Origin of the sequence: Novosphingobium jiangmenense, from assembly GCF_015694345.1 — a bacterium.
In the GTDB taxonomy this organism is placed as follows: Bacteria; Pseudomonadota; Alphaproteobacteria; order Sphingomonadales; family Sphingomonadaceae; genus Novosphingobium; species Novosphingobium jiangmenense.
In genome coordinates this window covers 54,751-169,336 of sequence record NZ_JADQDC010000009.1, presented here as the reverse complement: position 1 = coordinate 169,336, position 114,586 = coordinate 54,751, and the positions used below count along the sequence as shown (strand labels likewise).

At 65.7% G+C, this 114,586-nt stretch carries 104 protein-coding genes and 2 tRNA genes (2 of these 106 running past the window's edge); 48 read left to right on the top strand and 58 right to left on the bottom strand.

From position 1 onward, the window contains the following. The 4 genes in view from I2488_RS13955 to I2488_RS13940 are tightly spaced (at most 39 nt apart) and all read left to right on the top strand, a layout consistent with a single transcriptional unit that may run on beyond the window. Positions 1-684: the 3' end of an amidohydrolase gene (locus I2488_RS13955; protein WP_343071075.1), read on the top strand. It extends 1,206 nt beyond the left edge of the window; only the last 684 of its 1,890 coding nucleotides appear in the window; the start codon falls outside the window, past its left edge; the stop codon is at positions 682-684. Between the two features lie 3 nt (positions 685-687). Next, a complete protein-coding gene (locus I2488_RS13950) occupies positions 688-1,128 on the top strand; it encodes a DoxX family protein (protein ID WP_196276421.1) in 441 nt (146 codons plus the stop codon). 39 nt (positions 1,129-1,167) lie between these two features. Continuing rightward, the gene (locus I2488_RS13945) at positions 1,168-1,875 is read left to right on the top strand and encodes a YoaK family protein (RefSeq protein WP_196276420.1); all 708 of its coding nucleotides are present in this window, start codon (positions 1,168-1,170) and stop codon (positions 1,873-1,875) included. Beyond that, entirely contained in the window at positions 1,872-3,212 is a 1,341-nt protein-coding gene (locus I2488_RS13940; RefSeq protein ID WP_246465664.1) for an alginate export family protein, read from the top strand. Before I2488_RS13945 ends, I2488_RS13940 begins: the two co-directional genes overlap by 4 nt. Positions 3,213-3,240: 28 nt before the next feature. Here I2488_RS13940 and I2488_RS13935 read toward each other — a convergent pair. Next, positions 3,241-3,314 (bottom strand) — tRNA-Gly (locus tag I2488_RS13935). 165 nt (positions 3,315-3,479) lie between these two features. On the opposite strand from I2488_RS13935, the gene I2488_RS13930 reads away from it, so the two are divergent. The 3 genes from I2488_RS13930 to I2488_RS13920 all read left to right on the top strand — a co-directional run bounded on the left by I2488_RS13930 (position 3,480) and on the right by I2488_RS13920 (position 7,287). Further along, positions 3,480-3,770, top strand: coding sequence for a DUF2218 domain-containing protein (locus I2488_RS13930; RefSeq protein WP_196276419.1), 291 nt, complete (start codon positions 3,480-3,482; stop codon positions 3,768-3,770). Positions 3,771-3,874: 104 nt separating this feature from the next. Beyond that, entirely contained in the window at positions 3,875-4,819 is a 945-nt protein-coding gene (locus tag I2488_RS13925; protein WP_196276418.1) for a fumarylacetoacetate hydrolase family protein, read from the top strand. Between the two features lie 332 nt (positions 4,820-5,151). Continuing rightward, positions 5,152-7,287: an acetate--CoA ligase family protein gene (locus tag I2488_RS13920; RefSeq protein ID WP_196276417.1), complete on the top strand. Its 2,136-nt coding sequence runs from the start codon at positions 5,152-5,154 to the stop codon at positions 7,285-7,287. Between the two features lie 18 nt (positions 7,288-7,305). On the opposite strand, the gene I2488_RS13915 is transcribed toward I2488_RS13920, so the two are convergent. Both I2488_RS13915 and I2488_RS13910 read right to left on the bottom strand, forming a co-directional pair. Further along, complete coding sequence (locus tag I2488_RS13915; RefSeq protein ID WP_196276416.1) at positions 7,306-7,842, bottom strand: adenine phosphoribosyltransferase; 537 nt, start codon at positions 7,840-7,842, stop codon at positions 7,306-7,308. Positions 7,843-7,867: 25 nt separating this feature from the next. Then, on the bottom strand, positions 7,868-8,512 hold the full coding sequence (locus tag I2488_RS13910) for an HAD-IA family hydrolase (protein ID WP_196276415.1): 645 nt from the start codon (positions 8,510-8,512) through the stop codon (positions 7,868-7,870). Between the two features lie 144 nt (positions 8,513-8,656). On the opposite strand from I2488_RS13910, the gene I2488_RS13905 reads away from it, so the two are divergent. The 4 genes from I2488_RS13905 to I2488_RS13890 all read left to right on the top strand — a co-directional run bounded on the left by I2488_RS13905 (position 8,657) and on the right by I2488_RS13890 (position 13,743). Continuing rightward, positions 8,657-9,436, top strand: coding sequence for a universal stress protein (locus I2488_RS13905; RefSeq protein ID WP_196276414.1), 780 nt, complete (start codon positions 8,657-8,659; stop codon positions 9,434-9,436). Between the two features lie 37 nt (positions 9,437-9,473). Then, complete coding sequence (locus I2488_RS13900) at positions 9,474-9,953, top strand: COG3650 family protein (protein ID WP_196276413.1); 480 nt, start codon at positions 9,474-9,476, stop codon at positions 9,951-9,953. Between the two features lie 366 nt (positions 9,954-10,319). Next, entirely contained in the window at positions 10,320-11,477 is a 1,158-nt protein-coding gene (locus I2488_RS13895; protein ID WP_196276412.1) for an iron-containing alcohol dehydrogenase, read from the top strand. 136 nt (positions 11,478-11,613) lie between these two features. Then, positions 11,614-13,743, top strand: coding sequence for a malate synthase G (locus tag I2488_RS13890; protein ID WP_196276411.1), 2,130 nt, complete (start codon positions 11,614-11,616; stop codon positions 13,741-13,743). A gap of 292 nt (positions 13,744-14,035) precedes the next feature. On the opposite strand, the gene rsmA is transcribed toward I2488_RS13890, so the two are convergent. From rsmA to I2488_RS13875, 3 genes are read right to left on the bottom strand one after another with little or no spacing between them, the layout of a single operon-like run. Continuing rightward, positions 14,036-14,857: a 16S rRNA (adenine(1518)-N(6)/adenine(1519)-N(6))-dimethyltransferase RsmA gene (rsmA, locus tag I2488_RS13885; protein ID WP_196276410.1), complete on the bottom strand. Its 822-nt coding sequence runs from the start codon at positions 14,855-14,857 to the stop codon at positions 14,036-14,038. Next, the gene (gene pdxA / locus I2488_RS13880; RefSeq protein WP_196276409.1) at positions 14,854-15,855 is read right to left on the bottom strand and encodes a 4-hydroxythreonine-4-phosphate dehydrogenase PdxA; all 1,002 of its coding nucleotides are present in this window, start codon (positions 15,853-15,855) and stop codon (positions 14,854-14,856) included. Before pdxA ends, rsmA begins: the two co-directional genes overlap by 4 nt. Before the next feature lie 10 nt (positions 15,856-15,865). Next, on the bottom strand, positions 15,866-16,555 hold the full coding sequence (locus I2488_RS13875; protein WP_196276408.1) for an HAD-IA family hydrolase: 690 nt from the start codon (positions 16,553-16,555) through the stop codon (positions 15,866-15,868). Positions 16,556-16,616: 61 nt separating this feature from the next. Here I2488_RS13875 and glmU point away from each other — a divergent pair, with 61 nt between their 5' ends. Beyond that, on the top strand, positions 16,617-17,978 hold the full coding sequence (gene glmU / locus I2488_RS13870; RefSeq protein ID WP_196276407.1) for a bifunctional UDP-N-acetylglucosamine diphosphorylase/glucosamine-1-phosphate N-acetyltransferase GlmU: 1,362 nt from the start codon (positions 16,617-16,619) through the stop codon (positions 17,976-17,978). 365 nt (positions 17,979-18,343) lie between these two features. Then, positions 18,344-19,081, top strand: coding sequence for a class I SAM-dependent methyltransferase (locus tag I2488_RS13865; protein WP_196276406.1), 738 nt, complete (start codon positions 18,344-18,346; stop codon positions 19,079-19,081). 29 nt (positions 19,082-19,110) lie between these two features. Here I2488_RS13865 and I2488_RS13860 read toward each other — a convergent pair whose 3' ends face one another. Then, on the bottom strand, positions 19,111-19,524 hold the full coding sequence (locus I2488_RS13860) for a DUF3597 domain-containing protein (protein WP_196276405.1): 414 nt from the start codon (positions 19,522-19,524) through the stop codon (positions 19,111-19,113). A 185-nt stretch (positions 19,525-19,709) separates the two neighbouring features. Between I2488_RS13860 and I2488_RS13855 the strand changes: the two genes are divergently transcribed. From I2488_RS13855 to I2488_RS13830, 6 genes are all read left to right on the top strand, one after another. Then, entirely contained in the window at positions 19,710-19,967 is a 258-nt protein-coding gene (locus I2488_RS13855) for a ribbon-helix-helix protein, CopG family (protein ID WP_196276404.1), read from the top strand. 3 nt (positions 19,968-19,970) lie between these two features. Next, entirely contained in the window at positions 19,971-20,336 is a 366-nt protein-coding gene (locus I2488_RS13850; RefSeq protein ID WP_196276403.1) for a type II toxin-antitoxin system VapC family toxin, read from the top strand. Positions 20,337-20,373: 37 nt separating this feature from the next. Beyond that, entirely contained in the window at positions 20,374-22,197 is a 1,824-nt protein-coding gene (glmS, locus tag I2488_RS13845; RefSeq protein WP_196276402.1) for a glutamine--fructose-6-phosphate transaminase (isomerizing), read from the top strand. A gap of 111 nt (positions 22,198-22,308) precedes the next feature. Continuing rightward, positions 22,309-22,974 (top strand): TetR family transcriptional regulator, encoded by a 666-nt coding sequence (locus I2488_RS13840; protein ID WP_196276401.1) that lies wholly within the window; start codon positions 22,309-22,311, stop codon positions 22,972-22,974. 167 nt (positions 22,975-23,141) lie between these two features. Next, entirely contained in the window at positions 23,142-23,411 is a 270-nt protein-coding gene (locus I2488_RS13835) for a c-type cytochrome (protein WP_196276400.1), read from the top strand. Then, on the top strand, positions 23,408-25,027 hold the full coding sequence (locus I2488_RS13830; protein ID WP_196276399.1) for an FAD-binding oxidoreductase: 1,620 nt from the start codon (positions 23,408-23,410) through the stop codon (positions 25,025-25,027). The genes I2488_RS13835 and I2488_RS13830 overlap by 4 nt, the downstream gene beginning before the upstream one ends. 40 nt (positions 25,028-25,067) lie before the next feature. Here the strand turns inward: I2488_RS13830 and I2488_RS13825 are convergent. The 3 genes from I2488_RS13825 to I2488_RS13815 form a co-directional block, all read right to left on the bottom strand. Beyond that, positions 25,068-25,144, bottom strand: a tRNA-Pro gene (locus I2488_RS13825). Between the two features lie 198 nt (positions 25,145-25,342). Next, entirely contained in the window at positions 25,343-26,065 is a 723-nt protein-coding gene (locus I2488_RS13820) for a GDSL-type esterase/lipase family protein (protein ID WP_196276398.1), read from the bottom strand. Positions 26,066-26,101: 36 nt separating this feature from the next. Beyond that, entirely contained in the window at positions 26,102-27,685 is a 1,584-nt protein-coding gene (locus I2488_RS13815) for a carboxylesterase/lipase family protein (protein WP_246465674.1), read from the bottom strand. A 293-nt stretch (positions 27,686-27,978) separates the two neighbouring features. On the opposite strand from I2488_RS13815, the gene I2488_RS13810 reads away from it, so the two are divergent. The 5 genes from I2488_RS13810 (at position 27,979) to I2488_RS13790 (ending at position 35,781) form a co-directional block, all read left to right on the top strand. Then, positions 27,979-30,987: a TonB-dependent receptor gene (locus tag I2488_RS13810; RefSeq protein WP_196276396.1), complete on the top strand. Its 3,009-nt coding sequence runs from the start codon at positions 27,979-27,981 to the stop codon at positions 30,985-30,987. Positions 30,988-31,105: 118 nt separating this feature from the next. Further along, positions 31,106-32,617, top strand: a complete 1,512-nt coding sequence (locus I2488_RS13805; protein ID WP_196276395.1) for a tryptophan halogenase family protein — start codon at positions 31,106-31,108, stop codon at positions 32,615-32,617. Beyond that, a complete protein-coding gene (locus tag I2488_RS13800; RefSeq protein ID WP_214652376.1) occupies positions 32,610-34,157 on the top strand; it encodes a tryptophan halogenase family protein in 1,548 nt (515 codons plus the stop codon). Before I2488_RS13805 ends, I2488_RS13800 begins: the two co-directional genes overlap by 8 nt. Then, positions 34,157-35,098 (top strand): ROK family protein, encoded by a 942-nt coding sequence (locus I2488_RS13795; protein ID WP_343071074.1) that lies wholly within the window; start codon positions 34,157-34,159, stop codon positions 35,096-35,098. Before I2488_RS13800 ends, I2488_RS13795 begins: the two co-directional genes overlap by 1 nt. Further along, positions 35,095-35,781: a DUF6445 family protein gene (locus I2488_RS13790; protein ID WP_196276393.1), complete on the top strand. Its 687-nt coding sequence runs from the start codon at positions 35,095-35,097 to the stop codon at positions 35,779-35,781. The genes I2488_RS13795 and I2488_RS13790 overlap by 4 nt, the downstream gene beginning before the upstream one ends. A gap of 21 nt (positions 35,782-35,802) precedes the next feature. Here the strand turns inward: I2488_RS13790 and I2488_RS13785 are convergent, their stop codons facing one another. The 3 genes from I2488_RS13785 to I2488_RS13775 are packed head-to-tail and all read right to left on the bottom strand — an operon-like array spanning position 35,803 to position 41,194. Next, positions 35,803-37,029, bottom strand: coding sequence for an MFS transporter (locus I2488_RS13785; protein WP_196276392.1), 1,227 nt, complete (start codon positions 37,027-37,029; stop codon positions 35,803-35,805). Further along, positions 37,026-37,829, bottom strand: a complete 804-nt coding sequence (locus I2488_RS19620) for a cupin domain-containing protein (protein WP_196276391.1) — start codon at positions 37,827-37,829, stop codon at positions 37,026-37,028. The genes I2488_RS13785 and I2488_RS19620 overlap by 4 nt, the downstream gene beginning before the upstream one ends. Further along, positions 37,826-41,194 carry a glycosyl hydrolase 2 galactose-binding domain-containing protein gene (locus I2488_RS13775; protein WP_246465662.1) on the bottom strand — a complete coding sequence of 1,123 codons (3,369 nt, stop codon included), beginning with the start codon at positions 41,192-41,194 and terminating at the stop codon, positions 37,826-37,828. Before I2488_RS13775 ends, I2488_RS19620 begins: the two co-directional genes overlap by 4 nt. 174 nt (positions 41,195-41,368) lie before the next feature. Between I2488_RS13775 and I2488_RS13770 the strand changes: the two genes are divergently transcribed. Beyond that, positions 41,369-42,550, top strand: coding sequence for an ROK family transcriptional regulator (locus I2488_RS13770; protein ID WP_196276389.1), 1,182 nt, complete (start codon positions 41,369-41,371; stop codon positions 42,548-42,550). Next, entirely contained in the window at positions 42,551-42,829 is a 279-nt protein-coding gene (locus tag I2488_RS13765; RefSeq protein ID WP_196276388.1) for a hypothetical protein, read from the top strand. On the opposite strand, the gene I2488_RS13760 is transcribed toward I2488_RS13765, so the two are convergent. Both I2488_RS13760 and I2488_RS13755 read right to left on the bottom strand, forming a co-directional pair. Next, a complete protein-coding gene (locus tag I2488_RS13760; RefSeq protein WP_196276387.1) occupies positions 42,826-43,611 on the bottom strand; it encodes a TSUP family transporter in 786 nt (261 codons plus the stop codon). The two genes, I2488_RS13765 and I2488_RS13760, sit on opposite strands and share 4 nt — an antisense overlap. Continuing rightward, on the bottom strand, positions 43,608-44,531 hold the full coding sequence (locus I2488_RS13755) for an MBL fold metallo-hydrolase (protein ID WP_196276386.1): 924 nt from the start codon (positions 44,529-44,531) through the stop codon (positions 43,608-43,610). The genes I2488_RS13760 and I2488_RS13755 overlap by 4 nt, the downstream gene beginning before the upstream one ends. Positions 44,532-44,612: 81 nt before the next feature. Here I2488_RS13755 and I2488_RS13750 point away from each other — a divergent pair, with 81 nt between their 5' ends. The 6 genes from I2488_RS13750 (at position 44,613) to I2488_RS13725 (ending at position 51,186) form a co-directional block, all read left to right on the top strand. Then, positions 44,613-44,948: an ArsR/SmtB family transcription factor gene (locus I2488_RS13750; RefSeq protein ID WP_343071073.1), complete on the top strand. Its 336-nt coding sequence runs from the start codon at positions 44,613-44,615 to the stop codon at positions 44,946-44,948. Between the two features lie 122 nt (positions 44,949-45,070). After that, a complete protein-coding gene (locus tag I2488_RS13745; RefSeq protein ID WP_196276384.1) occupies positions 45,071-45,697 on the top strand; it encodes a gluconate 2-dehydrogenase subunit 3 family protein in 627 nt (208 codons plus the stop codon). 19 nt (positions 45,698-45,716) lie between these two features. Then, positions 45,717-47,396, top strand: coding sequence for a GMC oxidoreductase (locus I2488_RS13740; RefSeq protein WP_196276383.1), 1,680 nt, complete (start codon positions 45,717-45,719; stop codon positions 47,394-47,396). A 25-nt stretch (positions 47,397-47,421) separates the two neighbouring features. Further along, entirely contained in the window at positions 47,422-48,852 is a 1,431-nt protein-coding gene (locus tag I2488_RS13735; protein ID WP_246465661.1) for an MFS transporter, read from the top strand. 61 nt (positions 48,853-48,913) lie between these two features. Next, entirely contained in the window at positions 48,914-49,501 is a 588-nt protein-coding gene (locus I2488_RS13730; RefSeq protein ID WP_196276381.1) for an HD domain-containing protein, read from the top strand. Positions 49,502-49,602: 101 nt separating this feature from the next. Continuing rightward, complete coding sequence (locus tag I2488_RS13725) at positions 49,603-51,186, top strand: fatty acid--CoA ligase (protein ID WP_196276380.1); 1,584 nt, start codon at positions 49,603-49,605, stop codon at positions 51,184-51,186. 13 nt (positions 51,187-51,199) lie between these two features. Here I2488_RS13725 and I2488_RS13720 read toward each other — a convergent pair whose 3' ends face one another. From I2488_RS13720 to I2488_RS13695, 6 genes are all read right to left on the bottom strand, one after another. After that, positions 51,200-52,189 carry a DUF4402 domain-containing protein gene (locus I2488_RS13720; protein WP_196276379.1) on the bottom strand — a complete coding sequence of 330 codons (990 nt, stop codon included), beginning with the start codon at positions 52,187-52,189 and terminating at the stop codon, positions 51,200-51,202. After that, positions 52,189-54,930: a fimbria/pilus outer membrane usher protein gene (locus I2488_RS13715; protein WP_196276378.1), complete on the bottom strand. Its 2,742-nt coding sequence runs from the start codon at positions 54,928-54,930 to the stop codon at positions 52,189-52,191. The genes I2488_RS13720 and I2488_RS13715 overlap by 1 nt, the downstream gene beginning before the upstream one ends. Position 54,931: 1 nt before the next feature. Beyond that, positions 54,932-55,837 carry a fimbrial biogenesis chaperone gene (locus I2488_RS13710; RefSeq protein WP_196276377.1) on the bottom strand — a complete coding sequence of 302 codons (906 nt, stop codon included), beginning with the start codon at positions 55,835-55,837 and terminating at the stop codon, positions 54,932-54,934. 13 nt (positions 55,838-55,850) lie between these two features. Further along, entirely contained in the window at positions 55,851-56,261 is a 411-nt protein-coding gene (locus I2488_RS13705; protein WP_196276376.1) for a hypothetical protein, read from the bottom strand. 81 nt (positions 56,262-56,342) lie between these two features. Continuing rightward, entirely contained in the window at positions 56,343-56,870 is a 528-nt protein-coding gene (locus I2488_RS13700; protein ID WP_196276375.1) for a DUF4402 domain-containing protein, read from the bottom strand. A 493-nt stretch (positions 56,871-57,363) separates the two neighbouring features. Further along, on the bottom strand, positions 57,364-57,639 hold the full coding sequence (locus tag I2488_RS13695; RefSeq protein WP_196276374.1) for an HU family DNA-binding protein: 276 nt from the start codon (positions 57,637-57,639) through the stop codon (positions 57,364-57,366). Between the two features lie 342 nt (positions 57,640-57,981). Here I2488_RS13695 and I2488_RS13690 point away from each other — a divergent pair, with 342 nt between their 5' ends. The 4 genes from I2488_RS13690 to I2488_RS13675 all read left to right on the top strand — a co-directional run bounded on the left by I2488_RS13690 (position 57,982) and on the right by I2488_RS13675 (position 64,561). Further along, positions 57,982-59,172, top strand: coding sequence for an efflux RND transporter periplasmic adaptor subunit (locus I2488_RS13690; protein ID WP_196276373.1), 1,191 nt, complete (start codon positions 57,982-57,984; stop codon positions 59,170-59,172). 6 nt (positions 59,173-59,178) lie between these two features. Further along, on the top strand, positions 59,179-62,319 hold the full coding sequence (locus I2488_RS13685; protein WP_196276372.1) for an efflux RND transporter permease subunit: 3,141 nt from the start codon (positions 59,179-59,181) through the stop codon (positions 62,317-62,319). Beyond that, a complete protein-coding gene (locus tag I2488_RS13680) occupies positions 62,316-63,716 on the top strand; it encodes an efflux transporter outer membrane subunit (RefSeq protein WP_196276371.1) in 1,401 nt (466 codons plus the stop codon). Before I2488_RS13685 ends, I2488_RS13680 begins: the two co-directional genes overlap by 4 nt. A 71-nt stretch (positions 63,717-63,787) precedes the next feature. After that, on the top strand, positions 63,788-64,561 hold the full coding sequence (locus tag I2488_RS13675; protein WP_196276370.1) for an SDR family NAD(P)-dependent oxidoreductase: 774 nt from the start codon (positions 63,788-63,790) through the stop codon (positions 64,559-64,561). A 4-nt stretch (positions 64,562-64,565) separates the two neighbouring features. Here the strand turns inward: I2488_RS13675 and I2488_RS13670 are convergent, their stop codons facing one another. Further along, complete coding sequence (locus I2488_RS13670) at positions 64,566-66,611, bottom strand: protein-disulfide reductase DsbD family protein (RefSeq protein WP_196276369.1); 2,046 nt, start codon at positions 66,609-66,611, stop codon at positions 64,566-64,568. A gap of 121 nt (positions 66,612-66,732) precedes the next feature. Between I2488_RS13670 and I2488_RS13665 the strand changes: the two genes are divergently transcribed. Then, positions 66,733-68,418 (top strand): alkaline phosphatase family protein, encoded by a 1,686-nt coding sequence (locus I2488_RS13665; protein ID WP_196276368.1) that lies wholly within the window; start codon positions 66,733-66,735, stop codon positions 68,416-68,418. Beyond that, positions 68,415-69,632: an FAD-dependent monooxygenase gene (locus tag I2488_RS13660; protein WP_196276367.1), complete on the top strand. Its 1,218-nt coding sequence runs from the start codon at positions 68,415-68,417 to the stop codon at positions 69,630-69,632. Before I2488_RS13665 ends, I2488_RS13660 begins: the two co-directional genes overlap by 4 nt. Before the next feature lie 192 nt (positions 69,633-69,824). Here I2488_RS13660 and I2488_RS13655 read toward each other — a convergent pair whose 3' ends face one another. From I2488_RS13655 to hemC, 4 genes are all read right to left on the bottom strand, one after another. Further along, a complete protein-coding gene (locus I2488_RS13655) occupies positions 69,825-70,235 on the bottom strand; it encodes a hypothetical protein (RefSeq protein ID WP_196276366.1) in 411 nt (136 codons plus the stop codon). 115 nt (positions 70,236-70,350) lie between these two features. Continuing rightward, positions 70,351-71,289, bottom strand: coding sequence for a COG4223 family protein (locus I2488_RS13650; protein ID WP_196276365.1), 939 nt, complete (start codon positions 71,287-71,289; stop codon positions 70,351-70,353). A gap of 29 nt (positions 71,290-71,318) precedes the next feature. Next, positions 71,319-71,996, bottom strand: a complete 678-nt coding sequence (locus I2488_RS13645) for a uroporphyrinogen-III synthase (protein ID WP_196276364.1) — start codon at positions 71,994-71,996, stop codon at positions 71,319-71,321. Beyond that, positions 71,993-72,928 carry a hydroxymethylbilane synthase gene (gene hemC, locus I2488_RS13640; RefSeq protein ID WP_196276363.1) on the bottom strand — a complete coding sequence of 312 codons (936 nt, stop codon included), beginning with the start codon at positions 72,926-72,928 and terminating at the stop codon, positions 71,993-71,995. The genes I2488_RS13645 and hemC overlap by 4 nt, the downstream gene beginning before the upstream one ends. Positions 72,929-72,973: 45 nt before the next feature. On the opposite strand from hemC, the gene tsaD reads away from it, so the two are divergent. The 4 genes from tsaD to I2488_RS13620 are packed head-to-tail and all read left to right on the top strand — an operon-like array spanning position 72,974 to position 77,079. Beyond that, positions 72,974-74,026 carry a tRNA (adenosine(37)-N6)-threonylcarbamoyltransferase complex transferase subunit TsaD gene (gene tsaD, locus I2488_RS13635; RefSeq protein WP_196276362.1) on the top strand — a complete coding sequence of 351 codons (1,053 nt, stop codon included), beginning with the start codon at positions 72,974-72,976 and terminating at the stop codon, positions 74,024-74,026. Further along, entirely contained in the window at positions 74,023-75,018 is a 996-nt protein-coding gene (locus I2488_RS13630; RefSeq protein WP_196276361.1) for an NAD(P)H-dependent glycerol-3-phosphate dehydrogenase, read from the top strand. Before tsaD ends, I2488_RS13630 begins: the two co-directional genes overlap by 4 nt. Then, the gene (locus I2488_RS13625) at positions 75,011-76,492 is read left to right on the top strand and encodes a lipopolysaccharide biosynthesis protein (protein WP_196276360.1); all 1,482 of its coding nucleotides are present in this window, start codon (positions 75,011-75,013) and stop codon (positions 76,490-76,492) included. Before I2488_RS13630 ends, I2488_RS13625 begins: the two co-directional genes overlap by 8 nt. A gap of 38 nt (positions 76,493-76,530) precedes the next feature. Continuing rightward, positions 76,531-77,079: a hypothetical protein gene (locus I2488_RS13620; protein WP_196276359.1), complete on the top strand. Its 549-nt coding sequence runs from the start codon at positions 76,531-76,533 to the stop codon at positions 77,077-77,079. 1 nt (position 77,080) lies between these two features. On the opposite strand, the gene I2488_RS13615 is transcribed toward I2488_RS13620, so the two are convergent. The 4 genes from I2488_RS13615 to uvrB all read right to left on the bottom strand — a co-directional run bounded on the left by I2488_RS13615 (position 77,081) and on the right by uvrB (position 80,521). After that, positions 77,081-77,584, bottom strand: coding sequence for a hypothetical protein (locus tag I2488_RS13615; RefSeq protein ID WP_196276358.1), 504 nt, complete (start codon positions 77,582-77,584; stop codon positions 77,081-77,083). Positions 77,585-77,655: 71 nt separating this feature from the next. Further along, entirely contained in the window at positions 77,656-77,982 is a 327-nt protein-coding gene (locus tag I2488_RS13610; protein ID WP_343071072.1) for a HigA family addiction module antitoxin, read from the bottom strand. Then, a complete protein-coding gene (locus tag I2488_RS13605; protein ID WP_196276357.1) occupies positions 77,948-78,229 on the bottom strand; it encodes a type II toxin-antitoxin system RelE/ParE family toxin in 282 nt (93 codons plus the stop codon). The genes I2488_RS13610 and I2488_RS13605 overlap by 35 nt, the downstream gene beginning before the upstream one ends. A gap of 102 nt (positions 78,230-78,331) precedes the next feature. Beyond that, on the bottom strand, positions 78,332-80,521 hold the full coding sequence (uvrB, locus tag I2488_RS13600) for an excinuclease ABC subunit UvrB (RefSeq protein WP_196276356.1): 2,190 nt from the start codon (positions 80,519-80,521) through the stop codon (positions 78,332-78,334). 132 nt (positions 80,522-80,653) lie between these two features. Between uvrB and I2488_RS13595 the strand changes: the two genes are divergently transcribed. Beyond that, on the top strand, positions 80,654-81,202 hold the full coding sequence (locus I2488_RS13595) for a DUF3617 domain-containing protein (RefSeq protein WP_196276355.1): 549 nt from the start codon (positions 80,654-80,656) through the stop codon (positions 81,200-81,202). Positions 81,203-81,226: 24 nt separating this feature from the next. Here the strand turns inward: I2488_RS13595 and I2488_RS13590 are convergent, their stop codons facing one another. Both I2488_RS13590 and I2488_RS13585 read right to left on the bottom strand, forming a co-directional pair. Next, on the bottom strand, positions 81,227-82,636 hold the full coding sequence (locus tag I2488_RS13590) for a tetratricopeptide repeat protein (RefSeq protein WP_196276354.1): 1,410 nt from the start codon (positions 82,634-82,636) through the stop codon (positions 81,227-81,229). Between the two features lie 61 nt (positions 82,637-82,697). After that, on the bottom strand, positions 82,698-82,874 hold the full coding sequence (locus I2488_RS13585) for a DUF1674 domain-containing protein (protein WP_196276353.1): 177 nt from the start codon (positions 82,872-82,874) through the stop codon (positions 82,698-82,700). Positions 82,875-82,947: 73 nt separating this feature from the next. Between I2488_RS13585 and I2488_RS13580 the strand changes: the two genes are divergently transcribed. Continuing rightward, on the top strand, positions 82,948-84,207 hold the full coding sequence (locus I2488_RS13580; protein ID WP_196276352.1) for an RsmB/NOP family class I SAM-dependent RNA methyltransferase: 1,260 nt from the start codon (positions 82,948-82,950) through the stop codon (positions 84,205-84,207). Here the strand turns inward: I2488_RS13580 and I2488_RS13575 are convergent. From I2488_RS13575 to glnE, 7 genes are all read right to left on the bottom strand, one after another. Beyond that, the gene (locus I2488_RS13575) at positions 84,204-84,884 is read right to left on the bottom strand and encodes a hypothetical protein (protein ID WP_246465660.1); all 681 of its coding nucleotides are present in this window, start codon (positions 84,882-84,884) and stop codon (positions 84,204-84,206) included. The genes I2488_RS13580 and I2488_RS13575 overlap by 4 nt on opposite strands. Next, entirely contained in the window at positions 84,881-85,876 is a 996-nt protein-coding gene (locus I2488_RS13570) for a sterol desaturase family protein (protein WP_196276351.1), read from the bottom strand. The genes I2488_RS13575 and I2488_RS13570 overlap by 4 nt, the downstream gene beginning before the upstream one ends. Before the next feature lie 239 nt (positions 85,877-86,115). Further along, complete coding sequence (locus tag I2488_RS19810) at positions 86,116-87,753, bottom strand: methyl-accepting chemotaxis protein (protein ID WP_196276350.1); 1,638 nt, start codon at positions 87,751-87,753, stop codon at positions 86,116-86,118. Positions 87,754-88,038: 285 nt separating this feature from the next. Further along, positions 88,039-88,752 (bottom strand): M23 family metallopeptidase, encoded by a 714-nt coding sequence (locus I2488_RS13560; RefSeq protein ID WP_196276349.1) that lies wholly within the window; start codon positions 88,750-88,752, stop codon positions 88,039-88,041. A gap of 133 nt (positions 88,753-88,885) precedes the next feature. Next, positions 88,886-89,698 (bottom strand): ferritin-like domain-containing protein, encoded by an 813-nt coding sequence (locus I2488_RS13555; RefSeq protein ID WP_196276453.1) that lies wholly within the window; start codon positions 89,696-89,698, stop codon positions 88,886-88,888. Between the two features lie 54 nt (positions 89,699-89,752). Next, complete coding sequence (locus I2488_RS13550; protein WP_196276348.1) at positions 89,753-90,229, bottom strand: peroxiredoxin; 477 nt, start codon at positions 90,227-90,229, stop codon at positions 89,753-89,755. Continuing rightward, positions 90,226-92,898, bottom strand: a complete 2,673-nt coding sequence (gene glnE, locus I2488_RS13545) for a bifunctional [glutamate--ammonia ligase]-adenylyl-L-tyrosine phosphorylase/[glutamate--ammonia-ligase] adenylyltransferase (RefSeq protein ID WP_196276347.1) — start codon at positions 92,896-92,898, stop codon at positions 90,226-90,228. The genes I2488_RS13550 and glnE overlap by 4 nt, the downstream gene beginning before the upstream one ends. Before the next feature lie 108 nt (positions 92,899-93,006). Here glnE and I2488_RS13540 point away from each other — a divergent pair, with 108 nt between their 5' ends. Further along, the gene (locus I2488_RS13540; protein WP_196276346.1) at positions 93,007-94,005 is read left to right on the top strand and encodes an agmatine deiminase family protein; all 999 of its coding nucleotides are present in this window, start codon (positions 93,007-93,009) and stop codon (positions 94,003-94,005) included. Positions 94,006-94,126: 121 nt separating this feature from the next. On the opposite strand, the gene wecC is transcribed toward I2488_RS13540, so the two are convergent. Together wecC and wecB are read right to left on the bottom strand one after the other, a co-directional pair. Beyond that, the gene (gene wecC, locus I2488_RS13535; RefSeq protein WP_196276345.1) at positions 94,127-95,431 is read right to left on the bottom strand and encodes a UDP-N-acetyl-D-mannosamine dehydrogenase; all 1,305 of its coding nucleotides are present in this window, start codon (positions 95,429-95,431) and stop codon (positions 94,127-94,129) included. After that, positions 95,421-96,545, bottom strand: a complete 1,125-nt coding sequence (gene wecB, locus I2488_RS13530) for a non-hydrolyzing UDP-N-acetylglucosamine 2-epimerase (RefSeq protein WP_196276344.1) — start codon at positions 96,543-96,545, stop codon at positions 95,421-95,423. Before wecB ends, wecC begins: the two co-directional genes overlap by 11 nt. A 106-nt stretch (positions 96,546-96,651) precedes the next feature. Between wecB and I2488_RS13525 the strand changes: the two genes are divergently transcribed. Together I2488_RS13525 and I2488_RS13520 are read left to right on the top strand one after the other, a co-directional pair. Continuing rightward, positions 96,652-97,977 (top strand): nucleotide sugar dehydrogenase, encoded by a 1,326-nt coding sequence (locus I2488_RS13525; RefSeq protein WP_343071070.1) that lies wholly within the window; start codon positions 96,652-96,654, stop codon positions 97,975-97,977. Between the two features lie 45 nt (positions 97,978-98,022). Continuing rightward, a complete protein-coding gene (locus I2488_RS13520) occupies positions 98,023-99,021 on the top strand; it encodes a GDP-mannose 4,6-dehydratase (RefSeq protein WP_196276343.1) in 999 nt (332 codons plus the stop codon). A gap of 110 nt (positions 99,022-99,131) precedes the next feature. Here I2488_RS13520 and I2488_RS13515 read toward each other — a convergent pair whose 3' ends face one another. The 11 genes from I2488_RS13515 to I2488_RS13465 form a co-directional block, all read right to left on the bottom strand. Then, complete coding sequence (locus tag I2488_RS13515) at positions 99,132-99,803, bottom strand: glutathione S-transferase family protein (protein ID WP_196276342.1); 672 nt, start codon at positions 99,801-99,803, stop codon at positions 99,132-99,134. 51 nt (positions 99,804-99,854) lie between these two features. Beyond that, positions 99,855-100,265 carry a DUF1801 domain-containing protein gene (locus tag I2488_RS13510; RefSeq protein ID WP_196276341.1) on the bottom strand — a complete coding sequence of 137 codons (411 nt, stop codon included), beginning with the start codon at positions 100,263-100,265 and terminating at the stop codon, positions 99,855-99,857. A 43-nt stretch (positions 100,266-100,308) separates the two neighbouring features. Beyond that, the gene (locus tag I2488_RS13505; protein WP_196276340.1) at positions 100,309-102,408 is read right to left on the bottom strand and encodes a TonB-dependent receptor plug domain-containing protein; all 2,100 of its coding nucleotides are present in this window, start codon (positions 102,406-102,408) and stop codon (positions 100,309-100,311) included. 90 nt (positions 102,409-102,498) lie between these two features. Further along, positions 102,499-102,750, bottom strand: a complete 252-nt coding sequence (locus I2488_RS13500) for a hypothetical protein (RefSeq protein ID WP_196276339.1) — start codon at positions 102,748-102,750, stop codon at positions 102,499-102,501. 19 nt (positions 102,751-102,769) lie between these two features. Then, positions 102,770-103,213 carry a chemotaxis protein CheW gene (locus I2488_RS13495; protein ID WP_196276338.1) on the bottom strand — a complete coding sequence of 148 codons (444 nt, stop codon included), beginning with the start codon at positions 103,211-103,213 and terminating at the stop codon, positions 102,770-102,772. Positions 103,214-103,236: 23 nt separating this feature from the next. Continuing rightward, complete coding sequence (locus I2488_RS13490) at positions 103,237-103,608, bottom strand: response regulator (protein ID WP_196276337.1); 372 nt, start codon at positions 103,606-103,608, stop codon at positions 103,237-103,239. Positions 103,609-103,631: 23 nt separating this feature from the next. Further along, a complete protein-coding gene (locus tag I2488_RS13485) occupies positions 103,632-104,189 on the bottom strand; it encodes a chemotaxis protein CheD (RefSeq protein WP_196276336.1) in 558 nt (185 codons plus the stop codon). Position 104,190: 1 nt separating this feature from the next. Then, positions 104,191-105,210, bottom strand: a complete 1,020-nt coding sequence (locus I2488_RS13480) for a protein-glutamate methylesterase/protein-glutamine glutaminase (RefSeq protein ID WP_196276335.1) — start codon at positions 105,208-105,210, stop codon at positions 104,191-104,193. Next, on the bottom strand, positions 105,207-106,076 hold the full coding sequence (locus tag I2488_RS13475; RefSeq protein ID WP_196276334.1) for a CheR family methyltransferase: 870 nt from the start codon (positions 106,074-106,076) through the stop codon (positions 105,207-105,209). Before I2488_RS13475 ends, I2488_RS13480 begins: the two co-directional genes overlap by 4 nt. Next, the gene (locus I2488_RS13470; protein WP_196276333.1) at positions 106,073-108,250 is read right to left on the bottom strand and encodes a chemotaxis protein CheA; all 2,178 of its coding nucleotides are present in this window, start codon (positions 108,248-108,250) and stop codon (positions 106,073-106,075) included. Before I2488_RS13470 ends, I2488_RS13475 begins: the two co-directional genes overlap by 4 nt. Further along, the gene (locus I2488_RS13465; protein ID WP_196276332.1) at positions 108,247-108,507 is read right to left on the bottom strand and encodes an STAS domain-containing protein; all 261 of its coding nucleotides are present in this window, start codon (positions 108,505-108,507) and stop codon (positions 108,247-108,249) included. Before I2488_RS13465 ends, I2488_RS13470 begins: the two co-directional genes overlap by 4 nt. Before the next feature lie 199 nt (positions 108,508-108,706). Between I2488_RS13465 and I2488_RS13460 the strand changes: the two genes are divergently transcribed. Beyond that, entirely contained in the window at positions 108,707-109,735 is a 1,029-nt protein-coding gene (locus I2488_RS13460; RefSeq protein ID WP_196276331.1) for a chemotaxis protein CheB, read from the top strand. 107 nt (positions 109,736-109,842) lie between these two features. On the opposite strand, the gene I2488_RS13455 is transcribed toward I2488_RS13460, so the two are convergent. The 6 genes in view from I2488_RS13455 to fliP are tightly spaced (at most 9 nt apart) and all read right to left on the bottom strand, a layout consistent with a single transcriptional unit that may run on beyond the window. After that, positions 109,843-110,226: a flagellar export chaperone FliS gene (locus I2488_RS13455; RefSeq protein ID WP_196276330.1), complete on the bottom strand. Its 384-nt coding sequence runs from the start codon at positions 110,224-110,226 to the stop codon at positions 109,843-109,845. 1 nt (position 110,227) lies between these two features. Further along, positions 110,228-111,670 (bottom strand): flagellar filament capping protein FliD, encoded by a 1,443-nt coding sequence (gene fliD, locus I2488_RS13450; RefSeq protein ID WP_196276329.1) that lies wholly within the window; start codon positions 111,668-111,670, stop codon positions 110,228-110,230. A 5-nt stretch (positions 111,671-111,675) separates the two neighbouring features. Further along, entirely contained in the window at positions 111,676-112,839 is a 1,164-nt protein-coding gene (locus I2488_RS13445) for an EscU/YscU/HrcU family type III secretion system export apparatus switch protein (RefSeq protein WP_196276328.1), read from the bottom strand. 9 nt (positions 112,840-112,848) lie between these two features. Beyond that, positions 112,849-113,631: a flagellar biosynthetic protein FliR gene (fliR, locus tag I2488_RS13440; RefSeq protein WP_196276327.1), complete on the bottom strand. Its 783-nt coding sequence runs from the start codon at positions 113,629-113,631 to the stop codon at positions 112,849-112,851. A gap of 3 nt (positions 113,632-113,634) precedes the next feature. Further along, a complete protein-coding gene (locus I2488_RS13435) occupies positions 113,635-113,910 on the bottom strand; it encodes a flagellar biosynthetic protein FliQ (RefSeq protein WP_196276326.1) in 276 nt (91 codons plus the stop codon). Between the two features lie 6 nt (positions 113,911-113,916). Next, on the bottom strand, positions 113,917-114,586 hold the 3' portion of the coding sequence (fliP, locus tag I2488_RS13430) for a flagellar type III secretion system pore protein FliP (protein ID WP_196276451.1). 59 nt of this gene lie beyond the right edge of the window; 670 of the gene's 729 nt are visible here — the last part of the coding sequence; the start codon falls outside the window, past its right edge — the gene reads right to left on this strand; it ends in the stop codon at positions 113,917-113,919.

Here is a 114,586-nt window from a genome sequence, read left to right as displayed (position 1 = left end):
GGCGGCATCGCCGTGCAGCACCGTATGGCCTACCAGGGCGAATACTTCGTCGAGCGCTATGGCCGCCGTGCCGCCGAACGCACCCCGCCGATCGCGCGGATGATCGCGGCGGGGATTCCGGTGGGGGCCGGGACCGATGCGACGCGGGTGGCCAGCTACAACCCGTGGGTCTCGCTCTCGTGGCTGGTGACGGGGCGGACGGTGGGCGGATTGTCGCTCTATCCCGGCGCCAATCGCGTCAGCCGCGAGAAGGCGCTGGCGATGTGGACGCACGAGAACACCTGGTTCTCGTGCGAAGTGGGGAAGAAGGGGCGGATCAAGGCGGGGCAGCTTGCCGACTGCGCGCTGCTTTCGGCAGATTACTTCGCAGTGCCGGAACTGGATATTCCGCACATTCGCGCGGTGCTTACCCTGCTGGGTGGCAAGGTTGTCCATGGCGAGGGCGATTTCGGGCCGCTTGCGCCCGCGCTGCCTGCGCCGATGCCGGACTGGTCCCCGGTGCGCACTTTCGGCGGATATCATCGCGAGCCTGAAGCGGCGGCAAAGATGGCGAGTGCCTGCGGCTGCGCCTCGGCTTGCGGCGTGCATGGCCATGACCATGCCTCGGCACTGGGGGCGAGCGTTCCGGCGGCGGACGTTCAGACCTTTTGGGGCGCGCTCGGTTGCGGTTGCTGGGCAGTTTGACCGATGGCTGATGCAGAGCCGCGCCTCGTCCACGCCGTGCTCGACTGGCCGCCGACGTGGTTCCTCGCCCGTCTGCTGCTGGTGGGGGCCTACATGGTCGGCGGCTTTGCCAAGTTGACCGACTGGAATGGCGCCGTGGCTGAACAGGTGCATTTCGGGATGAACCCGCCTGCGCTGTGGGCCGGGCTGACCATCGCGGTGGAGATCATCGGCCCGCTGCTGATCCTGCTGGGGCGGATGGTCTGGCTTGGTGCCGGGATGCTGGGCGTTTTCACTCTGCTCGCCGCGTTCGTCGCCAATGCCTTCTGGACGATGGAAGGGCCAGGACAGGCTACCGAGAGGTTCATGGCGACCAACGCCTTCTTCGAACACGTCGGGCTGGTCGGCGGCTTCATCCTCGCTGCGCTGGTCGCCGAGCATGCGCGACGACAGGGGCGGCCCTGACTTGCGGCAGGACTTCCCAGGGTGCGCCAAGGAGGCAGAATGAGCGAAAGCGTTCCCCTCAAGACCCCGGCGGCGCTGTTCCGGTTGCTGCTCGTGCTTTCGGCAACCACCGGAATGGTCGACGCGGCGAGCATTCTCGGCATGGACAAGGTGTTCACCGCCAACATGACCGGCAACGTGGTGTTCCTCGCCTTCGCGGCGACCGGCGCGGCGGGCTTCCATCCCTTGCACTACGTGGTAGCGCTGGGAGCGTTCATGGCAGGTGCGGTGATTGCCGGGCGGCTGTGGCGTGGGGATGGCGCGCCACGGCTGAACCACTGGCTGGTGCGGGCCGCAGCGATCGAGAGCTGCATGCTGTTTCTGGCCGGGATGCTGGTCATTGCCAGCGACCGGGCCGGATTGTCGATGACCGGCGTGTTGCCGCTGGTCATCGCCCTGACAGCAGGCGCGATGGGCTTTCGCAATGCCGTGATCCGCCAGCTCAAGGTGCCGGACCTGACGACGACTGTGCTGACCCTGACGATCACCGGGATCGCCTCGGACTCGCGGCTGGCATCCGGAACGCCGACCAATCTTCCCACCCGGCTTGGTGCCGTGCTGGCGATCTTTGCCGGAGCGGCGGCGGGGGCACTGCTGTTCCGGTGGCTGGGCCTTGCGCCGACCCTGCTGGCGACGGGCGCCGTGGTGCTGGTGGCGACAATGATCTTTGTACGCCACCCGCAGATGGCGGAACTGCAGCGCAAATGATGGTCCGTCGGGGCCTTGCGGTTGTCGCAATTGTGGTCTCGCCTCCCGCTGCGGCAGATGAGCCTGCGCGCACCAACCTGCGGTATGATGAGGACTGGTCAGGGCAGGAGACAGGTGCAAAGAACCTGCCGCTTGATGCTGCAGGACACGTGCGGTTGACGCTGGGGCTGGAGGCGAGAGCGCGGCAGGAGAGTTATGCCAATCCGTTGTGGGGCGATGCACCGGACGATGGCTATCTGTGGCTGCGCTTCATGCCGTTGGCCGATCTCCGCGCGGGGCCGGTGCGGGCCTTCGTTCAGCCGATCATCGGTTATGCGCGCGGCGTGAGCGGCGGCAACGGGCCGGCGGACCAGACCGGGATCGATCTGCTGCAGGGCTTTGCCGACCTGAACCTCAAGCTGGGCAGCGATGCGCAGGTGACCTTGCGGGGTGGCCGCGAACTGGTGGCATTGGGCTCGGAGCGGCTGGTGGGCACGCGCTATGGTCCCAATATTCCCCAAGCGTTTGATGGTGGGCGCATGATCGCCACCGCTGGCCCCATACGCATTGACGTGCTGAATCTGCGCGCGGTCGAGGTCGGTCAGGGCGACTTCGACGATCATGGCAGCGGTCGCCGACGGTTGCGGGCGATCTATGCGACGGCGGTGCCAACGCGTGGGCTGGGCCTCGATTTCTACTGGATCGGCTATCGCGACCGGCAGGCGCGGTTCGGCGGTCGTGCGGGGCCGGAGCGCCGCGAGACGTACGGCCTGCGCTTGTTCGGTGTGCGCAACCGTCTTGCCTGGAACTGGGAAGCGATGGTCCAGCGCGGAGATTTCGACGGGCTACCGATCCGGGCCTGGTCTCTGGCGACCGAAACCACGATCTCCTTTCCAGAGGCGAGATTCCGCCCGCGCCTGCGCCTGCGCGCCAATTACGCCAGCGGCGATGGCCGGTCAGACGACCACGTGCTGGGCACCTTCAATGCGCTGTTTCCGAAGGGACGCTACTTCGGCGAGCTGACGCCGATCGGGCCGAGAAACATCGTGAACCTCAATCCCGGCGTCAGCTTCGACATCGGACAGGCCGTCACCGTGGAATTGTCGGCGGCGGCGTTCTGGCGCGCATCGTCGGGCGATGGCATCTATGATGTTCCGGGGAAGCAGATTGCGCCGGCCGGTTCCTCTGCCGAAAAACACATCGGTAGCCAGATCGAGCTCGGCGCAACGTGGCAAGCCGCACCTGCCCTTTCGCTGTCAGGCTCGCTCGCGCGGTTCGGTGCGGGCAGGTATCTGCGGGAAACCGGCAGGAACGCCGCGATTTACATGTCCGGACTCGAGGCCGCCTACAAATTCTGATTGGCGCCAGTTTTCGGTAGCGGAAAGGTGGAGCGGGTAGCGGGAATCGAACCCGCATAGCCAGCTTGGAAGGCTGGAGCTTTACCACTAAGCTATACCCGCCCGGGCCAGCAGGCCGTCAGCGGCCTTGTGGTGGAGCGGCGCTTGCCACGGACTTGCCGATCTCGTCAACCTTGGATGCGGCGGGAATCGACCGGGTACTTGACGGACCGATATAAAGATATATCTTAGCAGTATCAAAAATCAGTCTTTGGAAGTGAGTCCCTGATGTCATCCAGCCGCGCGATTGTCCCTACCGCCAATGCCAGCCGCTATCTGCAGCAGTTGTGCAAGCATTGGGGCCACAAGTTCGAAGTCTCGTTCGATCCGCAGGCGGGCCGCGTCGCGCTGCCATTCGGGCCGGTTGACCTGAAGGCGGATGATGCCGCGCTGGAGGTGACCTGCACGATCGAGGGGGAGGGTGACCTTGCCCGGATGCAGCAGGTGGTGGCCGACCATCTCAACCGCTTTGCCCACAAGGAAGGCGAGCTGGTATTCGATTGGCAGCCTGTGGCCTGAGTGGCCGCATTCACGCTGTGAATGCTTGGCGATAAATAGCATTCCTTTGCGGTGCAGGCCTGGGCCGACTAGGCGTTTGGCCAGGACTGCATCGGGAGAATGACATGCGCCTCGCCACTATCGACAACGGCACTCGCGACGGGCGGCTGATCGTGGTCTCGCCGCAGGGCGATGCCTTCGCCTATGCTCCAGCGGCGACCTTGCAGGCGCTGGTCGAGGGCTGGGAAGCGCTTGCTCCCGCGTTGCTTGCCATCGCCGACTTTCCCGAAGCGCTGGGCGAGGCCAAGCTGCTCGCGCCGCTGCCGCGTGCGTGGCAGTGGCTCGATGGCTCGGCCTTCCAGAGCCATGGCGACCTGATGGACGCGGTGCTCGGCATCACCAAGCCCAAGACCGACGTGCCGCTGATGTACCAGGGCATGTCCGATACCTTCATGGCCACCGGGACCGAAGCGCGTTTCCCGTCGACCGACCTCGGCATCGATTTCGAGGGCGAGTTCGGCGTGATCGTCGATGCCGTGCCGATGGGCACGAGCGCGGCCGAGGCGCTGAAGCACATTCGCCTGATCGTGCAGATCAACGACTGGTCGCTGCGCACGCTGGCCGGACCGGAAATGAAGACCGGCTTCGGCTGGGTTGGCGCCAAGCCGGCCTGCGCGATGGCGCCTTTTGCAGTGACGCCCGACGAACTCGGCGACGCATGGAAAGACGGGCGCGTCTGTCTCGACCTGTTGGTTGACTGGAACGACAAGCGCTTCGGCGCGGCCAATGGCCACGCGATGGGCTTCGGCTTCCACGAACTCGTCGCCCACGCGGCGCGCACGCGCGATCTTGTCGCAGGCACGGTGATCGGATCGGGCACGGTCTCGAACGCAAATTTCCGCGAGATTGGCTCGTCCTGCATCGCCGAGCGTCGTGGGATCGAAGTGCTGGACGAGGGTGAACCGAAGACCGCGTTCATGGCCTTTGGCGATACGGTGCGGATGGAGGCGGTCGATGCCTCGGGCCGCGCGCCGTTCGGGGTCCTGCACCAAAGGGTCGTGCGGGCCTAAGGGTCAGGACCGATTACTCACGCCTTCGAGGTTTGAGGCAAAATGGCCCGGCGCAAGGCGGATGGGCGCGGGAATAGTGGTTCTATTTCAAGCTCATCCAACGTAGCGATGGGCCATTTTGGTCAAATCCCTGCGGGACGCCGCAATGGCTTCCATCTCGAACGGAAATCCGCTTGGAAAGGCAACCAGCCTTCCCGGCGCGCATTTCCGCTCGATATGTTCGCCATTCCGGCGCCTCGAAGGCGTGAGTAATCGGTCCTGACCCTAACTTCCGCGCCCACTTGCCGTCCTTCCGATAATTGTTATAGCGCATAGCGAAATCGGAGGATGCCATGGCCGTTGTTGCGAGTCTGTCCCAAAGTGCGTTGGCCCACGCTGCGCTTGACCGTTTCCTGCGCCCGAAGTCCGTTGCCGTGGTCGGCGCATCGGACAAGCCGGGCGCACTCGGTGCGACGATCCTGACCAACCTCGATCGCAATGGTTATGCCGGGGCAGTCTATCCGGTGAACCCCAAGCGCGACGAGATCATGGGCAAGCGCTGCTACGCCTCGGTCGATGCGCTGCCCGAGGGTGTGGATGTGGCGGTGCTGGCGATCCCGCGTGCGGGCGTGCTCGATGCGGTGAAGGGCCTGGCGGCGCGCAAGTGCGGCGGGGTGGTGATCTTCTCGGCGGGCTTTGCCGAAGGCGGCGAGGAAGGCCTTGCCGAGCAGCGCGAAATCGCTCGGATCGCGCATGAGGCGGGCATGGTGGTCGAGGGGCCGAACTGTCTTGGCCTGGTCAACTATGTCGACCGCATTCCGCTGACCTTCGTCGAAACCAATGCAGTGCCGCCTGCGGGCAAGCGGGCGATCGGCATCGTCTCGCAATCGGGGGCAATGGCAGCGGTGCTCGGCACGATGCTGCTGGCCCGTGATGCCGGCGTGTCCTACTCCGTCTCGACCGGGAACGAGGCGGCCAGCGGGGTCGAAGACTACGTCGACTGGCTGGTCGATCAGGACGACACGCACGTGATCGCGATGATCGTCGAGCAGTTCCGCAAGCCGCAGGCGTTCCTTGCGGCGGCGCGGCGGGCCAAGGCGGCGGGCAAGCCGGTGGTGCTGCTCCACCCCGGCAAGTCGAGCGCGGCGCGCGAGTCCGCTGCCACGCACACCGGAGCCATGGCGGGCGATTACAAGCTGATGCGAGCCATGGTCGCGCGCGCGGGCGTGATCTTTGCCGAGACGCTGGAAGAACTGGGCGACATTGCCGAGATCGCCGTGCGCTGCCCGGCATTGCCTTCGGGCACGACGGCGGTGCTGGGCGAATCCGGCGCGTTCAAGGCGCTCACGCTCGACCTCGCCGAAGAGCTCGATCTGCCGCTGGCCGATCTGCACGACGAGGATTCGCCACTGCTGCGCGCGGCGCTGCCGCCGTTCGTGCCGGTGTCGAATCCGCTCGACATCACCGCACAGGGCCTGTCCGAGCCGGCGATCTATACGCGCTGCATCGAGGCGCTGCTTGACGACGACCGTGTCGGCACGGTCTTTGCCGGTATCATCCAGGCCGAACCGATCACCTGCAAGATCAAGTTCCCGCCGATCCTTGCAGCGGTCGAGGGCCGGACGCTCAACAAGCCGGTGATCTTCGCCGGGCTCGACGAAGGCGCCGAGGTTCCGGCCGAGCGTATCGCCGCGCTGCGGGCGGCGGGCATTCCGTGGTTCCCGACCACCGAACGCGCCCTGCGCGCCGTGACCCGGCTGACGCACTGGTCGGCCCAGGACCTTTCCGCCAACGATCTTCCGGCAACGCCTCTGCCCGGCCTTGCCGATGTTCACGGCGTGATCCCGGAATACAAGTCGAAGGAACTGCTCGGGCCGCTGGGCGTGAGCTTCCCCAAGGGCGGCTTTGCCGACAGCGCCGACGCGGCGGTCGCTGCAGCCGATGCGGTCGGCTATCCGGTGGCGATGAAGGCGCAAGCCGCAGCCCTTGGGCACAAGAGCGATGCCGGTGGCGTTATCCTCAACCTCGCCGACGCCGATGCCGTGCGTGAGGCATGGGATCGGATCCACGCCAACGTCGCGGCCTATTCCGCGGCGATCCGCTTGGACGGCGTGCTGATCGAAGCGATGGGCAAGCGCGGCATGGAAATGATCGTCGGCGCGAAGAACGATCCCGAATGGGGGCCGGTCGTGCTCGCAGGCTTCGGCGGCGTGACTGCCGAGATTCTGCAGGACGTTCGGCTGCTGACGGCTGACCTGACGCAAGCGGCGGTCGAAGCCGAACTGATGAAGCTCAAGAGCGCGGCGCTGCTCAGCGGCTATCGCGGCTCACCCGCGCTCGACGTTCCGGCGCTGGCGGCGCTGATCGTCAAGGTCGGCCAGGTGCTGCGCGCTGAACCCTCGATCCGCGAGATCGATCTCAACCCGGTGATCCTGCATCCCGAGGGCGAGGGTGTAGTGGCGCTAGACGCGCTGATGCTGGTGGAGTGAGCGGCGCTCCTGGGCAGTTCAGTGCCCCGGGAAGTCCATCAGGGCTTCGACTGTCAGCCCGGCGTCGCGCAGGCGGGCGGCGCCGTGGAGGTCTGGCAGGTCGATCACGAAGAGGGCGTGGGTGACGCTGGCTCCGGCCATGCGCAGGAGTTCGGCAGCAGCGAGGGCGGTGCCGCCGGTGGCGATGAGGTCGTCGATGATGACGACGCGTTGACCTTCGGGAATCGCCGTCGGGTCGATCTCGAGGCGGTCGCGGCCGTATTCGAGGGCGTAGTCGATGCCGATGGTCTTTACCGGGAGCTTGCCCGGCTTGCGCACCGGCACGAAGCCGAGACCCATGTGGGCGGCGACCGCGGCTCCAAAGATGAAGCCGCGCGCTTCCATTCCGGCGATAGCTGCGGCACCGGCTTGCTTGGCCATCTGCGCGAGGTGGCCGATGCTCGCCGCAAGGCCCGCTCCGTGAGAGATCAGCGTGGTGATGTCGCGGAACAGGATGCCCGGCGCGGGGAAATCCGGCACGGTGCGGACGAGGGCTTTGAGTTCGTCTGGAGTCATGGAGGCAGACTAGCGCCGCGCAGGCTCAAAAGGAAAGGTCGAGAACCTGCCCGAGATCGGCCAGAGCCTGTTCGCCGCTCGTCACCTTGATCGCGTGCATCCCGAGCGAAGCGGCCGGTTTGCAGTTGATGCCGAGGTCGTCGAGGTAGACGCATTCAGCCGGAGCAAGGCCGAGGGCTTCGCACATCATCAGGTAGATGCGCGGATCGGGCTTGCGCACGCCGGCCTTGCTGCTTTCGATGACGTGTTCGAAGCGGGCAAAGATCTGTTCGAGTTCGTCATGCGCATCGGCGCTGCGGGCCATTCCCGCGCCGTGGCCGGCGGGCACGTTGTTGGTGATGCAGCCCAGGCGGTAGCCTTCGGCCTTGAGCCGGTCGAGCGCTGACACCATCGCCGGACGGACCGCGCCAGCCAGCACCGCGAGGACGGAAGCGCCGTCGAGTTCGTGTCCCAAGGCGCGGGCTTCCTCGGCAAAGCGGCGGTCGAATTCGGCGGCGTCGATCTCGGCGCGCTCGAACAGGGCCCAGGCGTTGGTGTCACCGTTGCGGGCGTTGACCGAGCGGACGAAGTCCTGCGGCAGGCCGCGTTCCGCTTCGAGCCGGTTGAACGCCTCGAACGGGGAGGAGGTGATCACTCCGCCGAAATCGAAAATCACTGCTGCGTAAGCCATTGTGCCTCCCATTGTGGGAGCACCCTTAACCGTCCGGTGAAATCCGGCAAGCTGCAGGTTTTTTCATCCGATTTGACGTGGATCATCGTAAGCCGGGGGAGGTGAAGGCAGGCTTTTCCCATTGAAAGGACAGGAGGATCCCCAATGCGCTCCATTCTTTGCCCCGTCGACAAGTCCGAAACCCTGAACGACCGCGTCGAAACCGCGCTGGCCTTGGCGCGTGAGACGGGCGGGCACGTCACCTTCCAGATCGCCACGCCTTTCGCCCAGATGGCCGCGTGGGAGCCGTTTGGCGGCGCGGCAATCTCTGCCGCCGCGATCAACGAGGCGCGGGAAGCTGACGAGGCTTTCGCGCGCGAGCTCGATGCGCGGTTGGCACCGCAGGACGTGCCGTTCGACATCAACATCGACGACAACGGGCGGGTCGAGGCGACGGCTGCTGGTGCGCGATTCGCCGATGTGATCGTGGCGACGCTGGACGATCCGGCCATCGAAGAAGTGGTGCTCGGCGTGCGTAGCCCGGTACTGGCCGTGCCGCGCGGCGTGCCGATGCTGGCGTTCGATGCGCCGGCGCTGGTGGCGTGGGACGGCGGCCACGAATCCGCCAACGCGCTGCGCGCCGCGCTGCCGTTTCTGGCCAAGGCGAGCGCGGTACACATCCTGACCGTGCGCGAGAAGGACGATACCTTCCCGGCGGTCGATGCCGCCTGCTACCTCTCGCGCCATGGCATTCACGCCGAAGTGCGCGAACAGGAGCGCAATGGCTCCATCGCGTTCACCATCGAAGAGTGCGCACGCAGTGTCGATGCCGGACTGATCGTGATGGGCCTGTTCGGACACAGCCGGTTGCGCGAACTGCTGATCGGCGGCGTATCGCGCGAAATGCTCGACCGGTCGCAGATTCCCCTGCTGCTGGCACATTGACACTTGGGGCCGCTCGGCGCTGCGGCCAAGGTGGGGCATGGCTAAGCTACCCACCTTGTTCGCTGCGGCGCTGTTCCTGCTTCCGCTCGCCGCCTGTTCCTCCGAGCCAGCCGGTCCATCGCCTGCGGCTTCGACCGAGGGTGTGAGCGAGCCAACTGCACAAGCGTCAGTTGCTCCTGAAGGACCTGATGCGATGCTTGCCTCTGGCGGACCGACCGTGGCTGCGGCCCCCGTGCCACCCTCATTCCGCGCACTTGGCACCGAACCGTTCTGGTCGGCGCGGGTGGAGGGGGCGACGCTTGCCTGGTCGACGCCGGAACAGCCGGATGGTCAGGCCGTTCCGATCACCCGCAAGGACGGGGACGGCAAGGCGGTGATTTCCGCGAAGGTCGGCGGCCTGCCGCTGGTGCTTGAAGTCAGTCCGGGGTCATGCTCGGATGGCATGTCCGATACGGTCTATCCGCTCTCGGTGGTTCGGCGTCTGGGCGGGGACGTGCAACGCGGCTGTGCCCGTTGACGGTGTACAAAACCGCATTGTGCGCCGCACAAGGCCGATTCGCTGACTGAGCCTGCAAACCATTGCGAACGAAACGGTCGGGTATCGTTACGTATGCAACAACTATCAAATCCAAGGAATTCATGGACTTGAGAAGGTAATTGCAAAAAATACAACCGAATCAGATCATTTCGCAATTGCACAAAACCTGTGTGCGGTGCATACAGAAACTGCCTTTCAGGCATCCTCTCCCAAAACTTTCCGACCCGGCGGGCAACTGCCGGGTCTTTTTTTGTCTTCATCGCGGGCGCGGCCTGAACTCTTCTTTTGGCGGCTTGCCCCCGCGCCGGTTTTGCGGTCGGATAAGGGCAAGCGAGAGGAACGAAGATGGCTGCGATCAATCTGCCGCGTGTGATCCGCATCGGGGGCGGGGCGCTTGCCGAATTGCCAGCGGCGATGGCGCAGTGCGGGCTGGAGCGGCCCTTCGTTGTCACCGATGCGTTCCTGGTAGGCTCGGGCCTGGTGGCGCGTATGGCCGAAGTGCTGGACGCTGCGGGAATGCGCGCGACGATCTTTGCCGAAACCGTGCCCGATCCGACAGTGGCCGTGGTCGAACTGGCGCTCGAAGCCCTTCGCGCAGCTGAATGCGATTGCGTGATCGGCTTTGGCGGGGGCAGCCCTATCGATACTGCCAAGGCGATTGCCGCGCTGGCCGTGGGCCCTCGTCCGGTGCAGTCGATGAAGGCTCCGGCGACGACCGACGTGCCGGGCCTGCCGATCATCGCAGTGCCGACGACGGCAGGAACAGGTTCGGAGGCGACCAAGTTCACCATCGTCACCGACGAGGCGAGCAGCGAGAAGATGCTCTGCGCAGGTCTCGCCTTCCTGCCGACGGTGGCCATCGTCGATTTCGAACTGACCATGGGCAAGCCCGCACGGCTGACCGCCGACACCGGCATCGATTCGCTGACGCATGCCATCGAGGCCTATGTCTCGAAGCGGGCCAATCCCTTCAGCGATGCCATGGCGATCTCGGCGATGAAGCTGATCGCGCCCAATATCCGCACCGCGTGTGCCGAGCCGGGCAACCGCGCGGCACGCGAAGCGATGATGGTGGGAGCACACCACGCCGGGATCGCCTTTTCCAATGCCAGCGTGGCTCTGGTCCACGGCATGAGCCGTCCGGTGGGCGCCTTCTTCCACGTGCCGCATGGGCTTTCCAATGCGATGCTGCTGCCGGCGGTGACGGCGTTCTCCGCGCCCGCTGCGCTCTCGCGCTATGCCGAATGCGCGCGGGCGATGGGCGTTGCCGCGGCGGACGAGGGTGACCAATCCGCAGTGGCGCGGCTGCTGGAGGAACTGGCGGCGCTTAACGCTGACCTGGCGGTGCCGACCCCGCGCTCGCACGGCATCAGCGAGGCACAATGGTTCGAGGTCGTGCCCGAGATGGCGCGGCAAGCGCTGGCCTCGGGCTCGCCGGGCAACAATCCCCGGGTGCCCGAAGCGGCCGAGATCGAGCGGCTCTATGCCGAGGTCTACGGCTGAGCCGGGACTTTCGCACGATTGCAATGGTCTGACGGATCATGCATAGGCTTGAGCCGTTCCTCCCCAGGTTCATCGGATTCGACGTGGCGCGTGTCTTGCGCGGCGTCGCTTATGTGAGCGTATGGACATGGGTGAAATGAACGGACGTATCGATCGCAACGGCCTCAAGGTCGACGCAAACCTCGCCAGCTTCATCGACAATGACGTGCTCGGCCCGCTCGGGCTCGACGTGGGCGCGTTCTGGCAGGGTTTTGCCGCGCTGGTCGGACATTTCGCTCCGGTAAACCGCATGCTGCTGAGCAAGCGCGACGCGCTGCAGGCGCTGATCGATTCCTGGCATCATCAGCGCCGGGGCAAGCCGATCGATGCGGGCGAATACCGTGCCTTCCTGACCGAGATCGGCTACCTTGTGGCCGAGCCTGCGGATTTCACGATCGGCACGCAGAACGTCGATCGCGAGATCGCCTGCATGGCGGGGCCGCAGCTCGTCGTGCCGGTGCTCAACGACCGCTTCGTGCTCAACGCCGCCAATGCGCGCTGGGGCAGCCTTTACGACGCATGGTACGGGACCGATGCGCTGGATGCGCCGCCGGCTCGGCCGGGTGGCTACGACAGGGATCGCGGGGCAGCAGTAGTCCGGGCGGGCCGTGCCTTCCTCGACCTCACTTTCCCGCTCGACGGTATGAGCTGGGCCGACTGGGACGGAGAAGGCGTGCCGGTGCTGTGCGACGCGACGCAGTTTGCCGGGACCAAGCCGGGCGGAATCCTGCTGTGCAACAATGGCCTGCATGTCGAGATCGTGATCGACCGCAGCCATCAGGTGGGCGCGGATGACAAGGCGGGCATTGCCGACATTGTCATGGAAGCGGCGCTGACGGCCATCGTCGACCTCGAGGATTCGGTCGCGGCTGTCGATGCCGAGGACAAGCTGCTCGCCTATCGCAACTGGCTCGGCCTGATGCGCGGCGATCTGGAAGCCAGTTTCCAGAAGGGTGGCAAGACATTGACCCGCGCGCTGGAGGCGGACCGCGAGTGGACTTCGGCCAAGGGCGAGGCGATGACCCTGCCGGGCCGCAGCCTGCTGTTCGTGCGCAATGTCGGCCATCTGATGACCAACCCGGCGATCCTGCTCGAGGACGGCAGCGACATCCCCGAGGGCATCATGGACGCGGTGATCACGAGCGCCATCGGCTGCCATGACATCAAGGGCCTTGGCCGCCATCGCAACAGCCGCACCGGCAGCATCTACATCGTCAAGCCCAAGATGCATGGGCCCGAGGAGGTCGGCTTCACCAACGACCTGTTCAACGCGGTCGAGGACCTGCTGGGCCTTGAGCGCCACACCGTCAAGGTCGGCGTGATGGACGAGGAGCGGCGCACGTCGGCCAACCTCGCCGCCTGCATCGAGAAGGTGCGCGACCGCATCGTGTTCATCAACACCGGCTTCCTTGACCGCACCGGCGACGAGATCCACACCTCGATGCAGGCCGGTGCGATGATCCGCAAGGGCGCGATCAAGGGGTCGGGCTGGATCGCGGCCTACGAGAAGCGCAACGTCTGCATCGGCCTCGCACATGGCCTCTCCGGCAAGGCGCAGATCGGCAAGGGCATGTGGGCCGCGCCCGACATGATGCACGACATGATGAGCCAAAAGATCGCCCATCCGAAGACCGGCGCGAACACCGCATGGGTGCCTTCGCCGACGGCGGCGACGCTCCACGCCATGCACTACCACCAGGTCGACGTTTTCGAGGTGCAGGAAAGCGTGGCGCAGGAGCGCACGCCGGGGCTCGACGCTTTGCTTGCGATCCCGCTGGCCGATGGGGCCAACTGGTCGGAAGAGGAAGTGCGCGAGGAACTCGACAACAACGCGCAAGGACTGCTGGGCTATGTCGTGCGCTGGATCGACCAGGGCGTCGGCTGTTCGAAGGTGCCGGACATCAACGACGTGGGCCTGATGGAAGACCGCGCGACGCTGCGTATCTCGAGCCAGCACATGGCCAACTGGCTGCTGCACGGCGTGGCCACGAACGAGCAGGTCATGGACAGCCTCAAGCGCATGGCGGCGAAGGTCGATGCGCAGAACGCGGGCGATCCGCTCTACGAACCGATGGCCGGGCGCTGGGAAGAAAGCTTCGCCTTCCGCGCCGCGTGCGATCTGGTGTTCAACGGGGTGGAGCAGCCCAACGGCTACACCGAGCCGCTGCTGCACGCGTGGCGGCTGAAGAAGAAGGCGGCTGTGGCGAAGGTTGCAGAGCCGGCTTGAGGTTGAAGGTTTCGAATTTTCGGGGGCGGGCTTTCGGGTCCGCCCTTTTTGTTTCTCGCAGAGGCGCAGAGGGAGCAGAGAAGAGAAGAATTTTCTCACGCGAAGCCGCAAAGACGCGAAGGTGTCGCGCTTTGCGGCGAAGCCGTTTAGCCCGTGAGGTGCTGCAGTAGATCGGCAGACGCAGTAAATCCGCAGGCAGGGCCTGCGGCGCTCTCAAGCTCTTCGCGTCTTTGCGGCTTTGCGTGCGACATTCCGGGCAGAGCCCGTCACTTCTCCGCGCGAAACCGCTTCCCTACTTCGTCAGCACCCGCGCAATCGTGACGAATTCCTCGACGCTCAACGTCTCGGCGCGGCGCTGGGCGTCAATCCCCAGCGTTTCCAGCGCATCGAGCGCACCCGGCAGACCCTTCAAGGACTGCCGCAGCATCTTGCGGCGCTGGCCGAACGCGGCTTCGGTCACCCGCTCCAGCATCCGCGCCGAGACGCCTTCCGGCATCGTGTCCGGCTCAACGTGAATGATCGCCGACATCACCTTGGGTGGCGGGGTGAAGGCGCTGCGGTGGACCTTCATCGCGATGCGCGGGGTCGCGCGCCACTGCGCCAGCACGGCAAGGCGGCCATAGGCATCGGTGCCGGGCGCGGCGACAATGCGCTCGGCCACTTCCAGCTGGAACATCAGCGTGAGCGACTTCCACTGCGGTGGCCAGTCCTGCCCGCTGAGCCAGCCGGTGAACAGCTGGGTGCCGACATTGTAGGGCAGGTTCGCCGCGACGTGCCACGGCCCATCGAACAGGGTGGCCGGATCGATCTTGGTGGCGTCGCCGCCGATCACGGTCAGCTGACCCGGGAAGGCTTCGGACAATTCGGCAAGCGCAGGCAGGCAGCGCTTGTCCATCTCGATGGCGGTGACGTTCGCGCCCGCGCGCAGCAGGGCGCGGGTCAGGCCGCCGGGGCCGGGGCCGACTTCGAGGACGTTCTCGCCCTTTAGGCTGCCGGGGACGCGGACGATGCGGTCGAGCAACTGCTCGTCGAACAGGAAGTTCTGGCCCAGCGCCTTGGTGGCGAAGAGGCCGTGGCGGTTGATGACGTCGCGAAGGGGGGGAAGGTTGGTCATGTCAAAGCCCTCCGCGCAGCACATTCGCCTGCCATGCGCAGCGCCGCGATCGTCGGCCCGACGCGCGCCTTGCCGGTTCCGGCAATGCCGAAAGCAGTGCCGTGATCGGGCGAGGTGCGGATGATCGGCAGGCCCAGCGTGACGTTTACCCCGGCGTCGAAATCCAGGGCCTTCATCGGGATCAGCGCCTGATCGTGGTACATGCAGATGGCAACGTCATAGCCCTCGCGCGCCTCGGCGTGGAACATGGTGTCGGGCGGCAGCGGGCCGAACGCGTCGATCCCGGCCTCGTGCAACAAGGCGACGGCGGGCGCGACAAGCTCGGCGTCCTCGGTGCCCATGCGCCCATCCTCGCCCGCATGGGGGTTGAGACCGGCGACGGCGAGGCGCGGCTTTGCAATCCCGTAATCGCGCACCAGCGCCGCAGCGGTGATCGCCGCGCGGTTGCGGATCAGTTCGGCGTTGAGCAGGTCCGGCACCGACCGCAGCGAGACGTGCACGGTGATCGGCACGACCCTGAGGCTCGGCCCCGCCAGCATCATCACCGCGTTCTCGGCCGCGATGCCGCAGGCCTCGGCGACGAATTCGGTCTGTCCCGGATGATCGAAGCCGACGCGGGCCAAGCGGCTCTTGGCAATGGGGCCGGTGACCAGCGCCGAGGCCGCGCCTGAGCGGACCAGACCGGTGGCGGTCACCAGCGCATTGAGCGCAAGGCTGGCGCCTGCATCGTCAGGCTCGCCCGGAGCGTAGGGCAGATCGCCAAGGTCCAGCACTGGCAGAGCCCCTGCAAAACAGTCGGCCACTTCGTCCGGCGTCTTCACAGTGCAGATCGGTACCGTGATCCCGCGCCGCTGAGCCGCTTCCTCGACCGCACGCGCCGAGCCGACCACGAAGAACGGCGTCAGGGCCTCGGTATCGCTCAGCGCCCACGCGGCGGCGGCAAGCTCGGGGCCGACGCCGGCAGGATCGCCGATGGTCAGGGCAAGAGGGGCGGTCATGCGCGGCAGCCTAGACGCTCTGCGCGGCCGTGGCGAGGCGCTCCAGCGTTGGCACCAGCTCGTCGTAGTGGTCGATCACCGCATCCGCGCCCAGTTCGTCGGCAGGCATGTCGTTGAAGCCGAAGCGGACTGCGACGACCGGCATCTGCGCCGCCTTGGCGGCTCCGACGTCAAACGTCGTATCGCCCACGAACGCGGCACGCCCGCCGCCGCAGCGCTCGACCATTTCGTGCAGCATGTCCGGCTTCGGCTTGGCGCGATGGCGGCCCAAGGTGTCGCCGCCGATCACGCAGGCGAAGCGGTGGAGAATCCCCAGCTCTTCGAACAGCTTGACCGCGAGGCCCTCCGCCTTGTTGGTGGCAATCGCGATCTTCACGCCGCGCGCGTCCAGAGCGTCCATCATCGCCGCGCCGCCGGGAAACAGCGTGGTGTGATGGGCGATATTCTCGCCATAGAACTCGATCAGCCGCGCCTGCAGTCCGGGGAAGGCATCCTCGTCCACCCCGCCCGACTCCGTCAGGGCAGAGCGCAGCATCTGCGCCGCGCCGCCGCCGATGTGGCGCTTGGTCTCCTCCAGCGGGACCGGCGGCCTGCCTGCCAGTGCCAGCGCATGGTTGAGCGCGACGCCCAGGTCGTGGCTGGTGTCGAGCAGGGTGCCGTCGAGATCGAATCCGACGATTGCATAAGGAAAATCCGCCATCATGTGCGCAACTGGCGCGCCGTTCTGGAAAGCGCAAGGTTTGTCTGGCAAGGGTGCGCGCATGACCGACCACACCCCTCTCGCGACTATCGTCCTTGCCGCCGGAAAAGGCACCCGCATGAAGAGCGACCTGCACAAGGTGCTCCATCCCATTGCCGGCAGGCCGATGGTGGCGCACCTGATGGCAAGCGCGGCGGAGCTGAACCCCGAGCGTCAGGTAGTAGTCGCAGGGCATGGTCGCGAGCAGCTCGAGAAGGCCTTGCGCGGCTCTGCGACCATCGCCGTGCAGGACCCGCAGCTCGGCACGGCGCACGCGGTGCAGCAGGCGGAAGAGGCGCTCGCAGGTTTCGAAGGCGACGTACTGATCCTCTACGGCGACGTGCCCTTCGTCCGTGCAGAGACGATGCGCGCGATGATCGCGCGCCTGCACGAGGCTGATGCTCCGGCGGCGGTCGTGCTCGGCTTTGAACCCGCCGACACGCTGCAATACGGACGCGTGATTGCGGAAGGCGACCGTATCGTGAAGATGGTCGAGCACAAGGACGCGACCGAGGCCGAGCGCGCGTGCCGCGTGTGCAATTCCGGCCTCATGGCCGTGCGCAGCGCCGACCTGTTCGGCCTGCTCGCCCGCGTCGGCAACGACAACGCCCAGGGCGAATACTACCTGCCCGACGTGGTGAACATCGCAATTGCCGATGGCCGGACCTGTGCCGTTGTCGTGACCGACGATGCCGACGAAGTCGCCGGGATCAACAGCCGCGCCGAACTGGCCGAAGCCGAAGGCCGTTGGCAGCAGCGCCGCCGGGCGCAGGCGATGGCCGACGGCGCCACGCTGATCGCGTCGGAGACGGTCTGGTTCGCCTGGGACACCGTACTCGGCCGCGATGTGACGATCGAGCCCAACGTGTTCTTCGGCCCCGGCGTGACCGTGGCAGACGGAGTGACGATCCACGCCTTCTGCCACCTCGAGGGCGCAACGCTGTCGCCCGGCGTGCATATCGGCCCCTACGCCCGCCTGCGCCCTGGCGCGAAGCTGGAGGAGGACGTCAAGGTCGGCAACTTCGTCGAGGTCAAGAACACGGTCATGCACCGTGGCGCCAAGGCCAGCCACCTGACCTACCTAGGTGATGCCGAAGTGGGAGCAGAAGCCAACATCGGCGCCGGCACGATCACCTGCAATTACGACGGCTACTTCAAGTACAAGACCACGATCGGTGAACGCGCCTTCATCGGCTCGAACTCGGCGCTGATTGCGCCAGTAAAGATCGGTGCAGATGCCATCGTCGCAGCAGGCAGCGCGGTTTCGCGCGACGTGGCCGATGGCGAGCTGCGCATGGTGCGGGCCGAGCAGCTCGTAAAGCCCGGCTGGGCCGACCGCTTTCACGACGCGATGAAGAAGAAGAAGGCCGAGAAACGGGGCTGACACCTGCGTTCGGCGCCTAGTCGCTTCGCCATATCGTCCATTGCTGGCCCGCTCAGCCGGAATTCCGGTGGTGCCTATCCATGCCCGCGCGATGGTCGAGGCTTCGGGAGGCACTGACCGGCTGCAGCATCGGGCGACCAGCATCACTTCGACATGCGATGAAACTCTACCCGATTTGGATGATTATTACTTGTTTTATTATAGTAACTTAAATTTGAAGGACTTTCGCTTCGACAATTCTAATTGAATTGAATGCGCTCCTCGTTGTGTAGACTGCCCCGGTTGACCGGGGCGGGTCAGGGATTGGGGGGCGCGTGTACAAATCGAGTTTTGGCGAAGGTTTGCGATTTCTGATCGGGCTTCCCTTGAGCCTCATCTATTTCCCGATCATGGTGCTTACAGTCCTGGTCTACGTGCTGATGCCGCGGTCGGTCGTTGCGCGCCTGCAGGAAGCAAACCGGCGCAAGGAGATCGCGGCGCGGCTCAAGGCGATGGATCAGTTCGTCAACAAGGGTGAGCGGGTCCTGGACTTTGGTGCCGGGCGCGGCGATTTCCTGAAGCACGTCGCCCGCGATTTCTCGGTCGATATCATCGGCATCGACATCATCGACTATACCGATGACGACGTCGAAGTGCTGATGTTCGATGGCGATCGCATTCCCTTGCCGGACAAGAGCGTCGATGTCGGCATGGCGGCCTTTGTGCTGCATCACATTGTCGATCAGGAGCGGGCCATGGCCGAACTGGTCCGCGTCTGCCGCAGCCGGATCATCATCTTCGAGGACACGTTCTTCACGCCATGGCAGTGGGTCTTCGTTGCCTGGAACGACTATTACGCCAACATCATCATGGGCAGCGTCCGGGCGTGGAAGAGCCTCGGCAAGTTCACCATTGCGAAAATGCCGATGCCGCTGACGTTCCGTTCGGTGCGCGGGTGGAGCGCGTTCTTCGGCGGGTACGGCCTGACGACCAGATCGGTGCAGGTACGGCACAACGCCATCAAGCCGATGTCGAAAGTGACCTTCGTGCTTGAAGTGGCTCCGCAAACCGCAACCGTCGAACCGGCATCGAAGCCGGCCGAGCCTGTTCCGGCGATGGCCTGACCGGAGAAGCCTCTCCGGCCGGCGCCGGATCAATCCAGTATCGACGCCGGCACCTTTCCACCGTTCTCCGCCAGCTTGCGCATCGTCGCCCTGTGGAGCCAGATGTTCATCTCCGCCGAGCCGTCGAGTGCGCCGGTATAGCCGAGTTCCTGGGCGAGTTCCTTGCGGTTAGCGAGGCTCGCATCAATGCTGAGCAGCTTCATCAGGTCGACGATCGAAGTGCGCCAATTGAGGTCCTTGCCTTGCGCCATTTCGCTGAGGTTGGCTTCGACATCGAATTGCGAGGCTGGGGTCGGTGCGGGGGCCGCTGCTGGGGCTGCTGTCGGAGTCGGTGTCGGTGCTGCCGGAGCGGGCGCGGGCGCTGGCTTGGGCGTCTGGCCGGTCTGCGTGGGGCGCGTGCCCTTCCACGAGATGGCGTCCATGATCTTGCTGAAAATGCTCATCGATCCGGCTTCTGCTTTGGGGTTCACGACAGGCAACCGGAGCGAAGGCATTGCGTTCCGCCGAGGAGCGGTCAGCCGGACGAATCCTCGGCTGCGCGCGGCGAAACCGTCGTAGGCCGCATTGGGGGTCGACATAGCCGAGAGGATGACTTGACGATAGCGCGATATCATATCATGATATCATCATGGCTCGCATTCTCGCCGACCTTCCCGAAGCCGACATCGATTGGCTCGACGCCCGCGCGGCCGAGGAGGGCAAGTCGCGTGCGGCGGTATTGCGCGATGCGGTCAGCGCTTACAAGGCCAGTCTGCCGCTGCCCGGTCGGTCGGACTGGATCGTGCGCGGCGCAGGCTACTGGAAAGACCGGCGCGACATCGGCGACGGACTAGACTGCCAACGCGAACTTCGCGCCAGTGGTCGCGGCACCCTGGTGGAAGGCTGACGCTTGTCCGACCCCTTCTTCGATACGTGCATTCTGGCCGATTGGCTGCGGGACGTGCCGCAGGCGCGTGCCGAGCTGTCGCGCTATCGCCGCCATCGCATCAGCCGGCTCGTCTGGGCCGAGATACTCGCTTGCGAGCCTCTAGAGACGCGCGATCATGTCCGCGATTTAATCTTGCCGTTTGAAATCGTAGAGGTCGACGGGCGCATAGCAATAGCCGCCGCCGACCAGCATCATCGCCACGGTATGCCCCTTCCCGATGCGATGGTGCTGGCGACGGCACAGATCAACGGCAGCATTCTCGTTACACGAAATACCAAGGATTTCCCGGCTAACCTGCCCGGCATCCGCGTGCCCTATACTCTCTAAGCGCCCTGTACTCTCTAAGCGAAGGCCCAGAATCCTCATGTGCGGAATTATCGGAATCGTCGGCAAGGAACAGGTGGCTGACCGGCTGGTCGATGGCCTGCGCCGGATGGAGTACCGCGGCTATGACTCCGCCGGCATCTGCACGGTCGAAGACGGCCAGCTCGTCCGCCGCCGCGCCGAGGGAAAGCTCAACAACCTGGTGCTGGAACTGGCGCGCAATCCGGCCTCGGGCCTGATCGGCATCGCCCACACCCGCTGGGCCACCCACGGCGCGCCGACCACCAGCAACGCGCATCCGCACGCGACGGGCGAAGTGGCGCTGGTTCACAACGGCATCATCGAGAACTTCAAGATACTGCGCGACGCATTGATCGCACGCGGCCGCAAGTTCGAGAGCGAGACCGACACGGAAGTGGTGGCGCACCTCGTCTCCGAGCAGGTCGAGGCAGGCCTCTCTCCACAGGATGCGGTCAAGGCCGTGCTGCCGACCTTGCGCGGGGCCTTCGCGCTGGCCATCGCCTTCCGCACCCACGACGACATGCTGATCGGCGCACGGCTCGGCTCGCCGCTCGTCGTCGGCTATGGTGACGGCGAGACCTATCTCGGCTCCGACGCGCTGGCGCTCGCCCCGCTCACCCAGCGGATCACCTATCTCGAAGAGGGCGACTGGGTGGTCATCACCCGCGAAGGCGCGCAGATCTTCGACGCCGACAACAATCCGGTCGAGCGCCCCATTGTCGCCTCGGGCGCGACTGCGGCGGCGATCGAGAAGGGCAACTATCGCCACTTCATGCAGAAGGAGATCTTCGAGCAGCCGGTCGTCGTTGCCCAGACGCTGCGCTCCCACCTGCGCCGCGTCGAGCAGACCGTAGCCCTGCCGCAGATCGATTTCGACCTCGCCAGCATCAACCGCGTGACCATCGTGGCGTGCGGGACGAGCTTCTATGCCGGCATGGTCGCCAAGTACTGGTTCGAGCAGTTCGCCCGCCTGCCGGTCGACATCGATGTGGCGTCCGAATTCCGCTACCGTGATCCCGTGCTCGAGCCGGGCGGCCTCGCCCTGTTCATCTCGCAGAGCGGCGAGACGGCGGATACGCTGGCGGCGCTGCGGCACTGCAAGGCGGCGGGGCAGACCATCGCCGTCGTCGTCAACGTACCGACCAGCTCGATGGCGCGCGAGGCGGACCTGCTCCTGCCGACTCATGCCGGGCCGGAAATCGGCGTCGCCTCGACCAAGGCCTTCACCTGCCAGCTCGCCGTTCTCGCGGCGCTCGCTGCCCACCTTGCGGTCAAGCGCGGTCGCCTGACGCGTGAGGAAGAAGCCGAGATCGTCGAGCAACTCGTCGAGACTCCCGCCTGCCTCAATGCGGCGCTGGCCCATGACGAGGAAATCGCCGGCATGGCCCACCTGATCGCGCCGGCGCGTGACGTGCTCTACCTCGGCCGCGGGCCGGACTATCCGCTGGCCCTCGAAGGCGCGCTGAAGCTCAAGGAAATCAGCTATATCCACGCTGAGGGCTATGCCAGCGGCGAGATGAAGCACGGGCCCATCGCGCTGATCGACGAGGCGGTGCCGGTGATCGTGCTCGCCCCTTCAGGTCCGCTGTTCGAGAAGACCGTCAGCAACATGCAGGAAGTGCGTGCGCGCGGCGGCAAGGTCGTGCTGATTTCGGACGCCGAAGGCATTGCCGAAGCGGGCGAGGGCTGCCTGGCCACGATCGAGATGCCGAAGGTCCATCCGCTGATTGCCCCGCTGGTCTATGCGGTGCCGGTGCAGTTGCTGGCCTACCACGTCGCCGTGGCCAAGGGCACCGACGTCGACCAGCCGCGCAACCTCGCCAAGTCGGTGACGGTGGAGTAGCGCGCTCACAGGGCCTGACAGTTCATTGCTTCGCCAAACCGAGGTCTGTGTACGAATTTGGCATTCTGTCAGATTGGTTTATGAGCCTTCGCAAATGGTGCGAGGTTGAACGTGGCGGACGCAAGGTCGGACAGGGCGCGCAGGCTTGAGCTAGGCCGGCAACGGCGAGCGAAGACACGCGCCAAGATCATCGCCGCTGCTTTTGAGCTGTTCGGCGAGGAAGATGGCCTCTACGCCCGCATCGAAGACGTATCGCAGCGCGCGGGGATCACCCGCGCGACGTTCTACGACCACTTCTCCGGGATGAGCGAGCTTCGCGAAGCTGTGACCTATGAGGTCACCCACGATTTCCTGACCGCAGTCACCCACACCGTCTCGCTGCTTCCGGATCCTCGCGAGCGCATTTCGGTGGCAATCCGCTTCTACCTGCATCGTGTTCGCGAAGTTCCGGGTTGGGGCAGATCGATGATCAACCTCAGCGCGAACGGCATCATCTTCGGCGCGGAAACGTTCCGCCAGGCTGAACTCACGGTGGTGGACGCAATCGCGGCGGGGCATCTGACGATCGTGGATAGCGCCCTCGGGAGAGATGCGATCCTGGGCACGACCATCGCCGCAATATCGACGATGCTGCGCGAGGAACGGGACGGCAATTACCCCGAGCAGGTCGTCACCATGATCCTCGTGGGTCTCGGCGTTGCCCCGGCAGATGCGCGGGAAATTACCGAACGGCAGTTGCCCGCGCTGATCCCGGCACCTCGCCAAGAACAAACTTGACGATCTGCAAGATTGAAAATACCCCACCTCAATCTGACATATTGTCGGATTAAGATTCGATGTCCTCGGCCGCAGAAGCCGTTGGTTGGGAGAAGCGAAGAATGCCTGTCTTGGCACGTAACCGGCGATTTGCCGGCCACGTCGTTGCGTCCGTATCTGTAGCGACCATGACATGCTCTGGGTTTGCCAGCGCCGCGCCTGCCCCGCGTCCGCCCGAGACTGTTTACGCCAAGACCTGTGGCTACTGCCATGGCCAGCATGTCGCACCAATCATTCGCGGGCGCGGCCTGCCGGTCGACGTGATCGAGCAATATGTCCGCACCGGCCCGCGCAGCATGGTTGCCTTCCGCCCCACCGAAATCAGCGATGCCGAACTCAAGGCGCTCGCGAAGTGGCTCAATGCCTCGAAGGCCGATCCCAAGGAGAAGGGCGAATGACCGGTATCAGCCGTCGCGATGTGATCCGGACCGGTGCCGTTGGTGCCGCCATGCTGGGATCGAGCGCTTTCGCTTCGCCGCTCGATGGCCCGCGCCAATTGCCGGCTCATCTAGACAAGGGTGTCTTTGCCGCTGCGGTGAAGGAACTGCGCGCGGTGGTGGGAGCGGAATGGGTCTTCGCCGATCCCGAAAGCACCTTGCCCTATGCCAAGAGTTTCACGCCCGATCCCCGGCACGAGCACGTGCCGTCAGGCGCTGTCGCCCCGGCCTCGGTGGAAGAAGTGCAGGCGATCCTCAAGATTGCCAACAAATACAAGCTCCCGCTGTGGACCGTCTCCACCGGCAAGAACATGGGCTATGGCTGCGCCACGCCTGCCAGCAGTGGCCAGATGATCCTCGACCTGAAGCGGATGAACCGCATCATCGAGATCGATGCCGAACTCGGCACCGCGCTGGTGGAACCGGGCGTCACCTATCAGGACCTGCGCGATTACCTTGACGAGCACAACCTGCCGTTCTGGCTCGACGTGCCCACTGTCGGCCCGATCGTCTCGCCGCTCGGCAACACGCTGGAACGCGGGGTGGGCTACACCCCCTATGGCGATCACTTCTTCATGCAGTGCGGCATGGAAGTGGTGCTGGCCGACGGCACGGTGGTGCGCACCGGCATGGGCAGCGTCAAGAACTCGACCACCTGGCAGGCGTTCAAGTGGGGCTACGGACCCTATATCGACGGCATTTTCACCCAGTCAAACTTCGGCGTGGTGACGAAGCTCGGCTTCTGGCTCATGCCAAAGCCGCCCGCATTCAAGCCGTTCATGGTGCGCCACAACGAGATGGGCGATGTCGCCAAGATCGTCGATGCGATGCGCCCGTTCCGCATGAACAACCTCATTCCCAACGTCGTGCTGATGATGGGCGCGGCTTACCAGATCGCGATGTTCCACCGCCGCGAGGAGCTGTGGGACAAGCCGGAAAGCATCCCCGACGACGTTGTGCGCGATTTCGCGAAAAAGCACGGCCTCGGCATGTGGAACACCTACTTCGCGCTCTACGGCACCGACGAGATCATCGCAGCGGTCGAACCTATCGTGCGCCGCGCGTTCGAGGCTTCCGGCGGCGAGGTGCTGACCGAGAAGGAGATGGGCGGCAACCTGTGGTTCGAGCATCACAAGAACCTGATGTCCGGCCAACTGACGCTGGAGGAGAAGGGCATCATGCGCTGGCGCGGCGGCGGGATGTGCTGCTTTGCGCCGGTTGCTCCGGCCAAGGGCGTGGAGACGCAGCAGCAGACCGAACTCGCCAAGGAAATCCTGGGCAAATACGGCTTCGACTACTCGGTCGCCTACGCCATTGGCGGTCGCGAACTGCACCACCTGATCTTCATCCAGTATGACAAGGAAGACCCTGTCGAGGAGAAGAAGGCGGACGACTGCATCCGCGAAATGGTCACCCGCTTCGGCGAGCGGGGCTGGGCCAGCTACCGCACCGGCGTCAACACCATGGATCTGGTGGCGAAGCAATATGGCGAGGCCAACCGCGCGCTTAACGCCCGGCTCAAGCAGGCGCTGGACCCCAACCACATCCTTTCGCCCGGCAAGCAGGGAATCGCCTGACATGGGGCGGAACTTCGCAGTGCCATCGCTTCGGGAAAATTGGTCGGGGAGATAGGATTCGAACCTACGACCCTCTGGTCCCAAACCAGATGCGCTACCAGGCTGCGCTACTCCCCGACCGGGAGAATCCGCCGTTTCCGGTGGATTTGGGATTCGTCGCTCGGCTTGTGGCCGGGTGATCGACCTGACTGTCACCAGCCAAGGTGGCGGCGCATGGCAGGTAGGAGGCGGCCTGTCAATTTCTGTTCGCGTTGCCGGAGCGCGCCGGCAGGTGCAGATCCGCGGCGCCGTCCGATCAGCATCCGGAAGATCCCGTCACAGATGGGGCTCCAGAACCCTCTCCATCGCGCGGTAGCCGGCGACATCGGGATGCACCCCATCGATTGTCATTCCCGGGTGCGGCGTGCCGTCGGTGTCTGCAAGGGCGGCAGTGTAGTCGACAAAGCGGACGCTCCGTGTTCTCGCCAGTTCGGACAGCAGGCGATTGCGGTTCCGGATCTCGGTGATCGTGTCCAGTCCTGGCCGCCACGGGAAGCTGGCAGCGGGCGGAATGGACCCCAGCAGGACGTCGATGCCGTGCTGGCGCGCAATGGCAATCATGGCGCTGATGTTGTCGCGGGTCTGGGCGGGATCGATTGGCCCTGTGTTGCCCGCGATGTCGTTGGTTCCGCCCATGATGTGCACCTTGCGCGGGCGCAGCGCGACGACATCTGCCATCATCCGCACGAGCATCTGCGGCGTCGTCTGTCCGCCGATCCCGCGCCCAACCCGGCCCGCCGGGAAGAAGTCCGCGGACTTCTGCGGCCAACCTTCGGTAATGCTGTCCCCGATGAAGACGATCTGCGGCCGCGCCGCAGTCGCAAGCAGGCGGCGGTTGTCTTCGGCATAGCGGGCGAGATTGGCCCAGTCGTCCGGATTTGCGGGATAGCCTTTCGAAGAACTGCACGCCTGAGGCGCTTCCTCGGCAGACAGTGGGGCAGGGGCGGCCATGGCACCGGCGACCACGCCGAGGGCAGTGCGGCGGTCAAGTCTGAACATCCAGGAACTCCGTATTGCGGCTTTCTGCCAGGTTTCTCAAATCCGGTCGGTCAATGCGCAGATTTCCGCTCTCAGGCTCGCCTTGCGCGCCATGCCGTTACGCGTGATCGCCGTGAACGCTTTCGAACCGGCGTCGTAGCGGCTCCAGATCGTGCCTGAGGGGGTGCGGGGAACGCCCTCGCGGGCAAAGCTGAGCCAGATGTCCTGGAGATGGAACACGCCAGCGCCAGTCCCGATCGGCCTGCGGTCAAGAACGTAGGGGATTTCTCCGCCGTGCGTGGTCAGCGCTTCGCTTCCATCCGGCCCGACCGGACCGACATCGAACTCGTAGCGCCAGACTGGCCAGCGCCAGCGGGCGAGAAGGTAGGCCAGATTGTTGGCGGGGCAGCGGAACACCGCATCGGTCTCGATCCGGGCCTCCAGCGGGCCGAGACGCGTGGCAGGGCCCGTCTCGGCGGCATAGAGCTTGCCCGCCGCTTCGGCATTCGCGCCGAACCAGTGTTGCAGATGCCGGGCGACGTCGATCGTCCCCGGCGCCGGTCCGAACTCGAAGCGGTTGCTGCCGATGATCACCGGTCTCGGCGCTGCCGCAGCGAGAAGTTCCGCTGGCGCTCGCGGCAACACCCGGCCGTCGACCGTGGTCCTGAGCCACAGGTAGTCCTGGTTCCAGATCGCCGGATCGCGCAGCTTCAGATCGGCGGCGAGCAGGTCGGCTGCCGGCAGCGCGCGCAGCCGGTCCAGATTTCGGCGTCGGCTTGAGCGCGGCAAAAGCCCGTCGAGCTGGTCGCCAAGGCGCAAACCATCCGACAGGCTGCGCGCGGTCATGCCGAACCCGGGCGTGCCACTTTGCAGGATGGCGCGCCTGAAGAGTCCCGACGCCAGCGGCGATGCCAGCAACAGCGAGACGTCCTGGCTCCCCGCGCTTTCGCCGAACAGCGTGACATTGCCGGCGTCTCCGCCGAATTGCGCGATGTTCTCCCGGACCCATCGCAAGGCCGCGATCTGGTCCATCAGCCCGTAATTGCCGCTCGCATCTCCTTGCTCGCGTGCGAGCCCGCGGTGCGCGAGAAAGCCGAAGATCCCCAGCCGGTACTGGACCGAGACGAGCACGACGCCTTGGTCTGCCAAGCGTCCGGCGATCGTGTCTCCGCTCGAACCTGCCCGATTCGATCCGCCGTGGATCCAAACCATCACTGGCAACTTCACCCCCGCTGGAGCAGACAGCGGCGTCGCGATGTCGAGAGTCAGGCAATCCTCGGACATGTTCTGCAGGTCCTGACGATTCCAGCCGTAATCGTTCTGCATGCAGGCCGGGCCTCGTTCCGTCGCATCCCGCTCACGCGACCAGCGCGGGTGAGGGACAGGCGGTCGCCAGCGCCGCGCACCCGTTGGTGGCGCCGCATAGGGTATGGCCCGGAACATTCGCAGCGTCCGCTCCGCGTCGAGGCGCCCGGCAACCGGCCCCACCGAAGTGCGAACGACCGGCCGGTCGGGCACTGCCGTCTCACCAGTCCTTTGGTCCGCCGCAGCAGGCCCGGGCAGACCAACGGCCAGCAAGGCTGCCGCGCATGAGGCCGCACGCGCCGACGCGCTTGCGCCCTTCCACCATCGGCCCGGCATTCCGGCACCTGCCCACGTCATCGCATCGTCCTCTCCACTGCCCGGCGTCAGGTCCAGATCAGGATCCCCGACGAGACGAATCGCATTTTCTCCCGATCAGTCCCGCAGCCGTGCCCGTTATGCCTTTGTAGAAACGAAAAAATGCGCCTCGCCCAAAGCGGCTTGACAACCGAGCATTTAATAAAGCAAATATATTTAATCAATGGGAGCGAGGCGACGCTACCCGCCGAGGATGAGAATCTGGCTTCATTGCTGCGACGTGGCCAATGGAGCGAGTAACAGGGAGGTTTGTAATGAAGGGTGGTTCACCACTTGCTCGGGCGATTCTGCTCGGCACGGTTTCGGCATCGACATTGGCTTTTTCCGCGTCGGCTTTGGCGCAAGCCGCGCCGCCGGCCGATGAAGTGACGAATGATGAGATCGTCGTCACCGGTGTGCGCGCAGCGCAGGAGCGCAGCATCGACGTCAAGCGCAAGACGGCCGAAATTGCCGACGCCATCGTTGCCGAAGACATCGGCAAGCTGCCCGACGTGACCATCTCCGACTCACTTCAGCGCGTTCCCGGCGTGCAGATTTCCCGAACCGCCGGTGAAGGCGGCAGGGTCGTCATTCGCGGCGCTCCGCAGGTGCTTGGCACCCTCAACGGCGAGCGCTTCATCAACGCCGAAACGATCGTCAACAGCGAAGCCAACTTCATCGATATTCCGGCAAGCCTCGTGAACGGGGTGGTCGTCTACAAGTCGCAGCATGCCGGCATCACCGACGGCGGCGTCGGCGGCGTGGTCGATCTGCAGACCATTCGCGGGCTGACCCTGAAGGATGGCCTGACCGTCAACGTCCGCGGTGAGGCCGCCTGGGGCAGCATGGTCGGCGGCGTCGACAAGAAGGTCGATGGCCTCGTCGGCTACCGCTTCAACGATGACATCGGCATGTCTCTGGCCTTCTCCTACGGCAAGAGCCGCCTCGCCAGTTCCTTCCAGTCGGTCGAACTGGACTACGTGGACGAATACTCGACGTGGTTCTCGCCCAACAGCGTGGACCTCAACGGCGATGGCGATCGCGCCGACGATTTCCTCATCCCCAATGGCTGGAACACTTACGTCAACTCGCGCGAGACCGATCGCGAGCGCCTCGGCCTCAGCTACAATTTCAATGCCAAGCTCAGCGACGGCGTGGAACTGATTGCCGACGTCCTCTACAACAAGATGGACGAGGACTCCCACGGCCAGCAGCTCTTCGTGAACGGCAATTTCGGCGGTCGCGGCGGGCTTCCGGCCTATTCGGCGGCCACCGGCCAGCCCTCGGTGCTCAACTCGTTCGATATTTCGGGCATCACCAGCCGCTCGAACCTGGTCACGTCCTTCAGGTCGATGACCAACGGGCTGCGCGGTGGTGTCCAGTCGAACCTGCGCGATACCGAGGCGATCAACACCAATCTCGAACTGCGCTTCGACAATGCCGACGGCTTCACCGGCAGCGTCCGTTGGGTCTATGGCAACGGCAAGCGTGACTCGCGCGACCTGACCGTCGCCCAGCAGACGAGCACTCTTCTCCTGCCGCGCACTGCGGGCGGAGCGCCGGTCAACATCAACCCGGGCTCGATCCCCGAAACGCTGAGCTATCCGATCGCCCTTTCCCTGGGCAAGAACGCGCTCAACTTCGAGGTGGGCGATGCGCTTGCACAGCTCGCGTCCAATCCCGCTGCCTGGTATCTCCACTCGTCCTGGCTGGAGCGTTCGCGCACCGAGGCGACGCAGAACATCTTCCGGGCAGACGGCAAGTGGGCCAACGCCGACGACACCCTGTCGCTCGAATTCGGCGCGCGCTATTCCAACCGCGACATGGAAGTCGTTCGCGAGGACTACTTCTCGCCTTCGGGCTTCGGCGGCGGCATCCTGACCAAGTATGCCGAAGCGGGCTACGTGATCGGCAAGTCGGTCGGCGGCACCGGCACCCCGCTGACCTACGATCCGCTGCCCGTCTACGGCTTGGATAACTCCGCGCTCTCGCCCTATGTCAGCGCCATCAGCAATTTCGGCGGTGTCACCGGGCTCAACGTCAACCTGCCCATGGTCAACACCCGCCTGATCACCAGCCCCGAGGCCTGGCGCGACGAGCTCTACGGCGAGGGGCAATACATCGCAGCCCCGGACCGCAGCTATGGCGTGGTCGAGAAGCAGCTGGCCGCCTACCTCAAGGTCAACTTCAAGGGTGACCTCTCCGACACTGTCCGCGTGTCGGGCAACGTCGGTGTCCGGGTCATCAATACCAAGCTGGACGTTCTCCAGAACGTCGTGCGTGGTGGCGAATTCAATCCCTTGATCATCGTCGGCTCGGACCCGAACCACACGGCCTACAAGGACCTTGGTGACATCAACACCAAGACCAGCCGGACGCGCGCCCTGCCCAGCGTCAACCTGAACTTCGACCTCGGAGAGAAGGTACGCGTCAAGGCCGCCTACAGCGAAACCCAGGCCCTGCAGCCTCTCGAGAACCTCGGCCGCGGTGAAATCACGTTCTACAACACCCCGCAGATCGGCGAGGCGTTCCAGAGGGTCAGTTCGGTCCAGCGGCTCGGCAATCCGAACCTCGATCCGTGGTCGGCCCGTTCGTTCAGCGTTGCTGCGGAGTGGTATCCGAACAACAGCACGATCGTGTCACTCGGTGCCTTCAAGACGCAGATCGAAAGCTACACCTACCAGAACACCTCGACCATCCTCGTCCCGGACAGCGACGGCGTGGTCCGCAATGGCGCGACGTTGCTGACCATCGCCCAAGGCAAGGGTGCGAGCTACTACGGTGTCGAGTTCGGCTACCAGCAGAGCTTTACCTTCCTGCCGGGCTTCCTCAAGAATCTCGGCACCTCGCTGACCTACACGTACTCGCCAAGCCAGGCTGGTCGTGATGCGGCAACCGGTGAGAAGCTGATCCTGGCGGACGGGTCGAAGGCTCCGTTCAACGATACCGCCAAGCATCAGGTCAACGCCGTGCTGTGGTATCAGGACAGCCGCTTCCAGGCCCGTATCGCCGCCAACTATCTGAGCGACCTCTATCAGGGCACCTATGGCCACTGGTCGTTCAACCCGCCTGCCGGCACCGCAGGCGTCGGCAACTTCCAGCGTTCGACGCTCTATCTCGATTTCGGCGCATCGTATGACGTGACCGAAAACTTCCAGGTCTTCGTCAACGGCTCGAACCTCACCAAGGAAGCCCCGGTCAACTACGCGTTCAACAAGGACTTCCGCCATACCTACAACCAGTTCGAACGCGTGATCAGCGGTGGCGTCCGCGCCAAGTTCTGATCGGTAGGAAAGCCCCGGAACGGGTCGCCAATCCGGCTCCGGTCGGCAACGAAAGGGGACTTGCCCCGAGTTGTCGGCCGGAGTCGGATGTACCACACGCTTGAGGAGGCAGAACGACATGGAGCAGTCCCGGCTTCAGCACATCGTCATAGCAGGCGGTGGCACCGCAGGCTGGATGGCTGCGGCCATGTTCGCTCGCTTCTTTCAGCGCAATCCCGCTGCAACCATCACTCTCGTCGAGTCCGAAGACATCCCGACAGTTGGGGTCGGCGAGGCCACCGTGCCCCAGATCCTCGACTTCATCCGCCGTCTCGGCATCGACGAGATCGAGTTCATTCGTGCAACGCACGCGACCTACAAGCTGGGCATCAGGTTCGACGGCTGGTCCGGCGAAGGCTCCAGCTTCTTCCACCCTTTCGCGGACTTCGGCTTGTCCCTGCTCGGCACGCCTTTCCGGCATCACTGGACACGCCTGCGCAAGAGCGGCACGGCAGGCCCCCTCGACGAATACTGCCTTGCCAGCCGGATGGCCGAGCATGGCACTTTCGCGCTGCCGACGCGGTCGAAGTCCGGCTCCTATGCCTTCAACTATGCCTTCCATTTCGATGCATCCCTCGTCGCCGCCTACCTCCGGGACTGGGCAACAGCGCGGCGGGTCGAACGCGTTGCCGGCACCATCGTCGCGGTCGAGCGCGCGCCGGACGGTGACGTCAAGGGCGTCACGCTGGACGATGGCAGAACCTTGACCGGCGACATGTTCATCGATTGCAGCGGCTTTCGCGGGCTCCTCATCGAGCAGGCGCTCGAGACGGGCTTCGAGGACTGGTCGCACTGGCTGCCTTGCGATCGCGCGATTGCCGTGCCCTGCGAAAGCCGGCTGGCGCCCGCCCCCTACACGCGATCGCTGGCTGTCGACGCTGGCTGGCAATGGCGGATACCGCTGCAGCACCGCGTCGGCAACGGCCAGGTCTATTGCAGCCAATATGTCACCGACGAGCAGGCCCTCGCGCAGCTCCTTGCCAATGTCGAAGGCCCTGTGCTCGGTCAGCCGCGCCAGCTCAGGTTCACCGCCGGCATCCGGCGGAAGATCTGGTCGCACAACGTATTCTCGCTGGGTCTGGCGTCCGGCTTCCTCGAACCGCTGGAATCGACCAGCATCTACCTGGTGCAGAAGGGACTCTCTGCCCTGCTGGCAAGTTTCCCCACCCGCGAGGCACTGCCCGCGATCCGCGACGTCGTGAACGCCGAGCAGCGCGCGCACTGGGAGCATGTCCGCGATTTCATCATCCTGCATTACGCCCTGAATCGGCGCCACGGTGAACCCTTCTGGGACCGGTGCCGCACCATGGACCTGCCCGATACGCTTGCGACCCAGATCGAACGGTTCCGTTCCGCAGGCGTCCTGCCCGCCGATCCGACGGACTTCTTTCGTGACAGCAGCTGGCTCGCGCTGTTCTCCGGGCTCGGCGAACTGGCCGGCTGGCACCATCCCGCAGCGGACGATCACGATGCAGAGGCGCTGAACGCCGAACTGTCCAACATGGCCGCTGCAATGGATTCCGCCGCCCGAAAGGCGCCGCTCCACGCCGACTTCATTGCCCGCAATTGTGCGATTGCCGCACGTGTCTGAGCCAGCGTCGGCAATCCGGTCGATTGTCATCGTCGGCGGCGGCACCGCGGGCTGGAGCGCGGCGGCCTGCCTCGCCAGATTTCTCGCGAAGCGGGGGACCGCTATCACGCTCGTGAAATCGAGCGCCATCGGGACCGTCGGCGTCGGTGAAGCCAGCGTTCCCAACATACAGAATTTCAACCGCTATGTCGGGCTGTCGGAGCGCGACTTCATCTCCGGCGCCAACGGCACGTTCAAGCTCGGCATCCGCTTCGACGACTGGGTGCGCCACGGGTCATCGTTCTTCCATCCTTTCGGTGGCTACGGCCTGCCGTTCGAGGAAGTCGAGTTTCATCACTGCCTCAACAGGGCGCGCGAGCTTGGCGACCGGCTCGATCTCGCCGACTACTCGCTGCCTGTCGCCATGGCGAGATCCGCGCGCTTCTCGCAACCCTCGCCGGACAACCGCTCGCCACTCGGCGACTTTGGCTACGCCTATCATTTCGATGCGGGCCTCTATGCGCAGCAATTGGCCCGGATCGCGAAGTCGGCGGGCGTGCGCGAGATCGATGCACGCATTTGCGGTGTTTCGCGCCGCCCGTCCGATGGCTGGATCGAGGCGCTCGAACTCGAGAACGGCGCGCGCCTTGCCGCCGACCTGTTCGTCGATTGCTCCGGCTTCAACGCGCTGCTGATCGGCAAGGCGCTGGAAACGCCCTATGAAGACTGGAGCAGATGGCTGCCCTGCGATCGCGCAGTGGCCGTTCCGAGTGCGCCGACGACCGGAGAACTGCCGCCCTATACCGTTGCCCGGGCGCTTGAAGCGGGCTGGTCCTGGCGCATCCCGCTGCAGCATCGGATCGGCAACGGCTATGTCTATTCGTCGCGCCACATCGATGCCGAGGCCGCAACCGAACGCCTCCTCGCGAGCCTCCCGTCACCGCCGGTGGGGGAACCCAATCACCTGCGGTTCCAGGCGGGAATGCGCGCCAGCTTCTGGACCGCCAACTGCGTCGCTCTGGGCCTTGCCGGCGGGTTCATCGAGCCGCTTGAATCGACCAGCATAAACCTCGTCCACCGGGGCCTTTCCACGCTGATGGACTTCTATCCTCAGCACGCGTTCGATCCACGCCAGATCGCGGCGGCCAATCGCCGTTTCCGTGCCGAGCAGGAAAACATCCGCGATTTCATCATCCTGCACTACTGGGCCTCCAGCCGGAACGACACCGCGTTCTGGCGCCAGTTCCGCGACATGTCGCTGCCGCAGTCGCTGTCCGACCGGATCGACAGCTATCTGGCGTGCGGATACCTCGAACCTTGGTTCGCGGACTCCTTCAAGGCGGAAAGCTGGCTGACGATGTTCGAGGCCTTCGGACTGCGCCCGGCGCAGAGCGACAGTCGCGTCCTCGATATCGACATGGATGCCGTCAGGCGCGCACTCCCGCAGATCAAGGCAGCAATCGCGACCGGCGCAGCGCAGGCGCCGCTCCACGCAGAATTCATGGCTCGCAATTTCTCCCGCGAGGCCGTCCCGCCGAACAAATCGTTACAGGAAGCATGATGAACGCCAATTTTTCAGTCTTGTCCGCCAAGGCGACGCAGCCGCTTGTCGGGATCGAATTGGGCGGGACAAAGTGTATCTGCATCCTGGCGTTCGGCCCTGACGAACTGGTCGCCCAGGAAGTTGTCCCGACCACCGACGCCGAGACGACCCTCGGCGCGATCGAGCAGATCCTCGCGCGGTGGTGGCGCACCCACGGCTTCCGGGCCATGGGCATCGCCTCGATGGGCCCGATCCGCGTCGACCCCAAGTCGCCCGATTACGGCCATATCCTGGCCACGACGAAGCCCGGCTGGCCCGGAGCAGACATCGCCGGTCGCCTGAGCCGGCCGTTCGGCGTGCCCATGGCATTCGACACCGACGTTAACGGTGCCGCGCTCGCCGAAATGACCTGGGGAGCCGGACGCGGTCTGACCGACTTTGCCTACGTCACCGTCGGGACCGGGGTAGGGGTCGGCCTCATCGTCAACGGCAAGCCGACCCGCGGCATCGGCCACAGCGAGATCGGCCATATCCGCGTCCCGCGTCTGCCCGGCGATACCGCACCGAGCGCCTGCTGCTACCACAACGATTGCGTCGAGGGACTTGCGTCCGGAACCGCGCTGAAGGTCCGCCTCGGCAAGCAGAACGTTTCCGAGATCGCCGCCGATCACTTCATCTGGGACGTGGTGACCGATGCGATCACCTCGATGTGTCACGCGATGGTTTGCATGACCGGCCCGCAGCGGATCGTGCTTGGCGGCGGCGTCATGGAGAAGCAGCCGCACATCCTCGCGCGGATCGAACCGGCGCTGCGGCACAGCCTCGCCGGCTACATCGAATTGCCGGCCGACGAGCCTTACGTCCGCGCGCCGCAGCTCGGCAACATGGCAGGACCGCTGGGTCCCATCGCGATGGCCCTCGCGCTCGAGGTTGAACGGGAAGCGGTCGGTGCCATGTGACCGGCCGTGACGGCCGTCGCTGGACCCTGCATAGGGTGGGCCACGAAGCGACGGCGATCGTCACGCTCGACGATGCCTTGCGGGATCCCGCCCGCGCGCGGGACCTCGCGGCGTGGTCCGACTTCCGGGCGGACTCGCCGTTCTACCCCGGGGTCCGGGCGGCACTGCCTGCGGCACTCGAGCTGGAACTGGTTGCTCTCGCAGAACCGATCCTGCGCGAGGTCTTCGGCCAATCCGGTGCGGTGCAGGTCGAGGGGGCAAGGTTCGCTCTCGTCTGCGCGCCGCCCGACAAGCTGAGCCCCCCGCAGCGCCTACCGCATTTCGACGGGACCGAGGACAGCCTCTTTGCCTGCGTGCTTTATCTCGCCACGCGCGATCATGGCGGAACCGGCTTCTATCGGCACGACGGAACCGGTTTCGAGTCCATAACCCCGGAACGCAGCGCGCCCTACTTCGAGCAGTTGCGCAGCGACCTTCAGGCCTTCGGCACGCCCCCGCCGCAGTACTTCGCCGCCCCCTCACGGATCTTCGCAGAGACGGCAGCATTCCCGGCGCAGTTCAACAGGATGCTGCTCTATCCGGGCAATGTCCTGCATTCCGGCCTGATCGACAACCAACGCCCGCCACCCGTCTCGATTGCCGACGGACGCCTGACCATCACCTGCTTTTTCCGGGTCGCCTGAGCGTCCTCCCAGCCTCCCTCGTCAGTGCGCGATGGGCCTCTCGTTGGGGGCGAGGGTGGTCCCGCTCGTCTCCGGCATCACGCGCAGCACCCAGACCAGTTGCAGCGCCATCATGGCGAAGAAGAAGCCGAAGATGGTGGCCGGTGGGAACGCCGCCAGCGCCGGGGGCAGCGCGAGCGTGACCAGCGCGGCCAGGACCCAATGCGTCCCGCAACCGATGGTCTGGCCTCTGGCGCGCGCATGGGTCGGAAACACCTCGGCGATGAACACCCAGATCACCGCGCCTTGCCCCACGGCGTGAGCGGCGATGAACAGGAACACGAATGGCACGACCAGCCCGCCGGTTCCTGTAGCGAAGGCAACCGCGACAGTGCCGAGCGACAGGCAGTAGCCGACAGCACCGATCAGCATGAGAACCCGCCGCCCCATCCTGTCGATCAGGAGAACGGCAAGTCCGGTTGCCAGCAGATTGACGAGGCCGATGCCGATCGAGGCCAGCAGCGCCGAATTCTGCGCCAGACCCGCCGATTCAAATATCCGGGGCGCGAAGTAGATGACCGCATTGATCCCGGAGAGCTGGTTGAAAAGCGCAATGGTGAAGGCCAGCCCGGCGGGCCGCAGCAACGGCGCTCTCAGGTAGTCGCGCCAGGCGGCTCTGGGCGGCGTCGCTTCGGCTGTCTTGCGGACCCACATCGGGCTTTCCGGAATGGCAATCGTGGCCGCCAGAAAGAGCAGCGATGGAACGACCTGAACGCCCAGCATCAGGCGCCACGCGTTGGCCACTCCGCTCTCGCCGATCACCCAGTTCGAGAAGTAGGCTATCAGGATGCCGGCAACGATGTTGAACTGGTACAGGCCGACCAGCTGGCCCCGGCGCTCGGGCGGCGCGATCTCGCTGATGTAGGCAGGCGCGGCAATCGACGATACCCCGATCGCCAGTCCGCCGATCAGGCGGAACGTCGCAAAGGTCCACGGGTCCGGCGCCAGGGCGCTGCCAAGGGAGGCGACGACATACCCCACGGCCACACCGGCAAGCGTGCCCTTGCGGCCGATCCCGTCCGTCGGCCAGGCACCGCCCAGCGCGCCGATCACCGTCCCCCACAGCGCAGCGGACAGGATCAGGCCATGCTGCTCCGGCGTCAGGTGCCAGTGCTGCTGTATCGTCTGCTCGGCGCCCGATACTACCGCCACGTCGAATCCGAACAGCAGCCCGGCCAGGGCCGCGGCGGCAGACCACAGCGCGATCATGGCGTCGGCCCCTCGAAAGCGATGAGCGCGGTGCAGTCAGCCGATGCCGAGAGCGTCCTTGGCCGGTCGAGATAGAGGCACTCGCCGCAAGCAGCAGCGGTGCCGTCTTCGGTCACCACGCCCGTAAGGGGTATGATCCAGCACGGCGCGTCCTGCGTCGCGACGTCGACCACGGCATTGCCCCGTGCGTGCCACAACCGGAAATGCGCGCAATCGACCAGCTCTTGCCGGGGCGACGCAGAGAGACGGCCCGATCGCTGGTCCGCATAGGGTCTGGCAACCGAAACGGCGAGGCCGTGGTCGAGATGGAGTTCGCGCGGTCGGCCATAATCGTAAAGCCGGTAGGTGATGTCCGCATTCTGCTGGACTTCGACCAGCGTCACCCCCGCTCCGATGGCGTGGACGGTTCCTGCGGGGATGAAGAAGAAGTCGCCCGCGCGCACCGGCTTCCAGTCCATGAGCTTCTCGATTTCCCCGGAAAGCACCGCCGCGCGAAGTGCATCGGAGCCCAGCGGACGCAGGGTGCCGATGCCGAGCGTCGCGCCTGGTTCCGCGCTGGTGACCACCCAGCATTCTTCCTTGCCCGACGTGCCGCCGAAAGCCTGCGCCTGTCCGTCGTCGGGGTGGACCTGGATGGAAAGCCGTTCGGAGGTGAACAGCCACTTCACCAGTATCGGCAGCGGGCGATCGGCCGCGTCGAACCAGACCTCACCGGTGACCGAGCCCGCTCGCGCTCCGAACACCTCGGGCAGGTCGGTCCGGCCCCAGGGTTTCTCGACGTGATGGCATCCCAGCTTCACTGGACGACTTTCCCTTCGACGTTCCAGCCCCGCAGCTTGACCTGCCCGCTCTCCGGCGTGAGCACCCCTTCAGGCGTGCGCTCGGGCCACTCGATCTTGACGCTGGCGCTCTCGCCACCAAGGATCGAGACATAGTTGTCGGAATAGAACGCGGGCAGGATCCGTTCGCCCTTGGCGTCGACCAGCGTCAGCTTCGCCGCCAGCGCCGGTCGGGCCGAGGTGTTGCGCAGTGTCACCGTGAGCGACCGGTAGCCGGGCCGTTGCGCTGCCCGGGCGATGTCCGCTTCGAGATCGACCTGCGCCATCGCCTCGAGATCGCGATGGGCGGCATCGTCGCGTCCGCGCCAGTAGAAGTTGCGGCTGGCAAGGCTGCCGTCCGCCCGAGTCAGTCGCTGCTCGACCAGCACCATCGGCGCCCGTGCAAAGAGCTCGTTCAACGGAACCGGTTGCAGGGTCGCAACCGCATTGGCGGGCGCGTCCAGCCTGTCCGCCCGGCTCCACAGGGTCTGGCCGTCAAGGCCGACCACCTTGGTCGTGGCCGTCAGTCCCGCCAAAGGTGCCTGCGTGGTGTTGACCACCGCAACGCTGTTGTCCGGCAGGTTCAATTGCACGTGCACCGGTTCGGCGGCGGACTTGGTGCCATAGTATGCGCCGTGGGTGTCGTAGTCCCAGCTGTAGATCTGCCAGTGGTTGGATGGCCAGGCGGGGTGGGTCATCCACAACATGCGACCGGTATTGCGGGACCACAGGTGCGCCTGCATCCCTTCGAAAATGGCCTTGTAGGATTCGATGTTCATCAGCTGCGACTTGCGCTCGAAGTCCGCGAGGCTGGTGCCCGCGCCATAGCGACGCTCCAGCGTCTCCATGAAGGTCTTGACGTCGCCGTTCCCGCCGATGTGCCAGTCGTGATAGGCAAGCGTATCGCTTATCGGCCAGCGGTCGGCCGCAGGCACGGTCGCTTCGATGGACTCCAGCGTCGCCAGCGACGGCGTGCCGGTCTCGACGGAGAACCCGCTTGCCAGATCGGTGAAGTAACCGACCGGGGGGCGATAGTTGTAGGGCCCCGAACCCTGCAGATTGACGACGTTCGACGAACCGGTGAACCAGCGCGAACCGTCAAGGTCGAACACCAGCTTGTCGAGCCCCTCGTTGAGCAGGGGATAGGGCACGCCCTCGTTCCGGCCGATCCACATGACAATCGAAGGGTGAGTGCGATAGCGTGCGACGGTGTCGCGCGCGTTCGCCAGGAACAGCGCGGCGTCCTCCGGCTCAACCTGGAAATTCTGCGTCGATTGCCAGAAGTCGTTGAGGACCATCATGCCGTTCTCGTCGGCAAGGTCGAAGAAGTCCGGCTCGTTGTTGTTGCCCATCCAGTTGCGGATGATGTTCATGCCCGCATCGCGCTGGAGACGGAAATAGGGCTCGAGACGCGACCGGTGGGCGCGCTTCATTGCGTCGTCCATGCCCCAGTTGCCGCCCCGCGCCGCAATCTTCACGCCGTTCACACGCAGCGCAAGATGCGGTTCGGGGATGCTGTATTCGGTGACCGGCGACACCGCCGGCGAGCGTTCGCCGGCAGGTGTCAGCGATGCGGCAAAGCCCTTGGGCGTCTGCCAGATCTTCTCGTGCGTGACATCGATCAGCGGCGTCCCAGCAAGGCGGCCGTCGGTGGTTTGCACGTTCACTCGCGCCAGCTTGCCGGCACCATCCATCAGACCAAGATCATAGCTGACTTCGCGGATGCCGAACCGCAGCTTGCGCGTATCCGAGGCACCGTTGGCCGAACCCACCGCGATCGCCATGTCGTGCAGGACCGGCTCGCCATAGCCGTTGGGCCACCACAGGCGCGGGTTCGCCACGCGCAGCGCCGCATCGGTCTTGGGCGAGAAGCGGATCTCGCGCGTCTCGCCGGGAGCAACCGTTTCCGTCCTGCTGACCGCGACGTCGTCGAAGCGGACCTCGACCTTTGCCTCCAGCGCCCGCTCGCCGTGATTGGTGACCGGCACGGTCACGTAAATGTCGGCGCTGTCCGTCCGGGGCAGGGGAAGGTCGGTGATGACATGGGGATCGCCGATGGAAAGGTCGCCCGAAACGCCCAGTTCGACCGGAAGCCACAGGCCGGTGTTGCGGTCGCGGATGCCGGGAATCCAGTCCCAGCCTTCGCTCGCCACGAAAGTCGGTCCGTCGATGGCCATCTGCCCGCCGTTCTCGCCCGGCCCGGCGCTGATGGATTCCTCGTGCGGAATGCCGGGATGCGGAGCAGGGCTGACGCGGATCGCGACCGCGTTCTTGCCGGCGACCGGCACGAAGCCGAATTGCCCCCGAACGAAGGCCCCGCGCGTCCCGCCGATGCGTGCGCCGTTGATCCACACTTCGCTGGCGTAGTTGACGCCGTTGAGCACCAGCTCGACCCGCTTGTCGGCCGCCTCGGCTGGCACGTCGAACTCCGTGCGATACCACCAGTCCTGCCGCGAGAGGCTTTCCGGAATCGCCATGTTGTTCAGGCCGCGGTAGGGGTCCGGATAGACGCCGCGATCCACCAGGGTGGTGAGCACGGTTCCGGGCACTGTCGCTGCCAGCCAGCCCTTGGCCTCGAGTCCGGGCCGCGACAGGACAGCGCCGCCTTCGTTCACGTCCGGCGCTGCCGCCAGCGTCCAGCCGTTGACCTGCCAGCGTCCGGCACCGGTTGGCAGCAGTTGCGGATCTTTTGTTCCGGGCTTGGCAACTGGCTTGTCGAAAGGCGCTTTGGCACGCGGCAGCGTCCACGGGTCCTGCGGCCGCCAGTACCCGGTATTGGCGCGATTCTGCCATTCCCAGCCCTTGCCGACTTCCCATATGTGGGCGGCGGCGAAATCGGGGCGCTGGCGCGCGGAAGCCTTGATTGCGGCCGGAGTGGACGCCTTGTCATCCACGCCAAGGCCGACGACCGTGGCCGAAAGGTGGGGGCGCCCTTCGATCACCGGCGCGATGGCGATGCGCCGACCCGAGGGCACTGCCATGGTCGGCCCTTTGCCGGCAGGCGCGCCGTCGATGTAGAATGCAACCCCGGCGGCATCGCGGACCGCAGCGATATGCGTCCACTTGCCCGTGCTGACCTGACCGGTGCTCCTTGCCGTTGCGCCGCCGGTCTCGACGACCAGCCGCCCTTGCGCATCCACGGCTAGCGTGCGCGCTCCGGCTCCCATCGCAACCAGCACCCCTTCGCCCTTGGCGTCGAGCCTGATCCACCCGGCTATGGTCCATTGCGCGTCGGCCGCCAGCAGCGGCGAACCGTCGGGCAGATCGCGCTCGATCCCGATGCCCCCTGCCACGAAACGCGCATCCCAAGGGCCTGCCGGTGGCGCCACTTCGGCATGGAGTGCCATTGGCATGGCCAACAAGGCGCACGCCAGCGTCGCTCGCGGGGACATAAACGATCTCCCATAGCCAGATCTCATTGAGATCGGTTTGTTGTTGACTATGCTGCAAAAGGCGCACGAATAAAGCAAGTGAATTTATTTAATCGCCCAGACGCGCGAAAAAGGCGGGATTTGATCGCAATGGCAGACATGGGTGTAAGGCTCTCGGGCACCAATCTCGAACGGGCGGCTGACCACAATCAGCGCATCACGCTGCACGCGATTCGCGTTCACGGCATCATGACCCGCGTCGATATTGCCCAGATGACCGGCCTGACCGCGCCCGCCATCGCGAACATCACCAAGCGGCTCCTGCAGGATGGCCTGATCGAGGAAGTGGGGCGTCTCCGTCATGGACGTGGCCAGCCGGCAACCGAGTACGCGGTCGATCGCAACGCCTGCTTCGCGATCGGACTGAACGTCGACCGCGATCACCTTTCGATCGTCCTCGTCAACTTTCTCGGCGAAACCCTTGCCCGGCGCGCCCTCGAAATCGAGTTTCCGCGGCCGGTCGACGTTTGCGAATTCTATCGCAGCAGTGTCTCCAGCATCATCGCCGAAGCCGGGGTCGATACCAAGCGCATTCTCGGGATCGGCGTCGCCATCCCGGACAACCTCGGGCAGATCGATCTTCCCGGCCGTCCCGGCGACTATGGCGAATGGGACACCGCAAATCTGGGCGAGATGCTGGCCGAGCCGATCAACCTGCCGGTCTTCGTCGAGAACGACGCCGCCGCCGCCGCCATGGGCGAACAGCAGCTGGGGGCAGGCCGCCACTACAGCTCCCTGTTCTACATCCTGATCTCGCGCGGCCTCGGTGGTGGGCTCGTGATCGACGGCAACTACGTGCGCGGCCATCAGGGGCGCAGCGGTGAAATCGGCTTCCTGCGCCATCGCGGCTCCGGGGCGGCGGGGGAGGCCGTGCAAGGCAAGGTTTCGCTGTCCGGGCTGGAGCAGATCCTGCGTCGGCATGGGCTGTCGCTCCACGACATCGAGGCCGAGACCTTGAGCGAGGCTGCCAACGCTGCCGTCGGCGAGTGGATCGAAGAGGCAGCCGACTGGCTCCGCGAACCGCTCGAGGCGGTGAACTGCATTATCAATCCGGCGGCCATCCTGCTGAGCGGGCGGCTTCCGTCGCAGATCCTGGAACGGCTTGCGGATCGCCTGAACCTGATCATGGAAAGCGGCGCCGGGTATCTCCCGGCCATCGCGCCCGTCCGCCGCGCCATGCTCTCGGACGACGCCCCGGCGGTCGGCGCTGCGATCCTGCCGTTCAGTCACTTCCTGCTCCCCAAGGCGGGAGCCCTGTGGAAGGCGTCCTGAATGACCAAGCGCCGCCGCCGCTACCTCACTGCAACCATGCCCGATGGCTACGTCAAGACCATCGGGCCGACCGCCGACAGCTTCACCCACTACTGGCGCATTGTCGCCGAGCTCGAGAATGGCAAGACCGAGGTGTTCTGGGGCCACACGCGCTCGCTGGCCGAGGCCCGCAAGAAGCGGGCTCCGGCGCAGGATGCGGCAAAGGCGCGCGGCTGGAAGAGCTTTGCCTTCGAGATCGCCGAACTGGTCGAAACGCCTGCGCCCGGCCCGGAAGGCTAGCCGATCAGCGCGGGCACGCTCCGGGCCAGCATGTACAGCGCCACCAGCACGATCAGCCCGGCAAACAGGGCGTTGAGCGTGCCCTTGCTCGCCGCCAGCCGACCCGAGGCCTTGGTGCCCAGCACCGTGCCGATCACGCCGCCCGCGATGAAGGCAATGGCAATCGGCCAGTCGAGCATGCCCGAGGCCGCGTAGTTCAGCGACGTTGCCATGCCAAAGGCGCTCACCGCCACAAGCGAAGTGCCGATTGCGCGGCCAATGGGCATGGAAGTGCTGGCGATCAGCGCGGGCACGATCAGGAAGCCGCCGCCGATGCCGAAGAAGCCGGACAGCAGTCCCGCGCCAGCACCGAACGTAAGCACGCGCGGCAGGTTGTCGCGGTTGCACACCACGCCTTCGATCCCCTCGCTACCCCGTCCGCGCCACATGAAGAACGCCACGACCAGCATCAGCAGCGCGAAAAGCGCCAGCAGGCTCTGCCCGTCCACCGCCTTGCCGATGGTCGAACCGCCAAGCGCGCCAAGCACGCCAGCGCCCGCGAACATGCCGCCGCAGCGCCAGTTGACGTTGCGCGCGCGGGCATGGCTGGCGAGGCCCGAGAGGGCATTTGCCGCCACCGCCAGCGCGCTCGTGCCAATGGCAAGGTGCGGGCTGGCCACGCCGACGACATAGACCATCAGCGGCACGGCAAGGATCGACCCGCCCCCGCCGACCAGCCCGAGAACGAAGCCGACGATCACCCCCGAAAGGCTCGCCAGCAGGTGTTGCAGATCGAAGATCACAGCAGGTCCACCGGCAGCCTGAGGTAACGCACGCCATTGCTGTCCGGTTCGGGCAGGTGTCCTGCGCGCATGTTCACCTGGATCGAGGGCAGGATCAGCTTCGGCATCCCCAGCGTCGCATCGCGCGCCTCGCGCATCGCGACGAACTGGTCCTCGCCAACGCCTTCGTGGACATGGACGTTGGCCGTGCGCTGCGCACCGATGGTGGTTTCCCACACGAACTGGTCACGCCCCGTGGCCTTGTAGTCATGGCACAGGAACACCCGAGTCTCGTCCGGCAGCGCCATCAGGCGGCGGATCGAACGGTAGAGCGTGCGCGCATCGCCGCCGGGGAAATCGGCGCGGGCGGTACCATAGTCGGGCATGAACAGCGTATCGCCGACGAAGACCGCATCGCCGATCACGAAGGCAAGGCATGCAGGCGTATGACCGGGGACGTGGAGGGCAATCGCCTCGATCCCGCCGACGCTGAAGGCGTGGCCGTCGTCCATCAGCAGGTCGAACTGGCTGCCGTTGCGGGCGAAGGCCGGGCCTTCGTTGAAGACCTTGCCGAATACCTCCTGCACCGTGCGGATCGCGGCGCCGATGACGATCTGCCCGCCCAGCCTTTCCTTGAGATGAGGTGCGGCAGAGAGATGATCGGCATGGGCATGCGTTTCGAGCAGCCAGTCGACCGTTAGGCCTTCCGCCTCGACATGGGCAATCACCTTGTCCGCCGAGACGCGGCTGGTCCGACCCGAGGCCTGGTCGAAATCGAGCACCGGGTCGATGATCGCGGCGCGCAAGGTTGCGGGATCGTGGACGACATGCGTGGCGGTGAAGGTCGCCTCGTCGAAAAAGGTCGTGACAACGGGCACGGCACCCGAGGCGCGCGTCGCGAGCACTTGAGCATGGGCTGTGGCAAGCGGTTGATCGGACATCGGAAAGCTCCTTTGCCCCTTTATATAAACTAAACCTAATATAAGGCAAGGATCATTTAATTGCCGCCACGGTCTTGTGCGGTGCGCATTCGGCGTTATCTGGTGGGGGCCATGAAGCCCGCCAGCCTTGCCGAACTGAAGACCAATGCCGCCGCCATGGCGGGCCGGATGCGCACGATGAGCCATCCCGAGCGCCTGCTCATGCTCTGCCGCATGGACGAAGGCGAGGTTTCGGTGACCGAACTGGTCGAACTGACCGGCCTTTCGCAATCGGCCGTCTCGCAACACCTTGCTCGCCTGCGCGATGAAGGCGTGGTCGACAGTCGCGTGGCCGCGCAAGTGCGGTTCTACAGCCTCAAGGACGAGATCGTCCGAGCGATCATCCACGCCCTTTGCGAAATCTGCGAAAAGCGCTAGATTAATCACTGATCAATAGGGCGCTGACTGCACGAAGCCTCTTGCGCGCCGCCTTCAAATTAGAGTATTAATTCTATATTGAAGGCGCGCGGGTAGCCGTGCGCGGGGAGAGTGGTCTTCTGATGCAGCAAAGTCCTCAGCGTGGCTGGAATCGCCGCGAATTCGTCAGTGCCACGGCACTGGTGGCCTTGGCCTTGGGCGTGCCCGCCGCCGCCGTCAGCCTGACAAAGCTCGAATCGGAAGACGCGCCGAGCGACCGGCAGCGCCTGCTGATGAAGGACGTCAGCCAGCTGGTCATCCCGCGCTCGGCGACGCCGGGGGCAGGGGACGTCGGCGCGGGCGATTTCGCGATTCTGGCGCTCGCCCACGGTCTCGACGGTTCGCGCTCGCCGCTCAAGGACCCGACCGCTTACGCCCGTTTCGCCCGCAACGATGGCTCGATTCGCCACGTCGCCTGGCTGGAGAAGGAGCTCGACACCCGCGCCGGCGGCAATTTCCTCAAGGCGCCTGCCGACCAGCGCTTCGCCACGCTCAAGGCGCTCGATGCCGAAGCCTTCGCCAGCCGCGAAAGCGAAAGCCCGTGGAAGGCGATCAAGGGCCTGATCCTCACCGGCTACTACACCAGCGAAGTCGGCGGCGCGCGGGAGCTGCGCTACGAAGCGGTGCCGGGCCGCTTCGATCCCGACCTGCCGCTGACGCCCGATTTCCGCGCCATTTCCAACGACTGGACCGCCGTCGATTTCGGCTGAGACACAGGGACTGACTGACATGCAATTCGACGCAATCGTAGTCGGCTCCGGGATCACCGGCGGCTGGGCGGCCAAGGAACTGACGCAGGCGGGCCTCAAGGTCCTGATGATCGAGCGCGGGCGCGAAATCGTCCACGGCGAGTACGAGACCGAGAACAAGGCCCCGTGGGAAATGCCGTTCCGGGGTCTGGGCGATACCGCGCAATACGTGCGCGAATTCCAGGTCCAGATGAAGAACCGGCACTTCAACGAGTTCACGCAGGGGCACTTCGTCAACGACAAGGAAAACCCTTACGCGACCGGCGCGGACACCGATTTCACCTGGTTCCGCTCCTACCAGCTCGGCGGCCGCTCGCTCACCTGGGGCCGCCAGTCCTATCGCTGGTCGGACTACGATTTCGGCGCGAACAAGCGCGACGGCCACGGTACCGACTGGCCGATCCGCTACGCCGACATCGCGCCGTGGTACGACAAGGTCGAGGAGTTCATCGGCGTCTCGGGCAGCCCGGAAGGCTTGCCCCAGCTGCCCGACGGCAAGTTCCAGCCGGGCATGAAGCTCAACGTGGTGGAAGAGCACGTGCGCAAGGTCGTGGCCGACAAGTACGGTCGCTGCCTGACCATCGGCCGCACTGCGAACATGACCGTGGCCAAGCCCGAAGAGGGCCGCTCGGAATGCCAGAACCGCTCGATCTGCGCGCGCGGTTGCTCGTTCGGCGCCTACTTCTCGACCCAGTCGAGCACGCTTCCGGCCGCCAAGGCCACCGGCAACCTCACGGTCGTCACCGACGCCATCGTCGAGGCGGTGGACTATGATCCGAAGACGAAGCGCGTCACCGGCGTGCGCTACGTCAACACGAAGGACGGCACGCGCGGCAGCGCGACGGCGCGCTTGGTGTTCCTCAATGCTGGCGCGTTCAACTCGGTCCACCTTATGCTCAATTCGCGCAGCGAGGCGATGCCGACCGGCCTTGGCAATTCGAGCGGCGTGCTCGGCACCCAGATCATGGACCACGCCAACACGCTGTCCACCATCGCGCTGTTCCCGCAGTTCAACGATCGGACGACCTTTGGCAACCGTCCGACCGGTGCGATCATCGCCCGCTATCGCAACATGGATGCGATGGACGGCGTCGGCCACACTCGCGGCTATTCGTTCCAGGGCGGCGCGCTGCAAAGCAACTGGGGCGCGGGCAAGCGCGAGGCCGGGATCGGCGCGGAACTCAAGGACAAGCTGCACCAGCCCGGCATGTGGCGCATGGTGCTGGTCGCCTTCGCCGATTGCGTGCCCCGTGACAGCAATCGCCTCACGCTCGACAAGACCCGGACCGACCGCTTCGGCATCCCCCAGCTCCACGTCGATTTCGCCTTCGGCAAGGAAGAGCAGGCCGCGCTGGCACAGGCCAAGGCCGATGCTGCCGAAATGATGACCGCTGCGGGCGGAACCGTGATCATGGGCCTCGACCAGCCGGGGCCTGGCGGCACGGCGATCCACGAAATGGGCGGCGCGCGCATGGGCAACGATCCCAAGACCTCGGTGCTCAACAAGTGGAGCCAGGCGCACGACATTCCCAACCTGTTCGTCACCGATGGTGCGCAGATGGCCTCGTCCGCCTGCCAGAACCCTTCGCTGACCTACATGGCACTGACCGCTCGTGCCTGCGATGCGGCGGTGAAGATGCTGCGCGACGGCGTGATTTGAGCGGATGGCCCAGACTATCGCAGGCATGACCGAGAGGCAGAAAAGCCTCGCCTTCTTCACGCTTATCACCGCGCTGGTGCTGGAGATCGTTGACGTCACGATCATCAACACCGCGCTTCCTGCCATGCAGGCAGACTTTGCCGCGCGCGGGCAGGACCTTGGTGGCAGCGCGGCGCAGTGGATCGCGGCGGGCTATTCGCTGGCCTTCGGCCTCCTGCTGATCCTCGGCGGACGCTTGGGCGATATCTTCGGCGGCCGTGCCATGTTCCTCAGCGGCGTCGCGGGCTTCACGCTCGCCTCGGCCCTGTGCGGCGCGGCGGCGGACCCGCACCTGCTCATCGCCGCGCGCGTCCTGCAGGGTGCGGCGGGCGCGATCATGGCCCCGCAGGTCATGGCGGTGATCCAGATCCTCTACGATCCGGTCGAGCGCATCGGGCGCTTGGCGTGGTTCGGCGTCATCGGCGGGCTTGCGGGCATCGCCGGGCCGATCATCGGCGGGTTGCTCATTTCGGCTGACATCGCGGGCCTTGGCTGGCGCACCGTGTTCCTGATCAACCTGCCGATCGGCATTGCCGCCTTCGCTGCCGGCTGGCGCTACCTGCCGCGCGAAGTGGCGCACAAGGGCGCGAAGATCGACGTGATCGGCACGCTGGCGTTTGGCGCAGCGCTCGCGGCCATGCTGTTCCCGCTGGTGCGCGGCGAACATGCGGGAATGGATACCGGCAGCATGGTCCTCCTCGCTGCATCGCCCTTGCTGATGTGGGCGGCCTGGGCTGGTCTCAACCGTCGGGCGATGGCGGGCCAGCCGGTGATCTTCGATCCCGAACTCCCGCACAATGGGCTGTTCCGCACCGGTGCGCTGATCGGCCTGATCTTCTCGGCGGCCAACACCGGCTTCCTCTTCGTCTTCGCCCACGCCCTGCAATCGCGCCTTGGCTATTCCCCCTTGCAGACCGGCCTCGTCCACATCCCGTTCAGCGCGGGCGTGATGATTGGCATGGGCTTCCTCGGGCGGCGCTATCTGGCGAAGATGGGCAAGTGGGTGATGGTCAGCGCCGCGCTCGCGCTGATCGTGGCCGACGTGGCTTCGCTCGGCTGGATCGCGCTGGGCGGGCCCGGCCTTTGGCTGCTGATGCCCGCGCTCCTGCTGGCGGGCGTCGGCATGGGCTGCCTGTCGGGCCCGGTCTCTCCCGTCGCGCTGGCGCGGGTCGACCGCCGCCACGCCGGTGCCGCCAGCGGCATCCTCAAGACAGTGCTGCAGATGGGCAGCGCCTTCGGCATCGCACTGGTCGGCAGCGCCTATTTCGCACTCGGCGGTCCGGTCCTGGCCATGGGCGCAGCGGGCGTTTACGCGGCGCTCGGCGTCATCCTCGTCCTGCTTGCGGGCTGCCTCGCTCTGGCGCTTTCGCTACCCGATCAGATATTTGCGCCAGAGGCCTCTTCCCAACCGGCATAAACGCGATACTCTCATCCGCAACGAGATGCGCCGCCAAGGCGCCACGGAGAGGATTCGCGCGATGGAAGAGCTGCCGACGGCAAAGTTCCACAGCATGACCGAGGGCACCCAGGAAGACTGGGACGCGATCATGTCCCACCTCAAGCCCCACGCGGCCAGCGGCGGCGCGCGCGTCTTGGCCCATCTGCGCCTGCTCGAAGGCGATTGCGGCGGCTTTGCGGTCGATCGCCTGACCCACTGCCTGCAGACTGCCACCCGTGCCCACCGCGATGGTCGCAGCGAGGACTACGTCGTCATGGCACTGCTCCACGACATCGGCGACGTGCTCGGCGCCTACAACCACCCGGATATCGCCGCCGCGATCCTGAAGCCGTTCGTTTCCGAGGAACTGCTGTGGATCGTCCAGCACCACGGCATCTTCCAGGGCTACAACTTCTTCCACTTCATCGGCCTCGATCGCAACCTACGCGACCAGTTCGCCGATCATCCCCATGCCGCCGCCACCGCCGAGTTCATCGACAAGTACGATTGCCCGGCCTTCGACCCGGACTACGACACGCTGCCGCTCGAATTCTTCGAACCGATGGTCATTCGCCTGTTCGAAAGACCGCTCAACAGCGTTTACAAGAAAGCCATGGCCGACGCCTGAGCACGGCCTGCCTCTGGCGATACACTCCGTCACGAATGCAAGGCTTGCACCGAGCCTTAATTGCGTGATTAACTGCGCAAAATCGCTTGGGAGAGCACCGCATGGCCGAAGCCGCCGCAAAGCCCACCACGGCAGAGCGTACCGCCGACCTGTTCACATTCGACGAGTTCCTGCGCTTCTGGGGCAGTGACCGCCCGCAAGCCACCGCGCTCGACGGACCGGACCGTACGCTCACTTACGGCGAACTGGCGGCGACCACAGAACAGGTCATCTCCGGCCTGATCGACCTCGGCATCGGCAAGGGCGACCGTATCGCCTGGTTCGGCAAGAACAGCACGCTCTACTTCACCCTGTTCTTCGCCGCCGCGCGCCTTGGCGCGGTCATGGTCCCGATCGGCTGGCGTCTCGCCCCCGCGGAGGCGACCTGGATCGCCAGCGACGCGCAGGCCAAGGCCGTCTTCCTCGGCCAGGGCTTCGAAGGCCTCGCCCCGACGTTCGCGGACCTTCCCACCGTGCGCATGGCCCTGACGCAGGACGAGGCGTGGCGCTGGATCGATGCGCAGCAACCCGCCGCGTTCGAACCGGCCGGCCCCGAAGACGCCGTGCTGCAGCTTTACACCTCGGGCACCACCGGCAATCCCAAGGGCGCGGTCCTGTCCAATCGCAACCTGTTCGGCTTGCGCAAGCAGTCGATCGGCAGCGACCAGCCCTATACCACCATGACCGACGACGAGGCGATCCTCGTCGCCATGCCCTGCGCCCACATCGGCGGCACTGGCCTTGGCGTCATGGCCATCGGCGCGGGGCTGCCGGGGATCATCCTCGCCGAGTTCGAGCCGCGCGCGGTGTTCGACGCGGTCGAGCAGAAGGGCGTCACCCGCTTCTTCATCGTCCCCGCTGCGCTGCAGATGCTGCTCAACCACCCTGACTGCGCCAGCGTCGATTTTGCCCGCGTGAAGTACATCATCTACGGCGCCTCGCCGATCCCGCTGGTGCTGCTGCGCGAGTGCATTGCGATGTTCAAGGCCGAGTTCATCCAGGCCTATGGCATGACCGAGACCACCGGCACGATCTGCATGCTGCCGCCTGAGGACCATTGCGTCGAAGGCAACCAGCGCATGCGCTCGGCGGGCAAGCCGCTGCCCGGCGTCGAGGTCCGCGTGGTCGGAGAGAACGGCGAGGCGCTCGGGCCCAACGAGATCGGCGAGATCCAGACCCGTTCGTCCAACAACATGCTCGGCTACTGGAACCTGCCCGAAGCCACCGCCAAGACCATGACGCCGGACGGCTGGATCGCCACCGGAGACGCCGGCTACCTCGACGAGGACGGCTACGTCTACATGCACGACCGCATCAAGGACATGATCATCTCGGGCGGCGAGAACGTCTATCCCGCGCAGGTCGAAAGCGCGATCTACGGCCACCCCGACGTTCAGGAAGTCGCCGTCATCGGCGTGCCGGATGCAACCTGGGGCGAGGCGGTCAAGGCCGTCTGCGTACCCAAGCCCGGCCATGTGATCGACCCGCAGTCGATCATCGACTGGACCCGCGAGCGCCTCGCCGGTTTCAAGGTCCCCAAGTCGGTCGACGTGATCGAGGCCCTGCCGCGCAACCCCTCCGGCAAGATCCTCCGCCGCACCTTGCGCGAACCCTACTGGGCAGGGCTGGAGCGCCAGGTGAACTGATCCAACGGCTTTGTCAGTTATACTGCACCGTCACGGTCAACGTGCCTGTGAAGGTGCCGATTGCCGTCGAGCCGGTCAGGGGAACCGAGCCACCGACGTTCACCTGAACCGTCCCTGCCGCGCCGGTCGCCCCGCTCAGCACCTGCGCACCGCCGCCGGTGTTGGTGAGCGTGGCGGTCACCGAACCACTGCTGCCCGACAGCGTCATTGTCGTCGGCACAGAGACGGTCACCGCCTGTCCACCTTCACCGCTGACTGTGAACTGCGCCGCCGTTGCCGCGGGCGAGGGGAAGCGGCGCACGTTGGTGCCCGTGACCGATGCCACGCCGCCGGGCGTCAGCGTGATGGAACCCGAACCGCTGCTCGGCCGCGTCACCGAGCCGAACTGCAGATCCTGCGTCTTGGCGATGCTGATCGGCCGGATCACCTTGGCCAGGATATTGCCCACCAGCGAATCCGCGCCGCCGCCGAACTGGCGCTGCGCGGTGATCAGGTATGAACTGGTGGCATTGCCGGTGGGATCGGCGGACTCGTTGCCGTCCACCGGCAGATCGAAGCCGATCAGGAAGGTGCGCGAGGAATTGCGGGGGATAGGCGCGAGGTTGATGACGATGTAGCTGCCGGCGCTGAACGCAGAGGTGATGCTCGCGGTCCCGTTGGCCAGGCTGATCGCGGTAATGTAGTTCAGCCTCCCGGTGGGCGTACCGGCGAGCGAAAGCTGGACCTGCACGTTGGTCGAATTGCAGGCGCTGGTATTGCTGCACGAAATCGTCACCACCGCATTGGCCGATGTGCCGGAGAGGCGGACGCCGCTGCCCGAAACCAGGGTGACCGAGCCGGACGAGGCATTCGAGCGGAACACCGTCTGTCCGGACGCTGCCGAGACGATGTCGCCGAAATTGGCATCGGTTATCGTGTCCACCGAATAAGTTTGTGCCCGCGCCAGAGCAGGTACCAGAGCCAGCAGAAGCGCGGCGAAAACCGCCCACGGAAACCGGACCATCAGCGCTTCACCATTTGCACGGGGTCGTTGAAAGCCACTTCGCCGCTGACGTCAACGCCGCGACCGTCGGCACCGACCACGGCGAAGATCGGCTCTTTCAGGTGCATGCCGAGGCGCGCCGCCTGATCCGCGTCGATCTCGATTGCATACTTGCCGGGCTTCACCTCGTCGAACACCACGGTGCCGTCGAATTCGGTCATGCCGTGAGCCACTTCGCCCTTGGGCGAGACGAGGCGGACCTTGACTGCGGAAAGGCCGCCCAACGAGCCATCGCGGCCACGAAAACGGATGCGGGTGACGAGCTCGGAAGTCGGCACCAGCGGGTAGTCGATCCGGGCAATGCCGCCGGCGCGCGCTGCAAACTGGATGTTCTGCGGCGGCGGGGCGACGAACACCGTATCGGTACCGGATATGTCCGCGCGCAGCGAAGTCGTCGTGCCATCGCCAAGGCCGGTGACGAAGGCGCGGCCTTGGTCGTCGGTTACAGCTTTCAGCCCGCCGCCCTGCACCAGCACGCCGGAGACAGCTTCCTCCCCTTCGTCCCTGCGGCCATTGGCATTGGCATCGATGAAGGCGAGCAGCGCCGCGCTCGCGCCGTTGGCGGGGCCGGGCGGGGTCATGCGATAGCGGCCCTTCAGCGGATCGCGCGCGATGCCGAAGTTGAGCTGCAGCCCCACGCGCCAGCGGTTCTGGCCGGTCGACCAGTCGCCGCCCAGCGTTGCTGTCGCCATCGGCAGGCGGGCGGTGAGGCCTGCCTGCAGTGCAGTGTCGTTGCCGCCGAAGTTTCGGGTGGCGCCGAGCCGCAGGCTGTAGCGCTCCCCGATCGCGCGGTCAGCCGCAACGCCGAGCGTTTCAAGGCGGGCACCGGGCTTGACGCGGAAGTCGGCGGTCGCGCGCAACTGCCACTTGTAGTCGACCAACCGCATTGCGCCGAGGTTGGCATTGATGCGCGTGTCCGAGAAGCTGCCCTGCGTGCGGCGGCTGTAGTCCGCGCCGATCGCGAGCAGGGTCTGTCCGACGTTGGCGGTGGTGCGGGCGCGGGCGGAGAGGGTCTGTCCCCCGTCGATGAACTGGGCACGCTCGAACCGGCCTGAAACCGGCAGCCCGATCGATCCCGGCAGAGGCACGGCCAGATCGAACACCACTTCGCTGTAGCGGCGCATGGGGCGCGACGGGTCGAACGCGGTGTTGGCCTCGTCGGCAAAGCCCCCGCCATATTCGACATGGCGGCCGAGGAAGCTCACGCCCTTGATGCGCCCGGCAAGGCCAAGCGACGCGGCGCGCCCGCCCGAGAAATCGCTGGCCAGATCGGTCTGCACGGCGAGGCCAAGCAGCGAATTGCGCGTGCCGACCGAGCCGACCGTGTGCGAGACGCCGCCAAAGTCGGTGAAGCGCGAGAGGCCCGCGGCAATGGTCAAGTGTTCGGTAATGCCGTGAGCGATGTTGAAAGTCGCACGCAGATCGCCCTTGCCCTTGGAAAAGCCGCTGAGATTGGCGTCCGACAGGTCGATCACCGTGCGGTCCTGTGAGACCACGCCAAGGTCGATCGTGGTCTTGCCCGCCGCAAGCTGTCCGCCGCCGACGTTGATCACACGCGTCCGCTCGATCCGCTCGCCGCGCGGGCCATAGAGCACGACGCGCAGGGCGTTGCGCCCGCGCACCAGCGGGATGTCGTTGAATTCGTAGCGCCCCTGCGCTCCCGAGCCGCGCTGGGCTGAACGCAGGATGTCGTTGACGTAGAGTTCGGCGTCATACCCGAGCGGCAGTTCCCCGCGCAGGTTGATGCGCTGGAACACGCTCGCTTGATCGAGGCGCGAGGAGGAGAACACGAAGCCCGCGCCGCCAAGGCTGCGTGCGCCGACGACCTGCGGCGGCGTGAACACGTCGCCGAGCGAGGCAGACGTGCCGCCGAGCCCGCCGAGCAGCCGTCCCTCCTCGGAGCGGCGGGTGAAGGCAAGACGGGCCGAGACCGGATCGCCGCGATCGTCGGTGGCGATCCAGGCGTTGAAGCCAGCCTTGAGCAAATCGCCAGCCACACGCCCTTCGAAGCGGGTGACCGATCGGCCTCCGCCATTCGTGCCTTCGCTGTTGTAGCCAAGCTCGGTGGTGAAATCGAAGGCGGGCGCGCTGATCCAGCGGTAGGGCGTGGCGACGCGCATCGCATCGTCCTGCGCCTCGGGTTGCCCCGCCAGTCCGGCCATCCGGGCAAGCCGCTCGCGCTGGGCCTGAAGGGGCAGCTTCTCGGTCGCTTGTAGCGTCAGGATCATCTCGTCGGCGACCGAAGCGATCTTCAGCGGCAGCAGTTTTGCGACGAGCGAGGCACGCAAGTATATGTCGGTTTCCGTGACGAGGCTGTCGGGCGGGATCAATGCCACGACCTTGCCGCCGATCAGGGCCTGGCCGGACTTGAGGTCGATGGTGATCGGGCGCTGGCCCTCGCCAATGCGGCCCGAGGCGACGCCATTGGCGACGTCGATGTCGAGCGGCAGTTCAAGCAAGCGGGTCAGTTCGCCCAGCGGCAGCAGCGGATCGACAGGGTCGCCATAGGCGGTCAGCGCCTCGCTGATCGTAGTGCCGTCGAGCTGGACCGAGAACAGCAGCAGGTCCTCGCGGTCGGCCTGCGTGGTGCCGAGCATCGGCGCGCCGACAGCTGCGGCGTTGGTCTGCGCAGGCGCAGCCGGTCCCGCTGGCGCGCTGCCGGTGGCAGCGGCCAGGGCCAGAATGGCCAAGGATGCGGTCATGTCAGGGGGCGGTGTAAGTCCCGCTGGCGATCTGCACCGGCTTCTTGCCGTCGTCGGCGCTGTAGATCGCGGTCACCACTTCGCCCTTCTTCAGGGGGCGGAGCAGGGGCACCAGGGCCTGCCGCTCGTCGGCTTCGGGATAGACCGCGATGCCGCGCGCCACGCCGACCACTTCCTTGGCCGTGCGCAGTTCGAGATTGCCGTAGAGCGATGTCGTACCCTTGCGCTGGAGCGTGACCGACAGGGCCGGGCCGTCGCGGGTGGTGGCAGGCGTAATGGCGCCAATGCCGCCGGTCGCATCCGGCGTGCCGCCGCGCACGATCAGCGGGATCGAGATGCCGAAGACCGACTGGATGCGCAGCACCAGCTCGCCCTTTTCGGCAGCCGCTGCCTGTTCGGCGGTAAGCCCCGTGTCGGCTGGCGGCACGGTGGTGACGGTCAGGTGGGTGCGATACTCGGCGGTCGTGCCGCCATCGGCCAGCGTGGCGCGGACGCGTACCGTCTTGCCCTGGCCCGGAGGCAGGATCAGGCGGCTTGGCGCGGCAAGCACGAATGGCTTGGCCGAACGGACTTTGGCACCGACAGCTTCTGCCCCGCGCTCTGCAAGGCGCGCCAGCGGCACGATCTCGCCCGAAGGCAGCATCGCGTTGTCGACAAGGGCCACGTCCACCGTCACCGGCGTGGTGCCCTGGTTGAAGACATAAACCGCCTCGGTGCGCTTGGCGGCATCGAAGATCACGCGGCGCGGCGTGATGTTGATGTTGGCTGCTGCGGACTGGACCGGCACGCTCACTTGCGTCGGCTCGGCCTTGGGCGCGGCGATCGGCAGCGGCGCCTGCTGCGCGGCGGCCATGGCAGGTGCCAACAGCCCCAGCAAACCCGGCGTGATAAGAAATCTGCGCTTCATGGCATGAAGCCTTTCAGTTGAACTGCGCGAGAAACAGGATCGAGCTGCCGCCGGGAGCCGACGCGCGCAAGGCACCGCGCAGCCGCGTGGCGGATGCAGCCGGTTGCAGCAGGTCGATGCGATAGACCCCGCTCGCCATGACCAGCACGCCCCCGTCGTTGCGCGGCGTGCTCTTCGGCCCCGGCTTGCGGCGCGACATGAGCACCGACACCGAGTCTCCAGCGTCGCCATTGAGGAAGACTGCCGAAACCGCATCGCTGAGGATGTCGAACGAGAATCCGGCCCCGACTGGCTCGACAATGACGACCGCAGCGTCCGCCGAGGTGGCCTCGGCCCGGGCAATCGACGGCGAGGTGAACACAGCACAGGCGGCGATCAGCGCTGCAGCAAGTGCCTTGCCCTGGTCATTCGCTCGCTTGTCCATGTGTCCCCCTCCTGCCGCCGGTTGTTCCGTGCTTCGGGGAGTTGCCACGCGGTTGTGGCAATGCTCCCCGAGAGTCCCGGATCACTGATAGGTGACGGTAACCGTGAAGTTCCCGGTATAGGCACCCGAGGCCTGCGTGTCGGGCAAGCTGAACTGGCCACCGACGTTGAGCGTGGCCGAACCGGCGGCAGCCAGCGCGCCCGAGAGCGTCACGGTGTTGCCGAAGTCGGGCAGCAGCGTCACCGCGATGCTGTTGGTGCCGCTGGTCAGGTTGACCGAAGCCGGGATCGACGTCGTCACCGACTGGCCGCCTTCACCGTCGACGGTGAACTGGGCACGGCTGGTGGTGCTGGCAAGCGCGACGGCGCCGCTGGCGGCGACGACGGCATTGCCGGTGTTGGCCAGCGTGACCGTGCCGGTGCCGCCCGTGCGCGGACGCACGATGCGACCGAAGGCCAGGTCGCTGGTCTTGGTGATGGTCAGCGGGCGGACGATGGTGACCGATCCCGATGCGGTGGCATTGCTGGTATTGGCGGCAGTCTGGGCGAAGGCGGAGCCCCCGGCCAGCAGCCCGGCGGCAACGGCCGCACTGGCAAGCAACTTCTTCATCTCAACTTCCCCTTTCGAAGCCCCGGAGCCACCGGAGCCGTCCCGAAGCGGATTGCGCAAAGTGCTGCACAATCCATTGCCGGCACACACGCCGGACAGGGGATTTCCTAGGTAAACGCACCTAAGCAATGGTTAACAAGAATGGCGCTCACGAGGGGGGCGGGCCTCCGCCCTTGAATCGTGAGGCCAAGCATTATTCTTTAAAAACAACGGATTTCTGGGAAATTTCGCCGACCTTAAGGCAGTATTTAACTTGAATTAATGTCAGCAACACAGCCAAATCCCGCGTCGCACGTTAACTAAAGTCGTTAAGTCGGAGAAGCTGAAGATAGCATGGTACGGCCCATCGAAGCTGCTCGATCCTGATGCGTACCTGGATCTGGGGAGCGCACCGCTGCCCCGGAATTTGCGCCGTCTTTTCGCGGCGGCCTTGGCGCGTTCGCGCAAAGTGTGGACCCGGCGCCCGCATCTGCAGGCGCCGGTCCGGAACGGATCAGCCGTTCAGCTTGTCCTTGACCGCCTTGGCAGCCGAGAACGTCAGCTTGTTCGAAGCTGCGATCTGGATGGTGGCGCCGGTCGAGGGGTTGCGGCCTTCGCGGGCCGGGGTGTTCTTGACCTTGAACTTGCCGAAGCCGTTCAGCGAGACTTCCTCGCCCTTCGCGGCTGCGTCGGCGATCGCTGCAAAAACGCCGTCGACGACCTTGCGGGCGTCTGCCTTGGTCAGGCCGTGGCTTGCTGCGATGGTATCGGCGAGGTCGCTGTTGTTCATTGTCCTGTTGTCCTCTGCTGGAAAGGGACGGCACGGCTAACGCATCGCGAACCGCGAAAGCCATGGCCTTTGCGCGTCTATCCACTGAATTTCACCAAGACATCGCGATTTTGCGGTGATTTTGGACTTGCATCGCTCCGAATCGGCGAATTTCCGGAACTTCGGGCACACTTGTAACTTTGTGTCGCAGTCCGCGCTCATGCCTATGAAGGAACGTGCGCGCGCTTGCCAATCTGCTAGACACCAATCGGAAATGCATTTCGCACTTGCAGCAAGAGGTGACGCGCGGCGCGCGATTCGCCCGTTGGCGGTGCCGGGGTGCGCCATCGTCGCGTATTTCGAGTGAGACTGTCCTTGCCATCGAGCTTTCGTATCGCCCCTGCAACTCCCGTCGTCATTGCCGCTACGCTCCTGCTGGCAGCCTGCGGGTCGGCCGACGCCCAGAAGCAGAAGCCGACCCCGGTCGTCGGCGTGATCGTCGCGAAAACCGAACCCGTCGAACTGACTACCGAACTGTCGGGGCGTACCGAAGCTTCCGAAATCGCCGAGGTCCGGCCGCAGGTTGCGGGGATCGTCACTTCGCGCCTGTTTCAGGAAGGCTCCTTTGTGCGCGCTGGGCAGCCGCTCTACCAGATCGATTCCCGGCTCTACGCCGCAAGTCAGCAGCAGGCGTCGGCCTCGCTGGCGGCGGCACAGGCCACGGTCGAAGCCAACCGCCTCAAGGCCGAGCGTTTTGCCCTGCTGGCAGAGCAGGGCGGCGTGAGCCGACAGGAGGCCGCTGATGCGCGGGCCGCCTACAACCAGTCGCGCGCGGCGGTGGGGCAGGCCCGGGCCGCGCTGGCTTCGGCCCAGGTCAATCTCGGCTTTACCCGGGTCTCGTCGCCGATCAGCGGGCGCATCGGCATTTCGATGGTGACCAAGGGCGCGCTTGTCACCAATGCCCAGGCCACGCCCATGGCCAAGGTCCAGCGGCTCGATCCAATGTACGTCAATATCAAGCAGTCGGGCGCGGACTTCATTGCGCTGCGCCGCGCGATCGAAAGCGGCAAGCTGGTATCGGGCGCAGCGCCGGTCACCGTGGTCCTGCCCGATGGCAGCGTCTATCCCGTTGCGGGCAAGCTGAATCCCGCCGACATCGACGTCGATCCCGAAACCGGAACGATCACCGTGCGTGCCGTCGTGCCCAATCCCAGGGGCGATCTGTTGCCTGGCCTGTTCGTGCGTGCCCGCGTTTCGCAAGGAACCGTGCCCAACGGCATTCTCGTACCACAAGTCGCCGTCAGTCGCGATCCGCGCGGGCGTGCCAGCGTGCTGGTCGCCAACAGCAAGGACGAACTGGAGCGGCGTGATGTCGTGGCCGACAACCCGGTTGGCCAGAACTGGCTGATAACGTCCGGCCTCAAGCCGGGTGACCGTGTCGTGGTCGAAGGGCTGATCAACGCGCGCGAAGGGCAGAAGGCCAAGGTTGTGCCTGCCGGCTCGAAGCCTGCCGATGCAGGCGCGGGCACACCGGGCAAGAGCGGCGGGAACTGATCCGCGATGATTTCCCGGTTCTTCGCCCACCGTCCGATCTTTGCCTGGGTTCTGGCCATCGTGATCATGGCCGCCGGCCTCTTCGCGCTGCGCACGATGGGCGTGGAGCAATACCCCGACATCGCCCCACCGACAGTGTCGATCAACGCCACGTATGGCGGTGCGGATGCCTCGACTGTCGAGAATTCCGTCACGCAGGTGCTAGAGCAGCAGCTCAAAGGCCTCGACGGGATGCTGTACTTCAGCTCCACCTCGTCGAACGGGTCGGCCAGTATAACCGTGACGTTCGACAAGGGCACCGATCCCGACACGGCACAGGTGCAGGTCCAGAACGCGATCTCGCGCGCCGTCAGCCGCCTGCCGGCAGTGGTCCAGCAGCAGGGCGTCAACGTCAACAAAGCGCAGTCCGACCAGCTCATGGTCGTCTCGATCTACGACAAGAACGGCCGGGCGACCAATTCCGATATTTCCGACTACCTGACGACCCATTTCCAGGACCCGATCTCGCGCGTCGAGGGTGTCGGCAGCACTCAGGTCTTTGGCGGCTCGTTCGCGATGCGGGTCTGGCTCGATCCGCTGCGGCTTGCCGCTGTCCAGCTCATGCCCTCGGACGTGACGGCCGCGTTGCAGGCGCAGAATACGCAGGTCGCAGCCGGCGAGATCGGCGGCAACCCCGCGCCCGAAGGGCAGCGCCTCAACGCCACGGTCACCGCGCGCTCGCGCCTCGAAACGCCCGAGCAGTTCGAGAACGTGGTGGTCAAGACCAACGTCGACGGCTCCGTCGTCAAGCTCAAGGACGTGGCGCGCGTCGAACTTGGCGAGGAAAGCTACGGCTCGCTGAGCAAGTTCAATGGCTATCCCGCCACCGGCCTGTCGATCAGCCTGGCCTCCGGCGCCAATGCCACGCGCACTGCGGATCTGGTCAAGGCGCAGGTCGAGGAACTGGCCAAGGATCTGCCCGAGGGCTACGCTGTCGCCTACCCGCGCGACAGTTCGATCTTCGTCAAGCTCTCGATCGAGGAAGTGGTCTGGTCGCTGTTCGAGGCGATCGTGCTGGTCGTCGTGGTGATGTTCGTGTTCCTGCAAAGCTGGCGCGCGACCCTGATCCCGGCGATCGCGGTGCCGGTCGTGCTGCTCGGCACGTTCGGCGTGCTTTCGCTGTTCGGCTACACGATCAACACCCTGACCATGTTCGGCGTGGTGCTGGCCATCGGCCTGCTGGTCGACGATGCGATCGTGGTGGTCGAGAACGTCGAGCGCGTGATGCACGAGGAAAAGCTCGGCCCGCTTGAAGCCACAGTCAAATCGATGGACGAGATCACCTCGGCGCTGATCGGCATCACCCTGGTGCTGACGGCCGTGTTCGTGCCGATGGCATTCTTCGGCGGTTCGACAGGCGCGATCTACCGTCAGTTCTCGGTCACCATCGTATCCGCGATGACCCTGTCGGTGCTGGTGGCGCTGGTGTTCACGCCCGCACTCTGCGCAACGCTGCTCAAGCCCGTGGCAGAGCATGAGAAGCCCAAAGGGCGTTTCTTCAGCGCGTTCAATTCGGGTTATGTGAACCTCGAAGGGCGTTACCGGAGCCGACTGGCTCGTGTCGTTGGCCGCCCCCGCCCGTGGATGATTGCGTTCCTCGGCATCACCATCGCGATGGTCGTGCTCTACTCACGCCTGCCGACGAGCTTCCTGCCCGATGAAGACCAGGGCAACATCTCGATCAGCTATCAGCTGCCGGTGGGTTCTACGTCGGAGCAGACGCGCGCGGTGGCGCTGGGCATTTCGGACTACATTCGCAAGACCGAGGCCGACAACGTCAAGGCAGTGTTCGTGGTCATGGGGCGCGGCCAGTCCGGTTCGGCCCAGAACGCCGGGCAGGGCTTCGTCCTGCTCAAGGACTGGTCGGAGCGAAAGGGCAAGGATCGCTCGGCTGCCGCTATCACCGAACGGCTCAACGCTTACTTCCGAAAATCGCGCGAGGCGCAGATCTTCGTGCTCAACCCGCCGCCGATCCGGGGCCTTGGCAACTCTTCGGGCTTCGAGATGTGGATCCAGGATGCCGCAGGCGCCGGGCGTGAAGCGCTGACCGCAGCGCGCAAGCAACTGACCAAGCTGGCAGGCGAGGACTCCCGCATGGCGCAAGTCCGCTTCGGCGGCCTTGAGGACACGCCCCAGCTCAAGGTCGACATCGACGACGATGCCCTGACAGCGTTCCAGATCGCACCCGCCAGTGCCAACTCGACGCTGTCGATCGCGTGGGGCGGCCTATACGTGAACGACTTCGTCGACCGGGGGCGCGTCAAGAGGGTCTATGTGCAGGGTGATGCGCCCTATCGCGCCAAGCCTGCCGACCTCGGCCAGTGGTTCGTGCGCAGTGCCAATGGAGAGATGGCGCCATTCTCCGCCTTTGCCTCCTCGCGCTGGACGCAGGGCCCGGTCCGGCTCGATCGCTTCAACGGCATTGCCGCGCAGCAGCTTCAGGGCAGCGGTGCGCCAGGCGTCAGCTCGGGCGAGGCGATGAAGATCATGGAAGAGAACGTCGGCACGCTTCAAGGCAACTTCACGCCGGCGTGGAGCGGCCTGTCCTATCAGGAACGGGCGGCGTCGAGCCAGTCGGGCCTGCTCTATGCGGCATCGATCTTCTTCATCTTCCTGTGCCTTGCCGCCCTGTACGAAAGCTGGTCGGTGCCGGTGGCCGTGCTGCTGGTGATCCCGCTGGGCATCATCGGCGCAGTGCTGGCGGTCACGTTGCGCGGCTTCGACAACGACATCTATTTCCAGGTGGCGCTGCTGACGACCATCGGCCTCTCAGCCAAGAACGCCATCCTGATCGTCGAGTTCGCAGAGTTCGCCATGGCGCGCGGGGCGAGCGCAATCGATGCTGCGCTCGAAGGCGCGCGGCTGCGTCTGCGCCCGATCATCATGACCAGCGTTGCGTTCATCGCGGGCGTCATTCCGCTGGCCTTTGCCGATGGCGCTGGCGCCAACGGTCGGCGGGCAATCGGCACCGGCGTTATGGGCGGGATGCTGTCTGCCACGCTGCTTGCCGTCTTCCTCGTGCCGGTGTTCTTCGTCGTCGTGAAGGGCTGGGTCAGTCGCCGCAAGGCCCGTCGCGCACCCTCGGCGCTGGCAGGAGAAGCCGCATGAAGCTGCGAACCCTCTTCGCCACACTGCCTGCGCTGGCACTCGCCGGATGCAACCTCGCGCCGAAGTACGTGCAACCCGCTGCGCCTGTGCCGCAAGCCCTTCCGCAAGGCGGAAGCTATCCGGTGCTGGCGGCAGGGGACGCGGCCACCGACGCTGTCGGCTGGCGCGACTTCTTCGTCGATGCGCGGTTGCAGCAGGTCATTGCCACGGCACTCGCCGAGAACCGCAACCTGCGCGCCACGCTGGCCAACGTCGAGCGGGCGAGAGCGCTCTATCGCGTCAATCGGGCGGCGCTGTTCCCGATCGTCAATGCCTCCGGCACGCTCTCGGCGGTGCAGGGCACAGCCGGGCGCGTGACCGACAATTTCCTCGTCCAGGCCGGCACCAGTGCCTACGAGATCGACCTGTGGGGCCGCCTGCGCAACCAGAGCCAGAGCGCCTTCGAAAGCTATCTCGCTACCGACGAAGGCCGCAAGGCCACGCAGATCGCGCTCGTGGCGGAGACGGCCACTGCCTGGTTGTCCTACGCCGCCACCGCCGACGCCTTGCGCATCGCCGAGGAAACCGTGGCGTCCCGGCGCAAGACGCTCGACGTGAACCTGCGCCGCGAGGCCAATGGCATCGGCACCAAGCTCGAAGTCGCCACGGCGACCACCGCGCTAAACAGCGCCGAGGCTGCCGTTGCCGAGTTTCGCACAAGCCTTGCCCAGTCCCGCAACGCTCTCGAACTGATTGCAGGCAAGCCCCTCGCCGACGATGTCCTGCCGACCACGCTCGGCACAGGGGACCAGTTGCGCGATGCCTTGCCGGTCGGCCTGTCTTCGGAAGTGCTGCTGCGCCGCCCTGACGTGCTGGCCGCCGAACATGACCTCAAGGCAACCTATGCCGATATCGGCGCGGCGCGTGCGGCGTTCTTCCCGACGCTTTCGCTCACCGGCCTGTTCGGCTTTGCAAGCGCCGGGCTGACCAACATCTTCAACAGCGGCGAGTTCCAGAAGACGGTCAATGGCTCGTTGCGCCAGCGGATCTTCGATGGTGGGGCGACGGCCAACAATCTCGCCGCCGCCAAGGCCTCGCGCGATGCCGCCGTCGCCACTTACGAGCGCACCATCCAGACCGCGTTCCGCGAAGTGGCCGACGCTTTGGCCCGTCGCGGCACGATCGACGAGAGCATCCGCGCGCAGTCCTCGCTCGAAGCCAACGCGGCCACCGCCTATCGCATCAGCCAGTCGCGCTATGATGCGGGCGTGGCGAACTACCTCGAACCGCTCGATGCACAGCGCACGCTCTACAACGCCCGCCAGTCGCTGGTTTCGGCGCGCCTGACCAAGGCGGCGAACATGGTCGAGCTTTATCGCGCGCTGGGCGGCGGGCTGGTGGAAAGCACTGCAAGGTGAGTGCTCGGCAAAAAGCGGGTTGTCAGCGTTAAGCAGGCGGTTAAACGGTTCCGACCTTTTCGGAGAGAACCATGGACGTCCCACGCTATTCGCTCGCTGGCCGCACCGCGCTGATCACTGGCGCCTCGTCCGGTCTCGGCGCGCACTTCGCCCGTCTGTTCTCGGCGGCGGGCGCTGCGGTGGTGATCGGAGCCCGACGCGTCGAGCGTGTTGCCGCGCTGGCGGAAGAAATCAACGCCAACGGCGGCAAGGCTCTGGCCGTGGCTCTGGACGTAACCGATGAAGCCTCGATCATCGCCGCCTTCGATGCGGCAGAAGCGGGCATCGGTGTGCCTGATGTCGTCGTCGCCAATGCCGGGATCGTCGAGGCGGGGCGCTCGGTCGATCTGCCCGCCGATGCCATGCGCCGCGTGGTCGACACCAACTTCAACGGCGTCTACCTCACCGCGCGCGAAGGGGCACGGCGGATGATCGCTGCGGGATCGAAGCAGAGCGAGAAGGGTCGGATCATCCTGACCGGATCGATCACCGCGCAGATGACCGCGCAGGGCGACAGTGCCTATGCCGCGACCAAGCTCGCCGTCCAGCACCTCGGCCGCCAGTTCGCGCGCGAATGGGCGCGGCTCGGGATCAATGTCAACGTGATCCAGCCCGGCTACGTCCGCACCGAGATCGATGGCGAGTGGTTCGACAGCGAAGGCGGCAAGGCGCAGATCGCCTCTTGGCCGCGCAAGCGCCTGACCGACATCACCGCGCTCGATGACATGATGCTGTTCTTCGCCTCGGACGCCTCGCGCCAGGTGACCGGCACCTTCATCTCGGTGGATGACGGCCAGAGCCTCTAAGGGCCTACTCGCCGACGAGATCGACCAGCATGTCCTTGGTCAGCACCTGCGGCAACTGCCGGGGTTCGCCCCCGCCGTTGGGATACCACAGGTAAAGCGGCACGCCCGCAGCGCCATGGCTCGCCAGGAAGCGCGTGATCTTCGGGTCGCGCCGCGTCCAGTCGCCCTTCATCACGATAACCTTGCGGATGCGGAATGCGGCGTCGACGGTGCTGGTCTCGATCGCGACCTTCTCGTTGACCTTGCAGGACAGGCACCAGTCGGCGGTGAAGTAGAGGAACACCGGCATCTTGTTCTGCCGCGCCTCGGCGAGCTTGGCCTCATCGAACGGCACCGAGCCGAGCAGGTCCTCTTCCGCGACCACACTGGTACTGGCGAGGCGGGGTGCCCCTGCTGCGGCGATGGCGATCATCACCGCAGCACTCGGAGCCATCCAGCGCAGCGTCGAACGCCCACCGCGCTGCTCCCGCCCGACGCGCCACAGGGCAGCAACGAGGACAACCGCGAGCAGCAGCAGCACGCCCGCGAAGACCTGACCGCCGAGGCGCGACGCCAGCCATAGCAGGCCCGCCGCCGTCAGCCCCATCGGTATCGCCATCACCCGGCGGAAGCGCTCCATCCACTTGCCCGGCTTGGGCAGCACGCGCCGCAGTGCGGGGACAAAGCCGATCAGCAGGAACGGCAGGGCAAGCCCCACCCCCAGCGCAGCGAACACGCCCAGCGCCGCCCACGTCGGCAGGACCAGCGCCGCACCCATCGCCGCCGCCATGAACGGGCCAGTGCAGGGCGTGGCGACGAACGCGGCGAGCAGGCCGGTGCCGAACGCGCCGGAATTGCCCGCACCGCGCTCCACCGAAAGGCCGGGCAGTTCATAGAGTCCGGCAAAGTTCGCCGTGATTGCCACGGCCAGCAGGATCAGCACCGCAACCACGCCGGGTTCCTGCAACTGGAACGCCCAGCCGACCTGCTCTCCCCCTGCGCGCAGCGCCAGCATCACGCCGCCCAGCAGCAGGCAGGCCAATACGACGCCAGCCGTATAGGCGAGCCCCTCGCTCCGCGCATTGTGCGAATTGCCGCGCGCCAGGGCCAGCGCCTTCAGGCTGAGGATCGGGAACACGCACGGCATCACATTGAGGATCAGCCCGCCGAGAAATGCGCCAAGCAAGGCGAAGCCCAGCGTAGCAGCGGAAAATTCTCCTTCGCCGCCCACCTCGTTGCCGCCCGACGGCACCGCGCCGGGGTTGGCTGCAAAGGCAATTCCGCCCGCGTCCTTGCCCATCGCCAGCACGCCCTCGACCTTGCCCACGATCGCCGGGGACTTTGCGAGAGGGACTTCCACCACCAGCGTATCGCCATCGCGGAAGAAGCGCTGCCTCGCGCCGTAGTCGATCAGTCCTTCGGTCGAGAGGAACAGGTGCGGCGCTTCTAGCGCGGCAGACGCCGGGAAGGGCAGGGCCAGCCGCAGCGCATTGCCAGTCACCGCAAAAGTGCCAGCCCGGTCCAGCGGTGCGGGAAGCGCCGCGCGCCAGGCCTCGAAACGCGTGTCGCCTGGGCCGGAACCAACCGTAACCGTGCCCTGCAATTCGGCACGCTCCGGCACGCAGATCTCGTTGGTGCACACCAGCCACTGCGCCTTGACGCTGATCGGCAGCAGCGTTCCGGGCACCGCGTCCGCAGGCAGCTTCAGCGGGACCAGCACCGCATAATCATGCTCGTAGACGTGGTTCATCAGCCCTTGGATCACCAGCGTCTGCGGCACCGGGAACTGCATCCCCCCGGTGCCCGCCCCCTTGGGCAAGGTCCAGTCCAGCGTCAGCCCGTAACCGGCGTCGCCCGGGTTTGACCAGTAGCCGTGCCAGCCCGGCTCCGGCTGCATCAGCAGCGCGAGCGTGACGGTGCCACCGGGTGCCGCAGGACCTTCGGCGATCAGGCTTGCGCGCATGTGGTTGGGTGCGGCCTGCGCAGGCGCGAAAGCCATCAGCCATATCGCCGTCACAAACATCGCTATGATCCGCAAGGTCTTGATCCCGGCCAGTTCGCGTATCGGCATCAGGGGCGTCACCGGTTCCATCTGGCCCCTTGAACAGGAGCGCCGGGCGGGCCATGCGTAGCGCTCTTGGGCGTCCTACGGCTGGCCTGCTTTCGAGTCCAGAGTACGTGCCCACAGGAGTATGTTTCGCGTGAAGACCCTGACCCGTTACGCCGCCGTTCTGCTGGCATGCGCTGCCCCCGTCGTCCCTCTGGCAGCGCAGGAAGCCGCCCCCGCTCCCGCCGTCACCCAGCAGGTCCCCGCAGGCGCGCCCAAGCTGCTCGTCGCCATCTCGATCGACCAGTTCTCGGCCGACATCTTTGCGCAATATCGCCAACGCTTCACCGGCGGCTTCGCGCGGCTGACGCAAGGCGCGGTGTTCCCGGCGGGCTTCCAGAGCCACGCCGCGACCGAAACCTGCCCCGGCCACTCCACCATCCTCACCGGCAATCGCCCGGCGCACACCGGCATCATCGCCAACTCGTGGATCGACCAGACGGTCACCACCGGATCGAAGGTCGTCTATTGCGCCGAGGACGTTTCCAAGCGTTCGTCGGGCGGCGGCGGCTATGTCGCCTCGCCAGTCCATCTGCTTGTCCCGACGCTGGGCGAATGGATGAAGAAGGCCAATCCAGCCGCGCGTAACGTCGCCGTTTCGGGCAAGGACCGCGGCGCGCTGATGATGGGCGGGCACGATATCGATCAGGTCTACTGGTGGAAGGGCAAGCAGTTCGTCACGCTGGCCGGGCGCGAGCTTGGCGCCACCGCAGTGGCTGAGAACGCCGAAGTGACCAAGCTGCTCGAAAAGGGCGCGCCCGCGTTCCCGCTCCCGGCGTGGTGCGCGCGTCAGGACCGTCCGGTTCAGGCCGGCAGCGTCACGATCGGCACCGGCCACTTCGCGCTCAAGGCCGGAGAGGCCGAGCAGTTCCGCGTCTCCCCCCGCCTCGATCGCGCCACGCTCGACCTTGCGGTCAAGCTGGTCGACGAACAGAAGCTGGGCCGGAACACCGTGCCCGATCTCCTCGCCGTCAGCCTATCGGCCACCGACTATGTCGGCCACGCCACCGGCACCGAAGGCGCGGAAATGTGCATTCAGTTGACTCAGCTTGACCTCGCTCTGGGCGATTTCTTCGCCAGCCTCGACAAGCGCGGCATCGACTATGCCGTGGTGCTCACCGCTGACCACGGTGGCTTCGATATTCCTGAACGCCTGCACGAACAGGCGCTCGAAAAGTCTGCCCGCGTCGGCAGTGCGGTTTCGGCACAGGCGCTCTCGGCCACGCTGGGCAAGAAGTATGGCCTCGAACCCAAGAACCTGATCCTGTCGGATGGGCCTTCGGGCGATTACTGGCTGCGCCGCGATCTCGATGCCGGAACCAAGGGCAAGCTGGTCGATGATGCCAAGGCCCTGCTCGAAGCCGATCCGCAGGTCGAAGTCGTGCTCTCCGCCGCCGAAATCGCTGCAACGCCGATGCCGACCCGTTCGCCCGAAAGCTGGACCCTGGCCGAGCGTGCCCGCGCTTCGTACAACCCGCTGCATTCGGGCGATTTTGTCGTGTTCCTCAAGCGCGGCATCGTGCCGATCCCGGCGCCCGGTCCCGGCTATGTCGCCACCCACGGCAGTCCCTGGGACTATGACCGTCGCGTGCCGATCCTGTTCTGGCGCAAGGGGCTTACCGGCTTCGAACAGCCGAGCGGCGTCGAAACCGTGGACATTGCCCCGTCGCTTGCCGCCCTGATCGGCCTCAAGACCCCCCAAGGGGCATTTGACGGACGCTGCCTCGATCTCGATGGTGGCACGGCAAACACGTGTGGAGCATCGAAGTGAACGAGTCGCAGGCTGACGTCGTTATTCTGGGTGGTGGCCTCGTCGGGATGACGCTGGCCATCGGCCTCGCCAAGGCCGGGATCACCTCCCACGTGGTCGACAATTCGGACCCTGCGGCGCAGACCGCCGAAGGGTTCGACGGTCGCGCCTCGGCAATCTCGACGGCCAGCTGGAACCTCTACACCAACCTCGGCATGGCCGAGGAACTGGCGCCCAAGGGCTGCCCGATCGAATCCATCGCGGTAACCGACGGAATGAAGCCGGGCCGGATCGACTTCAAGCCGGGCGAGGGGGATGGCTCGCTGGGCCGCATGTACGCCAACCGCGATCTGCGCATCGCCATGTATGGCGTGGCCGCGCGGGAAGAGGCGATCACCTTCCACCCCAACAGCCACGTCATCGCCCGCGAACGCGGTGAGCATGGCGTGTCGGTCACGCTCAAGGATGGGCGTATCCTGAAGGGGCGGCTGATGGTCGCAGCGGAAGGCCGCAAGAGCCCGACGCGCGATGAGGCCGGGTTCACCCCCGCCAGGTGGGACTACGGCCACCGCGCGATCATTGCCGGGCTGACCCACGAAAAGCCCCATGGCAATGTGGCGTGGGAAGTGTTCTATCCGGCAGGCCCCTTCGCGTTGCTGCCGCTGCTTGACGAAGGCGGCAAGCACCGCTCGGCGCTGGTCTGGACCGTGGCCGAGAAGGACGCCGCCGCCGTCCTCGCCATGCCCGAGGCGATGTTCCTGAACGAAGTGGCGAGCCGGATGCACGGCATCTTCGGCCAGATCGAACTCGCCAGCCCGCGCACGTCCTATCCGCTCAACTTCCACCACACCGCACGCATCGTCGAGGACCGGCTGGCGCTGGTCGGCGATGCCGCGCACGGCATGCACCCGATCGCCGGGCAGGGGCTCAACGTCGGCCTGCGCGATGTCGCGGCGCTGGTCGAGGTGCTGTCTGACGGCGTGCGTCTCGGCCTCGACGTGGGCGATGCCCAACTCCTCGTCCGCTACGAACGCTGGCGCGCCGCCGACACCTTCATGGTCGCCACCGCCACCGACGTCCTCACCCGCCTGTTCGGTATCCCAGGCAAGCTGCCCTCGGCAGTGCGGCGATTGGGCATGGCCGGCGTCCAACGCGCCGCGCCGCTGAAGCGCTGGTTCATGGACGAGGCGCGCGGGATGAGCGGAGACCTGCCGAAGCTGCTGCGCGCGGCGTGAGCTTGGGGGATTAACCCCATCACCCGCCACCCCATTTTCGTCATCCCGGGCTCGACCCGGGATCCCGCTTTTCTCTTGGCCCAGCGCTGAAGAAGAAAAGCGGGGTCCCGGATCAAGTCCGAGACGACCGGTTTGGGGATTGCAGCACTGCGACTTGAATGGCTGCTTTGGAGTGGGTAGCGGTCGTAGGGTTCACTCAAAATAGCCTGGTGCAAAGCGCAGGACAGCATTGACCATCCCATGCTCACCCGCCCCCGTCCAAATCGCTATGCCAAGTGCTTTGGAGGTTGCTGCGCCACCTTCGTCTTTCATATTGTCGTCGAGACGCTTGAGCAGTTGTTTTGCCTTCTGCAATGTTAGGCAAGTTAGTGTTTCCCCCGAGATGACCGGGCGGGCCGGCGAGGCAAGCTCGATGGCTTCAAGCCGATCAGCATTATCGTAGTAGGCGAATACGCCAAGTTCTGCCCAATAGTCGCTCTCCCGATCTGCTTGCGTGCGGCGGAAAGTGCGCGGTTCGCCCGCAAAAAAGCGCCTCACCTCGTGTCGGTTGGTGCCAAAGGGCAGGCTCGGGAGAGCCACTTCAGGATCGAGGGGAAGGTCCATCGCAGCCGGACAATGTCTGACTACCGTGACGTCCGCAATGGCGTCGTATCCTGAACGGCCGCTCTCGGTGCGTAAATCGCAAAAGCGGACTGAGCTACCGCCTCTGACTCCCACCTCAAATCTGCGGCGTAGACCCCGCCGGTGGCAGCGGTGGCACTGCAGGCGCTGCGCTGGCCGTCGGCTCCGGCGCCACAGTCTGCGCAGGCGCGCTGACCGGCTGCGCTCCCATCAGTGCTGCCGCCTCAAGCTGATCCAGCGCCCGCTGCGTCGCCATGTAGTCGCGCGCGCGGACCAGCCAGTCGGCGGCAGCGTCGTGGCCGGGCATCTTTTCGACTTCTGCCGCAGCGGCCTCGATCTTGCCGCCGGCAAGGTAGGCGCGGGTGCGTTGCAGGCGGCTTTCGGGGGCGGGCGAGGGGGAATCGTCGTGGCGGATCACGAAGAGGTCTGAAAGCTGGCGGCCGAGCCAGTCGAACGTGCCTTCATCGGCCTTGCCGCCGACCAGTTCGGGCGCGAGCAGTTCGAACTGTTCGCCAAGCTGGGCGAGCGTCACCGGCGCGGCGCCGGCGGCGATGACGCGGTCCACTGCTGCGCCCTGCGTGGTGCCAAAGCGCGCGCGCAACTGCGCCTCGATCCAGCCGAGGGGCTGGCCGCGCTCCAGCGCCCGGCGCGCGGCGAAAGCGAGCAGCAGCGATTCGGCGTGGGTCGCGTTGCCCGATGCGGCGATCGCCTGCTGGTTCAATTCAGCCAGCCGCTGTTCGAGCATGGCGATCTTGGCGGCGGTGCTGTCAACCTGCGCGCCGATCTGCGCCTGCGCTGCGGCTGTTTCGGCGGCAGACGGGCCGGGCGCAGGTTCGGTGGTGGCAGGAGAGGTGACCAGTTGCGGTAGCCCTGAACCGTCCATGCGCACGTCGATCAGGCCATTGCGCCAGCCGATCCACGCGGCTCCGGCAGCGCCTGCCAGCAGGCATCCGGCGACCAGCGCAGCGATGCCGCGGCCGCCTATGCCGCTCCTTCGCGGGCTTTGCCCCCGCGTGCTGTAAGCCAGATCCTCCATGCGTTTTCGCTTGTCCTGTCGCCCCGAAGTCACACTGTCTGGCACATCCGCGCGCCGAGTTCCAGAACCTCCTTGTCGGTCCTGCCGGCAGCCACTGCGACTGTGCCCCAGCCATTGCCAGCGAGTTCCGCTATGCGTGGGGCCAAGCACACCAGATGGAGACTTTGCTTCCGGATTCCAAGGGCTTCGCATTCCTGCGCGAAATGGCGGGCCGCCTCCCCGGAGTGCAAAAGCACCACCGCACCGCGTTCCAGCCGCGCCCGCAGCGCGTCCGGAACCGCCCGTTTCCGCGCGGCATAAGTAACAACCGTGACGATTCGCACGCCTTCGGGCGGGGTCAGCGTCACCCGGTCTTCACCGGCGATTCGGATGTAATTCCCCGGTGGCAATGTAGCGACCACCGGCTGCAATCCGCCTTCGCCCACTCGTGCCACGGCAAAGCCCGCAGACCGTGCCGCCGCCGCCGTAGTCTCTCCCACCGCGATCACCGGCACCTCGGCGAAGGCAGCCAGACCTGCCCCGCCATGGCGAAATACATTGGCACTGCCCGCGAGGATGGCGTCGAAGCGACCCTCTGGCACGTCCCAATTGACCGGCTTGATCTCGAACAGCGGGGCAGCGACAGGTTCCAGCCCCAAGTCCCGCGCCGCTGCGCAGGTCGCCGCATTCCCCGGCTCGGGCCGGATCACCACCAGCGGCAAGCTCATTCGCCGGAGAAGTGCACCGTCACGGATTCCGGCGCTTGCGAAAGCAGGCGATGCGCCAGCCGCTTCGGGCCTTCAGCGTCGGCGGGCGCAAACGTCTCGCTCGCCTCCACGCGCTCGGCCCCGTCCGGGCTGAAGATTGCCGCGCGCAGGGTGAGCGAGCTTTCGTGATGCGTGGTCAGCACCGCAATCGGGCTGTGGCAATTGCCGCCCAGCGCCGCCAGCAAGCCGCGCTCGGCCAGCACAGCCTCATGCGTCGGCCTGTCGTCGATAGCCGCAAGCCAGCCACGCACATCCTCGCTCGCCACCAGGCATTCGATGCCGATCGCGCCTTGCGCCGGGGCAGGCAGCCATTCGAACTCGGACAGCGGCGTGCCAACGCCAGTCTCGCCCAGTCGCTGCAGGCCAGCCGCCGCCAGCAGCGTCACGTCCGCCTCGTCCGCCTGCAACTTCGCGAGCCGCGTGGCGACATTGCCGCGAAAGCCAACGATCTTGAGGTCGGGCCGCGCGTGCAGCATCTGCGCCGCGCGTCTTGGCGCGCTGGTGCCGACGCGCGCGCCGGGCGGGATTGCGTGGATGGAGGGCGCGCCAACCAGCACGTCACGCACGTCGGCGCGAGGAAGAACGGCGGCAATGCAGAATTCTTCAGGCCTGAGGGTCTCCACGTCCTTCATCGAATGGACCGCAAAATCGATCTCGCCTTCGAACAGCCAGGCGTCGAGTTCCTTGGTCCACAGCGCCTTGCCACCGATCTCGGCCAGCGGGCGGTCAAGAATCTTGTCGCCGCTGGCGGTGACGGGCACGATCTCGACCATGCTCTCGTCCCAGCCATGGGCAGCGCACAGCCTGTCGCGCGTCTCCTCGGCCTGCGCCATGGCGAGCGGGGAGCGGCGGGTTCCGAGCCTCAGCGGGCGTTCAAGCGTGCGCGTGTTCATGCTTTGCTTGCCGTAACGGGGATTATCACTAGAGGAAAGGCCCAGATGGCCCTGATCCTTGGCATAGAATCCAGCTGTGACGAAACCGCCGCCGCGGTGATCGACGGCAATGGCACGACGCTGGCCGCGCGCATTGTCGCGCAACGCATTGCTTCGCAAGACGAAGAGCACCGTCCTTATGGCGGCGTCGTGCCCGAAATTGCGGCGCGCGCGCATGTGGAAGTGCTGGGGCCGATGGTCGAGGCGGTGCTGGCCGACGCGGGCATGACGCTCGATGATGTCGATGCGATCGCCGCCACTGCAGGCCCCGGCCTGATCGGCGGCGTGATGGTCGGCCTCGTCACGGCCAAGGCGCTGGCTATGGCGGCGGACAAGCCGCTGGTGGCGGTGAACCACCTCGAAGGCCACGCCCTTTCGCCGCGCCTTGCCGATCCCACACTGCAGTATCCCTACCTGCTCCTGCTGGTCTCGGGCGGGCATTGCCAGATCCTCGAAGTCGCGGGCGTCGGCCAGTATCGCCGCCTTGCCACCACGATCGACGATGCGCTGGGCGAGGCGTTCGACAAGACCGCGAAGATCCTCGGCCTCGGCTATCCCGGCGGCCCGGCGGTCGAACGCCTTGCGCGCGAAGGAAATCCGAAGTCCGTGCCCTTGCCGCGCCCGCTCGTTGGCAGTGGCGAGCCGCACTTCTCCTTCGCCGGGCTGAAAAGCGCGGTGATGCGGGCCAAGGACGCCGGCATCCATGCCGATGCCGACATCGCCGCCTCGTTTCAGCAGGCCGCGCTCGATTGCGTGGTGGACCGCACGCGCATCGCGCTCGCGGCCGCCGCGCCGGGCATGACCGCGCTGGTCGTCGCCGGTGGCGTCGCCGCAAATGCCGCCCTGCGCGGCGCGCTCGAGGCACTGGCCGCTGAACATGGCCTGCCGCTGGTCGCGCCACCGCCGAAACTGTGCACAGACAATGCCGCGATGATCGGCTGGGCTGGCGCCGAGCGCTTCGCTCTGGGATATACCGACCCGCTCGACGTGGCGGCGCGCCCGCGCTGGCCGCTGGATGACAATGCCGCGCCGGTGCGCGGTGCAGGGGTGAAGGCATGACCGCTCAGGTAGGCGTCGTTGGCGCAGGCGCATGGGGCACCGCGCTCGCCCAGATGCTGGCAAGCGACGGCCGCGATGTCCTGCTTTGGGCGCGCGAGGCCGAACTGGTCGAGGAGATCAACGCCGCGCGCACCAACAGCCTGTTCCTGCCTTCCGCAAGGCTCGCCCCCTCGATCCGCGCCACCAGCGATCTCGCGGAAATGGCCACGCTGCCGGTGCTGCTGATGGTCACGCCCGCGCAGTTCCTCGCCAGCGTGCTCGGTGCGATGGGCCGCAAGAGCGGCGATGTCGTGCTCTGCTCCAAGGGCATCGAGGCAGGGACCGGGCGCTTGATGGCCGATGTTGCCCGCGCCGCCGCTCCCGGCGCGGAAATCGCGGTGCTTTCCGGCCCCACTTTCGCGCACGAGGTGGCAGCCGGCCTGCCCACCGCCGTCACGCTCGCCTGCGAGGGTGGCGAAGCCCAGTGGCAGCGCCTGTCCACTGCCATCGCGCGTCCCACGTTCCGCCCCTATTTCTCCGACGACGTGACCGGCGCCGAAATCGGCGGTGCGGTAAAGAACGTCCTCGCAATCGCTTGCGGCGTGGTCGATGGCCTCGGTCTTGGCCAGAACGCCCGTGCCGCGCTGATCAGCCGCGGCTTTGCCGAAATGCAGCGCTTCGGCCTCGCTCTGGGCGCGCGAGCGGAAACGCTGTCCGGCCTTTCCGGGTTGGGAGACCTTGTGCTGACCTGCTCCTCCACCTCCAGCCGCAACTTCTCGCTCGGCAAGGCGCTGGGTGAAGGCGCGCGCGCGGCTGACGTGCTGGGCGCGAAGAACTCGGTGGCCGAAGGCGCCTTCACCGCACCGGTCCTCGCCGAGATCGCCCGCAATCGCGGCATCTCCATGCCTATCGTCGAAGCGGTAGTGACGCTCCTTGAAGGCGCTGCCCCGGCGCGGGACGTGGTCGCGGGATTGCTTTCGCGCCCCCTCAAGGCGGAAGCCGTCCTTGTCTGAAGCCTCGAAACCCCCGCAGCAGGATATCGCCGCGCTCGCCAAGGGCGGGCGGACGAACTTCCTCGGCTTCCTGCTGCGCCTCCTCGCGCGCATCCCGTTCCTGTTCATCGCCAGCCGCCTCTATGGTGCGCCGGCGATGGGCCGCTTCGCCTCGGCACTGGTCATGGTCGAGTTCGCCGGGATGCTGGCCACGCTCGGGCAAAAGCGCGGCCTTGCCCAGCGCCTTGCCGAGAATGACGAGCACCCCGCCAATGTCGTCGGTGACGCAGTGCTGCTGGCGATGTCACTCGCGCTCGGCATGGGCGCGCTGATCTACCTGTTCCCGCACTCGATGTACCCCAGCGGCAACTTCACGCTGGCCGACCGCTTGCTGGTGCTGTCAATCCCCGGCCTCGCGCTGGGCGACCTTGCCTTGGCTGCGCTGGCCTACCGCTTTGACGTGGCGACCACGGTGCGCGCCCGTTCGGTGGTAGAGCCATGGACGATCTCCATCGCGGCGGGTGCGTTCTACTTCATCTGGCCAAGCTCCGGCCTCACTCTCGCCTATCTCGCCTCCGTATGGGCGGCCACTGGCGTCGCGGTCTTCGTCCTGCTGCGTACTTACGGCCTGCCGCGCGCGTGGAAGCCGCGCCCCGGCCCGCTGTGGCAGATCGCCCGCCGCAATATCCCGCTGGCAGGCGCCGACGCCGTGGAATGGGGCACCCGCAAGCTCGACGTGTTCATCCTGCGCTTCTTCGTGGGCGAAGCACCGGTCGGCATCTACTACTTCGCCCAGCAGATCGCCTCGCTGCCGCAGAAGCTCAAGACCAGCTTCGAACCGGTGCTCGGGCCTGTGATCACCCGCAGCGTCAAGGACAAGGACTATGCCGCGATTGCCAAGCAGGTCTGCCAGGTTGGCTTCTGGATCGGCGCGGCGCAGATCGGCATAGCCTTGGCACTGGGCATTCCGGGCGAGGGGCTGATGGGCCTTGGCGGTCCCGCCTTCGTTTCCGGCACTGCGGCGCTGGTGTTCCTGCTCGTCGCAGAAGTCGTCGCCTCCAAGGCGGTGGTGAGCGAAGCGGCGCTGGTCTACCTCGCCCGCATGCGCAACCTGTGGATCAGCCTCGCCACAATCGCGCTGCAGGCGGTCCTGACGATCGGCCTGATCCTCGTGGCGAAGCAGGTGACGCCGGGGCCAATGTACGTCGCCGCTGCCGCCGCGCTGGCCCTGGCCATCTCGCTCGGCCTGTCCTCGGCGGTAAAGTCGCGCGTGCTGACCCGCATTCTCGGCCACTCGATCAGCAACTGGCGCTGGGGCCTGGCATGGGCGATCATTCCCGCCATCGCCGTGGGCGTGGCGATGACCTGGCTTCCCGAATGGGCGGAACTCGCCGTTGGAATTCCGGCAATTCTGGGTATTTACTGCTACATGTTGTGGGTCCGCGCGTTCGGACCCGAGGACCGCGTGCTGTTCCGCAAGCAGCAACCGGCCTGACACTTTCGCACGCACTTATCGTTTAAGGGGTCATGCAGATGCTGCAATCGCTTGAATCCAAACAGATCCTGTTGGCGGGCATCGTTCTTGTCGTCGCCTTCGTGGTGTGGTGGGTCTGGGGCCGTTCCAAGCCCACGCCCAACAAGCGCGAATACACTGACGTCCTGTCCGAAGGCGCTGCGCCCGCCGCGCGCAACAATGCGCTGATCGATGCGCCAAGCGCCGCCGCGCTGGTCACGCCGCCGCCGGGCGTCGGGACAATGGCCGGGGTTGGCGAAGTGGTCGCCGCAGCCGCTGCAGAAGAGATCATCGAGGCATCGCCTGCTCCGGCCCCCGCTGCCGAAGCTACTGGCGACGACCTCGGCCGCATCAAGGGCGTCGGCCCCAAGCTCAAGGCCCTGCTTACCTCGCTTGGCATCACAACATACGCCCAGATCGCCGCGTGGACGGACGAGGATATCGCGAAGATCGACGCCCAGCTTGGCACTTTCGCCGGCCGGGCCAAGCGCGACAACTGGGTCGAGCAGGCCAAGCTTCTCGCCAGCGGCGATACCGCTGCCTACGAAGCGAAGTTCGGCAAGGTCTGACTTATTCGGCCACCTGCGCCGGGGCGACAGGCTCCGGCGCAGAAGCAGGCGCTGAGCGGCGGCACCTGCCGATCAGGTCGCGCACCGGTGCTCCTGCCGAAACCTTGATCATCCCCGCCCCCGGCAGCGTGCCGTTGTAGGACCCGGCGAGCACCTTGGTCCGGCTGTCGTCGGCCGAGATCGTCCCCTGCCAGATATAACCGCGCTGTCCCGGCACCGAGGTCGCGTCCACCGGCAGCCGCATGATCCCCTCGCTCCCCACCAGCGCAAATAAGGCCTGCGCCCCGACTGGCGCGGCAGCGTGGCGGGTCACGGTCAGCACGCCCTCGCGGCAGGCGATGGAAACCAGCGGCGGCTCCCCCGGATGCCCATAGCGCACCGAAAGCCCGTCCGATCCCCCGGCCCAGGACGCCTGCGATTCCCCATCACGCACCCCCGGCAAAGCCTCGCCCTCAGGCATGGCCATCCGCACGGCACCGTCAGGCGCCCCCTCGCGCGTCGGCATCGCGGGTGACTTGGAGCAAGCGGCAAGGGTGAGGGCCGCGATGGCAACAAATACTGTCTTCACTGGCTGGATCAGGCGGCGCGGGGAACGATACGGTCGAGATCGGACTGCAGCGACCTCTTGGCCTCGCGTAGCTCGAACTGATCCTGCAGCCGCAAGAAAAAGCCTTCCGACATGCCGAAATAGCGGGCAAGCCGGAGGTCCATTTCCCCATCGATCCGCGCACTGCCAGCCAAAAGCGCATCAAGGCGTGCCACATCGATCCCGATTGCCGAAGCAAGCGCTGCGGCGTCCAGCCCGAGCGGCTCCATGAATTCGGACGCAAGCAATTCCCCCGCATGCGGGTTGTGCAGCCATTCCTCGTCAGTGGTAATCGGTGATCTCGACATCGTGGGCATTTCCGTCTTTCCAGACGAAACATATGCGCCATTGCATGTTAATGGAAATGGAATGTTGGCCAGCGCGATCCTTCTTGAGATCGTGCAGCCGATTGCTCGGCGGATTTTTCAGATCGTCCAACTCGGCAGCCGCATCAAGCATCGCCAACTTGGCGAGAGCGCGTTGCTGGATTTCGGCAGGCAGCTTTCGACTGCGCAGGCCGGACCAGCCGGCCTCAGTTTCCTTGTTGGCAAAGCTTACAATCATGGCTGCATGATATTATGCAGATCTCCTTTGCGCTAATTCTCAAGAGCCTGATTTAGATAGACTTTTTTGTAAAGCTGTGGAAAGCGATTCCGAAAAAATCACTCACTTCCCCCACTTCGTCTTCTGGCTCTTCCCGTACCGCGTCTTGCGCGTCCCTGGCTTGCCCTCGTTGCTCCGCCCGACAATCGGTGCCTTGCGCTCACCCTCCGGCAGCCCAAGCTCACTCGCCTCCAGCTGCCGGATCTCGTCGCGCAGCCGCCCGGCCAGCTCGAACTCCAGATCCGCCGCCGCCGCGCGCATCTTCTTCTCAAGCTCTTCGATGTACGCGCGCAAGTTGTGGCCAACGAGGTTGTTCGCGCCATCCGCGTCGATCTCCACCAGCACACCATCGCGGCTTGCCGTGTCCGCCACGATGTCGTGGATGTTGCGCTTGATCGTCTGCGGCGTGATGCCGTGTTCTTCGTTGTAGGCCTGCTGCTTGGCCCGGCGGCGGTCGGTCTCGGCGATCGCGCGTTCCATGCTGCCGGTCATGCGATCGGCATAGAGGATCACGCGGCCATCGACGTTGCGCGCGGCGCGGCCGATGGTCTGGATCAGCGAGGTTTCGCTGCGCAGGAAGCCTTCCTTGTCGGCATCGAGAATGCACACCAGCCCGCATTCGGGAATGTCCAGCCCCTCGCGCAGCAGGTTGATGCCGACCAGCACGTCATAGACGCCCAGCCGCAAGTCGCGGATCAGTTCGATGCGCTCCAGCGTCTCGACGTCCGAGTGCATGTAGCGGACCTTCAGCCCCGCCTCGTGCATGAACTCGGTGAGGTCCTCGGCCATGCGCTTGGTCAGCGTGGTGACGAGCGTGCGATAGCCGTTTGCAGCAGTCAGCTTGCACTCGTTGATGCAGTCCTGCACCTGGTCCTCGACCGGGCGGATCAGTACCGGCGGGTCGATCAGGCCGGTGGGACGGATCACCTGTTCGGCAAACACGCCGCCCGCCTGCTCCATCTCCCACTGCGCCGGCGTTGCCGAAACCGCGATGGTCTGCGGGCGCATCGCGTCCCATTCGTTGAAGCGCAGCGGGCGGTTGTCGATGCACGAGGGCAGGCGGAAGCCGTACTCCGCCAGTGTCAGCTTGCGACGGTGGTCGCCCCGCGCCATCGCGCCGATCTGCGGCACGGTCTGGTGGCTCTCGTCAAGGAACAGCAGGCAGTTGTCGGGTAGGTATTCGAACAATGTCGGCGGCGGCTCGCCGGGCAGACGACCGGTCAGGAAGCGGCTGTAGTTCTCGATCCCTGCGCACGATCCCGTCGCAGCGATCATCTCCAGATCGAAATTGGTGCGCTGTTCCAGCCGCTGTGCCTCCAGCAGCTTGCCCTCCTCGACCAGCTCCTTGAGCCGCTCGGTCAATTCGAAGCGGATCGCCTGCGCCGCCTGCTGCATGGTCGGCCCCGGCGTCACGTAGTGCGAGTTGGCATAGACGCGCACGTTGTTGAGCTTCGCCCCGCTCTTGCCGGTCAGCGGATCGAACTCGACGATCTCCTCGACTTCATCGCCGAAGAAGCTGATGCGCCATGCGGTATCGTCATAGTGCGAAGGGAAGATTTCGAGATTGTCGCCCCGCACGCGGAAGTTGCCGCGTGCAAACCCCGCGTCGTTGCGCTTGTACTGCAGCGCCACCAGCTTGCGGATGATCTCGCCGCTGTCGACCGTCTGCCCGACCTTGAGATCGAAGATCATCGCCGAATAGGTCTCGACCGAGCCGATGCCGTAGATGCACGACACCGAGGCGACGATGATCACATCGTCGCGTTCCAGCAAGGACCGCGTCGCCGAGTGGCGCATGCGGTCGATCGCCTCGTTGGTCGAACTTTCCTTCTCGATGTAGGTGTCCGACCGGGGGACGTAGGCTTCGGGCTGGTAGTAGTCGTAATACGATACGAAATACTCGACCGCATTCTCCGGAAAGAAGCTCTTCATCTCGCCATAGAGCTGGGCGGCGAGGATCTTGTTCGGCGCAAGGATCAGGGCAGGGCGCTGCAATTCCTCGATGACCTTGGCCATGGTGAAAGTCTTGCCCGATCCGGTAACGCCAAGCAGGACCTGCGTCTGGTCGCCATCGCGTGCTGCCGCCACGAGGTCGGCAATCGCGGTTGGCTGGTCGCCCGCTGGCTGGTAGTCGGACACAACCTTGAACGGCCTGCCGCCCTCGATCTTGTCGGGGCGCTGCGGCTTGTGCGGCACGAAGGTGCCGGAAGTGTCGGGCTCTTCGAGTCCCCTGCGGATGACGAGTTCGGCCATGCCAGCGATATGGGGAACAAACCGCGTCCATGCAACCGTGACCGGAAGAGTCCTCGGCAGGGTGACGCGGCGCACTGGCGCTTTTGCGACAGGGTGTTAGCCTCTCACGCGGAACGAGAGAGGACGAGACCGATGCGCGCTGCGATTGCCCTGATTCCGCTGGCCCTGCTGGCCGCCTGCAACGAAAGCCCCACCGTCGAGAAGAAGAACGCCAGCACCGCCGAAGTGGCCAAGTCCGTGGCTGACGCAGGCATGAAGCTCAATCCCGGCCGCTGGGAAATGACGATGCAGTTCAAGAAGTTCGAGGTCGAAGGCATGCCGCCCGAGGCCAAGGCGGCAATGCAGCAGATGCTCGGGAAGACCAGGACCTTCGCCTCGTGCCTGACCAAGGAGGAGGCGGAAAAGCCCGACGGCAAGTTCTTCGGCCAGCAGGGCGAAGACTGCAAGTACGACACCTTCACCATGGGCAATGGCAAGATCGACGCCACCATGACCTGCAAGGGAACCGGCGAGAACGCGGGCAATTCGGCAAAGATGACGCTTGCCGGCACCTACAGCCCCGACACCTACGACATGACCATGGACATGACCGGCACCGCCCCCAACGGCAAGGCCATGGTCATGCAAATGGGCCTCACCTCAAAGCACAAGGGCGAGTGCAAGGGTGATGAGCAGGGGTGACTGCTAAACCGGCTTGGTCGTTGATTACCCTGTCGCCCGCAGGTGCTCCGAGATCCACCACGCCACGAAACTGCAGTACGAAGGCCAGCACGTCAGTCCGATACGGGCGTCCCGCGTCGCAACGTCGGGCCTGTCCCAATCGTCGCGCTCGACTGCATAGATGCGCTTGTCAGGCTTCCAGTAAACATACCAGCGCCCGTGCGGGTCGCCATAGTCCGACCGGTCCTCGCTCCCGGCAATCCCAATGAAATCCGGGTGCAGGTCGAATTCGCCGACCAGCAGTTGCGTCCAGTCCCGCAAGGTGATCGCCGCACCGGGCAGCGGGTCGCACAGCGCGATGTGGGTGCTGCCATTGGGGATGCAGTCCATCCGGTAGGTACGCATGAGGTCCAGCGACGACGGGTCATTGCTCCATCCCAGCTTGGCCAGCTCACCTGATACCTTGCTGCGCGCCTTTGCCGGACGTCTGGCGTCCGCCGGGTAGTCCTCAAATCTGGGCATGACCGCCAAGGCCGCATCAATGAACCGGCGCGCCTCGGAGGCGTCGGCAATCACCCCGTTCTCCGCATCGGGCTGCGGCAAAGGTGCGGTACATATGTCGAGATACCGATCCGGCTCTCGCGTCGTTCGCACTTCCGACCCCACCACGTCGGTGCCCGGCCAGCTATGCCGATAAGTCCCTTCCCACCCGATCCGTTTCAGCACGGCGGCGAAGATGAAGTCGATGATCAGGTCGTTATCGCGATAGCCCGCCAGAAAGTCCGCGTCCGGCGAGCGCTTCGCCCGTCCGGTGAACATTGCCTCGTGCGCCTTGAACATCTCCGCTGTCGAGGCAAACCCGCCAGTCAGCGCCTTCACATAAAACCCGAACTCCTCGAGCCGATAGCGCGGATGCCGCTTGCGGGTCCACGCATCTGACGCTGCTGCCCATGCCGCCATGTCGAACGATTCGGCGTCTAGGCAGCGATCAAGCAAGGTATTGATGAACCACGGTTCGTAGCAATGCTCGAAGCCACCCTCGGCAGGAAAGACCTCGTCCGAAGTGCCCAGCAGGCAGGCCGCCGCCTTGGCATGCTCGATGCCATGATAGGCTCTCGCCGGCTCGCCATGCTCCGCCATCGCCCGCAACAGCCGCCGGTGCCGCTCCAGCGCTTGCCGCATGTAGCTCTCGGCGCGGCGCAGATTCCCCTGGCCCCAATAGAGATCTGCCAGTTCGAAGCAGTTCTTGACCTGACTGCCGATGTTCCACAGCGCCAGATGCAACGGCCCATCGGCAAGCTGACTCTCGACGAAGGCAAGAAAGTTCACGCCGCCAAAGGCGTCTTTCGGTGCCTCCAGCTGGTCGTGCATCACCTCAAGGAGATACTCGATCCGGCTCTGCTCCTTGCGGGATTTCAGCCCTCGCTCGCGCCGGAAAAAATCGAACAGCCCCATGCGCCGAGACTACGCTGACCGTCCCCCGGCCGCAATGCAGATGCACTCCGCGCCCGCCGCCTCAGAAATCAATCGCGATCCCGTTCTTTTCCCAGTCGCCGAAGCGCGTCGGGTCCAGACCATCCGGATCATCCCCGCGCTCGATCGGCTTTGGGGCAGGGGCGGGGTCGTTGGTCCAGTGCGCGGGCGGAGTGAAGTCCGCGGGGCGCTGCGTCGCACGGGGAGTTGCCTTATCCATAGTCCTGCAGATGGGGCTTTGCGGGCCGAACTGCAATTGCATATTGGGGCACAAGCGCCGATAGGCTGCTCCCATGTCCCGTTCCACTCCTGCCGATGAAGTCCCCGGCGTCCCCGCCCGTCGCGCCGCGCTGCGCATGCTCGATGCCGTGCTCAATCGGGGCGATCCGCTCGATCAGGCCGCGCCGCCGATCCTGCGCGCGATCGAACGCGGCGATGACCGCGCACTCGCGCTCGCCATCGCGCAGGAATCCTTGCGCTGGATGGCCGATCTCGATGCCCTGATCGATGGCGCAACAAGGCAACCGCTGCCCGATGATGCCAAGGCCCGATCGGTCCTGCGCATTATGCTGGCTCAGGCCCTGCGCCTGAACCTGCCCGGCCACGCCATCGTCGCCACCGGCTTGCCGCTGCTGATGGGCGGCCCGCGCCGCTTGGCCCACGGCGTGTTTTCCGCCGTCACCAAGGGTGGTGCGACGCTGCCCGAAGCGCCCACGCTCCCGCCTGCCGTCGCCGCGCACTGGCAAGTGGCATGGCCTGAACGCCTCGGCGCCATCGCCCAAGGCCTCGCCGAACCGCCACCGCTCGACCTCACTCTGCGCGATCCGGCACAGACCGCGCACTGGGCCGAACGCCTTGGCGGCCACTCGCTCGCCCCCGGCCACGTCCGCCTCGCCCGCGCCGGTTCCATCGAAGCGCTCGAAGGCTTCAGCGAAGGCGCATGGTGGGTGCAGGACCTCGCAGCCAGCGTGCCCGCGCGCCTGCTGGGCGAAGGCAAGGGTCGTCGCGCGCTTGACCTTTGTGCGGCCCCCGGCGGCAAGACCCTGCAACTCGCCGCCGCTGGCTGGAGCGTCACCGCGCTCGACAAGTCCGCCCGCCGCACCGAGCGCCTCGCCGAAAACCTCAAGCGCAGCGGCCTCACCGCCGAAGTCGTGGTGGCCGATGCCCTGAACTGGCAACCCGAACACCCGTTCGACGCCATCCTGCTAGACGCCCCCTGCAGCGCCACCGGCACCTGCCGCCGCCACCCCGACGTCCTCCACCGCCACGCCAACCTCGCCGAACTCACCGCCCTGCAATCCGCCATGCTCGAACGCGCCGCCACCTGGCTCGCGCCCCGCGGCACGCTGGTCTACGCGGTCTGCTCGCTCGAACGCGAGGAAGGCGAACTCCAGGCGCTGGCCTTCGACAAACTGACCCCCGCGCCGGTCACCGAGGCCGAACTTCCCGAAGGGCTCGCCCCCACCAACGGCCACTTCCGCTGCGACCCCGGCATGTTAAGCGAAGCAGGCGGCATCGACGGCTTCTTCGCCGCGCGGTGGGTGAAGGGTTAAACCTCCCCCGCCAGCCTCCGCCGGAACATCCGCCGCACCAGCCACGGCTCCAGAGACCGCCCGATCACAAACAGGATCGCAAAGAACGCCGAGAAAACATAGGCCGCCGTTGCCGAGGGCTTGCGCTTGCGCGATTTGCCTTCGCCGTCCTTGGGCTTTTCCGGGGCGGGTGCGCCGAGGAACTTGTCGATCGGGTGCAGGGTCAGCACCGGCTCGTCCTTCTTCTCGTCCTTCTTCGTCCCCTCGGCCTTCTCCTTGGCCTCGGCCTTGGCCTTCTGGTAGTCCGCCACTGCCAGCGTCAGTTGCCCGAAGCCGATGAACACGAACGGCAGCAGGAAGCAGAACAACATGATCCGGCTGGTCAGGCGGTAGCGCAGCACCTTGCCGGTGGGGGCATCCTCGATCCGCAGCGCGCCCTTCTCGAACACCGAAAGCGTGTCCTGCGCGGCGGGGGAGGGGTTGGCATAGCTAAGGCCTTCGGTCCCGGCCTGTACCTGATACCCGGGCCGCTCGAACACCGGAGCAATCCGCGCCAAGGCTTCGTCCGCGCCCATGCCTTCCGGAACCGGCACTTCATCGCGCACCGTCCAGATCCAGTCGATCAGGCGCTTGGCCGAGCGCGGCTTCTCGGGCGTCACGTTTTGCGTCCAGGGCGAAGTTGCTGCCAGACCGCTCATTCCGCCGGAACCGCCGACGGTTCGCCCGCCATGTTCCCGCCAAACTTCGCCCGCAGCGTCTTCCATGCCTCGCTGAACGGATAGTGCATCACCTCGAGGATCGGCATGCGGCGCCCGCCTTCCATGCCCAGCACTTCGGCCTCGCCATCGACGCAAGTGCCGAACATGCGGTCGATCACGATCCACGTGCCCGAATAGTTGCTGCGCGTCGCTTCATAATCCAGCGAGTGGTGAACGCTGTGATGCTCGGTCGTGTTGAACACGAAGCGCCACCAGCGCGGCGTGTTGAAGCGCACGTTGATGTGCTGGTAGGTGCTCACGGCGAGGCCGAAGGTCCCGGCGATCAGGAAGGCGCGCGGCAGGAAGTCGAAGAACCCGCCGATGCCAAGGCCGATCAGGAACAGCTCCACCGGATTGCCCACCGCGCCCTTGTTGATGTTGAGCTGGGTGATGAAGTGGTGCGGTGCGTGGGTCAGCCACAGCGGGTACCAGTTGTGCATGCCCCGGTGCATCCAGTACTGCCCGAAGTCGAACATGAACGAGATCAGGAACGCCTGCAGCAGCAGCGGCAGCCCGGTGAACCACGCCAGCTTGCCGAAATCGAAATTGCTCTGGAGCAGGCCGATGATCGCGTCAGACCCGATGAACTGGTCGACGATGCGCAGCACCGTGTAGCCCAGCCCGACATAGAACAGGTCGGTCACAAGTTCCTTCCACGTCAGTTGCCAGGATCGATAGCGCGGGTTGATCCACTCCAGCGCCATGAGCAGCACCTTGAAGCCGATGCCGATGGCAATGCCGGTCGAGGCCACCGCCCACTCGTTGGGCGCATAGTACCAGAACAGCATGAAGCCGAAGAAGGTCACCGGCTGGAACCACGTGAAGAACGCCCGCTTGAAGGCGCCGCCTTCCACGCGTGGCACGTTCTCCCAGCCCACCGTCACCGGCGAATCCGCCCCGATGATGCGATTGCCAACCTGCACACCTGCCATCTGCCGACCCTCGATATCCATGACGAAAGGCGGGAAATCCCGCTATCCGTCTGGCACTATGGGACGTTTTGGGCTCAGGTATACGCGTCGAATGACGTATGCGCTCAGGGACAGGGCGGGGGTGCGCCTTGAACGGTCAGGCGGCCTCGCGCCACCCCGCCGTGTCTGCCGGTCCGGCCGGCTGGCTAATGCGGAAGTGTGATACCAACCGGGCCAGCGTGCGCGCCTCGTCGGCCAGATTACGGGCGGCGGCGTCGGTCTCCTCGGCCATCGCGGCATTCTGCTGGGTCATCCGGTCGATCTCCTGCGACGTGCTGTTGATCTCCCGCAGTGTCACGGCCTGTTGCGACGTGCGATTGGCGATGTCCTCGATCTGCTGGCGGATCTCGGCAAACCGGTTGATCACATGGCCAAGCGCTGCCGGTCTGGTTCACCAGCGAAACCCCGACCTCGACCTGACGTTCGGATACCGAGATCAGCGCCTTGATCTCGCCCGCCGCCTCGGCGCAGCGCTGCGCCAGCGCGCGCACTTCGGAGGCGACCACCGCAAAGCCCCGCCCGGCCTCGCCAGCGCGCGCCGCTTCCACGCCAGCGTTGAGCGCGAGCAGGTTGGTCTGGAACGAAATGCCGTCGATCAGCGCGACGATCTGCGTGATCTTGGCTGAAGAGGCCTCGATCTCGGCCATGGCATCGGTTGCCTTGGCCACCACTTCACTGCTCTGGCGGGTCTCGTCCTGCACCTGCTCGATCGTGGCGCGGGTCAGGGTGGTGCTCTGGGCCGTCTCGGTCACCAGTCCGAAAGTCTGGTTCATCGCCGCCAGCGTTTCCTCGACATTTGCCGCCTGATGCACGTTGCGTTGGGCAAGGTCGCTTGATGCCGCTCCGATCTCCGACGATCCGCTCGATACCCGCGCCGCACAGACACTTACTTCGCGCAGCGTTTGCTCAAGCGTTGCCCCGCTGCGGTTGTAGGCACTGCGCAGGCTCTCGAAGTCACCGGCGAACGGGACGGTAATGCGATGGGTCAGGTCCCCCTGCGCCAGGGCATCGAGCCCCGCCGATATCTCGCGCACCACCAGCGCCTGATCCTGTTCGCTGCGGCGCTGCTGGACGGCGGTCGCCCGGAACGTCTCGACCGCGCGGGTCATGTCGCCCACTTCATCATCGCGATGGCTTTCGGTGCGGCCATGATCGAGATCGCCCTCGGCCATGGTGCGCATGGTCTGCGCCACTTCGAGCAGCGGGTCGACGGCGCCGCGCATCAGCAGCCTCAAGCCGGCGATCACCGCGCCGATGATGGCAAGGTTCAGCGCCAGCAGGATGGCCAGGGTCAAGTTGGTAGTGCTGCGCGCGTCTTCTCCCGCCGCCGTACTGCGGGCGATCCCGTCGAGGGTCAGGCTTTCGATGGCCCCGCGATGCTTCTCGAAGGCTGCCATCGCCGCAGCGTAGGCAGCCTCTGCCGCAGCCACATCGCCGCGTTCCAAGGCAGGAAGAACGCCATCGTTCACTTGCCCCCAGAAGATTTCGGCCTGGCTCGCCGTTGCATTGACCAGCTTGTCGCGCAGGTCGTCATCAAGCGCGCTGGCCTTCCAGTAGCTCTCGCGTTGCCGATAGACTTTCTCCAGCCGGGTCAGGCTCTCGCGCTTCTCCGCAAGCAATGACGGGTCGCGCATCAGCCGCGTGACCTCCAGCATCGGCTCGATCACGTATTGCGGCGGTGGCATGATGTCGGCGACGAATTCGTTGCTGAGCAACTGGCGCTCATGCAAGGCGCCGCCGACCCTGATCGCATTCATGCCGATGCCCGATACGGTCGCCAGCACGACCAACGAGATCACGGCAGCAATCGCGCCGGTCCTGACTTGCTTCCTGATCACGGCGGGAGACCTCTGCTGCAGCTTGCGTCGTGCAGCCCGTGTTAGGAAAGCGGAGCGAAATAAATCGATTGCGGCCCGCTCGGGTCATTCCCTGACCGCCATTTAACCATGAGCCACGGGACCTGCCGCAAAAACACTTATGGGCAGTGAAGTTAGGGCAATTGACCGGATTTCAGGGTGTTAACATCTGATGGAAACGAAAAGAAAAGGGCCCCGTCACCGGAGCCCTCTTCCGCATCCTCTCCAAGATGCAACTTTCAAGGTTCGGACCTTTGGTCCTGAACCTTATTCCTCGGGACCGCCGCGGCCTTCGGTCTTGTCGTTCGAGGCGAAGAGCGCGTCGCCCTTGCCCTGCATGTAGGGCAGCGGGTTCACAGCTTCGCCCGAAACGCGGACTTCGTAGTGGAGGTGCGGGCCGGTCGAACGGCCGGTCGAGCCGACATAGCCGATCACGTCGCCCTTGCGGACCTGCTGCCCTTCGGCAACCGCCACGCGCGACATGTGGCCGTAACGGGTTTCCATGCCACCGCCATGGTCGAGACCGACGAACAGGCCGTAGCCACCGAACCATTCGGCCTTTTCCACGACGCCATCGGCGCTGGCGCGGATCGGGGTGCCGGTGGGAGCGGAAAGATCGATGCCCTTGTGGGCGCGACGGCCGCCGAGCACCGGATGCTCGCGCATGCCATAGCCGCTCGACAGGCGGGTCATCGCCACCGGAACCAGCGACGGGATCGAGACCGAAGCCTTGCGGATGGTGGTCGGCTTCGAGGACGGCAGGATGCCGTTGTCGAGCTGCTGCCAGCTGGCGAAGAGGCGGCGGAATTCTTCATCGCCACGATCGGCCGAGACGCCTGCCTTGGCTGCTTCGGCGGCGCGAAGCGGGGCGGCGATGTCTGCGGAAGCGGCGCTGTTGGCGAATGCCGGAGCGGAAGAGAATGCAACAACTGCCGTAAGGGCGCTGAATACAGTCTTGAAGGTGTTGGTGTTGAACAACATTACGACCCGTACGACCTTTTTCTCGGCTCTCTGCTCCCGGTCGGTAGGACCTTTGGAACAGCAAGCCCTGAACCCCCAGAGCGAACCCGTTTTATGGCAGCAGACAGGTTTCGGCCTGCCGCCTTGGGATATTTCAGAGTTGGTCGGAACCCCCCGCCATCTCGTGAATTGGGGTATGCGGGGGGCTTTGCAGGCAGGCAACCCCTGCCATCATTTCGCGCGACAAACCGGCTGATCGACGCGCCGAGTCGTTGAACGGTGGCTTAACGGCACCGCGGAAGTGCTGCTGGACCAAGGTTTTCCATAGGTCCACGGGGGATTCGCCCCTCGTTTGGCAGACTGCGCTGAAATGTGTTGTGCCGAACCGCACATGGCGAATTTCGTCGTCAACGATTCTCTGCAGGATGCGTGCCGAGCGCTCGTCCCCCGCTTGCAGGAACCGTTCCACCGTCATCGGCGTCACGTCCAGCGCGCGCGCCTCCAGCACCATCGGCACCACCGCCAGCCGCGCCGCCACGTCATGCGCCGTCTCGCGCGCCGCATCCCACAAGCCGTCGTGTGCAGGCATTGCGCCGTAGAAACTTCCCAAAGTCCGCAACCGCCGCGCGATCAATGCAAAATGCATCGCCTCGTCCGCCGCGACCGACAGCCAGTCGTCGACGAACTGCCGCCCCATTTGCGCACCGAATCGCCCGGCGGCATCCAGCGCCAGGTCGATCGCCACGAACTCGATGTGCGCCAGCGCATGGAGCAGCGCCAGCCGCCCATGTGCCGATCCTCGCCCGCGCTTGGGCATGGCACTGGGCGGCAGCAGCTCCGGCTTCTCCGGACGCGCCGGATAGTCCGGCATCGCCACGTCGAACGTCATCGCAAGCTCGCCCGCCCGCCAGCGGCGCACCACATCGCGCGCCGCCATCACCTTGTCGTGCGGCGCAGGCGTCAGCATCACCGCGCGGATCGCGCGGGCGAGGGTAGGGGTGTTCACAAGCAGTGTCGCAGATCAGAGTGCCTTGGCGGCAGCCAGCACTTCCTCGGCGTGGCCCTTGACCTTCACCTTGTTCCACACCTGCGCAATTTTGCCATCGGCTCCAACGAGATATGTCGTGCGCTCCATGCCCATGTAGGTGCGCCCGTACATCGACTTCTCGGTCCAGATGCCCAGCGCATCAGACACGCCGCCTTCTTCGGCATCGCTGGCGAGCGGCGCGGTCAGGCCGTGCTTCTCGGCGAACTTCACGTGCTTCTTCGGCGGGTCCTTGCTCACGCCCAGCACGGCAATCCCCGCCGCCTCGAACTCGCCATGGAGCGCCGAAAAGTCCTTGTTCTCGGTGGTGCAGCCCGGCGTGTCATCCTTGGGATAGAAGAACACCACCAGCTTTTTCCCCGCAAAGTCCGAAGCCTTCACGCTGCCGCCATCGGGCGTGGTCATCGCGATGTCGGGGAATGCCTCGCCCGTTCCGATCCGCTCGCTTATCATGCAATCTCCAGTTGAATATCGAACACCTGCGCCCAGCCGCGCGCAACGCAATGCCGCGCGTCCAGCACCGCGTCCAGCAGCGCATCCCAGCTGTCCAGCCCGCACGACCGCGCGACGATGCCCCGGCTTGCTTCGGGCGGAAACATGCCATCAGGGGCAACCAGCCGCACCACCACCAGCAACCGCGTCAGCAGGTCATGCGCGCGGCGGGTGCCCTCGGGCAGCAGCCCCAGATCCTCCAGCGCCTGCACTGCCGTGCCCAGATCGGGCGTCTGCGCCACATGATCGCGCAACTGCAGGAAGTGGACCATGAACTCGATGTCGACCAGTCCGCCGCGCGCCAGCTTCACGTCGAGCGGACCCTTGGCCGGCTTGTGCTCGGCCATGGTCCCGCGCATCTCCAGCACGTCGGCCCGCAGCTTGGCCGGATCGCGCGGGCGATCAAGCACCCGCGCGATGATTGCCGCCAGCGCCGCCCGATCTGCCTCGGTCCCAAACATTGCCCGCGCCCGGCACAGCGCCATGTGCTCCCAGGTCCAGGCATCTTCGCACTGATACTTCTCGAAGCTGTCGAGGCTCACCGAAATCGGCCCCTGCGCCCCTGAAGGCCGCAACCGCGTGTCCACCTCATAGAGCGCACCCGCCGCCGTCGGCACCGAAAGCGCCGCAATCACCCGCTGCGCCAGCCTGTTGTAATAGAGTGTCGCCCCCAGCGGCCTGCGCCCGTCGGACTCGCTGGCATGATCCCCGCTGAACAGGAACACCAGATCAAGGTCGGAAGCATGGGTCAGCGCCGCGCCGCCGAGCCGCCCAAGGCCAAGGATCGCCAGATCGCTCCCCGGCACCACGCCGTGATTGCCCCGGAACTCCTCGATCGCCGCGCGGCCCAGCACGTCTATCGAAGCCTCGGCCACCCGGCTCAGCGCCGCCGCCACCTCCAGCGGATCGCGCTGCCCCTCGACCAGTTGCACCCCCAGCGCAAAGCGCATCTCGCCCACGCGCAGCCGCACCGCATCGAGCAGGCGCTGGTAATCGTCCCCCGCTTCCCCGCGCGAAAGCTCGGCGGCAATCTCCGCCACGCTCCCCGGCAGATCGAACGCGGACCGGTCGATCAGGATGTCGAGCAAGTCCGACCGCCGCGCCAGTTCGTCCGCCAAGGTCGGCGCATGGGCCAGCACCCGCATCACCACCGCCAGCAAGCCCGGCCGCGCCTCCAGCAGCCGGAACACGTTGATCGCGCTCGGCAATCCCTCCAGCAGCCGCTCCCATCGCAGCAGCGCCCGCTCCGGGTCCGGCGCCTCGCACAGCGCGCGCAGCAGTTGCGGACGGATCCGCGCAAAGGCCTCGCGCGCCTCAGCCGAGCGCAGGCAGCGGTACTGCCCGCCCTCCCAAGCCTGCACCCGCTCGGCAAAGCGGTCGGCCACCGGGTCCGACTGGTCCGGCACCTCCACCTGAACCGCACCCGTCGGCGCATAGGTCTCGATCAGCGCATCGAAGCGCCGCCCCACCGTGTCCGAAATCGCCGCCAGCTCCGCCACCAGCGCCGCCCCGTCGGCGAGACCATCAAGCCGCGCCACACCATCCAGCGCCGCCGCATCGGTCGGCAAGGAGTGCGTCTGCTGGTCTGCCACCATCTGCAGCCGGTGCTCCAGCGTGCGCAGCCGGTCATAGCTCTCGCCCATGACCCGCGCGTCCTCGGCCGCGATGATCCCGGCCTCGGCCAGCGCATCGAGGCTCGCCCGCGTGCCCCGCAACCGCAGTGCCGGATTGCGCCCGCCGTGGATCAGCTGGTGCGTCTGCGCAAAGAACTCGACCTCGCGGATCCCCCCGCGCCCGCGCTTCAGGTCATAGCCCGGTCCGATCGCCTGCCCCGCCGAGTAGTGATCGCGAATTCGCGTCGTCAGCCGCCCGATCTCGGCAATCGCCCCGAAATCGAGGCTCCGCCGCCACACGAACGGGCGGATTGTATCGAGGAAGGCCTGTCCGCGCGCCACATCGCCCGAAGCTGCCCGCGCCCGGATATAGGCCGCCCGCTCCCACGCCAGCGCGCTCGATTCATAATGCGTGATCGCCGCTTCGAAGGGCAGGGCGAGGGGGCTGACTTCCGACGCCGGCCGCAGCCGCAGGTCGACGCGGAACACGTAACCCTCCGCCGTCACCGCCGACATGATCTCCATCAGCGACCGCGCCACGCGCTGCGCCGCCTCTGCCGGATCATCGCGCTCGCGCCGGGGCAGCACCTCTGGATCGTAGAGCAGGATCGGATCGATGTCCGACGAGTAATTCAGCTCCTGCGCGCCATGCTTGCCCAGCGCAATCGCGCAGAAGCCCGCCGACTCCGCGCCCGGCACCCGCCGCCGGATCGCTGCCGCAATGGCCGCATCGAGCGACCGGTCGGCAAAGTCGGAAAGCTCCCCCACCACCCGCGACAGCCCGAACGCCCCCGCCAGATCGCCAATCGCCACCACCGCCGCCAGCGCCATCCGCTCCCGCCGCAGCGCCACGGCGGCATCCTCAAGGCCAGCCCCGGCCGCCTTGGCCCAGACGAGGGCCCCCTCGACATCCCCCGCCGCCAGCAGCGCCTCGATCTCGGGCAGTCGCCCAAGCGCCATCGACAGGAACGGCGAGTGCGCATGGGCGCGGGCAAGGGCGCTTTGGAAATCCGTCATCGTCCCTCCCGCATGCCCCGGCTCATCGCCCCGATCAAGCGCCATGGAAAACACCCGTCTTCTGCTCTAAGGCGCGGGGCCAATTCCTTGATTCCGGACAAGACAGCCATGACCGCCCAATTCCGCATGCCCCCCGAATGGCACCCCCAGGACTGGCTGTGGATCGGCTTCCCGCATCTCGCGGAGGAATGGTCCGGCGTGATCGACAAGGCGCAGGAGCAGATTGCCGCCTTCGCCAGCGCCGTTGCCGACAGCGGCCAGGAAGTCCGCCTCGTCGTGCGCGATGCGGCCAACGAAATGCGCGCAAAGTCGCTGGTTTCTGCCTCGGTAAAGCTCGAACGCCGCACCTATGGCGACGTCTGGCTGCGCGACACCGGCCCGCTCGTCGTGCTCGATGAAGCCGCCAATCGCAAAGCCCGCTTGTTCGGCTTCAATGGCTGGGGCGAGAAGTACCTGATGCCCGGCGACCAGGAAATCGGCGCCGATCTAGCCGCTTCGGCCAGCCTCGAAGCCTCGAAGGCCGACTGGATTCTCGAAGGCGGTGCACTCGATGGCGACGGCACCGGCCTCGTCGCCACCACCGAGCAGTGCCTCCTCAACCCCAACCGCAACCCGCACCTCACCCGCGAAGACCTCGAACTGCGCCTCAACCGCGACCTCGGCTACAACCGCGTGCTCTGGCTGGGCGACGGGTTGATCAACGACCACACCGACGGCCATGTCGACAACCTCGCCCGCTTCGTCGCCCCGAACCGCCTAGCGCTGCCCCGCGCCACTGGCCCGAATGACCCCAACGCCGCGATCTACGCCGATGCCAAGGCCCGCGCACTGGCCGCAGGCGTCGAAGTGGTCGAAGTCCCGTCGCCGGGCCGCGTCGAGTGGGGCAACATGATCCAGCCCGCCAGCTACATGAACTTCGTCATCACCACGAACCTCGTGGTCGTGCCGATCTTCGGCTCACCCCACGATGACGAGGGCGTGGCGGCCATAGCCGAACTCTTCCCGACCCGCGCCACGATAGGCCTGATGGGCGACGCCGTGCTGGCAGGCGGCGGCGGCTTCCACTGCGCCAGCCAGCAGATGCCGAGGGCGCAACTGTCGGATTGAGGCACCCGTCACCCTGAACTTGTTTCAGGGTCCATCTCTCGGCACAAGCGGCGGCCTGATCGGCAAAATGGATCCTGAAACAAGTTCAGGATGACGGTTCCTTTTTGCGATAGCGTTCAGTTCAACTCGCCAGCCGCAACCCCGCAGCGGCCACGTCAGCCCCCGGCTGATCCGGCCAGATCCCGCGCGTATCGTAGACAACCTTGCCCGAACGCTCGGCCAGCGGCACGACCTTGAACACATCGTGGTCCACCAGCACGATCAGCACGCCGCACTCCTCAAGCGCGGTGTCGAGATCGATCTGCACCGCGCCGGTCCCTTCGAATTCGCGCGGCAGCTGGCCCGCATAGGGCTCCACCACGTTGATTCGGCTGCCGAACTTGCGGGCAAGGCTCGCCGCGACATAACGCGCCGGGCTCTCGCGGAAATCGTCGATGTTGGCCTTGAACGCCAGGCCAAGGCAGGCGACCTTCGCGCCCGGATGGGCCTCGACCAGCTCCGCCGCCTTGGCGACGACGTGGTGCATCTTGCCATCGTTCACGTTGCGCGCGGTGCGGATCAGCGGCGTCTCGTCCGGAGCGCCCGCCACGATGAACCACGGGTCCACCGCGATGCAGTGCCCGCCAACGCCGGGCCCCGGCTGCAGGATGTTCACGCGCGGATGGCGGTTGGCGAGGCGGATCACTTCCCACACGTCCAGCCCCATCCGGTCCGCCACCATCGACAGCTCGTTGGCAAAAGCGATGTTGACGTCGCGATAGGCGTTCTCGACCAGCTTGGTCATCTCGGCCGAGCGTGCATCGGTGGTCACGCAAGTGCCGCGCACGAAGCGCTTGTAGAACGCCAGCGCCTTGCGCGCGCAACGCGGGGTAATGCCGCCGATCGAACGGTCGTTGTTGGTCAGCTCTTCGAGGATGCGCCCCGGCAACACGCGCTCCGGGCAATAGGCGATGGAAACGTCGGGCGTCTCCTTGGTCTTCCCCGGAAATTTAAGATCAGGCCGCAGCCCCGCCATCAGATCGCGCATCTGCTCGGTCGTGCCGACGGGCGAGGTCGATTCGAGGATCACCGTGTCCCCGGCCTTGAGCACCGCCGCCACCTGCGTCGCGGCGGCGAGCACGTAGGAAATGTCCGGCGTGTGATGCCCGTCCTTCTCGAACGGCGTCGGCACCGCGATCACGAAAACGTCCGAAGCCGCAATTTCAGTCGATGCTCGCAGCAGCCCGCGCTGCACCACGCCATGCACCAGCCCGTCGAGGTCCACTTCCTCGATATGAATCTCGCCGCGATTGATCGTGTCGACCACGTGTTGCGACACGTCGAGGCCGAGCACCTTGCAACCCGCACGCGCTATGATGGCAGCGGTCGGAAGTCCGATATAGCCGAGGCCGACGACACAGACGTCCGGCTTCACATCACCCATCATTCGCCAGCAACTCCACGATACGGCGCGCCGATTGCCCATCCCCGAACGGGTTGTGCGCGCGCGCCATGGCCGAATAGGTGGCCTTATCGTCGAGCAGGGTGAAGATTTCGGAAACGATGCGGTCAACGTCGGTGCCGACCAGCTTGGCGGTCCCCGCAGTCACGCCCTCGGGCCGCTCGGTCGTCTCGCGCATCACCAGCACCGGCTTGCCCAGCGCGGGCGCCTCTTCCTGCACGCCGCCCGAATCGGTCAGCATGATTTCTGCCACGGACAGCAGGCGGGCGAAGTGCGGGTAATCCAGCGGCTCGATCATCGCCACGTTGGACAGGCCGTTCAGCGCGGCGTCCATCACCTTGCGCACGTTGGGATTGGGGTGGACCGGAAACACCACCGCCACGTCCTCGCGCGCGGCAATCCGGCGCACCGCCTCGGCAATGTTCTCAAGCCCTCCGCCAAAGTTCTCGCGGCGATGGCTGGTCACGCCGATCACGCGCTTGCCGGAAAAGCGCGCCTCGATCTCCGCCAGCCCCTCCGCCAGTACAGGCTCAGCCGCGATCTTCGCCGAAACCCATTGCAGCGCATCGATCACGGTATTGCCGGTCACATGCACGCCCGCCGCATCGACATTTTCTGCCAGCAGCGCCGCCGCCGAAACATCGGTCGGCGCAAAGTGCAGCTTCGCAATCGTGCCGATGATCTTGCGGTTCACCTCTTCGGGCCAGGGGTGATAGATATTGTGGCTGCGCAAGCCCGCCTCGACATGCGCCACCGGCAGCTTGCGATAGTAGGCCGCCAGCGCTCCCGCCATCGCCGTCGCCGTATCGCCCTGAACCACCACCCAGTCGGGCGAAACCTGATCCATCACCTTGCCCAGTTCGGTCAGCAGCGCGGCGGTCAGGCCATCCAGCGTCTGGTCCGGCTTCATCAGGTCAAGGTCGAAGTCCGGCACGATCCCGGCAATTTCCAGCACCTGATCCAGCATCCCGCGATGCTGCGCCGAGACGCAGGTCACCACCCGCGTGCGCGGATCGGCCTGCAGGGCATGGACCACGGGGAACATCTTGATTGCTTCGGGGCGGGTGCCGAACACCACAAGGATCGTCTTTTCCGTCATGCCCGCTCCAATAACTTGCGAGTGTTAACCGTGAAATAAGAGCCTCGATTTAAGCAAGGCGGCAATCCGGCGCGGATCGCGTCAACCATGAAAGGCCGCCTGTCCCGTGACAGTCCAGTTCCCGACGCTTGCTCCTGCTCCAGTACGCGGTCTTGATCCGCTGGTTTCGTCGACCACCCGCGTCACCGTTCTCGGCCTCGGCTACGTCGGCCTGCCGCTCGCCGTGGCGCTCGCCAAAAAGTTCTTCGTCACCGGCTTCGACATCGACGTGCAGCGCATTTCGGAACTCTCCGAAGGGCATGACCGCACCCGCGAGATCGAACCGGCGCTGCTTTCGATGTCGAGCCTTGGCCTCACCTGCGATGCCGGCGTCTGCCCACCGAGCGACTTCTACATCGTCACTGTGCCCACCCCCATCGACGGCCAGAACCGCCCGGACCTGCGTCTCGTCGAAGCCGCATCGCGCACCGTCGGCAAGATGATTCCTGCTGCCGTCAAGGAAGGCCGCGCCCCGGTCGTCGTCTACGAAAGCACCGTCTATCCCGGCGTCACCGAGGACATCTGCGGCCCGATTCTCGAGGAAGTCTCCGGCCTCAAGTGCGGGCAGGACTTCTTCCTCGGCTACAGCCCGGAACGCATCAACCCCGGTGACCGCGAACACACCATCGAACGCATCACCAAGGTCGTCTCGGGCCAAACCCCGGAAGTGCTTGATCGCGTTGCCGATCTCTATGGGGCGATCACCTCGGGCGGCGTGTTCCGCGCCGCCTCGATCAAGGCTGCCGAAGCCGCCAAGGTCATCGAAAACGCCCAGCGCGATATCAACATCGCTTTCATGAACGAGATCACCCAGATCTTCTCGAAGATGGACCTCTCGGTGTGGGACGTGCTCGCCGCTGCCGGCACCAAGTGGAACTTCCTGCCCTTCACCCCCGGCCTCGTCGGCGGGCACTGCATCGGCGTCGATCCCTATTACCTCTCGGCCCGCGCCGAAGCGCTCGGCCACGATCCCCAGGTGATCCTCGCCGGGCGCGGCGTGAACGACGGCATGGCGCAGTGGGTTGCTAGCCAACTCCATGAAAAGCGTGGGCAAAAGGCAGGCTCGGTCCTCGTCCTCGGCCTGACCTTCAAGGAAAACGTGCCCGACTTGCGCAATTCCAAGGTGGCAGACGTTGTTGCCGAACTGGAAAAGCTCGGCCACAAGGTCGCCGTCCACGATCCCCATGCCGACAATGCCGAGGCCATGCTCGAATACGGCATCGAGCTTGCGGGCGATGCATTCGAACAGACCTTCGACCTCGTCTTCCTCGCCGTGCCGCACAAGTACTACCTCGCCGCCGGAGCCGACCGCATCGCCGCGCTGCTCGCACCTGGCGGCACGCTGGCCGACCTCAAGGGCGTACTTGGCGAACGCGCCGACTGGAAACTCTGACCGCCGCGCTCTAGGCTGCCGGCAAGACAACAAACTGGAATTTCAATGCGCGTCCTCGTTACCGGAGCCGCCGGCTTCATCGGCTACTCGCTCATCACCCGCCTGCTCGCGCGCGGGGATGAGGTCGTCGGCGTCGATATCGTCAACGACTACTACGATGTCAGCCTCAAGGAAGCGCGCCTCGCCCGGCTGGTCGAGCAGGGCGGATCGCGCTTTTCCTTCTGCCGCAATGACTTCGCCGATTACGCGCAGCTCACTGCGGCGCTGGCGGACAAGCAGTTCGAACGCATCGTCCATTTGGGCGCGCAGGCCGGGGTGCGCTATTCGATCGAGAATCCGCACGCCTATGTGCAGGCCAACCTCGTCGGCCATCTCAACCTGCTCGAAGTCGCCCGCCATCGCGGCGTGGAGCACATGGTCTACGCCAGCTCTTCGTCGGTTTATGGTGGAAATACAAAGCTTCCGTTCTCGGTGGACGACCGCGTTGACCACCCGATGTCGCTCTACGCCGCCACCAAGAAGGCGGACGAGCTGATGAGCGAGACTTACGCCCACCTCTACCGCCTGCCGCTGACGGGCCTGCGCTTCTTCACCGTCTATGGCCCGTGGGGCCGGCCGGACATGATGATGTGGCTGTTTACCAAGGCAATTCTGGCCGGTGAGCCGATCCAGGTCTTCAACCACGGCGACATGTACCGCGATTTCACCTACATCGACGACATCGTCAGCGGCGTTATCGCCTGCCTCGACAACCCGCCGCCCGACGACGGCTCGGTGAAGGCCGGGGGCAGCGAGAAACCCCACCGCCTCTACAACATCGGTAACCACAAGTCCGAGCACCTGATGAAGGTCATCGCCATTCTCGAAGAGCAACTCGGGCGCAAGGCCGAGATGAATCTCATGCCGATGCAGCCCGGCGACGTCCGCCAGTCCTTCGCCGACATCGACGCGATTTCAGGCGACCTTGGCTATCGTCCGACGACGAGTATCGAGGTCGGGGTGCCGAACTTCGTGAAGTGGTACAAGGACTACCACGGGGTTTGATTTTGCCCCCCGTCCGCGCCACCGAGTTGGGTGAGAGTTGCGGGTGAGTTAGGGGGGAGTTGGGGTAGAGTTGCCATGGAGTTGGGGGTGAGTTGGAAACCCCGATTTCGTCAGGCGTTCACGTCCGCATAGTGGCTTGGCGGCTGGATCACGTCCATGCGTTCGGCCAGCAGCGGGCGGAAGCTCGGGCGGCTCTTGAACACCGAATACCACCCGCGCGCCTGCTCGTGCCCCGACCAGTCGATGCCGCCGAGATAGTCGGCGACGGAGATCTGCGCGGCGGCGGCAAGATCGGCCAGGCTCATCGTCGAACCTGCCAGCCACGGCCGGTTGTCGATCAGATAATCGATATAATACAAATGCTCGTCGGCCAGCCGCATCGAATCGCGCAACCGCTTGCTGTCAGGCGGGCTGCGATAGACCAGCCGCTTCTTCATCCGCTCTTCCAGCAGCGGCAGCGTCACATCGGCAAAGAAATTCTCGTCAAACAGCGCGACGAGACGGCGGATTTCCGCGCGATTCACGGCGGTTCCGTTGATCATCGGCGTCTTGTCGACGGTCTCCTCGAAATACTCGCAGATCGCCCGGCTGTCAGCCAGAATCACGCCGCGTTCGGGATTATGGATCGCCGGAGTCCGGTACGCCGGGCTCAGCTTCCCAAACGCCTCGGTCCGCTCCCACGGATTTTCCCGCACGAGATCATAGGCAACGCCCTTCTCGCTGAGCAGGAGGCGCACCTTGCGACTGAACGGACACAGGGGAAATTGATGAAGCTGCCACATGACAGAAGCTTTGCGCGGGGAGGCGCGGGCGGTCAAGGACGCTTGGGAAAACTACAGTCTCCGTCCCGGTCCTTTCGCGGTATTGAACGCCACCGCCTCGCGCACCAACGCAACGAACGCGTCCTCATCGAGCAAGGCTCCCTCGCGGAGATCAATCGCGCGACGCGTTCCACCGGTCAGACTCGCGTTGAAAAGCTTCGCAGAATCACTGAGCGCAGCGCCGTGGGCGAAGGTCAGCTTCACGTAGGACTTGTAGACTTCGCCGGTGCAGATGATCCCGTCATGCTCCCACGTCGGGACGCCGGCGGGGTTGCTGGGCTTGGCCCATTTGACGCTCTCGACCACTTCAGGATCGGCACGGTGGATGAGCGCCCGCACTTGCCGGAGAATATCGCCCCGCCAATCACCAAGTTCGGCAAGACGCGCATCGATCCGGGCTTTGGCTGTCGGCTGCTCTATCATGACCTGATCATGCCTCACAAGCTACTGCAATAAAACGGAAGTTTCAGATATCCCCCTTCACCGTCAGCGTGAAGATCGGGCCGATCAGGCGGTCGCGGGTTTCGACGAAAGCAATGGGGGAGTTGGGGCGGGGGCCCGCAAAAACTTCGCGGTCCCAGCGCTGGCGGCCGTTCAACAGATTGTTCGCGCTGGCTTTTACCGTCAGGCCCATGACGTTCTTGTGCTCGATGAACACGCCCGCAAACACCGGCCCTTCGAAGGACCGACCCCGCTCGAAACGGCGGTGGTAGAGCGACTGGTGATTATATTCGTATGAGGCTCCGGCGGCCCAGTCGGTGCCGGGAAAATCCTCGCGGAAGCTCAGTTCCCAATAACGGTCGGTGATGCCGCCATAGGGGATGTGGGTCGCGGGATCGAAGGGATCGCGCAGCTTGGTGAAGGTCAGCTCGACGTTGAGATCGAGCCGCGCGCCCTTCCAGCCCAGCGGATCGAACTGCAGCGTGGTGTTGCTGACGATCTGCCGCTCGCGCGCGGAACCGACGTTGCCGATGGATTCGCCGTTCGTGCCAATCGGGATCACGGTCACGTAATCCTGCACGTTGCGGCCGACGAGGCGCAGCTTGGTCGAGCCCAGCTTGCCGAAAGTGCGGTTGAGTTCGAGTTCGGCGGACCAGTCCTGCTGCGGCACGAGATCGGCGTTGCCGCTGTTGGCATTGCCATCATCGAGGAAGCGGCGGGCGAGGAAGTCGTAGAAGGAAAGCTGGCCGACCGAGCGCTTGATCTTGAACGAAACGTCGAGGCTTCTTGCGGCTTTCCAGCCCAATGAGAGCGAGCCCTTGGGACGGAAGAACGAGCGGCTGAGGTTGCCTTCGGGGCCGGTCGCGCCGGTCTGCATCAGGGTGGATTTTTCTGCCCCGGCAATGAGTTGCAGCGTGACCGATTTCGACAGCGGGCGGCTGAAAGACAGGCTGGCGTCATAGCGGTCTTCCTTCACGCCGCCGGTGCCTTCGGGGAAGGGAACGTCCACGAACTGGCCGGTCGCGTCGAGCTCGGCGAGGGTGGCAACGTTTCGCAGCGAATTGAACGCGCCTTCACCGGCCAGCTGCCAGTCTCCGCCGAGCATCTTCCACGAATACTCCCCACGCACGATGCGCTCTGAGCTGTCGCCGGTCTGGGCGAAACGGTCACCCACTGCGGGCGAGCCGTCGTCGAACATGGTGACGACCTGCTGGCTGTAGGGTTCATGCTCCTCGCGGTTGAGGCCGATCAGCTTGAGCCGACCGGGGCCGAGCGCGAACTCGTAGTCGCCGCCGATCTCCCAGTTGCGGGCCGAGGACTTGTCGAGCAAGTCGCGCACCACGACCGTGCCATCGGGATTGGTGCGCACCGAATGTTCGGTGAAATGACGGGGCACGCGCTGGAACGAGCCGTTGAGGTTGGCGACCGAGGAGCCGGGGCCATCGATGGTCAGGCGCACGGCAAGCTTGGGATCATCGCGGTTGGCCTTGACCACGTCCTCGCGGGTCTGGATCACGGCGCCATTGCGGTCGGTAATGATAGTCGGGCCACCCGCCGCGCCGCGATTGGCGTTGTTGGTGAGGCTGACGGTGTACTCTACCGGACCGGTCCGGCCGGTCACCGAGACTTCGCCATTGGTGAAGCGGGGATCGGCGTAGTGCGGGCGGAACTCGGGGCTGTAGCGGAACTGGCCGGAAAAGCTTGAGGAGCGGGCCACGACGTTGGCGACTTGTCCTGTCAGACCCGGAATATCGAGCGTGGCGCCATCGACCAGTTCGATCCGCTCCACGGTTCCGGCAGGAATGCGCGAGAGCTGGGTGAAGATGTCGTCGGACTTGGATGACAGGCGCTTGGAGTTGACGAGGACGTTGCCGCTCGCCTGGCCAAGGCCGCGCGCTTCCTCACCCTCGCGGATGGTGAAGCCGGGGACCTGGCGGAGCATGTCGAGCGCGTTGCGCGGGGCAAAGCGTTCGAAGTCCTTGGGCGTGAAGGTGGCGCGGTTGCCCGTGGTCTGGGCCGCAGGCGGTGCGGTTTCGGCCGCTGGCTCTTCGGCGTGCGCGGGTTGCGCGAGCGCGAGGAGCGCAATGCCGGCAAGGAGGGCAGATTGTTTCTTCGGAAACTTCATGCCCCGCCGATGGCTCAAGTCGGCAGGGGTGGCGCGGGGACCTCGACCAACAGCATGTGCTGTCCGACCAAAGCCGTTTGTCGATTTATGTCAGCCGGATAGGCGCATCCTGTCGCGCAGCACGTCGATTGCGATGCGTTCGATTTCCTCTGCCGGGCGTTCGGCGACGAGCAGGCGGCCGAGCGAGCGCTGCTTCTGGGCGATGAGGTCTATCGCCTGCAATTTGTCCATGTGTTTCATGGCGATGTCCATGTCCATGCACAGGGCCGAGCCGAGGGCCTCGACCTCTTCGGCAAGTTCCTCGAGGACGACCGCGATCTGCTTGTGGGTGGCCTGGGCCATGCGGCGGGCTTCCTTCGGTTCAGGCAGCTTCGGCGATCTGGGCGCCGTCGGACAGGGCGGCGAGGTTCAGGACCATGACCATGCGGTCTTCGATGGCGGCAAGGCCTTCGAGGAAGGGAACCACGGTATCACCCGCCGAAGTGGGCGGGGGAGGCTGCAGCGCTTCGCTGTCGATGGTCACGATGTCGCTGACCGAATCGACGATCCAGCCGGAGATCTGGGCGTTCTGCTGCGTGACGATGATCGCATGACGCGGGGTGGCTTCGGTCGCGCGCCAGCCGAGGCGGGCGGCGAGGTCGACCACCGGCAGCACCGTCCCGCGCAGGTTGACGACGCCTGCTACATAGTGCGGCACGCGCGGCAGGCGGGTGGTGGGCGACCAGGCGCGGATTTCGCGGATGGCCATGATGTCGAGGCCGAAGACCTGGCCTTCTACCTCGAAGGTGATCAGTTCGCGCAGCATGGGTCTGGCTCCTCTTCGAATGTTCAGTGGGCGACGCGGCGGACGGCGGCGACGAGCTTTTCGGGATCGAACGGCTTGACGATCCAGCCCGTTGCCCCGGCGGCGCGGGCACGGGCCTTCTTCTCGTCCGAGCTTTCGGTGGTCAGCACGAGGATCGGGCGGTCGCGGTGGCGGCTGCCTTCGCGCAGACGCTCGATCAGGCCGAAGCCATCGAGGCGTGGCATGTTGATGTCGGTGATGACGACATCGACCTCGTTCATCGCCAGCCAGTCGAGCGCGGCAAGGCCGTCCTCGGCCTGGGCCACGTCGAAGCCGTGCCCCGACAGGGCATGGTTGAGGAGCGCCCGCATGGACGGGCTGTCGTCTACGGTAAGGATCCGGGTGGTGTTGCTCATGGTTGGAACTCGCTTCTCGAAGATCAGAACAGTTCGACGTCGCCACGGGCAACGGCCGGGCGCGGGGTGGGCTGGACAGGGGGCGCGAACCGGTCTTCCACCGTGCGGAGGCGGACCTGGCCCGATGCCGGGCGGAAATCGACCCGACGGGCCTGTGTCCCGCCGAGATCCTCGCGCATCAGGGCAATGCCCTCACGCCGAAGGAATTCGCGCGCGAATTCGGCATTCATCGAGCCGATGCGCATCATGTTGCGATTGACGTTGGCGCCGCCATAGAGGTGCGCCCGGAGGTTGCCCTTGCGCGCACCCTGGCCGAGCATCTGGTTGACCAGAAGCTCCATCAGATAGACGCCGTAATGCTCGTCCACCTGCGTGCCGGGGGCATTGGCGGGCGGTTCGGAGAGCAGGAAGTGGTTCATGCCGCCGACCCGCGCCTCGGGGTCGAACAGACAGGTCGCCACGCAGCTTCCGAGCACGGTGGAGTATTCCACCGAAGGACTGCGGCTGGCCAGCGCCTGGCCCTGCATCACGGTGATCCGTTCAAGCGGCGGCGCGCCGGGGATGGGGGTTTCGAAGCTCATCTCAGGCGGCCTTGCTGAAGGCGTGCCGGGCAATCGCCCCGAGCGGCGCGACGATCCGCGCTGCGCCGAGGTTGATGGCGGCACGCGGCATGCCGAAGACGGTGCAGGTCGCCTCGTCCTGGGCGATGGTCCGCGCGCCTTGCTGCGCCATGGCGAGCAGGCCCTGTGCCCCATCGGCGCCCATCCCGGTCAGGAGGATGCCGACCGCACGCGGGCCGACGAGTTCGGCGACCGAATGGAACAGGACGTCGACGCTGGGCAGGTGGCCCGAAACCGGTGCGCCGGCGCGCAGCTTGCAATGGAAGCTGGACGATCCGCCGAGCGACAGGTGGCGGTCGTCGCCCGGGGCAAGGTAGACGTGGCCGTCCCTCAGCGGCATGTCGGGTTCGGCCACAACGATCCTTGGCGGACAGGACTGGTCGAGCGTGCGCGCGACGGCCGGGGCGAAGCGGGCGTTGATGTGCTGGACGATGACGGTCGGCGGGCAATCGGCCGGAAATCCGGCAAGCACCGTCTGCAGCGCTTCGACGCCGCCGGTGGACGAGCCGATCGCGATCAGCGCCGGTCGGTCCGCCAGCAGTCCGCGCGCCTCGCTGGCCACGCGGCGGGCCTGCGGGGCGCGGGCGGAGAACTGCACCTTGGCCGCTTCGCGGATCATCCCGGCAAGGCGCCCGGCATCGTCGAGGCCGTTGCCGCCGCCGGACTTGGCGTAGCAATCGACCGCACCCAGAGCGAGGGCGCGCGCGGTCATCTCGTTGCCTTCCTGCGTCGATCCGGAGACGATGATCACCGGGGTCGGGCGCAGTTCCATGATCTTGGCCAGGAAATCGAGGCCGTTCATGCCGGGCATCTCGATGTCGAGCGTGACGACATCGGGGTCCAGCTCGCGGATCATCTGGCGGCCTTCTGCGGCATTGGCAGCTGCAGCGACCACTTCGATGTCCGGCTCCTTGCCAAGCCGGTTCATCAGGATCGCGCGCATGGTGGGCGAATCTTCGACAATGACGACGCGAATGGTCATGCAGCCCTCTTGCGGTAGATGGTTGGCCCCATGGAGGCGAGGTGATCGAGTGCCGGGCCGGTGACCCGCTCGGAATGGCCGATGTAGAGCCAGCCGCCGGGCGCGAGCCGTTCGGCAAAGCGGGCGACGAGGCGCTCCTTGGTAGGCGTATCGAAATAGATCATCACGTTGCGGCAGAAGATCACGTCGAACTGCCCCTGCATCGGCCAGTCGCCCAGCAGGTTGAGCGTACGGAAGCGGGCAATCTGCTGCATGACGGGATCCATCGTGCACTCCTCGCCCTTGCTGCGCGTCCAGGCGCGGCGCAGGCCTTCGGGCACCGGCTTGAGATCCTCGGTGCGGTAGGTCGCCGCGCGGGCCTTTGCCAGGGCGTGGCTGGCGATGTCGCTGGCAAGCAGCCGGACGTCGCGCCGCGCAATTGCGGTGCCGGCGGACGTATCTTCACCCAGTAGCGTCATCAGCAGCGACCAGGTTTCCTCGCCGCTGGAGCAGCCGGCGGACCACAGCCGCACCTTGCCGCCGCGCTGCAGGCGATCGAGACAGCCGGGGCGGACGTCGCTGGCGAAGTGTTCGAAATGATGGGCTTCGCGGTAGAAAAAGGTGTGGTTGGTGGTCAGCGCGCAGATGGCCCGTTGCCGCTCCTCCGCATTTTCGCGGATGCGCATGACATAGGCGCCGAAGGTGGCGCAGCCCGAATCCCGGACCAGTGGCGCAAGGCGCGAATAGACCAGCATGGCCTTGCCGGTGGGCAGGACGATGCCTGCCTCGGCGTGCGCAATTTCCGCGATTGCCCGGAAGTCCGCCTCGTCGAATACGCCGGGACTGACGCCGGGCATGGCGGAATCGAGAGCGTCCATCAGGCTCATGCGGCTTCAGCCAGCGACGTAGCAGCGTTGGCAGAGGCGAGGCTGCGCGAAACCAGGCCATCGACGTCGATGATCAGCGCCACCCGGCCATCGCCGAGGATTGTGGCCCCGGCCACGCCCTCGACCGAGCGGTAGTGGGTGTCGAGGCTCTTGATCACGACCTGGCGCTGGTCGCAGATGGCATCGACCATCAGCGCGGCCCGGCCTGCGCCCTCGGTTTCGACCACGATCAGCACGGCCTCGCGCGGATCACTGACGGCTTGCGCGGCGCCGACCGATTGGGCGAGCGCGATCACCGGAATGAAGCGTCCTCGCACGTTGATCATGCTGCGATTGGCGCCAAGGCCCTGGACCTCATGGGGTTCGGGGCGGAGGCTTTCGACCACGTTGGCGAGGGGCACCACCAGCGTCTGGTCGCCGACGTTGACGACCATGCCGTCGGAGATTGCCAGCGTCAGCGGCAGGGTCAGGGTGAAGGTGGTGCCCTTGCCCGGCTCGGAATCGATGGTGATGCGCCCGCCGAGGTCCTTCACGTTCTGGCGCACAACGTCCATCCCGACACCGCGGCCCGAGATATTCGAGACCTGCTGCGCCGTGGAGAAGCCGGGCGCGAAGATCAGCAGGTCGATCTCCTCCTTCGACAGGATCGCATCGGGCGCGACGAGGCCCTTCTCGACGGCCTTGGCGAAGACGCGGTCGCGATCGATGCCCTTGCCGTCATCGCCGATGCGGATGAGGATTCGACCCGAGCGGTGCTCTGCCGAAAGCGTCAGGGTGCCTTCGGCGGTCTTGCCAGCGGCGATGCGTTCGTCGGCCGCTTCGATGCCGTGGTCTACGGCATTGCGGATCAGGTGGGTGAGGGGCTCGCCGAGGCGCTCGATCACGGTCTTGTCGAGCTCGGTGCTCTCGCCCGAGACTTCGAGACGGACGTGCTTGCCGGTGGAGGAGGCCAGTTCGCGCAGGATGCGCGGCACGCGGCTGAACACCGAGCCGATCGGCTGGGCGCGGATGGCCATGGCCGATTCCTGGATGTCGCGGGTCAGGCCCTCGATCATCGCCATTTCCTCGGCGACGGCGAGGCCCTGTCCGGCAAGGCGCTGGGCCATCATCGCCTGGGCGATGACGAGCTCGCCCACGGCATCGATCAGCTTGTCGAGCTTGCCCAGTTCGATGCGGATGGACTGTCCGGGCGCGGGCGGGGCAGGGGGGACGGAATTGCTGGCGGGCAAGGGCTGCGACGCAGCGGCGGCCGGGGCGGCTTGCTGATCGTGGGACGCCTGGACTTCGGTTGCCACGACAGCTGGGGGTGCTGGCGAAGCGACCTTCGGTTGAGGCGTATCCGGATACTGGACCAGCGGCATCTCGGCATTGGCACCGAAGGCAAGGGCGCAGTCGTCGCCGACGAAATCGAAGATGTCCCTGACGGAGGCTTCGGCAACGCTGTGCGGGAAGCTGAAGGCCCAGCCGAGGTAACCGGTTCCGGTGTCGAACGAATCGAGCGACGGGACCGACGAGACGTCGCACATTTCGCAGCGACCGCCGAGGTCGGCCATCTCGCGCAGCATCAGCAGCGGTTCGCTGCCATTGCGCATCGCACCGCTATGGGGGCGCAGACGGACTTCCCAGCGAGGTTCTGCGGCAGGGGCCTCTTCAGGTGCGATCTCGCCCGAGATGTCATCGAGGAGGGCATCGAGATCTAAATCGAAGTCGTCGACCGGATCAGCGCTTGCGACGGGTGCCGGCGTGGCGGGGGCTGGTGCGGCGTCCGCTGCTGCGATCACTTCGCTCCCGCCTGAGTTGGCCGCCATGGCCGCAGTCAGTTCGGCCTGCAGCGCCACGTCGTCAGGCGGTTCGGAGCCATCGCGGGCGGCGGTGACGTGGTCGCTCAGCGTATCGAGCGCGCGGAGGAGGAGGTCGGTCAGCGGGGCGGTGATCGCAACCGTGCCGTCGCGGACATCCGATAGCAGAGTCTCGAAGGTGTGGGTGAAGCCCTGGAGCGCGGTATAGCCAAACGCGCCCGCCCCGCCCTTGATCGAGTGGACGCCGCGGAACACGGCGTTCACGGTGTCGCTGTCCTGCGTGCCTTCGCGGCAGGCGGCGAGGCCCTGTTCGGCGGCTGCGAGCGATTCCTCGCACTCCGCAAAGAAGATGGCCTGGATTTCCTCGGCGGTCATGCGAGCACTCCCGAGAACAGTTCGTCGGTCAGGCCGGTGAGCGATGCGACTTCGCGCAGGGCGTCGGAGGGATGGATCACGGCACCGTCTCCGGTCTGCCGCGCGCTGATCAGCAACTGCAGCATGGCCTGACCGATCTGCCGGCATCCACGCGCGTCAATTTCGAGCGCACCGGATCCCAGTGCCGCGATCATCTCGGGCAGCAAGGCTTCGGCGGCGGCGCGATCGCAGCGTTCGGGCAAGGTGATCGACGTCATGGAGATGCGTTTCCTCCGGCTCGTTGGGGGCCGGCCCCGGGCAGGGCACGGCAACTGGTCTTCCGGAATAGAGCAGCAGGGAAAAGGCCGGCTTTCCCGGGACCTACGTTGAGATACGTAAGGTGTGGCACAGGAATTGATCGGGCCTTCGCGCGTAGACAGGGGCAGGCAAGCAACGCCCCGAAAAGGTTTCACAATCATGCACGAAGCACGCGTTCTGGTGGTCGACGATTCCGCAGCGATGCGGGCTCTGTTCTCGGACATTCTCGACCAGTCCAGGAATGTCACCGTCATCGGTGCGGCAGCAAACGCGGCCGAGGCGCGTGAGCAGATCAAGGAACTGCGCCCCAACGTCGTCACGCTCGACGTGGAAATGCCGGGCATGAGCGGGATCGAGTTTCTCGAGGAGATCATGGGCAGCAATCCGCTGCCGGTAGTCATGCTCTCGAGCCTGACCCAGGCGGGCACCGAGACTTCGCTCAAGGCTTACGAGCTGGGCGCGGTCGAGTGTTTCCCCAAGCCCCTGAAGGCGACGCCCGAGCAATTCAGCAAGACCGTGGGCAAGCTTGGCAAGATCGTGCTTGCCGCCGCCAACAGCAACGTCAAGGACCGCCGCGCCCCGCGCGAGCGCAAGGTGGCCGAGACCAACTTCGAGTGGAACGGGCACATCGTGGCACTCTCGGCCTCGATGGGCGGCATCGACGCACTGACGCAGTTGCTGGAGGACTTTCCCGAGAAGTGCCCGCCCACCGTGATCGCCCTCAATGCCGAGCCGGGCATCGTCGAGACCTTCATCAAGCGCATGGACGGCGAACTGAAATGTTCGGTCAAGGCGGCCAAGGATGGTACGCCGTTGACCCAGGGCACGATCCACATCGCCTACGATCCCGAGCGCCACATGGTGATCGAACCGGGCAGCCCGGCCAAGCTGCGACTGATCGACCGCGATCCGGTGGAGGGCATGCGGCCCTCGGCCAACTTGCTGTTCGGATCGATCGCGCGCGGTGCGGTGCCGGCCGCTGCCGCAGTGCTGACCGGGATGGGCGCAGATGGTGCCAAGGGCCTCAAGCTGATGCGCGATCAGGGCTGCAAGACTTTCGCGCAGGATCGCAAGAGCGCGCTGGTTGCCGAAGCGCCCGGTGCAGCCATCGATGCGGGCGCTGCGGAAAGCGAGCTCGATCTGGAAGGTCTTGGTGCAGCGCTGATCGCGGCCTGCAACATGGGCTAGCGACGAGTCCTGGAGCTCCCTCGCGTCCAAGTCCCCTGCACGCAAGGGAAAGAAGCCCGGCGCCAGCGATGGCTCCGGGCTTTTCCAGTTGCCGATCGGTCAGTGGATCAGGCAGCGATGCTGCGCAGCATGGCTTCCCGGATCTCGGTGAAGTCCTGCCGGATCGTGCGCAATGTCGCGGCGTCGAAGCGGGTCACGCAATCGAGGATCGCGTTGCGCGCCGACTGATAGAGCTGGACCAGTGCGGCCGCGGTCGGGTTCGAGACGTCGACGCCCATCTGCAGCGCGGTGAGTGCTGAAACCGCACGGGTAAGCGCCGCGCTCTTTGCGGCATTGTCGCTGCGTTCGTGCGCGTGGATCGCGCGGCCGACCGAGCCGATGACCTGTTCGAGGCACAGGTCGACCAGCTGCCGTGAATCGGCTCCCCGCACGCGCGCATCGAAATCGACGCGGCGATAGGCTTCGGAAGGGTCGTTGCGACGATGCAGCATGTCAGTTCCTGCCCGATGCGTTCCAGGCGTCGATCTGCGCCTTCAGGAAGGTGAGAGTGGATTGCGAACCGCTGACGCGGGTGTCCATCGACGCGAAGCGGGAGACCATCTGCTGGCGCAGAGCCTCCTGCTTGTCGGTCAGCTGCGCCCGGCGCTCTGTCGTGCTCTTCTGCAGCGCGGTGTAACGCGTGATCGAGCTGCCGAGCGAGATGCCGGTCGTCGACGAGGCGGCGCGGGCGATCCTGTCGACCGTGGCGAAGACGCCGAAGATGCCGGTGGTCCACATCGCGCCGGCTTCCTGCGGGCTGGCCTTGAGCGTGTTCGACAGGCGCGTGCTGTCGAGGGTGAAGCTGCCGTCGCGTTCGATCTTGAGGCCGAGGTCTGCCAGCGTCGAAGGTTTGCCCTCGGCTGCGTTGGGCATGACCTTCGCACCCGCAAGCCCGGTCAGCGCGGTGCGCAGCGCGCGGGCGCCGGGATCGTTGTTCAGCTCGCCGCTGGTCTTGTCCATCGCGGTGTTGAGCTGCGAGACGACCTCGTTGAGCGCGCCGACGAGGTCCGACATCGCGGTGCTGATGCCGCTCGACGGATCGCTGAAGCTGATCGTTGCGGGATTGCCGACGTTTGTGGCCGTCAGCTTCATGTTGAGCCCTGGAACGATGTCGTTCACGGTGTTGCTCTTGGCGGTGTAGTCGATGCCGTCGATGCTGTAGGATGCGTCCGAGGCGGTGGCCTTGAGGCGCGTGCCCGCGCTGGCGGGTGTCCAGGCGAGATCGACGAGCGCTTCCCCGCCGATATCGGGCGTGGTTTCGATCTGGAACCCGTTGGCCGCGCCCTCCTGCCCCTTGAGCACGATCTGCGCACCCGCCGATCCATTGGCGACATAGGCCGAGACGCCGGTGTTGGCGTTGTTGATCGCAGCGGCGACGGCGGCCAGCGTGGCGCCGGTCGGGATGGCGATGTCGACTTGCGCGCGGCTGGCGTCGGCGGTGAAACTGCCACCCGATACCGTGCCGAAGCGCAAGGTGAGCGTGCCTGAACCGACCGTCGAGGTTGAGGAGGCGTAGGCCGGTGTGACCAGCTTCTGCGCATTGGCGAGGCTGGTGACCTCGAGGCTGTAGGTGCCGCTGCCGGTGGCGGTGCCCTTGCTGACCGTGGCCACGCTGCTGTTCGAGATCGACGGGGTCACCGCGAGATCGCCGGTGCGGATCAGCGTGCCGATCGAGGACGCCAGCGTGGTCATCAGCGACCGCAGGTTCGAGGCGCTGGAGATTTGCGCGGTGAGCTTGTCGTTTCGGGCCGTGAGCTGGTCAAGCCGGGGCGCGAACTGCGCGGCGGCGAGTTGTTCGGCAAGCTGCGCGGTGTTGATGCCGCTGCCGCCCCCCAGCGCCGAGACGATCTGCGCGGTGGCTGAGGTCGAAGACGTCGAGGAAGTGGTCGTTGCCATGGTTGTTAGGACGGCTGCGCCGAGGCGGTCTTAAGGTCGATAACCGCTTCGGGACGCCCTTCGGCGTCGAACCGCATGTGGATGGGCAGGTCGATCGGCGGAAGCTGCGGATTGTCGCCGCGTTTGAGGGAAAGGACGAAGGCGAGGGCCGAGGCGACGGCGGCGTAGAGGTCTTCGCGGATCATCTGGTTTTCACGCGTGGTGAAGTAGACCGAGCGGGCGAGTGGCGGGATTTCCAGCGTCGGCACGCCCAGCTCCGCTGCCAGTTCGCGCATCGCCAGCGCCTTTTCGCCGCGCCCCTTGGCCAGAACCACCGGGGCAGGAGCGAGTTCGGGATCGTAGACCATTGCGACCGAGAAGTGCGTCGGGTTGGTGATGACGAACTGCGCCTTCTGCATCGCCTGCTGCATCGCGCCCATCGCCAGCTGGCGCTGACGCCCGCGGATCGCCGCCTTCTTCTCGGGCGAACCTTCGGCGTCCTTGTGCTCGTCCTTGACCTCCTGCAGCGTCATGCGCAGGCGCAGGAAGCGGCGGACCCACTGGATCGGGAAATCGACCAGCGCGATCACGATGAGGCCAGCGGCCAGCGCAAAGGCGAGCGAGGTGATCGTGTCCCACGCGGTGACGAGCTGGCCGTGAATGTCTCCTTGCCCGAGTCCGACCATTCCGGCGATGCGGCCAGATGCCCAGACCCAGGCAATCGCGCCGAGCAGGATCAGCTTGGCGAGCCCCTTGGCAAGTTCGATCCAGCCCTGCGGCCCGAACATGCGCTTTAGGCCCGAGAGCGGATTGATGCGCGAGGCCTTGGGCGCGAGGTTCGAAGGGATCCAGCGCCCGTCAGACAGGCCGACCTGCGAGAAGACCGATGAGGCCAGCACCGTCAATCCAAGCAACATGACTGGCGGCAGGACCGCGATCAGCGCGCCGGTCAGCAGCTTGGCCGGGGCGAAATCCTCGATCGCGGCGCGGTCGAGCGTGAACGAGGCGCGCAGTGTGTCCTGCAGGGCGTCCATCATCCACGGGCCAGCAAGCTTCAGCCAGATGGCGCCGACCAGCACGCCGATGGCGGTGGCTAGGTCCTTGGAGCGCAAGACGTCGCCGTTTTTCGCAGCGTCCTTCTTGCGCTTCTCTGTCGGGGCAAATGTCTTTTCGCCCTCCTGCTCGGCCACGCCTGCCTCCTACTTCAGGACCAGCGCGCCGGCATTGGCGACGGCGGTGGCGGAGATGTCGACCATCACGTCGGTCAGCATCGGGGCGGCGGCGATCATGGCGGCAAGGCCGGCGAGCACGCCTGCGGGAAGGCCCAGCGAGAACAGGTTCAGGCTGGGGGCCGAACGGCTGATGATGCCGGTGGTCACCTGCACCAGCAGCAGGATCAGGGTGACGGGCAGGGCAATGAGGATCGCAGTCACGAACATCTGCGTGGCGAACTGGCCGATCAGATCGATGCGGTTTGCCGCCAGCCACGACGTGCCGGGCGGGAAGGTTCGGTAGCTGTCCACCAGCAGCGCGATCCAGTTGAGGTGCGCGCCGGTGCCGAGGAAGATGACCGTCAGCACGACGGCAAAGTACTGCCCCATCGCAGGCGAGTGCGCGCCACTGACCGGATCGGCCGTGGTGGCGATGGACATGCCCATGCCGCCGCCGATCACTTCGGCAGCAAGCGTCGGCGCGGCGAAGGACAGTTGCAGGGCAAAGCCCATGGCAAGGCCGATCAGGACTTCGTTGGCAGCCGAGAGAATGCCATTGATCGAAAGCAGCGCGGTCGGCGCCTGGACCGGTGTCCATCCGCACACCAGCAGCGCGATCGCGCCCGAGGCGACGATGCGGATCTGATAGGGGACAGTGCCGGTGCCAAAAAGCGGCGCCGCGAACATCGCCGCCGCGATGCGCGTCATCACGAACATCCAGCGCCAGAAATCCGCCTCGAGCGCGCCAAAGCCGAAGTTCAGCTGCAGCACAGGTCAGCCTTTTCCGGTCATGGCGATCTGGTCGAAGATTTCCTTGGTGAAATCCCCGACGAGGCCGAGCATTGCCGAGCCGAACAGCACCAGTACCAGCGCGGTAACGGCCAGCTTTGGCACGAAGGTCAGCGTCTGTTCGTTGACCGAGGTTGCTGCCTGGATCACGCCGACGACAAGGCCGACGGCAAGCGAGGCGATCAGGATCGGCGCGGCGACCAGCGCGGTGATCCACAGCATGCGGTCAGCCAGAGCGAGGAGGGAGGCGGTGTCGTCCATCGCCGGTTACCCGAAGCTTGCCGCAAGGCTGCCCATCAGCAGCGCCCAGCCATCGACGAGGACGAACAGCAGTAGCTTGAACGGCAACGAGACGATCGTGGGGCTCATCATCATCATGCCAAGGCTCATCAGCACCGATGACACCACAAGGTCGATCACCAGGAACGGCAGGAACAGCATGAAGCCGATCTGGAAGGCGGTCTTGAGTTCGCTGGTCACATAGGCGGGCAGCAAGATCGAATAGGGAACGTCGGCAGGCGTGGCGAACTTGGGAGCCTTGGCCATCTCGGCAAACATCCTGAGGTCGGTTTCGCGCGTCTGGCGGATCATGAAGGCGTGAAATTCGCGTCCGCCCGCAACGAAGGCCTGCTCCGCGCCGATCTGGTCATTGGCGTAGGGCTGGATCGCGTTCGCGTTCACCTTGTCGAGCGTCGGTCCCATGATGAACAGCGACAGGAACAGCGACAGGCCGATCAGTACCTGGTTGGGCGGCGATTGCTGCAGCCCCATCGCCTGACGCAGGATCGACAGAACCACCAGCACGCGGGTGAAGCTGGTCATCATCAGGATCAGCGACGGCAGGATCGTCAGCAGCCCCATGATGAGCAGGAGCTGCAACGACAGCGACAGCGAGCCGCCGCTTTGCGCCCCGGCCATCTGGCCGAAGGCGCGATCG

Coding starts and splice junctions, on each gene's coding strand:
- I2488_RS13620 (WP_196276359.1), top strand. CDS start 76,531: ATGCTGCAATCGCTTGAATCCAAACAGATCCTGTTGGCGGGCATCGTT.
- I2488_RS13805 (WP_196276395.1), top strand. CDS start 31,106: ATGGAGCAGTCCCGGCTTCAGCACATCGTCATAGCAGGCGGTGGCACC.
- I2488_RS13705 (WP_196276376.1), bottom strand. CDS start 56,261: ATGGACAAGCGAGCGAATGACCAGGGCAAGGCACTTGCTGCAGCGCTG.
- I2488_RS13555 (WP_196276453.1), bottom strand. CDS start 89,698: ATGCTGACGCCTGCGCCGCACGACAAGGTGATGGCGGCGCGCGATGTG.
- uvrB (WP_196276356.1), bottom strand. CDS start 80,521: ATGGCCGAACTCGTCATCCGCAGGGGACTCGAAGAGCCCGACACTTCC.
- I2488_RS13830 (WP_196276399.1), top strand. CDS start 23,408: ATGACCGGTATCAGCCGTCGCGATGTGATCCGGACCGGTGCCGTTGGT.
- I2488_RS13905 (WP_196276414.1), top strand. CDS start 8,657: ATGCGCTCCATTCTTTGCCCCGTCGACAAGTCCGAAACCCTGAACGAC.
- rsmA (WP_196276410.1), bottom strand. CDS start 14,857: ATGACCAACCTTCCCCCCCTTCGCGACGTCATCAACCGCCACGGCCTC.
- I2488_RS13435 (WP_196276326.1), bottom strand. CDS start 113,910: ATGGACGACACCGCCTCCCTCCTCGCTCTGGCTGACCGCATGCTGTGG.
- I2488_RS13875 (WP_196276408.1), bottom strand. CDS start 16,555: ATGGCGGATTTTCCTTATGCAATCGTCGGATTCGATCTCGACGGCACC.
- I2488_RS13925 (WP_196276418.1), top strand. CDS start 3,875: ATGCGCCTCGCCACTATCGACAACGGCACTCGCGACGGGCGGCTGATC.
- I2488_RS13755 (WP_196276386.1), bottom strand. CDS start 44,531: ATGTCCGATCAACCGCTTGCCACAGCCCATGCTCAAGTGCTCGCGACG.
- I2488_RS13900 (WP_196276413.1), top strand. CDS start 9,474: ATGGCTAAGCTACCCACCTTGTTCGCTGCGGCGCTGTTCCTGCTTCCG.
- wecC (WP_196276345.1), bottom strand. CDS start 95,431: ATGATGGGTGATGTGAAGCCGGACGTCTGTGTCGTCGGCCTCGGCTAT.
- glmU (WP_196276407.1), top strand. CDS start 16,617: ATGACCGACCACACCCCTCTCGCGACTATCGTCCTTGCCGCCGGAAAA.
- I2488_RS13460 (WP_196276331.1), top strand. CDS start 108,707: ATGCACGAAGCACGCGTTCTGGTGGTCGACGATTCCGCAGCGATGCGG.
- I2488_RS13455 (WP_196276330.1), bottom strand. CDS start 110,226: ATGCTGCATCGTCGCAACGACCCTTCCGAAGCCTATCGCCGCGTCGAT.
- I2488_RS13665 (WP_196276368.1), top strand. CDS start 66,733: ATGTTTCGCGTGAAGACCCTGACCCGTTACGCCGCCGTTCTGCTGGCA.
- I2488_RS13495 (WP_196276338.1), bottom strand. CDS start 103,213: ATGCTGCGCGAACTGATCACCTTCGAGGTAGAAGGCCAGGTCTTCGGC.
- I2488_RS13785 (WP_196276392.1), bottom strand. CDS start 37,029: ATGATCGCGCTGTGGTCTGCCGCCGCGGCCCTGGCCGGGCTGCTGTTC.
- I2488_RS13510 (WP_196276341.1), bottom strand. CDS start 100,265: ATGATAGAGCAGCCGACAGCCAAAGCCCGGATCGATGCGCGTCTTGCC.
- I2488_RS13655 (WP_196276366.1), bottom strand. CDS start 70,235: ATGGACCTTCCCCTCGATCCTGAAGTGGCTCTCCCGAGCCTGCCCTTT.
- I2488_RS13610 (WP_343071072.1), bottom strand. CDS start 77,982: ATGCCCACGATGTCGAGATCACCGATTACCACTGACGAGGAATGGCTG.
- I2488_RS13775 (WP_246465662.1), bottom strand. CDS start 41,194: ATGGCACTCCATGCCGAAGTGGCGCCACCGGCAGGCCCTTGGGATGCG.
- I2488_RS13740 (WP_196276383.1), top strand. CDS start 45,717: ATGCAATTCGACGCAATCGTAGTCGGCTCCGGGATCACCGGCGGCTGG.
- I2488_RS13550 (WP_196276348.1), bottom strand. CDS start 90,229: ATGATAAGCGAGCGGATCGGAACGGGCGAGGCATTCCCCGACATCGCG.
- I2488_RS13500 (WP_196276339.1), bottom strand. CDS start 102,750: ATGGCCCAGGCCACCCACAAGCAGATCGCGGTCGTCCTCGAGGAACTT.
- I2488_RS13645 (WP_196276364.1), bottom strand. CDS start 71,996: ATGAGCTTGCCGCTGGTGGTGATCCGGCCCGAGCCGGGGAATGCGGCG.
- I2488_RS13765 (WP_196276388.1), top strand. CDS start 42,551: ATGACCAAGCGCCGCCGCCGCTACCTCACTGCAACCATGCCCGATGGC.
- I2488_RS13770 (WP_196276389.1), top strand. CDS start 41,369: ATGGCAGACATGGGTGTAAGGCTCTCGGGCACCAATCTCGAACGGGCG.
- I2488_RS13485 (WP_196276336.1), bottom strand. CDS start 104,189: ATGAGCTTCGAAACCCCCATCCCCGGCGCGCCGCCGCTTGAACGGATC.
- I2488_RS13685 (WP_196276372.1), top strand. CDS start 59,179: ATGATTTCCCGGTTCTTCGCCCACCGTCCGATCTTTGCCTGGGTTCTG.
- I2488_RS13585 (WP_196276353.1), bottom strand. CDS start 82,874: ATGGATAAGGCAACTCCCCGTGCGACGCAGCGCCCCGCGGACTTCACT.
- I2488_RS13670 (WP_196276369.1), bottom strand. CDS start 66,611: ATGCCGATACGCGAACTGGCCGGGATCAAGACCTTGCGGATCATAGCG.
- I2488_RS13490 (WP_196276337.1), bottom strand. CDS start 103,608: ATGAGCAACACCACCCGGATCCTTACCGTAGACGACAGCCCGTCCATG.
- I2488_RS13720 (WP_196276379.1), bottom strand. CDS start 52,189: ATGGTCCGGTTTCCGTGGGCGGTTTTCGCCGCGCTTCTGCTGGCTCTG.
- wecB (WP_196276344.1), bottom strand. CDS start 96,545: ATGACGGAAAAGACGATCCTTGTGGTGTTCGGCACCCGCCCCGAAGCA.
- I2488_RS13505 (WP_196276340.1), bottom strand. CDS start 102,408: ATGAAGTTTCCGAAGAAACAATCTGCCCTCCTTGCCGGCATTGCGCTC.
- I2488_RS13835 (WP_196276400.1), top strand. CDS start 23,142: ATGACATGCTCTGGGTTTGCCAGCGCCGCGCCTGCCCCGCGTCCGCCC.
- I2488_RS13540 (WP_196276346.1), top strand. CDS start 93,007: ATGACCGCCCAATTCCGCATGCCCCCCGAATGGCACCCCCAGGACTGG.
- I2488_RS13945 (WP_196276420.1), top strand. CDS start 1,168: ATGAGCGAAAGCGTTCCCCTCAAGACCCCGGCGGCGCTGTTCCGGTTG.
- I2488_RS13810 (WP_196276396.1), top strand. CDS start 27,979: ATGAAGGGTGGTTCACCACTTGCTCGGGCGATTCTGCTCGGCACGGTT.
- I2488_RS13950 (WP_196276421.1), top strand. CDS start 688: ATGGCTGATGCAGAGCCGCGCCTCGTCCACGCCGTGCTCGACTGGCCG.
- I2488_RS13710 (WP_196276377.1), bottom strand. CDS start 55,837: ATGAAGCGCAGATTTCTTATCACGCCGGGTTTGCTGGGGCTGTTGGCA.
- I2488_RS13735 (WP_246465661.1), top strand. CDS start 47,422: ATGACCGAGAGGCAGAAAAGCCTCGCCTTCTTCACGCTTATCACCGCG.
- hemC (WP_196276363.1), bottom strand. CDS start 72,928: ATGAACACGCGCACGCTTGAACGCCCGCTGAGGCTCGGAACCCGCCGC.
- I2488_RS13580 (WP_196276352.1), top strand. CDS start 82,948: ATGTCCCGTTCCACTCCTGCCGATGAAGTCCCCGGCGTCCCCGCCCGT.
- I2488_RS13910 (WP_196276415.1), bottom strand. CDS start 8,512: ATGGCTTACGCAGCAGTGATTTTCGATTTCGGCGGAGTGATCACCTCC.
- I2488_RS13570 (WP_196276351.1), bottom strand. CDS start 85,876: ATGGCAGGTGTGCAGGTTGGCAATCGCATCATCGGGGCGGATTCGCCG.
- I2488_RS13465 (WP_196276332.1), bottom strand. CDS start 108,507: ATGACGTCGATCACCTTGCCCGAACGCTGCGATCGCGCCGCCGCCGAA.
- I2488_RS13695 (WP_196276374.1), bottom strand. CDS start 57,639: ATGAACAACAGCGACCTCGCCGATACCATCGCAGCAAGCCACGGCCTG.
- I2488_RS13615 (WP_196276358.1), bottom strand. CDS start 77,584: ATGCCGACGCGCGAGGGGGCGCCTGACGGTGCCGTGCGGATGGCCATG.
- I2488_RS13680 (WP_196276371.1), top strand. CDS start 62,316: ATGAAGCTGCGAACCCTCTTCGCCACACTGCCTGCGCTGGCACTCGCC.
- I2488_RS13915 (WP_196276416.1), bottom strand. CDS start 7,842: ATGACTCCAGACGAACTCAAAGCCCTCGTCCGCACCGTGCCGGATTTC.
- I2488_RS13595 (WP_196276355.1), top strand. CDS start 80,654: ATGCGCGCTGCGATTGCCCTGATTCCGCTGGCCCTGCTGGCCGCCTGC.
- I2488_RS13515 (WP_196276342.1), bottom strand. CDS start 99,803: ATGTGGCAGCTTCATCAATTTCCCCTGTGTCCGTTCAGTCGCAAGGTG.
- glnE (WP_196276347.1), bottom strand. CDS start 92,898: ATGACGGATTTCCAAAGCGCCCTTGCCCGCGCCCATGCGCACTCGCCG.
- I2488_RS13675 (WP_196276370.1), top strand. CDS start 63,788: ATGGACGTCCCACGCTATTCGCTCGCTGGCCGCACCGCGCTGATCACT.
- I2488_RS13725 (WP_196276380.1), top strand. CDS start 49,603: ATGGCCGAAGCCGCCGCAAAGCCCACCACGGCAGAGCGTACCGCCGAC.
- pdxA (WP_196276409.1), bottom strand. CDS start 15,855: ATGACCGCCCCTCTTGCCCTGACCATCGGCGATCCTGCCGGCGTCGGC.
- I2488_RS13715 (WP_196276378.1), bottom strand. CDS start 54,930: ATGACCGCATCCTTGGCCATTCTGGCCCTGGCCGCTGCCACCGGCAGC.
- I2488_RS13940 (WP_246465664.1), top strand. CDS start 1,872: ATGATGGTCCGTCGGGGCCTTGCGGTTGTCGCAATTGTGGTCTCGCCT.
- I2488_RS13855 (WP_196276404.1), top strand. CDS start 19,710: ATGGCTCGCATTCTCGCCGACCTTCCCGAAGCCGACATCGATTGGCTC.
- I2488_RS13605 (WP_196276357.1), bottom strand. CDS start 78,229: ATGATTGTAAGCTTTGCCAACAAGGAAACTGAGGCCGGCTGGTCCGGC.
- I2488_RS13730 (WP_196276381.1), top strand. CDS start 48,914: ATGGAAGAGCTGCCGACGGCAAAGTTCCACAGCATGACCGAGGGCACC.
- fliD (WP_196276329.1), bottom strand. CDS start 111,670: ATGGCAACGACCACTTCCTCGACGTCTTCGACCTCAGCCACCGCGCAG.
- I2488_RS13700 (WP_196276375.1), bottom strand. CDS start 56,870: ATGAAGAAGTTGCTTGCCAGTGCGGCCGTTGCCGCCGGGCTGCTGGCC.
- I2488_RS13860 (WP_196276405.1), bottom strand. CDS start 19,524: ATGAGCATTTTCAGCAAGATCATGGACGCCATCTCGTGGAAGGGCACG.
- I2488_RS13575 (WP_246465660.1), bottom strand. CDS start 84,884: ATGAGCGGTCTGGCAGCAACTTCGCCCTGGACGCAAAACGTGACGCCC.
- I2488_RS13480 (WP_196276335.1), bottom strand. CDS start 105,210: ATGACCATTCGCGTCGTCATTGTCGAAGATTCGCCCACCATGCGCGCG.
- I2488_RS13475 (WP_196276334.1), bottom strand. CDS start 106,076: ATGAGCCTGATGGACGCTCTCGATTCCGCCATGCCCGGCGTCAGTCCC.
- I2488_RS13470 (WP_196276333.1), bottom strand. CDS start 108,250: ATGACCGCCGAGGAAATCCAGGCCATCTTCTTTGCGGAGTGCGAGGAA.
- I2488_RS13560 (WP_196276349.1), bottom strand. CDS start 88,752: ATGTTGTTCAACACCAACACCTTCAAGACTGTATTCAGCGCCCTTACG.
- I2488_RS13795 (WP_343071074.1), top strand. CDS start 34,157: ATGAACGCCAATTTTTCAGTCTTGTCCGCCAAGGCGACGCAGCCGCTT.
- I2488_RS13815 (WP_246465674.1), bottom strand. CDS start 27,685: ATGCCGGGCCGATGGTGGAAGGGCGCAAGCGCGTCGGCGCGTGCGGCC.
- I2488_RS13630 (WP_196276361.1), top strand. CDS start 74,023: ATGACCGCTCAGGTAGGCGTCGTTGGCGCAGGCGCATGGGGCACCGCG.
- tsaD (WP_196276362.1), top strand. CDS start 72,974: ATGGCCCTGATCCTTGGCATAGAATCCAGCTGTGACGAAACCGCCGCC.
- glmS (WP_196276402.1), top strand. CDS start 20,374: ATGTGCGGAATTATCGGAATCGTCGGCAAGGAACAGGTGGCTGACCGG.
- I2488_RS13590 (WP_196276354.1), bottom strand. CDS start 82,636: ATGGGGCTGTTCGATTTTTTCCGGCGCGAGCGAGGGCTGAAATCCCGC.
- I2488_RS13895 (WP_196276412.1), top strand. CDS start 10,320: ATGGCTGCGATCAATCTGCCGCGTGTGATCCGCATCGGGGGCGGGGCG.
- I2488_RS13920 (WP_196276417.1), top strand. CDS start 5,152: ATGGCCGTTGTTGCGAGTCTGTCCCAAAGTGCGTTGGCCCACGCTGCG.
- I2488_RS13890 (WP_196276411.1), top strand. CDS start 11,614: ATGAACGGACGTATCGATCGCAACGGCCTCAAGGTCGACGCAAACCTC.
- I2488_RS13650 (WP_196276365.1), bottom strand. CDS start 71,289: ATGGAGGATCTGGCTTACAGCACGCGGGGGCAAAGCCCGCGAAGGAGC.
- I2488_RS13930 (WP_196276419.1), top strand. CDS start 3,480: ATGTCATCCAGCCGCGCGATTGTCCCTACCGCCAATGCCAGCCGCTAT.
- I2488_RS13520 (WP_196276343.1), top strand. CDS start 98,023: ATGCGCGTCCTCGTTACCGGAGCCGCCGGCTTCATCGGCTACTCGCTC.
- I2488_RS13820 (WP_196276398.1), bottom strand. CDS start 26,065: ATGTTCAGACTTGACCGCCGCACTGCCCTCGGCGTGGTCGCCGGTGCC.
- I2488_RS13745 (WP_196276384.1), top strand. CDS start 45,071: ATGCAGCAAAGTCCTCAGCGTGGCTGGAATCGCCGCGAATTCGTCAGT.